The 115,343-nt window shown below is 39.7% G+C and carries 89 protein-coding genes, 1 tRNA gene, 1 other RNA gene, 4 pseudogenes, 1 riboswitch and 1 other annotated feature (2 of these 97 running past the window's edge); of the genes and pseudogenes, 84 read left to right on the plus strand and 11 right to left on the minus strand.

Annotated elements, in window-relative coordinates:
• Positions 1-197, minus strand: partial view of an IS4 family transposase gene (locus tag QFX10_RS06740; protein WP_280605492.1) — the beginning only. Its footprint begins 1,111 nt before the window's first position; 197 of the gene's 1,308 nt are visible here — the first part of the coding sequence; its start codon is at positions 195-197; its stop codon lies beyond the left edge, outside the window.
• A 769-nt stretch (positions 198-966) separates the two neighbouring features.
• Here QFX10_RS06740 and QFX10_RS06745 point away from each other — a divergent pair.
• From QFX10_RS06745 to QFX10_RS06785, 9 genes are all read left to right on the plus strand, one after another.
• A complete protein-coding gene (locus QFX10_RS06745) occupies positions 967-1,527 on the plus strand; it encodes a MucBP domain-containing protein (RefSeq protein WP_280605493.1) in 561 nt (186 codons plus the stop codon).
• 185 nt (positions 1,528-1,712) lie between these two features.
• The gene (locus QFX10_RS06750; RefSeq protein WP_280605494.1) at positions 1,713-3,101 is read left to right on the plus strand and encodes an FAD-dependent oxidoreductase; all 1,389 of its coding nucleotides are present in this window, start codon (positions 1,713-1,715) and stop codon (positions 3,099-3,101) included.
• Between the two features lie 529 nt (positions 3,102-3,630).
• Entirely contained in the window at positions 3,631-4,443 is an 813-nt protein-coding gene (locus QFX10_RS06755; protein WP_280605495.1) for a MucBP domain-containing protein, read from the plus strand.
• Positions 4,444-4,467: 24 nt separating this feature from the next.
• Positions 4,468-4,650 carry a hypothetical protein gene (locus QFX10_RS06760; RefSeq protein ID WP_280605496.1) on the plus strand — a complete coding sequence of 61 codons (183 nt, stop codon included), beginning with the start codon at positions 4,468-4,470 and terminating at the stop codon, positions 4,648-4,650.
• Positions 4,651-4,667: 17 nt separating this feature from the next.
• On the plus strand, positions 4,668-5,522 hold the full coding sequence (locus QFX10_RS06765; protein WP_280605497.1) for an enhanced serine sensitivity protein SseB C-terminal domain-containing protein: 855 nt from the start codon (positions 4,668-4,670) through the stop codon (positions 5,520-5,522).
• 12 nt (positions 5,523-5,534) lie between these two features.
• Positions 5,535-5,732: a hypothetical protein gene (locus QFX10_RS06770; RefSeq protein WP_280605498.1), complete on the plus strand. Its 198-nt coding sequence runs from the start codon at positions 5,535-5,537 to the stop codon at positions 5,730-5,732.
• Positions 5,733-20,810 (plus strand): mucin-binding protein, encoded by a 15,078-nt coding sequence (locus QFX10_RS06775; protein WP_280605499.1) that lies wholly within the window; start codon positions 5,733-5,735, stop codon positions 20,808-20,810.
• A 99-nt stretch (positions 20,811-20,909) separates the two neighbouring features.
• The gene (locus QFX10_RS06780; protein ID WP_280605500.1) at positions 20,910-30,641 is read left to right on the plus strand and encodes a KxYKxGKxW signal peptide domain-containing protein; all 9,732 of its coding nucleotides are present in this window, start codon (positions 20,910-20,912) and stop codon (positions 30,639-30,641) included.
• Positions 30,642-30,788: 147 nt separating this feature from the next.
• Complete coding sequence (locus tag QFX10_RS06785; RefSeq protein WP_280605501.1) at positions 30,789-31,037, plus strand: type B 50S ribosomal protein L31; 249 nt, start codon at positions 30,789-30,791, stop codon at positions 31,035-31,037.
• Positions 31,038-31,063: 26 nt separating this feature from the next.
• Here the strand turns inward: QFX10_RS06785 and QFX10_RS06790 are convergent, their stop codons facing one another.
• Together QFX10_RS06790 and QFX10_RS06795 are read right to left on the minus strand one after the other, a co-directional pair.
• Positions 31,064-31,558, minus strand: coding sequence for an ImmA/IrrE family metallo-endopeptidase (locus QFX10_RS06790; RefSeq protein ID WP_280605502.1), 495 nt, complete (start codon positions 31,556-31,558; stop codon positions 31,064-31,066).
• A gap of 195 nt (positions 31,559-31,753) precedes the next feature.
• The gene (locus QFX10_RS06795; protein ID WP_280605503.1) at positions 31,754-32,185 is read right to left on the minus strand and encodes a helix-turn-helix domain-containing protein; all 432 of its coding nucleotides are present in this window, start codon (positions 32,183-32,185) and stop codon (positions 31,754-31,756) included.
• A 356-nt stretch (positions 32,186-32,541) separates the two neighbouring features.
• Here QFX10_RS06795 and QFX10_RS06800 point away from each other — a divergent pair, with 356 nt between their 5' ends.
• The 6 genes and pseudogenes from QFX10_RS06800 (at position 32,542) to QFX10_RS06825 (ending at position 36,805) form a co-directional block, all read left to right on the plus strand.
• Positions 32,542-32,964 carry a hypothetical protein gene (locus QFX10_RS06800; RefSeq protein WP_280605504.1) on the plus strand — a complete coding sequence of 141 codons (423 nt, stop codon included), beginning with the start codon at positions 32,542-32,544 and terminating at the stop codon, positions 32,962-32,964.
• A 130-nt stretch (positions 32,965-33,094) separates the two neighbouring features.
• A pseudogene (locus QFX10_RS06805) lies at positions 33,095-33,206 on the plus strand (IS200/IS605 family transposase); the annotation flags it as partial.
• A 100-nt stretch (positions 33,207-33,306) separates the two neighbouring features.
• Positions 33,307-33,969, plus strand: coding sequence for a DUF2238 domain-containing protein (locus QFX10_RS06810; protein WP_280605505.1), 663 nt, complete (start codon positions 33,307-33,309; stop codon positions 33,967-33,969).
• Between the two features lie 266 nt (positions 33,970-34,235).
• Positions 34,236-34,424: a CsbD family protein gene (locus QFX10_RS06815; RefSeq protein WP_280605506.1), complete on the plus strand. Its 189-nt coding sequence runs from the start codon at positions 34,236-34,238 to the stop codon at positions 34,422-34,424.
• Positions 34,425-34,438: 14 nt separating this feature from the next.
• Positions 34,439-34,684, plus strand: a complete 246-nt coding sequence (locus tag QFX10_RS06820; RefSeq protein ID WP_280605507.1) for a GlsB/YeaQ/YmgE family stress response membrane protein — start codon at positions 34,439-34,441, stop codon at positions 34,682-34,684.
• A gap of 126 nt (positions 34,685-34,810) precedes the next feature.
• Positions 34,811-36,805: an ABC transporter ATP-binding protein/permease gene (locus tag QFX10_RS06825; RefSeq protein WP_437178585.1), complete on the plus strand. Its 1,995-nt coding sequence runs from the start codon at positions 34,811-34,813 to the stop codon at positions 36,803-36,805.
• A gap of 57 nt (positions 36,806-36,862) precedes the next feature.
• Here QFX10_RS06825 and QFX10_RS06830 read toward each other — a convergent pair whose 3' ends face one another.
• Entirely contained in the window at positions 36,863-37,753 is an 891-nt protein-coding gene (locus tag QFX10_RS06830; protein ID WP_280605509.1) for a LysR family transcriptional regulator, read from the minus strand.
• Between the two features lie 132 nt (positions 37,754-37,885).
• On the opposite strand from QFX10_RS06830, the gene QFX10_RS06835 reads away from it, so the two are divergent.
• The 39 genes from QFX10_RS06835 to QFX10_RS07025 all read left to right on the plus strand — a co-directional run bounded on the left by QFX10_RS06835 (position 37,886) and on the right by QFX10_RS07025 (position 81,498).
• Positions 37,886-39,505 carry a malolactic enzyme gene (locus tag QFX10_RS06835; RefSeq protein WP_280605510.1) on the plus strand — a complete coding sequence of 540 codons (1,620 nt, stop codon included), beginning with the start codon at positions 37,886-37,888 and terminating at the stop codon, positions 39,503-39,505.
• A gap of 35 nt (positions 39,506-39,540) precedes the next feature.
• On the plus strand, positions 39,541-40,506 hold the full coding sequence (locus tag QFX10_RS06840) for an AEC family transporter (protein WP_280605511.1): 966 nt from the start codon (positions 39,541-39,543) through the stop codon (positions 40,504-40,506).
• Between the two features lie 126 nt (positions 40,507-40,632).
• Positions 40,633-41,481, plus strand: coding sequence for an Rgg/GadR/MutR family transcriptional regulator (locus tag QFX10_RS06845; protein ID WP_280605512.1), 849 nt, complete (start codon positions 40,633-40,635; stop codon positions 41,479-41,481).
• A gap of 96 nt (positions 41,482-41,577) precedes the next feature.
• Positions 41,578-41,727: a hypothetical protein gene (locus QFX10_RS06850; protein WP_280605513.1), complete on the plus strand. Its 150-nt coding sequence runs from the start codon at positions 41,578-41,580 to the stop codon at positions 41,725-41,727.
• Between the two features lie 18 nt (positions 41,728-41,745).
• Positions 41,746-43,134: a radical SAM/SPASM ryptide class RiPP maturase gene (locus QFX10_RS06855; protein ID WP_280605514.1), complete on the plus strand. Its 1,389-nt coding sequence runs from the start codon at positions 41,746-41,748 to the stop codon at positions 43,132-43,134.
• Complete coding sequence (locus QFX10_RS06860; protein ID WP_280605515.1) at positions 43,131-44,309, plus strand: MFS transporter; 1,179 nt, start codon at positions 43,131-43,133, stop codon at positions 44,307-44,309. The genes QFX10_RS06855 and QFX10_RS06860 overlap by 4 nt, the downstream gene beginning before the upstream one ends.
• 117 nt (positions 44,310-44,426) lie before the next feature.
• Positions 44,427-45,011 (plus strand): ECF transporter S component, encoded by a 585-nt coding sequence (locus QFX10_RS06865; protein ID WP_280605516.1) that lies wholly within the window; start codon positions 44,427-44,429, stop codon positions 45,009-45,011.
• Positions 45,012-45,071: 60 nt separating this feature from the next.
• Complete coding sequence (locus QFX10_RS06870) at positions 45,072-45,635, plus strand: glycoside hydrolase family 73 protein (protein WP_369943347.1); 564 nt, start codon at positions 45,072-45,074, stop codon at positions 45,633-45,635.
• 65 nt (positions 45,636-45,700) lie between these two features.
• A riboswitch (purine riboswitch) is annotated at positions 45,701-45,800 on the plus strand.
• Positions 45,801-45,846: 46 nt separating this feature from the next.
• On the plus strand, positions 45,847-46,440 hold the full coding sequence (locus QFX10_RS06875) for a xanthine phosphoribosyltransferase (RefSeq protein WP_280605518.1): 594 nt from the start codon (positions 45,847-45,849) through the stop codon (positions 46,438-46,440).
• On the plus strand, positions 46,424-47,767 hold the full coding sequence (locus tag QFX10_RS06880) for a nucleobase:cation symporter-2 family protein (protein ID WP_437178586.1): 1,344 nt from the start codon (positions 46,424-46,426) through the stop codon (positions 47,765-47,767). The genes QFX10_RS06875 and QFX10_RS06880 overlap by 17 nt, the downstream gene beginning before the upstream one ends.
• An 83-nt stretch (positions 47,768-47,850) precedes the next feature.
• A complete protein-coding gene (locus QFX10_RS06885) occupies positions 47,851-48,999 on the plus strand; it encodes an ATP-grasp domain-containing protein (protein ID WP_280605519.1) in 1,149 nt (382 codons plus the stop codon).
• A gap of 517 nt (positions 49,000-49,516) precedes the next feature.
• Entirely contained in the window at positions 49,517-51,718 is a 2,202-nt protein-coding gene (gene pcrA, locus QFX10_RS06890) for a DNA helicase PcrA (protein ID WP_280607250.1), read from the plus strand.
• Positions 51,719-51,735: 17 nt separating this feature from the next.
• Complete coding sequence (gene ligA, locus QFX10_RS06895; protein ID WP_280605520.1) at positions 51,736-53,748, plus strand: NAD-dependent DNA ligase LigA; 2,013 nt, start codon at positions 51,736-51,738, stop codon at positions 53,746-53,748.
• A gap of 1 nt (position 53,749) precedes the next feature.
• Positions 53,750-54,904, plus strand: coding sequence for a CamS family sex pheromone protein (locus QFX10_RS06900; protein WP_280605521.1), 1,155 nt, complete (start codon positions 53,750-53,752; stop codon positions 54,902-54,904).
• A gap of 74 nt (positions 54,905-54,978) precedes the next feature.
• Complete coding sequence (gatC, locus tag QFX10_RS06905; RefSeq protein ID WP_280605522.1) at positions 54,979-55,281, plus strand: Asp-tRNA(Asn)/Glu-tRNA(Gln) amidotransferase subunit GatC; 303 nt, start codon at positions 54,979-54,981, stop codon at positions 55,279-55,281.
• Positions 55,282-55,284: 3 nt separating this feature from the next.
• Positions 55,285-56,748 (plus strand): Asp-tRNA(Asn)/Glu-tRNA(Gln) amidotransferase subunit GatA, encoded by a 1,464-nt coding sequence (gatA, locus tag QFX10_RS06910; protein ID WP_280605523.1) that lies wholly within the window; start codon positions 55,285-55,287, stop codon positions 56,746-56,748.
• Complete coding sequence (gene gatB, locus QFX10_RS06915; RefSeq protein ID WP_280605524.1) at positions 56,748-58,181, plus strand: Asp-tRNA(Asn)/Glu-tRNA(Gln) amidotransferase subunit GatB; 1,434 nt, start codon at positions 56,748-56,750, stop codon at positions 58,179-58,181. The genes gatA and gatB overlap by 1 nt, the downstream gene beginning before the upstream one ends.
• A gap of 23 nt (positions 58,182-58,204) precedes the next feature.
• Positions 58,205-59,230, plus strand: a complete 1,026-nt coding sequence (locus QFX10_RS06920; RefSeq protein ID WP_280605525.1) for a diacylglycerol kinase — start codon at positions 58,205-58,207, stop codon at positions 59,228-59,230.
• Positions 59,231-59,741: 511 nt separating this feature from the next.
• Positions 59,742-65,528, plus strand: coding sequence for a Rib/alpha-like domain-containing protein (locus QFX10_RS06925; protein WP_280605526.1), 5,787 nt, complete (start codon positions 59,742-59,744; stop codon positions 65,526-65,528).
• Positions 65,529-65,718: 190 nt separating this feature from the next.
• A complete protein-coding gene (locus tag QFX10_RS06930; protein ID WP_280605527.1) occupies positions 65,719-66,150 on the plus strand; it encodes a LytTR family DNA-binding domain-containing protein in 432 nt (143 codons plus the stop codon).
• Between the two features lies 1 nt (position 66,151).
• A complete protein-coding gene (locus QFX10_RS06935) occupies positions 66,152-66,595 on the plus strand; it encodes a DUF3021 domain-containing protein (protein ID WP_280605528.1) in 444 nt (147 codons plus the stop codon).
• 283 nt (positions 66,596-66,878) lie between these two features.
• Positions 66,879-68,264, plus strand: coding sequence for a 23S rRNA (uracil(1939)-C(5))-methyltransferase RlmD (rlmD, locus tag QFX10_RS06940; RefSeq protein WP_280605529.1), 1,386 nt, complete (start codon positions 66,879-66,881; stop codon positions 68,262-68,264).
• Positions 68,265-68,430: 166 nt separating this feature from the next.
• On the plus strand, positions 68,431-69,090 hold the full coding sequence (locus QFX10_RS06945) for a DNA alkylation repair protein (protein ID WP_280605530.1): 660 nt from the start codon (positions 68,431-68,433) through the stop codon (positions 69,088-69,090).
• Positions 69,091-69,177: 87 nt separating this feature from the next.
• A complete protein-coding gene (locus tag QFX10_RS06950; protein WP_280605531.1) occupies positions 69,178-69,618 on the plus strand; it encodes a MerR family transcriptional regulator in 441 nt (146 codons plus the stop codon).
• 105 nt (positions 69,619-69,723) lie between these two features.
• Positions 69,724-70,668 (plus strand): aldo/keto reductase, encoded by a 945-nt coding sequence (locus QFX10_RS06955; RefSeq protein ID WP_280605532.1) that lies wholly within the window; start codon positions 69,724-69,726, stop codon positions 70,666-70,668.
• Between the two features lie 20 nt (positions 70,669-70,688).
• Positions 70,689-71,681: an aldo/keto reductase gene (locus QFX10_RS06960; protein ID WP_280605533.1), complete on the plus strand. Its 993-nt coding sequence runs from the start codon at positions 70,689-70,691 to the stop codon at positions 71,679-71,681.
• 116 nt (positions 71,682-71,797) lie between these two features.
• Entirely contained in the window at positions 71,798-72,235 is a 438-nt protein-coding gene (locus QFX10_RS06965; RefSeq protein ID WP_280605534.1) for a MerR family transcriptional regulator, read from the plus strand.
• An 85-nt stretch (positions 72,236-72,320) separates the two neighbouring features.
• A complete protein-coding gene (locus QFX10_RS06970) occupies positions 72,321-72,767 on the plus strand; it encodes a flavodoxin family protein (protein WP_280605535.1) in 447 nt (148 codons plus the stop codon).
• Position 72,768: 1 nt separating this feature from the next.
• A complete protein-coding gene (locus QFX10_RS06975) occupies positions 72,769-73,764 on the plus strand; it encodes an alpha/beta hydrolase (protein ID WP_280605536.1) in 996 nt (331 codons plus the stop codon).
• A gap of 13 nt (positions 73,765-73,777) precedes the next feature.
• Positions 73,778-74,224, plus strand: coding sequence for a flavodoxin family protein (locus QFX10_RS06980; protein ID WP_280605537.1), 447 nt, complete (start codon positions 73,778-73,780; stop codon positions 74,222-74,224).
• On the plus strand, positions 74,182-74,379 hold the full coding sequence (locus QFX10_RS06985; protein WP_280605538.1) for a hypothetical protein: 198 nt from the start codon (positions 74,182-74,184) through the stop codon (positions 74,377-74,379). Before QFX10_RS06980 ends, QFX10_RS06985 begins: the two co-directional genes overlap by 43 nt.
• Positions 74,380-74,538: 159 nt before the next feature.
• Positions 74,539-74,794, plus strand: a binding site (T-box leader).
• 89 nt (positions 74,795-74,883) lie between these two features.
• On the plus strand, positions 74,884-76,230 hold the full coding sequence (gene brnQ / locus QFX10_RS06990) for a branched-chain amino acid transport system II carrier protein (RefSeq protein WP_280605539.1): 1,347 nt from the start codon (positions 74,884-74,886) through the stop codon (positions 76,228-76,230).
• A gap of 171 nt (positions 76,231-76,401) precedes the next feature.
• On the plus strand, positions 76,402-77,007 hold the full coding sequence (locus QFX10_RS06995; protein ID WP_280607251.1) for an NADPH-dependent FMN reductase: 606 nt from the start codon (positions 76,402-76,404) through the stop codon (positions 77,005-77,007).
• Between the two features lie 18 nt (positions 77,008-77,025).
• Positions 77,026-78,240, plus strand: a complete 1,215-nt coding sequence (locus QFX10_RS07000) for an NAD(P)H-dependent oxidoreductase (protein WP_280605540.1) — start codon at positions 77,026-77,028, stop codon at positions 78,238-78,240.
• A gap of 121 nt (positions 78,241-78,361) precedes the next feature.
• On the plus strand, positions 78,362-78,628 hold the full coding sequence (locus tag QFX10_RS07005) for a Na+-transporting malonate decarboxylase, carboxybiotin decarboxylase subunit, madB (RefSeq protein WP_280607252.1): 267 nt from the start codon (positions 78,362-78,364) through the stop codon (positions 78,626-78,628).
• A 132-nt stretch (positions 78,629-78,760) separates the two neighbouring features.
• A complete protein-coding gene (locus QFX10_RS07010) occupies positions 78,761-79,207 on the plus strand; it encodes a GNAT family N-acetyltransferase (RefSeq protein ID WP_280605541.1) in 447 nt (148 codons plus the stop codon).
• A gap of 62 nt (positions 79,208-79,269) precedes the next feature.
• The gene (gene asnA / locus QFX10_RS07015) at positions 79,270-80,277 is read left to right on the plus strand and encodes an aspartate--ammonia ligase (protein ID WP_280605542.1); all 1,008 of its coding nucleotides are present in this window, start codon (positions 79,270-79,272) and stop codon (positions 80,275-80,277) included.
• Between the two features lie 77 nt (positions 80,278-80,354).
• Complete coding sequence (locus QFX10_RS07020) at positions 80,355-81,179, plus strand: DNA/RNA non-specific endonuclease (protein ID WP_280605543.1); 825 nt, start codon at positions 80,355-80,357, stop codon at positions 81,177-81,179.
• Between the two features lie 7 nt (positions 81,180-81,186).
• Positions 81,187-81,498 carry a nucleoside triphosphate pyrophosphohydrolase family protein gene (locus QFX10_RS07025; RefSeq protein WP_280605544.1) on the plus strand — a complete coding sequence of 104 codons (312 nt, stop codon included), beginning with the start codon at positions 81,187-81,189 and terminating at the stop codon, positions 81,496-81,498.
• Between the two features lie 36 nt (positions 81,499-81,534).
• Here QFX10_RS07025 and QFX10_RS07030 read toward each other — a convergent pair whose 3' ends face one another.
• Both QFX10_RS07030 and QFX10_RS07035 read right to left on the minus strand, forming a co-directional pair.
• Complete coding sequence (locus QFX10_RS07030; protein WP_280605405.1) at positions 81,535-83,202, minus strand: IS1182 family transposase; 1,668 nt, start codon at positions 83,200-83,202, stop codon at positions 81,535-81,537.
• 178 nt (positions 83,203-83,380) lie between these two features.
• On the minus strand, positions 83,381-83,728 hold the full coding sequence (locus tag QFX10_RS07035; protein WP_280605545.1) for a DUF4828 domain-containing protein: 348 nt from the start codon (positions 83,726-83,728) through the stop codon (positions 83,381-83,383).
• 482 nt (positions 83,729-84,210) lie between these two features.
• Between QFX10_RS07035 and QFX10_RS07040 the strand changes: the two genes are divergently transcribed.
• The 5 genes from QFX10_RS07040 to QFX10_RS07060 all read left to right on the plus strand — a co-directional run bounded on the left by QFX10_RS07040 (position 84,211) and on the right by QFX10_RS07060 (position 88,781).
• Positions 84,211-85,230 carry a Gfo/Idh/MocA family protein gene (locus tag QFX10_RS07040; protein WP_280605546.1) on the plus strand — a complete coding sequence of 340 codons (1,020 nt, stop codon included), beginning with the start codon at positions 84,211-84,213 and terminating at the stop codon, positions 85,228-85,230.
• 24 nt (positions 85,231-85,254) lie between these two features.
• Entirely contained in the window at positions 85,255-86,511 is a 1,257-nt protein-coding gene (locus QFX10_RS07045; RefSeq protein WP_280605547.1) for a DEAD/DEAH box helicase, read from the plus strand.
• A 115-nt stretch (positions 86,512-86,626) separates the two neighbouring features.
• Positions 86,627-87,040, plus strand: coding sequence for a DUF3284 domain-containing protein (locus QFX10_RS07050; protein ID WP_280605548.1), 414 nt, complete (start codon positions 86,627-86,629; stop codon positions 87,038-87,040).
• Between the two features lie 72 nt (positions 87,041-87,112).
• Positions 87,113-87,186, plus strand: a tRNA-Arg gene (locus QFX10_RS07055).
• Positions 87,187-87,419: 233 nt separating this feature from the next.
• Complete coding sequence (locus tag QFX10_RS07060) at positions 87,420-88,781, plus strand: ISL3 family transposase (protein ID WP_280605549.1); 1,362 nt, start codon at positions 87,420-87,422, stop codon at positions 88,779-88,781.
• Positions 88,782-89,089: 308 nt separating this feature from the next.
• Here the strand turns inward: QFX10_RS07060 and QFX10_RS07065 are convergent, their stop codons facing one another.
• On the minus strand, positions 89,090-89,938 hold the full coding sequence (locus tag QFX10_RS07065) for a LysR family transcriptional regulator (RefSeq protein ID WP_280605550.1): 849 nt from the start codon (positions 89,936-89,938) through the stop codon (positions 89,090-89,092).
• 212 nt (positions 89,939-90,150) lie between these two features.
• Here QFX10_RS07065 and QFX10_RS07070 point away from each other — a divergent pair.
• The 16 genes and pseudogenes from QFX10_RS07070 (at position 90,151) to QFX10_RS07145 (ending at position 101,696) form a co-directional block, all read left to right on the plus strand.
• Positions 90,151-90,823, plus strand: a pseudogene (locus QFX10_RS07070) (IS607 family transposase).
• Entirely contained in the window at positions 90,762-91,916 is a 1,155-nt protein-coding gene (locus QFX10_RS07075) for an RNA-guided endonuclease InsQ/TnpB family protein (RefSeq protein WP_280605551.1), read from the plus strand. The pseudogene QFX10_RS07070 and the gene QFX10_RS07075 overlap by 62 nt, the downstream one beginning before the upstream one ends.
• A gap of 268 nt (positions 91,917-92,184) precedes the next feature.
• A complete protein-coding gene (locus tag QFX10_RS07080; RefSeq protein ID WP_280605552.1) occupies positions 92,185-93,225 on the plus strand; it encodes a zinc-dependent alcohol dehydrogenase family protein in 1,041 nt (346 codons plus the stop codon).
• 116 nt (positions 93,226-93,341) lie between these two features.
• Positions 93,342-93,950, plus strand: a complete 609-nt coding sequence (locus tag QFX10_RS07085; RefSeq protein WP_280605553.1) for a class I SAM-dependent methyltransferase — start codon at positions 93,342-93,344, stop codon at positions 93,948-93,950.
• Complete coding sequence (gene tadA, locus QFX10_RS07090; protein WP_280605554.1) at positions 93,943-94,401, plus strand: tRNA adenosine(34) deaminase TadA; 459 nt, start codon at positions 93,943-93,945, stop codon at positions 94,399-94,401. Before QFX10_RS07085 ends, tadA begins: the two co-directional genes overlap by 8 nt.
• Positions 94,402-94,459: 58 nt before the next feature.
• Positions 94,460-94,559: signal recognition particle sRNA small type (gene ffs, locus QFX10_RS07095), an RNA gene on the plus strand.
• Between the two features lie 63 nt (positions 94,560-94,622).
• The gene (dnaX, locus tag QFX10_RS07100) at positions 94,623-96,353 is read left to right on the plus strand and encodes a DNA polymerase III subunit gamma/tau (protein ID WP_280605555.1); all 1,731 of its coding nucleotides are present in this window, start codon (positions 94,623-94,625) and stop codon (positions 96,351-96,353) included.
• A gap of 19 nt (positions 96,354-96,372) precedes the next feature.
• The gene (locus QFX10_RS07105) at positions 96,373-96,687 is read left to right on the plus strand and encodes a YbaB/EbfC family nucleoid-associated protein (protein ID WP_280607253.1); all 315 of its coding nucleotides are present in this window, start codon (positions 96,373-96,375) and stop codon (positions 96,685-96,687) included.
• Positions 96,688-96,709: 22 nt separating this feature from the next.
• Positions 96,710-97,309 (plus strand): recombination mediator RecR, encoded by a 600-nt coding sequence (gene recR, locus QFX10_RS07110; protein ID WP_280605556.1) that lies wholly within the window; start codon positions 96,710-96,712, stop codon positions 97,307-97,309.
• A gap of 15 nt (positions 97,310-97,324) precedes the next feature.
• Positions 97,325-97,564 (plus strand): YaaL family protein, encoded by a 240-nt coding sequence (locus QFX10_RS07115; protein WP_280605557.1) that lies wholly within the window; start codon positions 97,325-97,327, stop codon positions 97,562-97,564.
• A gap of 97 nt (positions 97,565-97,661) precedes the next feature.
• Positions 97,662-98,312, plus strand: a complete 651-nt coding sequence (gene tmk, locus QFX10_RS07120) for a dTMP kinase (RefSeq protein ID WP_280605558.1) — start codon at positions 97,662-97,664, stop codon at positions 98,310-98,312.
• Positions 98,313-98,639, plus strand: coding sequence for a cyclic di-AMP receptor DarA (gene darA / locus QFX10_RS07125; protein WP_280605559.1), 327 nt, complete (start codon positions 98,313-98,315; stop codon positions 98,637-98,639).
• A 58-nt stretch (positions 98,640-98,697) separates the two neighbouring features.
• Positions 98,698-99,693: a DNA polymerase III subunit delta' gene (gene holB / locus QFX10_RS07130; protein ID WP_280605560.1), complete on the plus strand. Its 996-nt coding sequence runs from the start codon at positions 98,698-98,700 to the stop codon at positions 99,691-99,693.
• A gap of 15 nt (positions 99,694-99,708) precedes the next feature.
• Positions 99,709-100,059 carry a DNA replication initiation control protein YabA gene (locus QFX10_RS07135; protein ID WP_280605561.1) on the plus strand — a complete coding sequence of 117 codons (351 nt, stop codon included), beginning with the start codon at positions 99,709-99,711 and terminating at the stop codon, positions 100,057-100,059.
• Positions 100,059-100,952, plus strand: a complete 894-nt coding sequence (gene rsmI, locus QFX10_RS07140; protein ID WP_280605562.1) for a 16S rRNA (cytidine(1402)-2'-O)-methyltransferase — start codon at positions 100,059-100,061, stop codon at positions 100,950-100,952. The genes QFX10_RS07135 and rsmI overlap by 1 nt, the downstream gene beginning before the upstream one ends.
• Positions 100,953-101,696, plus strand: a complete 744-nt coding sequence (locus QFX10_RS07145) for an acyl-[acyl-carrier-protein] thioesterase (RefSeq protein ID WP_280605563.1) — start codon at positions 100,953-100,955, stop codon at positions 101,694-101,696.
• A 77-nt stretch (positions 101,697-101,773) separates the two neighbouring features.
• Here the strand turns inward: QFX10_RS07145 and QFX10_RS07150 are convergent, their stop codons facing one another.
• Positions 101,774-102,754, minus strand: coding sequence for an asparaginase (locus tag QFX10_RS07150; protein ID WP_280605564.1), 981 nt, complete (start codon positions 102,752-102,754; stop codon positions 101,774-101,776).
• A 202-nt stretch (positions 102,755-102,956) separates the two neighbouring features.
• Between QFX10_RS07150 and tsaB the strand changes: the two genes are divergently transcribed.
• The 4 genes from tsaB to QFX10_RS07170 all read left to right on the plus strand — a co-directional run bounded on the left by tsaB (position 102,957) and on the right by QFX10_RS07170 (position 106,694).
• Entirely contained in the window at positions 102,957-103,682 is a 726-nt protein-coding gene (tsaB, locus tag QFX10_RS07155) for a tRNA (adenosine(37)-N6)-threonylcarbamoyltransferase complex dimerization subunit type 1 TsaB (protein WP_280605565.1), read from the plus strand.
• Positions 103,657-104,277: a GNAT family N-acetyltransferase gene (locus QFX10_RS07160; protein WP_280605566.1), complete on the plus strand. Its 621-nt coding sequence runs from the start codon at positions 103,657-103,659 to the stop codon at positions 104,275-104,277. The genes tsaB and QFX10_RS07160 overlap by 26 nt, the downstream gene beginning before the upstream one ends.
• Positions 104,243-105,280: a tRNA (adenosine(37)-N6)-threonylcarbamoyltransferase complex transferase subunit TsaD gene (tsaD, locus tag QFX10_RS07165; RefSeq protein WP_280605567.1), complete on the plus strand. Its 1,038-nt coding sequence runs from the start codon at positions 104,243-104,245 to the stop codon at positions 105,278-105,280. Before QFX10_RS07160 ends, tsaD begins: the two co-directional genes overlap by 35 nt.
• Positions 105,281-105,455: 175 nt before the next feature.
• Positions 105,456-106,694, plus strand: a complete 1,239-nt coding sequence (locus QFX10_RS07170; RefSeq protein ID WP_280605426.1) for an ISL3 family transposase — start codon at positions 105,456-105,458, stop codon at positions 106,692-106,694.
• A 63-nt stretch (positions 106,695-106,757) separates the two neighbouring features.
• Here the strand turns inward: QFX10_RS07170 and QFX10_RS07175 are convergent.
• Both QFX10_RS07175 and QFX10_RS07180 read right to left on the minus strand, forming a co-directional pair.
• Positions 106,758-108,328, minus strand: a pseudogene (locus QFX10_RS07175) (IS3 family transposase).
• Positions 108,329-108,465: 137 nt separating this feature from the next.
• Positions 108,466-110,418 (minus strand): ABC-F family ATP-binding cassette domain-containing protein, encoded by a 1,953-nt coding sequence (locus QFX10_RS07180; RefSeq protein ID WP_280605568.1) that lies wholly within the window; start codon positions 110,416-110,418, stop codon positions 108,466-108,468.
• A gap of 223 nt (positions 110,419-110,641) precedes the next feature.
• On the opposite strand from QFX10_RS07180, the gene QFX10_RS07185 reads away from it, so the two are divergent.
• Entirely contained in the window at positions 110,642-111,274 is a 633-nt protein-coding gene (locus QFX10_RS07185; RefSeq protein ID WP_280605569.1) for a redox-sensing transcriptional repressor Rex, read from the plus strand.
• 57 nt (positions 111,275-111,331) lie between these two features.
• On the opposite strand, the gene QFX10_RS07190 is transcribed toward QFX10_RS07185, so the two are convergent.
• Entirely contained in the window at positions 111,332-111,961 is a 630-nt protein-coding gene (locus QFX10_RS07190; protein WP_280605570.1) for a CPBP family intramembrane glutamic endopeptidase, read from the minus strand.
• 198 nt (positions 111,962-112,159) lie between these two features.
• Here QFX10_RS07190 and groES point away from each other — a divergent pair, with 198 nt between their 5' ends.
• The 4 genes and pseudogenes from groES to QFX10_RS07210 form a co-directional block, all read left to right on the plus strand.
• A complete protein-coding gene (gene groES / locus QFX10_RS07195) occupies positions 112,160-112,444 on the plus strand; it encodes a co-chaperone GroES (protein WP_280605571.1) in 285 nt (94 codons plus the stop codon).
• 43 nt (positions 112,445-112,487) lie between these two features.
• On the plus strand, positions 112,488-114,104 hold the full coding sequence (gene groL, locus QFX10_RS07200; RefSeq protein ID WP_280605572.1) for a chaperonin GroEL: 1,617 nt from the start codon (positions 112,488-112,490) through the stop codon (positions 114,102-114,104).
• A gap of 164 nt (positions 114,105-114,268) precedes the next feature.
• Positions 114,269-114,403, plus strand: a complete 135-nt coding sequence (locus tag QFX10_RS07205) for a hypothetical protein (protein ID WP_280605573.1) — start codon at positions 114,269-114,271, stop codon at positions 114,401-114,403.
• Between the two features lie 100 nt (positions 114,404-114,503).
• Positions 114,504-115,343, plus strand: a pseudogene (locus QFX10_RS07210) (IS3 family transposase); it runs 698 nt beyond the window's last position.

Below are 115,343 nucleotides of genomic sequence, written 5' to 3' on the forward strand. Positions count from 1 at the left end.
ATACCTCCTGTTAGTTGTGATAATTCACTTAGAATAGTCCCGCCACCCATTGATAGAATATAAAGTAGCGTGTCTTTAAAAACAAGTTTTCTCTGACGTATAAAATCACGTTTGGGATCGACAACATATTTTTCTTTTTCTTGGTCGATCGAGTCAAGGGTAGTTAAAAATAACTTTTTCAGTTGTGCTATATTCATAATGCTCACCTCCGTACATTAATAATCTCTATTAACGTCATAGATGTCAAAAAAGAGAGCTTGTATCAAATTTCTAAATTGAAATTTGATACAAGCTCTCTTAACTTAATGACATTGCCTCTCTAGGGGGCCTTTTTTTATGTCTAGAAGAACTACTAAACATATACTCGAGGAAAAGATATGAAGTAGTCTTTATATCATCTTAGTGGACATATAGTAAGTACTTTATCTGGCCTAAATGTTGTATCTCTAAGGATACATTTGATAATTGGGTCAGAAAATACAAAGTTGGTGGTCAGATGGCTTAAAAGTGTTTAGAGTCTGGAAAATATCCAGCCGAATTAAAATTAGCTACGGTTCTAGAATATCGGACTCTAAATGTGTTTATTTTTGTGGATTGGATATTAGTGGGAAAATAGAATAATGCGACAAAAATTGTACTATTTATTAATGGTTAAGTTTTTTAAAAAAAGTTATTAAAAAAATATTCCAAAAATATTGATATATAACATTGTATAAAAGTTCACGAATGCTGGTTTGAGTTTAATCAATAGAATAAAACGTTTAGAATTGTGTTTTTTTAATGAATTTTTCAAAAAATAATAGTCTTTTTTCGATGGGATGAAAATGTTAAAATACAAAAATAAAAATATTCTAATGGAATCACAAAGTTAATGAACATGGACATACATAGCTATAAATTTTTGATTGTTATTAGTTAAGTGGATAGTTTGAAATTTTGGCAATTAGCGAAAAAGGGGTATTATAAATGGTATTAAAAAAAATAACAACTACCATAGTAGTAGAATTTATTACTCCATTAGGACAACAAATATTAGAACCGCAGACGTTGCTTAAACCGATCGGTGAACGCTATCAAGTGAAGATTCCCACAGTGATCGGTTATGTTCTAGTTGGACATCAAGGTGACCTTAGTGGAGTCGCAGATACAAAAAAAATAGTGCGATTGATCTACAAAGAATTAGGAGAGCTCGTCATAAGAAAAGGTTTGGCTGGAAACTACACATTAGTAGAACCTTTTCAAAATTCATCTGATGCGTTGAAAATAAAAAAAATCAAATTGCCTAAATTAGAGGAAAAGGAGGCTTATTACTTTGTTGAAGAAAAAGCTGGAAAACAGGTACTTGGTGCTCGTGTGGCTGACACCAACAATTTCATTCCTAGTGATCCAACTAAAAAAGTCTATTTATTTTGCTTGACCCCAGCACAATATAAAAAGTTGAACGGAGATTGGGGAGTACCTGAAATTCAATTGGGTGAGGAAGTAATTATTAAGCCTATATTTAATGAAGACAGCAGGAGCATTTGATTTTTTTTTAATGTGAATTTTGTTAGAATATATTATGTGTAATTTGTTAATATCGAGAATATCTATGTAGAAAGGTACAAAATGTGGAGTGGGCATTGTTTAACGAAGAGTTGTTATCAATGCAGGTACAATAAAAAGAGGGGGATTTTATAACTTCACATTTTATTATGATGGCAATGAAAAAGATGAAGATTGTTATTGTAGGAGCTAACCATGCAGGTTTAGCTGCTGTGCGACAGCTAGTTCAAAATGGAAATGGTGATTTTGAGATCACAGTTATTGATAGAGAAAATTCACTGGGATATATTAGTGGAGCAACACCTCTTCTAATAAGAGGTGCTGTTTCAACATATAAAGATTTTTTCTCAATTGATATTAAAGAATATCTTGATGGAATTGACCATTTTTATGCACATTCTACGGTAACTAGAGTGGATTTCGACCAAAGAAGAGTCTTCGTAGAAAGTGAGAATAAAGAGCGAAAACATTCATTTGTAGTCGATTACGATAAGTTAGTTTTGGCAACAGGTTCGTTTCAACAAAAGTTACAAATTAAAAATAGTGAGTTATCAGGGATATATACGATAAAGAATTTGCGAGAGGGGCTGTTAGTCAACCAAAAAATCGATAGTGACCGTATCAAAAATGTAGCGATCGTTGGTGGAGGCTCTATTGGAGTGGAGCTTTCAGAAGCAATTAGTAAACGGCGAAAGAAAGTTACTTTGTTTGAGATCGATAAACACTTACTTGGTAGGAATTTTAGCAAAGAATTTAGTAAAATTGCTGAAAGACAATTATTAGGGTATGGAGTAGAACTTGAGCTAGATAGTGAAATTATTGGATTTGAAGGACGTGCTGGTAAAGTAAGCAATGTGATCACCACGAATGGGAGTTTTCTTGCAGATATGGTGATAATAACAACAGGTTTTTTACCTAATACAAATTTAGGTGGTTTTCATCTGGATAAGTATACGAATGGAGCCTATATTGTGGATGATGAACAAAGAACTTCTGATCCAGATGTCTATGCAGTTGGAGATTGTGCGACTGTGAGTGATAGTGTGTTAAGCGATCTGACAGTTGATTTCTCAGTAGCAAATGCACTTCGGAGTGGCAAAATTGCTGCCAAAAGCATTATGGGTATAGCCAAAAGTATAGGTGAGATGGTCACAACTAGGGTGATTCGAATTTTTGGTCTAAATTTTTTTGCAACAGGGATCACGGAGAAAATAGCTGATGCATATCGTATAGGATACGGCTATGTGGATGATGAAGTGTATAATTTACTTCCTGCGATCAATAGTGGGGGAGAGAAAGTAAAACTTCGAATTATTTATCGCAACGATGATCATAGGATCATTGGAGCGCAAATTTGTTCAAAAGGTGATTTTTCAGGAATAATAACGTTTCTTTCTTTAGCTGTGCAAAAAAAGGTGACAATTGATGAACTTGAAGATTATCGTTTCTTTTTTTATCCGTACTTTAATACGCCAGACAATATTTTGTCAAATATAGCCCAAAAAGGGATCAAAGAACTTGGTGATGAGACTGCAGGAGATCGGAATAAGTACTAGGGTAGAGGGGAAAATAAAAAACGAATATAACTATTTTCGGTAGCTTGATACCTGTTCTAGGCAGGGGCAAGCTACTTTTTTTGGCACTTGAGATTTTTGAGAGTATTTGGCATGTACTACTCAGTGTGGTTTGTTTAAAAAATAAATGTACAAAACGATATAATTTGAACAAAATTAAAGGTGCTTAATTTTTTGGCGGAAAAATTATATATAATTAATAATTTATAGTTTCTAGTAAATGAAGAAAAGAATGAATAGCAAAATTTTCCGTATTATAGCGAAAAAGCCTTAGAATTGCTAAAGATATAATAACGTTATTTTTTTTGATAGTATCAATTTTTGAAATTGAATATTCAAAATTTATAGTAGATACGGTTTACACAATTTAAATATAGCTTTAATATAAACTATGATAAGATGTTGGAAAAATTAAGATATTCCAATGTCTTAGAACAAAGACCGTACCATCTTAAAAAAGATAGTGTGGTTCTTTATGGAAGTTTAAATATTTTTGGAGGTGAGAAGAATAATGTTGGACAATGAGACACAATCTTTAAATTATGTGGTAGTTAATTTCATCACACCTGATCGAAAAAAGATAACAGATTCTTTGAAAATTTTTAAAACTGTTGGGGAACCTTATCGAGTAAATACGCCAAGTCTAGATGGTTATATTCTTGACGGATATCGGGGAAATTTAGAAGGGGTAATGGGAGAAAAAGTCGAACAAGTAGAATTAGTCTATGAACGCCTCGGTAAACTGACGATTCAATCAGGGCTTGATGAAACAAATATTGGAACGAAGCAATTTAAGATATCCAGACATGCTAACCGAGTTCAAGTAATAGAGCTACCTAAAATTCAAGGAAGTGAAGATTACTATTACCTTGAAGAAAATGATGGAGAAAAGCGTATTGGTAAGAGGGTCGTTGATCCAGATAATTTTCTGCCAGATGATCCTACGCAAGATGTGCATTTACTCAAGCTGACTTTGGATCAGATAGATGAACTGACAAAGCTTTGGAGCAAGGATAAAAAGGCTGCTGTTTCAGAAAAGACTACTACCGAGATCGAAGAAGTTGAAAATCCAAAAGAAGATATTGCATATTCTGCGATAGTTGAGGAAAGTGAGATTCCAGAGGAAGTTGAACAAGTGCAAGTAATAGGAGGGGACACAGATATGAGTTTAACAGAACCAACAGTGCTATTACTAAATGCGTTTAAACAGGTTATGACAGCTCTTGTTGAGTATGAGAAACAAGGAAATTTGACACGTTCACAAAGAACTCGTTTGATCAAGCATGCTAAGTCATTACTAACAGCTGTTGAACGTTTGAATTGATAAGTATTTATGGAGGAAAAGGTTATGGAAGAGGCAAAATTAGAAGAATTATTGAATTTGACACCAGCAATTATCTTAGGCAAAAGCGTAGTTGATGGTGCTGAAAAGTTGGTCAATGCAGTTGAAAAAAATGATCAGGAACTAGTGACTCGAATAATCGCTAAAGAAAAGCAACTATTAGATGCTTTAGAGATCATTGAGCAGTAGTAGATGAGGTGAGATCAATGCAAGAAGCAGAGGTATATGAAAAAGAAGCTGATAAGGTCGTTACTAAAACGGAGGAAAGAACGCAAGTTATTCCGTTAAAGAAGGTGCGATTTGAAAAAGCGCTTAGTGAATTTATGGTCAAACCACTTGATTCGAGCTTAGAACTAAAATTCGTAAGTGCACTCTATACAATGCTATTTTATGTACCCGTCCAAGTTGGCGAACAAGTAATTTCTGCCAAAAATCGTAAACCTGGGCTTAAATTAGACATTGCAACTATGACATATTTAGCGGATGGAAGTGAATATGTACCTGTATTTAGTAGCCCAGAGCGGATGGAGAGTTTCTTGCGTGGTATGGGAAAAAATACAGAGTTACGTCCTATGGTTTTATCAGCTCAAGAGTTAATGTTTCAAGCGCGGAGAGTCAATGTGGCAGGAATTTTAGTCAATCCGGGAGAACATAATTTTCCTCTCACAAATGAATATTGGAGCTATGTGAAACAGATTCGTCCGATCGATCTAGGAGATGGACGAAGTTTTAAACTAAAAATCATGCCACGTGATCCTGCAGCAAGGATCGAAAACAAACTGAAGAACGTACTAAAAAGAATGCGTAGTGTAAAGCGAGCATGGCTCTTGGGGGTCAAACTGCCGGAACACGAAGATTACGAATATGTGGTGATCGTTGATTATACAGGAGATAAGAAAAAATTTGAAGAGAGTGTGGCACGTAAGTTGGCAATAGGTATTCGTAGTCAGTTACCTTATCGTTCAGATGTTTTGATCGGGACGACTAATGATTTAGTTGGACGTTCGGCCGATAAAAATTTCACGCCTTTTTATGAACGGCGTATTGGCTTATTTGGATGAGAGGTGACTGAAATGTATCGAATAGTAGTTGATGATCATTTGAAGAAAAAGGAGATTCGAAGAGGTAAAGGAGAGTTACCACTAGCAATCGAAGCAAGTAAACAAAAAGAGGAGTCAACATTTGCCAGTGCTATCGAAGTGGGTGAGTTCGAAGGCAAGATATCGCTAGGAACGCTCCCACTTTTTTTCGAACATAAGGGGGAGACATAGATGATCAGATATAACGCTAATTCCCGGTTATTTAAATATACGACCGATGAGAAAAAACGTTATAAACTTTATAAAAGAAAGAAAATGTGGGTCGTAGCTGGGATGTCGATTTTTAGTACTGCCTCACTGGTACAGCAAGTTTCTGCTGATGAAACGTCAGCGACAAATACACCCGTACAAAATGAGACAAAAGAAGCTGATAAGTTAGACAAGACTACAGATGTCAGTGAAGTAGAGGAAAGTGTTTCGTTAAGTCAAGAAGTTGATCTTTTAGACGATAAAAGAGAACAGGCTAGTGAAGTAAGTGGGCAAGTCGCTATTGATGAAACTCAAACGACATCAGGGCAGACGCAAGGCACTGAAGAAAGCGTAGATGTGAGTAAAGTAGGACAATCTCAAGAAGAGGCTACGAATCAAGAAATTACTGAAACAGAGACTGCAGTATCCGATGAGCAAAGTGTCCCAAAAGATCAAGGTGAGAGCGTTCAAGTTCAGGCAGATACTGTTGCAAAAAAAGTTAGTGAGCCTACTGAAGAGCCCAAAGCCAAAAAAGATGAGGTAGCAGAGCAAAGCTCAGAATCTCGATCTTCTGATAATAAGGTTCAAGCTACAGCAGAAGACATTGTAGCAGATAATGATGTGACTGAAATAAAAACAGACACTTCAGCCACATCTAGTGACCAAAAACAAGAAGCTGAACCCGCAAAAGTTCAGAGTCAAGTAAATGGTTTACAACAAACAGAAGAGAGTCTTGCCTTTTTAGAGCTTGAAAAAGATCTGGCTCCTTTGAAAAGAACCGCACGTTCGGTATCGACAAACAAGTTAGAAACTTCGCTATTAGCAACTACTGCAAGTGCAGAACCTCAAATAGCAAGTGCAACAGATGGTAGATCGATCGGACTAACTTCTTTAACACAAGGTGATGCTAAAGGAAGTTTATCTGCTCCTAAAGTATTGGACGACGGATCCAAAGAGTATACGTATGACGCCAAAAATAGTGCTGACAATCAAGGAAAACTAGGGATGGCAGTGACGTATACGGGTAAAAAGGGTGATAAATTTAGCATGGTCATCGCACCGAAGGGGTTTGACTATAGACCTGTTAATTTCTCCTACAAAGAGAATCCAGCCTATACAATGCAACCAACAGGAAATCCTAAAAAAGAATATACAAATGATGGTGTGTACACTATAACTTGGACGATCGATGATGTCCCTGATAATGTCAGTGTCACTAGAACTCAAACAATACCTGCCGTCTTTTTCTTTAATCAAGATCGAAGATACTCGTCTGTAAGTGATCCCTATCTACCATATGTTAATAATTCAGGGAAAACTATAGAGAAAACCTATCATGGTGGTGAAAGCTTTGACATCAGCTTTTTAATAAACGGTGAGGCTGCTCCAGCTGATACACGTAACGAAATTGTATATAAACTTGGAGAAATTATTCCAGATGTTAAAGTGACTCCAAAGCCAAATGCAGCCATGGATAGTGCAAATGCTAAAACTATTCGTACGATCAACGAAAATTATCTATATTTTGCTAGTGTTTTTTGGGGGAAGGATGGTTATGTAGGAAATGGGTCTCTCAAATTGAGTGTCCCAGTTCCAGAGCATTTCCTTTTAGATGAAGTAGCTACTAAAGAGTATATAAAAAAATCTACTGTCGAATATACTTCTAACTATGTCGAGGGACTCGCTTCAATAACGCAGCCTGGAGGAGAAGGTACTCCGATCATCATAGATTTCCCTAAAATAATGGCGCTTTATGAATATGCTCCAGTTTCTGCTGATGGTATACCGTTTATTGGTAGATATACTAGTGAACAAACAACAGGTGAAAGTGGCCAGATTTCAGGTTGGTATGATGTAGGTGATGGGGGAAAACATTATTTTGGCCAAACAAATATCGATACTGGAGAAGCTTTAGACGCTAACAGAGCAGTTAAGCAGTCTAAGAGTTTTAATGAAACAGTCTTGTCAAAGAATGACCCTAATGTTCATGAAAATTATAGCATTGATGTACTATATGCAAATGTCAGAGCAGATACTTTGATCGAAGAAGATCGTGCTGGTGGCTGGGTCCAGGGGTATACTAATATGACTCCAGTAGGTGGACCAATGTCAGCCAATGTACCGATTTTAGAAAAAGGTGCCCCTTACGCACCAGTGTTATATTCGGTAGGATTGCGGGGAACTGGACTTACGAGTTTTACGCCTACGTATCACTTTGATTTTCCAGCTGAGATCACGACTACTGGAATTGTAGTCCCGCTAAATAATGTGAGTGGCGACTATGCTGATTTTGGATCATATAATCCAGCCCAGACAGGTTATACAGTTGTGGTCACTGGTGAAGATGGAAGCAAGATCACCCAGCGGTTGCAAGCGGGTGAAAGTTATAATCCAACCACTGGAGTCATAGATCACTTTGGAGAATTTAGTAACGGGGCCAAATTAGCTGATGGTGTGAAAGTTTCAGCTTATGATGTTACACCAGATGTTCCTTACTATGCTAATGCAACTATGATCAGTGGTAATTTTAGCTCGGGTTTACACGATGTTAGGTCAGGTCATATTAATATACTAGGATATTTAAACGATTCAGCCCAATACGATAAAGAATATACTACAAATATATCTATTAGTTCTGAATCTAAAAAAGGTAATAGAAAGATCATCTTCAAAGCAACAAAAGATGAGGTGCGTAATCTGCCTATTACCGCAGAGTTACCAACTTCAGGTGGCTTTGGAAATGACCAAAGTGTTTATAATTTGGGCGATGTATTGACTCTAAGCTTAAACGCGGGAGGAACTTTGTCCAACACATCGATTTATAGACCGGGGACAAACTTAGATGCAGGTGGTATTTTAGAGGGAAAACCAAATAAAACAGCCACTGACTTGCCAGGTGGGAAATGGCAAGCGCCTACTCAAATAATATATAAAAAAGTTAAAGATCCGATCGTATACTTTACTGTTCCAGACCAAATGGAGATCACCAGAGTTTCTGGATCAAATAGTTTCTACACTGTTAAATCAGCTCAAGGTGATGTTCCAAAACCTAAAATATCTAGGAAGCATAATAGTGATGGACAAGAAGTTATTATCCTTGATTGGACTGGGACAGGTTTTGAACTCGGGCCTACTGATAGCGTGAGTGTTAACGTACAGGTCCGTAGTGATGCTTTAAACGGATTTGATACAAACAGAACAACTGAGACCTTATATGCTTACGAAGATAAAGCTAATAATAAAACTTTAGATCTATACACTGCCGCACAATTACAAGAAATGGGAGTGTCGACTGAAGGCTTACGTGCCTATATTCCTAATGTTACTAGTGATAGAAATACTAGCTGGATCCAAGTTGGGGGTGACTTCAGTAACTCTGATCTACCTGATTCATATAAGACAAAGCTTAAGTTTGATGATGGTGAGAGTGTCGATACCATGATGGTGCTTCCAGGGAACAATAATGGTTATTTACGGATCGTTGCACCAATTGAAATTAGGCCTGTGCCGATGATCAAAGGGACGGCTGATGTTGGTTTGGACTCTGACGGTTTGAACTATCCGAACCAAGACTATGTTGAACTTAACGGTAATAGAATTGGTCTTCAAGAACTCCAATTTGGTATGATCAACAATACTCCGGATCCATTAAAAGGTGTTATTTCAGTTATGAACTTACCTCAGGCTGGAATAGCTGATGGCAATAATCCTAATGCGACCCAAGACTTTACGTTAAATATCAGTGGATCAGGTTCGTTATCAGTTGATCCAACTAATAACTCTGCTAATGATGCGCATACAGTGTATTATTCAACTCAATTAGCTACACTAAATGCTGATGGTACGACGTTAACCTTTACTGATGGTTCAACGTGGTCGCGTGGTCAAGCCCTCCCAAGTCAATTAAAGACTGCAGACCAAGTAACTGATTGGTCAACGATCAAGTCGTTGGTATTGTATGTACCATCATTAAGTGAAAGTAACAAGATCGTTTATAAATTCGATGCATATTCACCAACAAGTGAGCATAATATGTCAAAGAAAGTTACTTTACTACAAGTCATGGGTTATGAAAATCAGCAATATTTAAATACGGGGTTCGTTACTGATGCTTATGCGACTTATGCAACTTTGAAGATCGTTGATCAAGATGGAAATCAGATCAACGGTTACAAAGATATTCAAGGAAAAGCTATTTTAGACCAAGATACTGGAGAATACACGATCGAAAATGGTGATCTTTTTGGTGAAGCGGGTAAAGCTTTAGTACTTGATCCTCCAGGAACTATTACTGGATATAAATTTATTCGAAGCAAGACTTTGCCAAATGAAACTTTGGAGGCAGACGGCTCTACTGTAATAACGCGAGTCTATCAAGTTGATAAAGCTCGATTACTTGAAGGAGCCCTCAGTGGGACTGAGTTGGCGACTGCGACTGGTGATCCGCAAGCAAATACTGGAAGTAACTTCCAAGAAGATCCTACAGGGGTCAGCGCTATCAGCTTTAGTGTAACGGATGCACAATTAGCTCGTAAAGGTTATCACTATACGATCACAGTAGTTGACCATAATGGTAAATTGTTGACTGATGTGGATGGGCGTAGTGAATATGATACTTTAGCAGAAGCTTTAGTAGCTCAAGGTACGTTTGATAGCGTAAGTGATGCCTCTGGTGCAACGCAAAACTTTATTGTTAACTATGTTGGTGATTTCCAAAAGGCTGTGATCATCAGTAAAAATGACCCAGCAAAAGAGCTTCCGACAACGGTAGCTGGAGCTGAAAATTTCACTCCGTTCTATAGCGATGGCGTAACTGGTGGGATCATGTTTTATGGCAAGGATGGAAGTCCTGTTCTTTCAGATGCAACTACATTGGCGAATGGTACGCTAGCGTTCAAACGTCAAAATTATAAATATACAGTCATTGCGCCAGACGGAAAAGAATATAGCAGTTTAGACGCGGCTTTAGCAGCTAAATTGACTTTTGATAACACTGAAAATACTGGTAATACTGATACAGATATTCAAGTGTATGAGATCAAATATGTTGAAGATCTCCAAACTTTGCGTGTAACTGTTATCGATGATCAAGGCACCAAAACTGATGCGGGATATACACCAGTTACATTAGTAGACAAGCAAGAGCTTGGAAATGGTTTATCAAATTCAGAAGTCAGTGCTTCGACTAAGAGTGATTATGAAAATATTATCGAACGTTATAAAGCTGCTGGGTATGTTGTAGTCAGCCAAGATCCAGTGCCTGATAACTATGATAATGATCCAACAGTCGATCAAACATTAGTGGTCCATTTACGGCATGATACAGAGGATAAGGCAGGATCTTCAGTAACATTAACAGAAAAGATCAATTATTTATATGCTAGTGGGATCCATAAAGGTGACGTTGCAGCGCCAATGTACACTTCGCAACCAATAACGTTTACTTCTGTTGATACGATCGATAAAGTAACTAAGGAAGTTATCAATACAGTTTGGAGCAGTCCACAAACATTTGTTGAAGTCCAAAGTCCGACTGTCTCAGGCTATACACCAGACAAAGCAAAGATCGAAAGTATCAATGTAACGCATGAAACGCCAGAAAGTGATCTGAGCTTTACCGTTTACTATGCTCCTGAGCAACAAGTGCTCAATTATCAAGTGATAGATGATACTGAAAACAAAGAGCTTGTTCCAGTAACGTTGCTTGGGACAGGTGAATCAGAATCAGATGTTCCGTTAAGTATCTATCAACGCTACCAAAAGATCGCAGATGAGTATGAGAAACAAGGATATATTGTTGTAAGTATGCCTGAATTACCCGACAAATATGATTCAGATTCATCTGTAGATCAATTGGTAGTGATCCACCTTAGCCATGGTCGTTTAGAAGAAAACGGCGAGACGAAGACGATCAAACAAACGATCAGATATGTTTATGGCAATGGACCAAAACAAGGTGAAGAAGCTGCCAGAACGTATGAAAAAGACTACGTCTTTACTTCAAGAAATACGTTAGATGCAGTAACGAAAGCAGTGCTTACTACTGTTTGGAGCGCTCCACAAACAACACTAGAAGTGACGAGCCCAACAGTTGTCGGCTATGTTGCTGATAAAGCAAGTGTTGGCAGTCAAAGCTTAACGCATGAATCGACTGACTTAAATGATGTCGTAACGTATACTGCTGGGATTCAAACAGTAAAAGTGCACTATGTGGACGTTTACGGAGTTGAAAGAGGTACAGGTTACACCCCAACGTCAGGGACTGAGTTGACAGCTCAACTGCAAACATTGACAGGTGAAGCAGACCAAAGTTACACAAATACGTTGTGGAACTATGCCCAAGCCGGTTATGAGCTCGCAGAAGCACAGCCAGAAGCAAGTACTGGGACTTTTGATACTGATCCAAGTGTCGATCAAAACTACTATGTCTATTTGACACATACGCTAAGAGATGTAGAAGGTACGCCAGTAAACGTCACAAGAGTAGTCAACTACGTTTACAGTAACGGACCAAAAGCAGGTCAAAGAGCAGCTGATAGCGTAACTGAGACAAAGACGTTTGTGCCGACCTATAAAGTAGATCAAGTGACAAAACAAAATGTTGGTGATCCGATCTGGAATCCAGCTACAGATACATTTGTGGCGGTAACAAGTCCAACGATCGCTGGTTATACAGCTGATAAAGCTGTGGTCGAAGCTCAAACAGTCACCTCAGCTAGTCAAAACAGTGAAGTGACAGTCTACTACAACGCAAATCAACAAGTATTGACGTATACAGTGATCGATGATGGTGATAATGGTAAAGTCTTAGAAAACGAAGTGAGATTAGCAGTTGGCGCAAGTTCAAGTGTGATCGGTGCAAGTGTTCTGCAAGATTACCAACGGATCATCAATGGTTATGTTGACAAGGGCTATGTGTTAGTGAGTCAAGATAGCTTACCAGCAACATTTGATGACAATGATGATGTTGATCAAAATGTAGTGATCCATTTAAACCATGGTCGTTTAGAAGAAAACGGCGAGACGAAGACGATCAAACAAACGATCAGTTATGTCTATGGTAATGGACCAAAACAAGGTGAAGAAGCAGCTAGAACGTATACAAAAGACTACGTCTTCACCTCAAGAAATACGTTAGATGCAGTAACGAAGGCAGTGCTTACCACTGTTTGGAGTGAGCCACAAACAACACTAGAAGTGACGAGCCCAACAATCGCAGGCTATGTCGCTGATAAGACAAGTGTTGGCAGTCAAAGCTTGACGCATGAATCGACAGACTTAAATGATGTCGTAACGTATACTGCTGGGACTCAAACAGTAAAAGTGCACTATGTGGACGTTTACGGAGTCGAAAAAGGTACAGGTTACACCCCAACGTCAGGGACTGAGTTGACAGCTCAACTGCAAACATTGACAGGTGAAGCAGACCAAAGTTACACCAATACGTTGTGGAACTATGCCCAAGCAGGTTATGAGCTCGTAGAAGCACAGCCAGAAGCAAGTGCTGGGACTTTTGATACTGATCCAAGTGTCGATCAAAACTACTATGTCTACTTGACGCATACGTTAAGAGACGTAGAAGGTACACCAGTAAACGTCACAAGAGTAGTCAACTACGTTTACAGTAACGGACCAAAAGCAGGTCAAAGAGCAGCTGATAGCGTGACTGAGACGAAGACGTTTGTGCCGACCTATAAAGTAGATCAAGTGACAAAACAAAATGTTGGTGATCCGATCTGGAATCCAGCCACAGATACGTTTGTGGCGGTAACAAGTCCAACGATCGCTGGTTATACAGCTGATAAAGCTGTGGTCGAAGCTCAAACAGTCACCTCAGCTAGTCAAAACAGTGAAGTGACAGTCTACTACAACGCAAATCAACAAGTATTGACGTATACAGTGATCGATGATGGTGATAATGGTAAAGTCTTAGAAAATAAAGTGAGATTAGCCGTTGGTGACAGCTCAAGTGTGATCGGCGCAAGTGTTCTCCAAGATTACCAACGGATCATCAATGGCTATGTTGATCAGGGCTATGTGTTAGTGAGTCAAGATAGCTTACCAGCAACATTTGATGACAATGATGATGTTGATCAAAATGTAGTGATCCATTTAAACCATGGTCGTTTAGAAGAAAACGGCGAGACGAAGACGATCAAACAAACGATCAGATATGTCTATGGCAATGGACCAAAACAAGGTGAAGAAGCAGCCAGAACGTATACAAAAGACTACGTCTTCACCTCAAGAAATACGTTAGATGCAGTAACGAAAGCAGTGCTGACTACTGTTTGGAGCGACCCACAAACAACACTAGAAGTAACGAGTCCGACAGTCGCAGGTTATGTTGCTGATAAGACAAGTGTTGGCAGTCAAAGCTTGACGCATGAATCGACTGACTTAAATGATGTCGTAACGTATACTGCTGGGACTCAAACAGTAAAAGTGCACTATGTGGACGTTTACGGAGTCGAAAAAGGTACAGGTTACACCCCGACCTCAGGGACTGAGTTAACAGCTCAACTACAAACATTGACAGGTGAAGCAGACCAAAGTTACACCAATACGTTGTGGAACTACGGACAAGCTGGTTATGAGCTTGCAGAAGCACAACCAGAAGCAAGTGCTGGGACTTTTGATGCTGATCCAAGCGTCGATCAAAACTACTATGTCTACTTGACGCATACGTTAAGAGATGTAGAAGGCACACCAGTGAATGTCACAAGAGTAGTCAACTACGTTTACAGTAACGGACCAAAAGCAGGTCAAAGAGCAGCTGATAGCGTAACTGAGACAAAGACGTTTGTGCCAACTTATAAAGTAGATCAAGTGACTAAACAAAACGTTGGTGATCCGGTCTGGAATCCAGCTACAGATACGTTTGTGGCGGTGACAAGTCCAACGATCGCTGGTTATACAGCTGATAAAGCTGTGGTCGAAGCCCAAACAGTCACCTCAGCTAGTCAAAACAGCGAAGTGACAGTCTACTACAACACGAATCAACAAGTATTGACGTATACAGTGATCGATGATGGTGAAAATGGTAGAGTCTTAGAAAACGAAGTGAGATTAGCAGTTGGAGACAGCTCAAGTGTGATCGGCGCAAGTGTTCTCCAAGATTATCAATGGATCATCAAAGGTTATGTTGATCAGGGCTATGTGTTAGTGAGTCAAGATAGTTTGCCAGCAACATTTGATGACAATGATGATGTTGATCAAAATGTAGTGATCCATTTAAACCATGGTCGTTTAGAAGAAAACGGCGAGACGAAGACGATCAAACAGACGATCAGATATGTCTATGGCAATGGACCAAAACAAGGTGAAGAAGCCGCCAGAACGTATACAAAAGACTACGTCTTCACCTCAAGAAATACGTTAGATGCAGTAACGAAAGCAGTGCTGACTACTGTTTGGAGCGAGCCACAAACAACATTAGAAGTGACGAGCACAACAATTGCAGGCTATGTCGCTGATAAGACAAGTGTCGGCAGTCAAAGCTTGACGCATGAATCGACTGACTTAAATGATGTCGTAACGTATACTGCTGGGATTCAAACAGTAAAAGTGCACTATGTGGACGTTTACGGAGTCGAAAAAGGTACAGGTTACACCCCAACCTCAGGGACTGAATTGACAGCGCAACTGCAAACATTGACAGGTGAAGCAGACCAAAGTTACACCAATACGTTGTGGAACTACGGACAAGCTGGTTATGAGCTCGTAGAAGCACAGCCAGAAGCAAGTGCTGGAACTTTTGATGCTGATCCAAGTGTCGATCAAAACTACTATGTCTACTTGACACATACGTTAAGAGACGTAGAAGGTACGCCAGTGAACGTCACAAGAGTAGTCAACTACGTTTACAGTAACGGACCAAAAGCAGGTCAAAGAGCAGTTGATAGCGTGACTGAGACGAAGACGTTTGTGCCAACTTATAAAGTAGATCAAGTGACTAAACAAAATGTTGGTGATCCGATCTGGAATCCAGCCACAGATACGTTTGTGGCGGTGACAAGTCCAACGATCGCTGGTTATACAGCTGATAAAGCTGTGGTCGAAGCTCAAACAGTCACCTCAGCTAGTCAAAACAGCGAAGTGACAGTCTACTACAGCGCAAATGAACAAGTATTGACGTATACGGTGATCGATGATGGTGATAATGGTAAGGTCTTAGAAAACGAAGTGAGATTAGCAGTGGGCGCAAGCTCAAGTGTGATCGGCGCAAGTGTTCTGCAAGATTACCAACGGATCATCAATGGTTATGTTGATCAGGGCTATGTTTTAGTGAGTCAAGATAGCTTACCAGCAACATTTGATGACAATGATGATGTTGATCAAAATGTAGTGATCCATTTAAACCATGGTCGTTTAGAAGAAAATGGCGAGACGAAGACGATCAAACAAACGATCAGATATGTCTATGGCAATGGACCAAAACAAGGTGAAGAAGCCGCCAGAACGTATACAAAAGACTACGTCTTCACCTCAAGAAATACGTTAGATGCAGTAACGAAAGCAGTGCTGACTACTGTTTGGAGCGAGCCACAAACAACATTAGAAGTGACGAGCCCAACAATTGCAGGCTATGTCGCTGATAAGACAAGTGTCGGCAGTCAAAGCTTGACGCATGAATCGACTGACTTAAATGATGTCGTAACGTATACTGCTGGGATTCAAACAGTAAAAGTGCACTATGTGGACGTTTACGGAGTCGAAAAAGGTACAGGTTACACCCCAACCTCAGGGACTGAGTTGACAGCTCAACTACAAACATTGACAGGTGAAGCAGACCAAAGTTACACCAATACGTTGTGGAACTACGAACAAGCTGGTTATGAGCTTGCAGAAGCACAGCCAGAAGCAAGCGCTGGGACTTTTGATGCTGATCCAAGTGTCGATCAAAACTACTATGTCTACTTGACACATACGTTAAGAGATGTAGAAGGTACGCCAGTAAACGTCACAAGAGTAGTCAACTACGTTTACAGTAACGGACCAAAAGCGGGACAAAGAGCAGCTGATAGCGTGACTGAGACGAAGACGTTTGTACCAACTTATAAAGTAGATCAAGTTACTAAACAAAATGTTGGTGATCCAGTCTGGAATCCAGCCACAGATACGTTTGTGGCGGTGACAAGCCCAACGATCGCTGGTTATACAGCTGATAAAGCTGTGGTCGAAGCTCAAACAGTCACCTCAGCTAGTCAAAACAGCGAAGTGACAGTTTACTACAGCGCAAATCAACAAGTATTGACTTATACAGTGATCGATGATGGTGATAATGGTAAGATCTTAGAAAACAAAGAGAGATTAGCAGTGGGCGCAAGTTCAAGTGTGATCGGCGCAAGTGTTCTCCAAGATTATCAATGGATCATCAATGGTTACGTTGACAAGGGCTATGTATTAGTGAGTCAAGATAGATTACCAGCAACATTTGATGACAATGATGATGTTGATCAAAATGTAGTGATCCATTTGAAACACGGAGAAAAACCAGTTGGACCAAATGATCCACACGAACCGGAAACTCCAGTGAACCCTAACGATCCAGATCCAAATGGACCAAAATGGCCTACAAAGGATCGATACAGTAAGGAATACACCGCTACGATCACATACGTTGATGAACAAGGCAACAAAGTTGCTGAAGATAATATGCAAACATCTACATGGACTCGGACATTGATCATTGACACAGTGACAGGTGAAGTCAAGAACCCTAACGAAGCGTGGACAGCTGACAAGTCACAATATGATGCAGTCAAATCTCCAGTTATTGAAGGGTACTACGCTGATAAAGCAGTCGTAAATGCTAAAGACACAGTGCAAGAAAACTTGAGTGAACAAGTCGTTTACCGTCCATTAGGCAAGATCGTTCCGGTAGATCCAGATGGTAATCCGATCCCAGATGTACCAAATCCACAGTATCCAAATGATCCGACTGATCCAAGTAAGACGACCCCAGATCAACCAGTACCAAATATTCCAGGAATGACGCCAGAAGTACCAACGATCACTCCAGAAGATCCAGGGGAAGATACAAAAGTCGTTTACAACTATGATGATCAAAAAGCAACGATCAATTATATCGATGAAACGACAGGACAACAGTTAGGTTCAGATAGTGTTACAGGTAGAAATAACGTCAAGATCGAATATACGACGGTGGGCAAGATCAATGAGCTGACAAATAAGGGGTACGTGTTAGTAAGTGATGGTTTCCCAACAGATGCGACCTTTGATAATGATAAGAATGTCGATCAGATCTTTGAGGTTATCTTGAAACACGGAGAAAAACCAGTTGGACCAAATGATCCACACGAACCGGAAACTCCAGTGAACCCTAACGATCCAGATCCAAACGGACCAAAATGGCCTACAAAGGATCAATACCGCAAAGACTACATCTCAACGATCACTTATGTTGATGAACAAGGTAATAAGGTTGCAGATGACAATGTGCAAACATCTACATGGACTCGGACATTGATCATTGACACAGTGACAGGAGAAGTCAAGAACCCTAACGAAGCTTGGACGGCTGACAAGTCACAATATGATGCAGTCAAATCTCCAGTCGTTGAAGGTTACTACGCTGATAAAGCAGTCGTAAACGCTAAAGACACAGTGCAAGAAAACTTGAGTGAACAAGTTGTTTACCGTCCATTAGGCAAGATCGTTCCGGTAGATCCAGATGGTAATCCGATTCCAGATGTACCAAATCCACAGTATCCAAATGATCCGACTGATCCAAGTAAGACGACCCCAGATCAACCAGTACCAAATATTCCAGGAATGACGCCAGAAGTACCGACGATCACTCCAGAAGATCCAGGGAAAGATACAAAAGTCGTTTACAACTATGATGACCAAAAAGCAACGATCGATTATATCGATGAAACGACAGGACAACAGTTAGGTTCAGATAGTGTTACAGGCAAAAATAACGCCAAGATCGAATATACGACGGTGGGCAAGATCAATGAGTTGACAAATAAAGGGTATGTGTTAGTAAGTGATGGTTTCCCAGCTGACGCAATGTTTGATAACGATAAAAATACAGATCAAGTCTTTGAAGTTATCTTAAAACATGGAGAAAAACCAGTTGGACCAAATGATCCACACGAACCAAACACACCGATCAACCCTAACGATCCAGATCCAAATGGACCAAAATGGCCAGCTAAAGATCAATACAGCAAAGACTATACATCAACGATCATTTATGTTGATGAACAAGGTAACAAAGTTGCTGAAGATAATGTGCAAACATCAACATGGACGCGGACGTTATTCATCGATACGGTAACAGGAGAAGTCAAGAACCCTAACGAAGCGTGGACAGCTGACAAGTCACAATATGATGCAGTCAAATCTCCAGTTGTTGAAGGGTACTATGTTGATAAAGCAGTCGTAAACGCTAAAGACACAGTGCAAGAAAACTTGAGTGAACAAGTCGTTTACCGGCCATTAGGCAAGATCGTTCCAGTAGATCCAGATGGGAATCCGATCCCAGATGTACCAAATCCACAGTATCCAAATGATCCGACTGATCCAAGTAAGACGACCCCAGATCAACCAGTACCAAATATTCCAGGAATGACGCCAGAAGTACCGACGATCACTCCAGAAGATCCAGGGAAAGATACAAAAGTCGTTTACAACTATGATGATCAAAAAGCAACGATCAATTATATCGATGAAACGACAGGACAACAGTTAGGTTCAGATAGTGTTACAGGTAGAAATAACGCCAAGATCGAATATACGACGGTGGCCAAGATCAATGAGTTGACAAGCAAAGGGTACGTGTTAGTAAGTGATGGTTTCCCAACAGATGCGACCTTTGATAATGATAAGAATGTCGATCAGATCTTTGAGGTTATCTTGAAACACGGTCGTTTAGAAGAAAATGGTGAAACAAAGACGATCAAACAAACTATTAATTATGTCTATGGCAATGGTCCTCTGAAGGGTGGGCAAGTCGCACAGACATATGAAAAAGATTACGTCTTTACTTCAAGAAATACGTTGGATGCAGTAACTAAAGAGGTTTTGGCTACAACATGGAGTCCAGCGCAAACGACAGAAGCGGTTGAAAGTCCAACAGTTGCAGGATATGTGGCAGATAAAGCGACAGTTGGTGCAACTCAGCTCGACCATAATAGCGCAAACTTAAAAGATACGATCAATTACTATGTTGGGGAGCAACTGGTGACGATCCACTATATTGACGTTAACGGTGCAAAGACCAAAAATACTGGATATACTCCAAGTGATGGGAAAGAGATCGTTGACTTTATCCAACACTTAAGTGGTGAAGCCGGGACAAAATACAGCAACAGACTTAAGGATTATAGTGCAAAAGGTTATGAGTTAGTCTACGCACAGTCTGAAGCTAGTGAAGGTATGTTTGATGAAGATACGAATAAACAGCAAGATTACTATGTTTATCTAGATCACGGGACAAAAACAACTACAGGGGTCCCAGTAACTATTACTGATACAGTCAACTATATTTACGGTAATGGTCCACATAAAGGCGAACCAGCTTTTCCACCTAGTGTGGTAGAGAAAGTCTTTACGCCGACATATGTGATCGATAAGGTAACTGGTGAGACGATCGAAACTGTATGGAATGGTGATGGGACGATAGATCCAAGTGTTGTTCCGACTTTAGATGGATATACACCAGATAAACTAGTAGTGGCTGGGAGAGTATTGACACCAGATATGAAAGATCAAAGTCAGACAGTATACTATTATGTTGCGAGTGAACTAGATATCCCAGAGACTCCATCAACACCGACAACTGTTGGTGAAGAGGAAGAAAGTAGCCAGAAAGTTCAGGTAAATCAAAGACAAGTACCATCAGAAGGTTCAAAACAAGTTTTGGATCAAAAACAGATCGTGAATCGGGAAGTTGTAGGCGAATTACCACAAACTGGTGATGAAGATGATAAAGAATCAATATTACTTGGTCTAGGATTACTAAGTGGCGCTGCCTTGTTAGGTGCCACAGAACTAGGTCAAAGAAAGCGAAAAAAAAGGAACTAGATCAATAAGTCAGATTTAATATATTTAAAGGATGACGGGTGGGTTAGAGGAATTTATTAGTGGTCTAGGAACATGTTATACAAAGGACGTGAGATATTAGTGAAAAGATATAAGTATGATCAATTACGTAAGGCTCAACCAGAAAAGCTTTATCATAAAATGTATAAGGCGGGGAAGAACTGGGTCGTTATGGGATTGACCGTAGTTGGCTTTGGAATATTATTTCCATCTTTAGCTAAAGCGGATACACAAGAAGACGTTCAAAAAACAGAAAATGTCCATGATGATCCAAATGAGGCAAACAATGAAAGTTCTTTGTCGATACAAGAAAACGATCAAATAAGGCAATTGGCACCTACTGAGGTGAAAGAAACAGATAAGCCAACTGTGACTTCAGATGATCCTACGAATGCTCAACAAGTGGATATTAACGATGCTGAAGCAGATAAGGGTATAGTTGAACAGCAAAGTAGTACCTCACAAGCAGAAGATCCAGTAGAGATAACTGTTGAACCAGTTGTTGTAAAAGCAACTATTAATAATGACCAAAATACGGAAGCAATTGAAAATATTTCTACGGAAGCAATTAAGAGAGCACAAGCTGAAAGCCCTGATTATTCAACACAAAATGCTACACAAGAGTCTGCAGGGGATACTCAAGAACAAGTAGAAACATCTGTAGCAGCTCCAGATCAAGCACAGCAGCCATCTGAAGTTGCGCCAGAGACAGTAGAAAAAACTACTCAAAATCAAGTTGCCTTTCGAGTTGCTAGTATGCGTGCCGCTACGCAATCTGTAGTTAACGATACTCCTGATGCAAAAATTGAACAAGAGATCCAAAAGTATATCAAATCAGGCGTGCTTACAAATGCAGATGTATCGACGACACCTATTTTGCCGAATCCAACACTCTTTGACGATGCAAGCTTGACAGCTCCACGACCAATTAAGTCACAAACTAGAACGCTATCATATTACGCTCTTTATTATCCTTTTGTTAAACGTTTACAAGATGCGTATAGTAAAAAAGATTACAAAGAAGTAATGAATAATCTAGCTATAATGAGAGTTTTTTCGGAGATTGGAAATCAGGAGCAAACTATTCCGATAAAAGAAAGCTTTAAGTATAAGGCAGATACAGCATTAGCGAGATTCTTCCAATCTTTAGCGGTAATTATCAATGTCGATCAGGATGGCCATATAATCACAGAAACTAGTGGAAGATTAGGGACTGTTAATTCTATTCTTACAGGAAGTGGTGAGGCGTATCGAGTCGATAGTGGGGCAAAATATGCTCTAGGAGGATTTACTAACGCCGCTCAAGGACCGGCTAAGGCTAAGCTTGAAATTCAGTTAGGAAAAAATGGGACTGATGACTTATTGGGGTACGATAGTAGTAATGTAGAAACGATTCAGAACAATCCAGCTAATAAGTTAGGCCAATATGATTATTTGACTACCGATTATTACCATGCAGATGCTGATCATAATTTAATCAAATATGATGATAATGATCCTAATAAGACGAAGTTTGCAGTTATCAATATGTCTAATCCAAAGAGCGCTAGCAATAATGATTACACGATAACATTGGTCGTCAATCGTTATGGAAAAGCTGGAGTTGAAAAAGCAACAGTGACAACGAAATACGTAGATGAACAAGGAAAAGCAGTTACACCAAGCACGCAAGTGCAAGTACAAGGGAACGTAGGCGATAAGGTGAGAGTACCAGCAGCGCCAACAGTAACTGGATATACGCTAAAAGCAGTGACGTTCAATGATGCTTCAACAAGTGTCGGAACAGAAGTAACGTTAGCAAAAGAAAATACCTTGAAGTATGAATACGTAAAAGCAGTTGAAAAAGCAACAGTGACAACGAAATACGTAGATGAACAAGAGAACGCAGTTACACCAAGCACACAAGTGCAAGTACAAGGGAATGTGGGCGACAAGGTGAGAGTACCAGCAGCGCCAACAGTAACTGGATATACGCTAAAAGCAGTGACGTTCAATGATGCTTCAACAAGTGTCGGAACAGAAGTAACGTTAGCAAAAGAAAATACCTTGAAGTATGAATACGTAAAAGCAGTTGAAAAAGCAACAGTGACAGCGAAATACGTAGATGAACAAGGGAACGCAGTTACACCAAGCACACAAGTGCAAGTACAAGGGAATGTGGGCGACAAGGTGAGAGTACCAGCAGCGCCAACAGTAACTGGATATACGCTAAAAGCAGTGACGTTCAATGATGCTTCAACAAGTGTCGGAACAGAAGTAACGTTAGCAAAAGAAAATACCTTGAAGTATGAATACGTAAAAGCAGTTGAAAAAGCAACAGTGACAGCGAAATACGTAGATGAACAAGGGAACGCAGTTACACCAAGCACACAAGTGCAAGTACAAGGGAATGTAGGCGACAAGGTGAGAGTACCAGCAGCGCCAACAGTAACTGGATATACGCTAAAAGCAGTGACGTTCAATGATGCTTCAACAAGTGTCGGAACAGAAGTAACGTTAGCAAAAGAAAATACCTTGAAGTATGAATACGTAAAAGCAGTTGAAAAAGCAACAGTGACAACGAAATACGTAGATGAACAAGGGAACGCAGTTACACCAAGCACGCAAGTGCAAGTACAAGGGAATGTAGGCGACAAGGTGAGAGTACCAGCAGCGCCAACAGTAACTGGATATACGCTAAAAGCAGTGACGTTCAACAATGCTTCAACAAGTGTCGGAACAGAAGTAACGTTAGCAAAAGAAAATACCTTGAAGTATGAATACGTAAAAGCAGTTGAAAAAGCAACAGTGACAGCGAAATACGTAGATGAACAAGGGAACGCAGTTACACCAAGCACACAAGTGCAAGTACAAGGGAACGTAGGCGATAAGGTGAGAGTACCAGCAGCGCCAACAGTAACTGGATATACGCTAAAAGCAGTGACGTTCAACGATGCTTCAACAAGTGTCGGAACGGAAGTAACGTTAGCAAAAGAAAATACCTTGAAGTATGAATACGTAAAAGCAGTTGAAAAAGCAACAGTGACAACGAAATACGTAGATGAACAAGGGAACGCAGTTACACCAAGCACACAAGTGCAAGTACAAGGGAATGTAGGCGACAAGGTGAGAGTACCAGCAGCGCCAACAGTAACTGGATATACGCTAAAAGCAGTGACGTTCAACGATGCTTCAACAAGTGTCGGAACAGAAGTAACGTTAGCAAAAGAAAATACCTTGAAGTATGAATACGTAAAAGCAGTTGAAAAAGCAACAGTGACAGCGAAATACGTAGATGAACAAGGTAATGCAGTTACACCAAGCACACAAGTGCAAGTACAAGGGAACGTAGGCGATAAGGTGAGAGTACCAGCAGCGCCAACAGTAACTGGATATACGCTAAAAGCAGTGACGTTCAACAATGCTTCAACAAGTGTCGGAACAGAAGTAACGTTAGCAAAAGAAAATACCTTGAAGTATGAATACGTAAAAGCAGTTGAAAAAGCAACAGTGACAGCGAAATACGTAGATGAACAAGGGAACGCAGTTACACCAAGCACGCAAGTGCAAGTACAAGGGAACGTAGGCGATAAGGTGAGAGTACCAGCAGCGCCAACAGTAACTGGATATACGCTAAAAGCAGTGACGTTCAATGATGCTTCAACAAGTGTCGGAACAGAAGTAACGTTAGTAAAAGAAAATACCTTGAAGTATGAATACGTAAAAGCAGTTGAAAAAGCAACGGTAACAACGAAATACGTAGATGAACAAGGGAACGCAGTTACACCAAGCACGCAAGTGCAAGTACAAGGGAATGTGGACGACAAAGTAACAGTGCCGACGGCCCCAGTAGTATCAGGTCATCATGTAGATAGCATCACTTTCAATGGGACAAAAGTCCAAGCAGGAAGTGAAGTAACACTGGAAGAAACGAACGAATTGACATATACGTATGTGAAAGACGAAGAACCAGTGGTACCAGAAGCTAAAACGACAGTGAACTATCAAGCAGATGGCAAAGCAGTGAGCCCACAAGAAAAAGTCGAGCTAAAAGGACAAGTCGGTGATAAGGTAACAGTACCAGAAGCCCCAACAGTTCAAGGACATCATGTAGATAGCATCACTTTCAATGGGACAAAAGTCCAAGCAGGAAGTGAAGTAACACTGGAAGAAACGAATGAATTGACATATACGTATGTGAAAGACGAAGAACCAGTGGTACCAGAAGCTAAAACGACAGTAAACTATCAAGCAGATGGCAAAGCAGTGAGCCCACAAGAAAAAGTCGAGCTAAAAGGACAAGTCGGTGATAAGGTAACAGTACCAGAAGCACCAATAGTTCAAGGACATCATGTAGATAGCATCACTTTCAATGGGACAAAAGTCCAAGCAGGAAGTGAAGTAACACTGGAAGAAACGAACGAATTGACATATACGTATGTGAAAGACGAAGAACCAGTGGTACCAGAAGCTAAAACGACAGTGAACTATCAAGCAGATGGCAAAGCAGTGAGCCCACAAGAAAAAGTCGAGCTAAAAGGACAAGTCGGTGATAAGGTAACAGTACCAGAAGCCCCAACAGTTCAAGGACATCATGTAGATAGCATCACTTTCAATGGGACAAAAGTCCAAGCAGGAAGTGAAGTAACACTGGAAGAAACGAATGAATTGACATATACGTATGTGAAAGACGAAGAACCAGTGGTACCAGAAGCTAAAACGACAGTAAACTATCAAGCAGATGGCAAAGCAGTGAGCCCACAAGAAAAAGTCGAGCTAAAAGGACAAGTCGGTGATAAGGTAACAGTACCAGAAGCACCAATAGTTCAAGGACATCATGTAGATAGCATCACTTTCAATGGGACAAAAGTCCAAGCAGGAAGTGAAGTAACACTGGAAGAAACGAACGAATTGACATATACGTATGTGAAAGACGAAGAACCAGTGGTACCAGAAGCTAAAACGACAGTGAACTATCAAGCAGATGGCAAAGCAGTGAGCCCACAAGAAAAAGTCGAGCTAAAAGGACAAGTTGGCGATAAAGTAACAGTGCCGACGGCCCCAGTAGTATCAGGACATCATGTAGATAGCATCACTTTCAATGGGACAAAAGTCCAAGCAGGAAGTGAAGTAACACTGGAAGAAACGAACGAATTGACATATACGTATGTGAAAGACGAAGAACCAGTGGTACCAGAAGCTAAAACGACAGTGAACTATCAAGCAGATGGCAAAGCAGTGAGCCCACAAGAAAAAGTCGAGCTAAAAGGACAAGTCGGTGATAAGGTAACAGTACCAGAAGCCCCAGTAGTATCAGGACATCATGTAGATAGCATCACTTTCAATGGGACAAAAGTCCAAGCAGGAAGTGAAGTAACACTGGAAGAAACGAACGAATTGACATATACGTATGTGAAAGACGAAGAACCAGTGGTACCAGAAGCTAAAACGACAGTGAACTATCAAGCAGATGGCAAAGCAGTGAGCCCACAAGAAAAAGTCGAGCTAAAAGGACAAGTTGGCGATAAAGTAACAGTGCCGACGGCCCCAGTAGTATCAGGTCATCATGTAGATAGCATCACTTTCAATGGGACAAAAGTCCAAGCAGGTAGTGAAGTAACACTGAAAGAAACAAATGAATTGACATATACGTATGTGAAAGATGAAGAACCAGTGGTACCAGAAGCTAAAACGACAGTGAACTATCAAGCAGATGGCAAAGCAGTGAGCCCACAAGAAAAAGTCGAGCTAAAAGGACAAGTTGGCGATAAAGTAACAGTGCCGACGGCCCCAGTAGTATCAGGACATCATGTAGATAGCATCACTTTCAATGGGACAAAAGTCCAAGCAGGTAGTGAAGTAACACTGAAAGAAACAAATGAATTGACATATACGTATGTGAAAGATGAAGAACCAGTGGTACCAGAAGCTAAAACGACAGTGAACTATCAAGCAGATGGCAAAGCAGTGAGCCCACAAGAAAAAGTCGAGCTAAAAGGACAAGTTGGCGATAAAGTAACAGTGCCGACGGCCCCAGTAGTATCAGGACATCATGTAGATAGCATTACTTTCAATGGGACAAAAGTCCAAGCAGGTAGTGAAGTAACACTGAAAGAAACAAATGAATTGACATATACGTATGTGAAAGATGAAGAACCAGTGGTACCAGAAGCTAAAACGACAGTGAACTATCAAGCAGATGGCAAAGCAGTGAGCCCACAAGAAAAAGTCGAGCTAAAAGGACAAGTTGGCGATAAAGTAACAGTGCCGACGGCCCCAGTAGTATCAGGACATCATGTAGATAGCATCACTTTCAATGGGACAAAAGTCCAAGCAGGAAGTGAAGTAACACTGAAAGAAACAAATGAATTGACATATACGTATGTGAAAGACGAAGAACCAGTGGTACCAGAAGCTAAAACGACAGTGAACTATCAAGCAGATGGCAAAGCAGTGAGCCCACAAGAAAAAGTCGAGCTAAGAGGACAAGTTGGCGATAAAGTAACAGTGCCGACGGCCCCAGTAGTATCAGGACATCATGTAGATAGCATCACTTTCAATGGGACAAAAGTCCAAGCAGGAAGTGAAGTAACACTGAAAGAAACAAATGAATTGACATATACGTATGTGAAAGATGAAGAACCAGTGGTACCAGAAGCTAAAACGACAGTGAACTATCAAGCAGATGGCAAAGCAGTGAGCCCACAAGAAAAAGTCGAGCTAAAAGGACAAGTTGGCGATAAAGTAACAGTGCCGACGGCCCCAGTAGTATCAGGACATCATGTAGATAGCATTACTTTCAATGGGACAAAAGTCCAAGCAGGTAGTGAAGTAACACTGAAAGAAACAAATGAATTGACATATACGTATGTGAAAGATGAAGAACCAGTGGTACCAGAAGCTAAAACGACAGTGAACTATCAAGCAGATGGCAAAGCAGTGAGCCCACAAGAAAAAGTCGAGCTAAAAGGACAAGTTGGCGATAAAGTAACAGTGCCGACGGCCCCAGTAGTATCAGGTCATCATGTAGATAGCATCACTTTCAATGGGACAAAAGTCCAAGCAGGAAGTGAAGTAACACTGGAAGAAACGAATGAATTGACATATACGTATGTGAAAGACGAAGAACCAGTGGTACCAGAAGCCAAAACGACAGTGAACTATCAAGCAGATGGCAAAGCAGTGAGCCCACAAGAAAAAGTCGAGCTAAAAGGACAAGTTGGCGATAAAGTAACAGTGCCGACGGCCCCAGTAGTATCAGGACATCATGTAGATAGCATCACTTTCAATGGGACAAAAGTCCAAGCAGGAAGTGAAGTAACACTGGAAGAAACGAACGAATTGACATATACGTATGTGAAAGACGAAGAACCAGTGGTACCAGAAGCCAAAACGACAGTGAACTATCAAGCAGATGGTAAAGCAGTGAGCCCACAAGAAAAAGTCGAGCTAAAAGGACAAGTTGGCGATAAAGTAACAGTGCCGACGGCCCCAGTAGTATCAGGACATCATGTAGATAGCATCACTTTCAATGGGACAAAAGTCCAAGCAGGAAGTGAAGTAACACTGGAAGAAACGAATGAATTGACATATACGTATGTGAAAGACGAAGAACCAGTGGTACCAGAAGCCAAAACGACAGTGAACTATCAAGCAGATGGCAAAGCAGTGAGCCCACAAGAAAAAGTCGAGCTAAAAGGACAAGTTGGCGATAAGGTAACAGTACCAGAAGCCCCAACAGTTCAAGGACATCATGTAGATAGCATCACTTTCAATGGGACAAAAGTCCAAGCAGGAAGTGAAGTAACACTGGAAGAAACGAACGAATTGACATATACGTATGTGAAAGACGAAGAACCAGTGGTACCAGAAGCCAAAACGACAGTGAACTATCAAGCAGATGGTAAAGCAGTGAGCCCACAAGAAAAAGTCGAGCTAAAAGGACAAGTTGGCGATAAAGTAACAGTGCCGACGGCCCCAGTAGTATCAGGACATCATGTAGATAGCATCACTTTCAATGGGACAAAAGTCCAAGCAGGAAGTGAAGTAACACTGGAAGAAACGAATGAATTGACATATACGTATGTGAAAGACGAAGAACCAGTGGTACCAGAAGCCAAAACGACAGTGAACTATCAAGCAGATGGCAAAGCAGTGAGCCCACAAGAAAAAGTCGAGCTAAAAGGACAAGTTGGCGATAAGGTAACAGTACCAGAAGCCCCAACAGTTCAAGGTCATCATGTAGATAGCATCACTTTCAATGGGACAAAAGTCCAAGCAGGAAGTGAAGTAACACTGGAAGAAACGAACGAATTGACATATACGTATGTGAAAGACGAAGAACCAGTGGTACCAGAAGCCAAAACGACAGTGAACTATCAAGCAGATGGTAAAGCAGTGAGCCCACAAGAAAAAGTCGAGCTAAAAGGACAAGTTGGCGATAAAGTAACAGTGCCGACGGCCCCAGTAGTATCAGGACATCATGTAGATAGCATCACTTTCAATGGGACAAAAGTCCAAGCAGGAAGTGAAGTAACACTGGAAGAAACGAATGAATTGACATATACGTATGTGAAAGACGAAGAACCAGTGGTACCAGAAGCCAAAACGACAGTGAACTATCAAGCAGATGGCAAAGCAGTGAGCCCACAAGAAAAAGTCGAGCTAAAAGGACAAGTTGGCGATAAGGTAACAGTACCAGAAGCCCCAACAGTTCAAGGTCATCATGTAGATAGCATCACTTTCAATGGGACAAAAGTCCAAGCAGGAAGTGAAGTAACACTGGAAGAAACGAACGAATTGACATATACGTATGTGAAAGACGAAGAACCAGTGGTACCAGAAGCCAAAACGACAGTGAACTATCAAGCAGATGGTAAAGCAGTGAGCCCACAAGAAAAAGTCGAGCTAAAAGGACAAGTTGGCGATAAAGTAACAGTGCCGACGGCCCCAGTAGTATCAGGACATCATGTAGATAGCATCACTTTCAATGGGACAAAAGTCCAAGCAGGAAGTGAAGTAACACTGGAAGAAACGAATGAATTGACATATACGTATGTGAAAGACGAAGAACCAGTGGTACCAGAAGCTAAAACGACAGTAAACTATCAAGCAGATGGCAAAGCAGTGAGCCCACAAGAAAAAGTCGAGCTAAAAGGACAAGTTGGCGATAAAGTAACAGTGCCGACGGCCCCAGCAGTATCAGGACATCATGTAGATAGTATCACTTTCAATGGGACGAAAGTCCAAGCAGGAAGTGAAGTAACACTGGGAGAAACGAACGAATTGACATATACGTATGTGAAAGACGAAGAACCAGTGGTACCAGAAGCTAAAACGACAGTGAACTATCAAGCAGATGGCAAAGCAGTGAGCCCACAAGAAAAAGTCGAGCTAAAAGGACAAGTCGGTGATAAGGTAACAGTACCAGAAGCCCCAGTAGTATCAGGACATCATGTAGATAGCATCACTTTCAATGGGACAAAAGTCCAAGCAGGAAGTGAAGTAACGCTGGAAGAAACGAACGAATTGACATATACGTATGTGAAAGATGAAGAACTTAAAAATCTAGCTAATGAGACCAATGGAACTGTGAATACTGTTTCGAAGACCACAGATGATACTATGAATAGTCATTCTCAAAAAGTGGTTGAGACTGATGTACAAAATTCACTAAGTAGCGAATTCTCTAAATCAAGTGCTGGACAAAGTGACTTACCGCAAACGGGAGATGAAGTGGAAGATATGAAAGCAGGTCTTCTAGGGACATTGCTTGTGGCTCTTGGCGGTTTTCTCGGAGGAAGCGTAGGAAAACGAAAGAATAAGAGTAAGTAATGTATTCTTCGGTGATCAAAAAAATATCCAGATATCACTAAAAGATAATTGCATTAGAGAAAAAATCATGATATCATGAAGGCTGTTGTATAACACGAAATAACTCTGACTCAGCAAATGGATCAGGGCAAAGGAGCGAAATTAGTAATGAAACAAGGAATTCATCCAGAATACCACGAAGTTGTTTTCATGGACTCAGCTACAGGATACAAGTTCTTGTCTGGTTCAACAAAAACTTCTGAAGAAACTGTTGAATTTGAAGGTAAAACATACCCATTGATCCGTGTGGAAATTTCATGTGACTCACATCCATTCTACACAGGAAAACAAAAATTCACACAAGCCGATGGTCGTGTGGATCGTTTCAACAAGAAGTACGGTTTTACAAACAACTAAAACAATACAAAGTGAACTGTGGACGATCACAGTTCACTTTTTTTGTGCAAAATTTTAAGAAATGTGGGTTCATAACGTAATGTTTCCATAAGATCAGCCCATAAATAGTCTAAGTGTTTTGGGATCGCAAGTTGTTTCTTTAGAGAGTTAGGTTCGTTCAAAGGCTGTTCGGTCGTCAAATAATAATGGCAAAGTGTTAATAAAACTGCAAAACGATCGGCTTCTTTCTCCATCTTCGAGACATAGGTGAGTTGTTTTTTATAATGAATAAGTAGTGGTTTGATACCTTGATGAAGTAAGATATGTCCAAGCTCATGGGCGGTAATGAAACGTTGATTTGCTGATGAAAGATCTTGATCGACATAGATCAAAGAAACATCATAGAAAGTTGTTTTGAAACCTAAAATATCGCCTAGCTCAAGATATAAGATCTCAATATCAAGTGCTTGGCATAATTCAAAAATATCTAAAGTAGCACTTTTTTGTTCAAGGTCAACTAAAAGTTCGAGTAATCGTTCCATGTTCATCCCTTAGCCAAGATGCACAAATAAAAGTTAGCTGTCCTTTCAATCAAAGTTGAAGTATACGGCATCTTTTCACTTTTAATATACTTTTCCAGAACTTATATTCGATTAAACTATAGCATAGCTAATGAATTTGACCAATAAAAAAAGCTATCAAAAGAAATATCTTCTTCTGATAGCTATCAATGATGATCAATTTTCATGTTCTTGGTGAGCTTTCTTATAGCTTAATTGAAGCCCGATCTCTAAGGCGTTGGCTAGCAGTTTTCGATGTTCTTGACTCATCGGAGCACCATAAAAATTAAGATCAGGTTCATTTTCAGTCAGATCGATCAATTCTTGGACTTTTTTTGCAATGTCTAATTGATCACGTTCTTGTTTCTGCTGATAAAGTAATTCGCCCTCCGCAGTAGGTGGAACTTGATGATCTAAAATAAAATCAGTTGAAACATCGAAGATCTTAGCTAGTTTGACGATCTCATCAGCTCGTAAAGTTCTATTTCCATGTTCAATGCGCCCCATGACATTTTTATTTAATCCCATTTTACGTGCGAGCTGAGCTTGTGATAAGCCGTGGCTTTCACGGAGTTCAATGATCTTAGTTGAGATGCTGTTCATATCCATGTTGCGCCTCCAATGTTAGCTAATTTAGCTAAATAAATTTTTTGTACACAAATTAGATACGTTATATTGACATCCCTGTTTTAGAGTGATATATTCAAAGTGCAAACGGAACGGGGACATTATCTTTGTGTATCTGTTTTGTTTGTAAAGTTAGTTAAAAAGTTTAAGACTATTAGTTGAGGACTCTTTAATCAACGAAGTTTTTGACAGTATTGAAACAAAAACTTCAAGAAAAGCGGCAACTTCTCTTGGAGCGAGCTTTGATCAATAATTCTGACACCAATCATAGCATAATTTTTATATCCTGTCATTTTCAGTGGTGCTGACCTTTTCCCCCGATGAAGAGTCAGCGCTAGGTGCAACCAACTATTAAAGATCGTAGTGTCATTTTGATCCAAATGATAGCTATCGTAGTTGGGAGCAATCGCGGCAATGTTAGCACGGATCAGTTTTTCAACTTGAAAGAGGCGTTACCTTTTGTAGCGTCTCTTTCTCATATGTTCACAGTAGAAAGGATGTTGAGCATGTGTCCAGGGCTCTTTTTTAAAAGTAAGATGTTATCGCGCCAAGAGTTAGAGTCAGTGGTCAAAGTATCAGCCAAACGCTTAGAGATCAAAATTGCGATCGTTCCTGTTGAGGTAACTGATCCACGTAGCTGTGTTTTAGTGCTTTTTTTGGATGAAGCCGCTCGCCTAAAGACACCGCTATTGCAGTTAGAGCTTGCAGATATAGCAGTGATGAGTTTTCCGTTTGAGATAACAAATTACGGTCTAGTGTGATTTTATCCTAAAATGGCGAGAAGACCGCCACTTCTATAAGTGGTGAATGAATCGTCCCATTCTGAAGCACTAAAAAAGCTTCTTTTTCTTGATGATTTTAATTCAGATAATATAATCAAGGAGTATAAATATGGAATTAGATAAAAATCAACATTCAGTATACTCTATTAACTGTAGTTAAATATCGAAGAAAAGTAATGTCTGATGAAATTTTAGGCTATTTAAGAGCTACTTTTGAACGAACCTGAGTTCCATAGGTTAAGTTGGGGTAGTTCAAACTTGCGCTCCTTCTAAATTTAGACTAATAATATAGAATAGTATATTTTTGAAAGGAAAACAGTAATGAAAAAATTTTCAAGTGAGCGTTTTTTAGAGATATTTTTGTGGTTTGTCAGTCTTTCGATGGGATTATCGTTGCTTTTGACGTTAAAAGATATGATCTTTGAAGCTAAAAATGAAGCCTTTTTGGCGCTAGAGATCGTTTTAGGGATCATGATCGTGCTCCTGCCAAAATTGATCGCTAAAAGTTTTAAACTTTATCTGCCACCAGTTTTGTATATCTTTTTTGCTTTATTCATCTATGGTTCAGTCTATTTAGGTACGATCTATCATTTTTACAGTGTAGTTTTATATTGGGACAAAGGACTCCACCTATTAAGTGGGGCGCTTTTAGGCGGTTTTTCCTTATCGGTCGCAGGGGCTTTGCTAGATAAAACTGTGATCAGACGTCTTTCGCCACTCTTTCTTAGTTTATATAGTGTAGCTTTTGCTGTTTTTTGTGGAGTTTTATGGGAATTTTATGAATTTACATGTGATAGTTTTGGAATGAATCTACAAAGATATATGCAAAATGGGCATTTACTTTTAGGTCGAGCAGCCTTGATGGATACGATGGGAGATCTGATCGCTGATTTTATCGGGGCGGTACTTTTTGCCTGCTTTATCTATCGTCAAGTCAAAAAAAATGATAGTTGGCTAACTACCTTCTTTTTTCATAAATTATAATGTATACAAAGTCATGGGTGCATGGCTTTTTTTAATACTAAAATAGAAGAATTACATGATAGCACACGCTCTTACTTAAATTATTTAAATAAAAAATAATATTTTTTTATATTTTATTAAAAACTGGTGTTACAAGACGCTCTAAGTGCAATTGAACGCTAAAGCTGTTAGGGTGAAAGTAGAGAAGAAAAGAAGTGAGCATTGTGGAAGAAAGTTTATGATCAAATAGTAGATGGAGAGTCCAAGGAAAGTCCAGAGGTGGCAAAATGAGTAAGGATAAAGTTAAAGGTATGACTGAACAAGTGACAGGTAAGGCAAAAGAAGTCGAAGGTAAGCTCACAGACGATAAAGTCAGAGAGAGTCAAGGTAAGGCAGAGAATTTTTTAGGCAAAGCACGTCAAAAAGTAGATGAACTTAAAGAAGATCTCGAAGAAAAATTTGACAGAAAAGATTAAGGATGTGAGCAACGATGTTACATTGGCTCTGGGTTTTGCTTGTAGGAGCAGTGATCGGTGCGTTAGCTGGTGCTGTAACAAAGCAAGGCGACCGCATGGGATGTCTGTATAATATTTTGGCTGGGCTGATCGGATCTGCGATCGGTGAGGCGCTGTTAGGTTCTTGGGGACCACAAGTAGCAGGAATGGCACTGGTTCCTTCGCTTGTAGGGGCGATCATATTAGTGGCAGTTGTTTCGTGGATCAGTTCTCAAAGATAAAAAGTTTAAGTGTTCGGTTTGTCCGAACACTTTTTTAAATTAACGCAAAACCAATTTAAAGTGGGAGCTTTTAAAGCTAAAAAGCCATTAAAATAAAAAGAGAAGACTAGAAAGGAAGGCATGCCAATGGCAGAGATCTTACAATTAAAAAATGTTGTTAAATTTTATCAATTAGCTGATGGAGAGCGTTTTGAAGCTTTAAGATCGATCAGTGCCTCCTTTGAGGCAGGCGAATTAGTTTCGATCGTTGGAGAATCCGGGAGTGGAAAATCGACTTTGATGAATTTGATCGGGGGCCTAGACTCAGATTTCTCGGGTGAGATCTTATATCGAGGCGAAAATATCCGTGATTATTCCCCAAAACAATTAGCTGATTATCATAAAAAAAGTATCGGCTTTATTTTTCAAAATTTTAATCTGATCCCACATTTAAATTTGATCGATAACGTTGCTTTAGCAATGACGCTCTCAAATGTTGATAAAGCAACACGTGATCAAAAAGCTAAAGAATTATTAACAAAAGTCGGGTTAAAAGATCATGTCTATAAAAAACCAGATCAGATCTCAGGCGGACAAAAACAACGTGTCGCGATCGCGCGTGCTTTGATCAATGATCCAGATGTGATCATTGCTGATGAACCAACAGGGGCACTTGATGCGCAAACAACTGATACCGTACTTGACCTGATCAAAGATATCGCACAAAGTGGTAAGTTAGTCTTGATGGTCACGCATTCCGATCGAGTTGCTGCCCATTGTACGCGGATCTTGCGGATCGATGATGGGCGATTGATCTCAGATGAACAACTTGGAACTTTGAATGTCGAAAAAGAAGTAAAAAAAGAGACGGCAAAACCAAAAAATATGAGTCTTCTCAATGCAGTCAGGTTAGCTTTTCTTAATATGAAGGCTAAATTAGGGCGTAATGCTTTAGTAGCTTTTGGAACGAGTATCGGGATCATGGCTGTTGTTTTGATGTTGGCACTAGGACGGGGAGTAACAACGTATATCAAAGATACGATGAATAGTTATGCTAATCCCAATGTGACTGAAGTTCATCGGCAAAGCATGGTTCCCGATCAAAAACAACAAAAAGATCTTTCCAGTGGCGATCCAGCTGAGCTCAGTAAGATCCAGCAAAACAATATGGCAGCTTTGACTGGCAAAGGCACTGATAATGATTTTACAGCTAAAGATCTAAAAAAATTAAGTGCGATCAAAGGTGTTGATAAAGTTGAAAAAGGTTATTCGACTTTATCGCTTGGGACAAATAGTGTGACGTATAAAAAGCAAAATGCAACGATCATGACTTTACAAACGATGTCGTCAAACATTACGAAGTCAAGTATCGTTGATGGGAAAGCACCTAAGAAAGGTGAGATCTTGCTTGATAAAGGGACTGCCGATCTATTAGGCGAAGATCTTGTTGGTAAAAAAGTCAATGTAACTTTGACTTTAGGTGATAAGAAAGTTGAAGAGACATTTACTGTTAGTGGTACGTATGAACAACAAGGCTCTAATTTTAGTACTGCGATCATGTCTTACAGTGAATTGAACCGACTTTTTACCGCTAATGGTCTACAATTAAAACCTAATGTAGTTTACCTCTACACGAAAAATAAAGATAATACCGAAAAAATCAAAGATAAAGTTAAAGAACTTGGTTTTAGTGGTTCGATGCAAGAAACGATGACAGCGATGTTTACCCAAATGTTAGATGTTGTCAGTTATGTTTTAGCTGCGATCGCGGCTGTCTCACTTGTTGTTTCGGCGATCATGATCTTAGTTGTTTTGAATATCTCGGTCGTTGAACGGACAAAAGAGATCGGGGTCTTGAAAGCTTTAGGTGCCCGCCGCCGTGATATTCGCCGGATCTTTGTTTCAGAAGCTTTCTTGATCGGTCTGAGTTCGGGACTTTTAGGAGTTGCAGTGACATTTGGGCTTCAGCTTTTAGTAAATCGCTTTACGATCGCGACATTTGAAGTACCGGTCGTCTCATTAACACTTAGTTATGCCTTGATCGGGATCGGTTTGAGTATCGTGATCAGTATGATCGCAGGTTTCTTACCGGCTGATCGGGCTTCAAAACTTGATCCAGTAGAAGCTTTACGTAAAGAATAAAAGACTAAAATGACCGGCTAAGTTAGTTGAACAAAGCGCTAACTTAGCCGGTCATTTTTACTTATTTTGATAAACTGATTCACGCAAGATCTGTAAGAGTTTTTCTTTTGTTGGAGTCAAAACTTGGTTGGAACGCATCACGATCGAAAGTAAAAATTTAGGGCGGTCTTCATCTAAGAGATCTAGGACAGCAAGGTCATCGTTAGGCGAAAGGGCGATCTCTGAAAGACAAGCGATCCCTGTATTACTTTGGACCATCGATTTCAAAACATGGACATAGTTTGTTTGGTAGATGATATCAGGCGTGAAGTGATTATGGCGTGCTAAAAGACGCAAAGCTTTGTCGTGGATAAACCCCTCATTATGAACGATAAATTGTTCATTTTTGAGTTCAGCAAAATGGACTGCTTTTTTTTGAGCGAGGGGATGTTTTTTGCTAACGATGATCTTGAATTCTGTCGAAGCAAATGTTTCAGCATTCAAAGCACGTTGTGTTAGTGGTTCGAGTGAGCCTAAAAGGCAAAAATCGATCGAACCATCTAATAGTAATTTCAAAAGAGCATCTGAACCAGCTTCAGTTGTATGAAATTGGGCGATCAGACCACTTGAGATCAAGTGAGTGACGATCGTTGGAAAAAAATAGTTACCGATGATCGGCGGGAGACCAAACAGTAGTTTTTCCTCTTTTGTGCGGAGAACTTCTTTTTTAGCTAGTGTTAATTCGTTTAGGATCAGTGACACATGCTGATCAAGTTGTTGGCCGGCTAAAGTGACATGTAGCTTTTTATGCGAACGATCTCTTTCAAAAAGTGGTGTTTGAAATTCTTCTTCTAAGCGTTTGATCGCTAAAGTGATCGTTGGTTGGCTGACGTTAAAGTAAGTTGCAACTTTTGAAAAATTTTTTTCGAGTACTAATTGGTGAAAATATTCTAAATCTTTGATATTCATGATAAGATCCTTGATTTGATGGGATTTTAAAAGCTCATATTAATAATATTAATAGTTTAACATAAAGTTGACTATAAAAAATAGCAAGATTTAAAATGGTTCACGATCTTAAGTTATGTGGAGGAAATAAAAATGGATAAAGCAATGAGTATTTTAAATGATCCTTTTATCAATAAAGGAACAGCATTTACAAAAGAAGAAAGAAAAGAACTTGGTCTAGTTGGGACCTTGCCAGCTAAAGTCCAAACTTTAGAAGAACAAGCAACTCAAGCATATGCTCAATTCAAGAGCAAGACTTCACAACTAGAACAACGTCAATTCTTGATGAATATTTTCAATACGAACCGGACTTTATTCTACTACTTGATGGGTGAACATATCGTTGAATTTATGCCGATCGTTTATGATCCAGTGATCGCTGAATCGATCGAGCAATACAGTGAGATCTTTACCCGTCCCCAAGAAGCAGCATTTATTTCAGTCGATGAACAAGATGACATCGAAGAAACTTTGAAGAATGTCGCGGGTGATCGTGATATCCGTTTACTTGTCGTAACTGATGCTGAAGGTATCTTAGGTATGGGGGATTGGGGCGTAAACGGTGTAGATATTGCCGTTGGTAAATTGATGGTCTACACCGCAGCTGCTGGGATCGATCCAAAACAAGTCTTACCTGTTTCACTTGACGCCGGAACAAACAATGAAAAATTATTGAACGACCCACTTTATCTTGGAAATAAGCATAAACGTGTTTATGGTGAAAAATACCATGCTATGGTCGATAAATTTGTAGCGGCAGCCGAAAAGCTCTTCCCAGAAAGTTTACTTCACTTTGAAGATTTTGGTCGATCTAACGCAGCGGTGATCTTAGAAAAATATCAAGATAAGATCTTAACGTTCAACGATGATATTCAAGGAACCGGGATCATCTCGTTAGCTGGTGTTTTAGGTGCGATGAACATTTCAAAAGAAAAGATCACCGATCAGATCTTCTTGACATTTGGGGCTGGAACAGCTGGTATTGGGATCGCCAATATGCTATTTGATGAATTAGTTCGTGAAGGTTTAAGTGAGAAAGAAGCGCGCAAGCATTTTTATCTTGTTGACAAACAAGGGCTTTTATTTGAAGATACGCCTGACCTCACTCCGGGGCAAAAAGCTTTCGTGCGGAAACGTTCAGAATTTGCTAATGCAGATGAATTGACAAACTTAGAAGCTGTTGTCAAAGCGGTGCACCCAACAGTTATGATCGGAACTTCGACGCAACCTGGGACATTTACAGAAAGTATCGTTAAGGAAATGGCAGCTCATACGAAACGTCCAGTCATTTTCCCACTTTCAAACCCAACTCGTTTAGCTGAAGCCACAGCTAAAGATCTTTTGGAATGGACAGATGGTCGTGCATTAGTTGCAACAGGTATCCCAGCAGGCGATATCGAATATAACGGAGTGACATATAACATCGGTCAAGCTAACAACGCTTTAGTTTATCCAGGGGTCGGCTTTGGTGCGATCGCTGCTAAAGCAACTGTTTTGAATGAACAAATGTTAGCAGCAGCTGCACATGCTTTAGGTGGGATCGTTGACCCAGATCTTCCAGGGGCAGCTGTTTTACCACCAGTGGCAAAATTACAAGAATTTTCTGAAACAGTTGCCAAAGTCGTAGCTCAATCTGCGATCGACCAAGGTTTGGCAAAAGTTGATGATGCAGCTAAAGCAGTTGCCGATCTAAAATGGGAACCACGCTACTAAGAGCGTAGTTTAGAAAGAGAAGTGAGAATTTAGAGATGACAGTCTTTTTGACTTCAGTTCAGAGTGTATTAGTGATCGTTTTGATCATGGCGCTAGGTTACATCTTACGCAAAACAGGCTGGTTTGCTGATTCGTTTGGCGGTAATATCGCCTCTTTGATCACGAAGATCGCCTTACCTGCATCGATCTTTATGGGGGTCATGAATAACTTGACGCGTTCGAGTCTACTCAGTTTAGGAAAAGGGATCATTTTTCCAGCGCTTGCTGTTGTGATCGGTTATTTGATCGCATATTTGACAGTTAAAGTTTTAAAGATCAAAAAAGGACGCCGCGGGATCTTTATCAACGCAGTCGTTAACGCCAACACGATCTTTATCGGAATGCCTTTAAATAATGCTTTATTTGGCGAAAAAGCGATGAGTTATTTCTTGATCTACTATATCATCAATACCGTTTCGACTTGGGCGTTTGGGGTCTACTTGATCTCAAATGATGACCCAACAGTCACTAACGAGAAAAAAGAACACAAGATCAACTGGAAAAAACTCTTACCGATGCCACTTGTCGGCTTTATCGTTGCGCTCATCTGGTTACTATTAGATCTACCTGTGCCAACATTTATGGGTCAAACACTTTCATATGTCGGCGCTTTAGTAACACCACTTTCCTTGATCTATATCGGGATCGTTTTGTGTGATGCAGGTCTAGGTAACTTCAAATTTGAACGGGACTCGATCTTAGCACTTGTTGGGCGTTTCATCTTGTCACCTTTAGTTTTGATCTTATTGTTAAAAGCGGGGGCAAGCTTTGGGATCGATCTACCAACTTTGATGCGCCAAACGTTAGTCGTACAGTCAGCAACACCAATGTTAGCTGTGTTGCCGATCTTAGCTAAAGAAGCACATGGTGACGTTAAGTACGCAACTGATGTAGTCGTAATGAGTACCGTCTTATTCGTCGTCGTAGTACCGATCTTGATGGCGATCTTACAATTCATCTAATTTATTGCAAAGTAGTAATGCCAAATGGTGTTACTACTTTTTTTAGCTAAAAAACTGGGACTTTTATTTTGGCATGAGCTGTGCTATCGTTTGAAAAAATTCCCATATATGCAAAGGAGGTAAAAAATGCGGTTAAGTGGTGAAGTTTTTCAAAAATTTCGTAGAGCTCGAGGCTTAAAGCTAAAAGACCTCACAACTACTGGACTGTCAACGTCACAATTATCACGTTTTGAACATGGAAAAACAGATTTGACAGTTACAAAATTTATGTTGGCTTTGGATATACTAAAGATTCCATTAGATGAATTTACCTATACTATGCACGACTTTCAACAAGATGAATTAAGTGAATTATTAGTTCAAGTTGAACGGTTTAGTCTATCTAAAAATATTGCTGGATTAAAACGACTTCTAATTGCAACTTTAGAAGAAGATGAACATACGAAATTTGGTCAATTAAAGGTTATTTTACTTAAGATCAAAATGCAAGAGATGACTGGGGAAACATGCTATGAAAAAAAAGATATAGACTATCTAACTGAGTATTTATTTAGTGTCGAAGAGTGGGGGCGTTATGAGTTATTATTTTTTGTAAATACTATTGAAGTTTTAAATCATCAATCTCTAATGGTTTTAACTCGTGAAATGGTTCGGCGTTCAGATTTATATAAAGAATTACCCGAAAATCGAAAATTATTGTCAAAAATGCTTCTAAAAGGGTATTTGACTTGCATAAAACAAAATAAATTAAGTGATGCCGTATATTTTGAAAAACAACTTAAAAACTTAGAATTTACGGAGACCGAGATTTATGAACGTTTGTTTTTTCACTATTGCAAAAATTTGGCTTGTTATCGAGCAACAAAAAGCTATAAAGCTTTACTTGAGTTACGTAAATGTATCGCAATGTTGCGTTTAGTTGCGAGCGATCACTTAGCCGATACATATGAACAAGACTTAGAACAGATTCTTTAAAGTGGAATTTGCAAATAAGGGAAATTTTTTTTAATTGAATAACTACGTGTAAACTAATTAATGTAAGCTTACAAAATTTATCTAGGAGGTGAAATTATGACGATCGAGTTTACAGAAGAAGAATTAAATCTTATGAAAAAAATCGATGCAAAAATGGCTTTCTATAGATCAGTTGCAGAGGCGAGCAACTCCACTTTAGTTTCTATTGCAAATGATAATAGGAAAACCATACGTCGTCGCTATTGATTTACGAGGTATTCAAGGATGAACTATGAACTTGAAGAGGGTGTTTTAAAACCTATTTTGTCTGTAGGTAAGTTAAAGAAGTTTTCATTGGCATCGATATATAAGAAAAGTATTGATCAAAATTACACACTTGTTATTAATACTTTTAGGAATAAAATATTGGTTGTTGATAATCAATGCATTATGGACGATAAAGTGGAGATAGATGAATCTCTAGAAAATTGGTTTAAAACGCCAGCTAATGACTTGGAATATTTTACCGTAGATACTTTGTATGACAGTGAACAATTGTTAGAAGCAAAAAAGAGGATACAGATCTCTATTGCAGTTACTTATTCTTGTAATTTACACTGCAGTTATTGTTTTCAACAAAAGTATGATGGCTTAATAAAGAAGACAATAACGTTGGCTGATTTAAATATTATCTTAGATAAAATTTCTGAGTTGCAAGCTAAGGATCCAAAGTTAGATATTTCGATCGGGTTGTTTGGTGGAGAACCTTTATTACCGAAAAATGAAGCAATAATTGATAGAATTTTTGAATATTGTGTAGAACATAAGGTCAAGGTAGGTATTACAACAAATGGAATATTTTTACCATACTTCGCTAAAAAATTGATCATATATCGAGGCATAATATCAGCTATAGCAGTTACGATAAATACTTTACCAGAGACTTATAGAGAAACTGTGAAAATAACTAAAGTTGCTAATAATCCAGAAAAATTACTTGCAGTAACAAAGCTACTTTTAGATTATGGAGTAGTTATGGATGTCGGAACTAATTTTGATAAAACTAATTTGTCAAAATTAAGTGATATTTTTAACTATTTCGTGGATCAAGGATACTTTGAAAGAGAGAATTTTTATTGGAATGTTGGCAGAGTTGATGATCGCTTTTTTGATACTGGCTATGATGATTATATTGTATCAGAAACAGATATCTTGCTCGAATTGATGAAAATTAAAGATGGTATTCCAAATAATTTGCATGCTGGCTTTATTCAAACATGTAAAAATATTACAGATAAGTTGGATCTGTCTTTTAATGAAGAACAAATTAAGGGGATATATAACTATTGCTGGAATGTCTCGCCATATGAAAAAGTTTACTATGTGGACAACGAATTGAATTTATTCAGATGCACTGTAACAGTAGGGCGTCCGCAGTATATTTTGGGAAATTTAGATAATTTTGACCTATTGACCTATGAGCATGAAACAAAAACATTTTTAGACTATAAAGTATGTCAAACTTGTTACTTAGGCGGCTTTTGCTCTGGAGGGTGTAAGTTATCTGCTGACGTTGATTTTGATAAACAATGTAGATGGGAAAAGAAAGAGTTTGAAAGATTTGTAAATTTAATTTTATTACCTGAAATTAAAAAAAGGTTAAAATGCTTATGACAAAAGCTTTTAAACGCCTAGCTCTTTCGCAGATCATGGCTGATCTAGCCGATACAGCTTTAACGGTCTTGATCATTGCTAATATTTATCAGCTTTCAGATTCATTGCTTGCTAGTTCAGTCATCCCGATCTTGATGGGCAGTTCTTCTTTTTTGACGACATTTTTGGCACCGCTGATCAGTAAAAAAATACCTTTAAATCAAATAATGGTCGCTACTCAGGCTGGAAAAACTTTGATCTTAGCTCTTTTAACACTTAGTCTGGCTTTTTATCCTAAATTGCCGGTTATTTTGATCTATCTTTTAGTTTTGGTGATCTCATTACTTGATGGGGTCGAACGCCCAGTGACCGTTACTTTGATGGCGCATTATACAACTGATCTGACTAAAGCTAATTCAGTTTTAACGGTTTGTGATGAGACGGTAGCATTGCTTGGTTGGGGCTTTGGAGGTGTCTTATACACGAGTTTAGGTATCCACTGGGGGTTATTAGTGACGCTGAGCATATTTATACTGGCCACAAGCGTGACGTGTCTATTACCGCGCGTTGCATTTACAAGTTTTGAAACTGAAAATAACTGGCAACTACTGTTCAAAGGTTGGCAGCTCTTACTCAAACAGCCACGATTAAAACTTTTAGTTACGTTGAACTTGATCGAGACGTTTGCTAATACGATCTGGGTCTCATCGATCATCTTAGTTTTTGTGACTAAGGTCTTACATGAAGATCAAGCTTACTGGGGTTATGCAAATATGACGTATTCGTTTGGGATCATCTTAGGCGGACTCATCGTTTACCGTAGAGCTGACGCTTTAGTCACTAGGAAAGTTTTTGCGATCATCTCAGCATTACTTTTAACGGTTTTGTTCAACATCGTGATCTTAAAAATACCAGTTCCAAGTGTCTTTTTAGCCTGCTCAGTTTTGATCGGGATCGTTTCTCAGCTAAAAGAGGTCCCAGAAGCCGTTTTGTATCAGGAAAGTGTTGCTAAAGAACTACTGGTCGATCTTAGTTCTGTGTTTGAAGTGATCTCGACTTTGAGTTTTGCGGGTCTACTGTTTTTGATGAGTTGGGTGACAGAAAGTTTTGGGATCGGTGTTTCTTTTGGTTTAGCGAGCTTGAGTCTTTTGGCCGAAGCTTCACTAGCCTTTAAATACCGAAAATATCTAACGTAAGATGTTTTGGTGGATCTGCTTTAAACATTAGCGCAGTCAGCAAAACATTTTTTTTGAGTTTGAGCGCTATCGATAATATAATAAGACAAAGATCTTTTACTGAGGATGTTATTTAAGTTGAAAAAAAAGAAAAAAACATTACGGATCGCTTTGTTAGCATTATTTACAGCGATCATTATCTTACAAAACTTTATCCCTTTTTTAGGTTATATCCCATTAGGAGTGCTCAATTTGACGATCATTCACGTGACTGTCATTATCGCTGCCCTTTTGCTTGGACCAAAAGATGGGGCGATCGTTGGGGGAATCTGGGGGACGATCACCTTTATCCGAGCCTTTGTTTGGCCAACAAGTCCGATCGCCCCGATCGTGTTTGTCAACCCTTTGATCTCGATCTTACCACGGATCTTGATCGGAGTCGTTGCCGGATATGCCTTTATTTGGGCTAAAAAAAGCTTTCACTCAAAGATCTTTGCAGCTAGTCTAGCGAGTGTTTTAGGTTCTTTGACAAATACGTTTTTAGTTTTAGGCCAGATCTATCTTTTTTATCGGGGGCAATCACAAGTGATGTATGGTTTAGATACAGCAGCGTTGATGCCATACCTTTTAGGTCTAGTCTTGACGAACGGGATACCTGAAGCACTGATCGCGGCTATTGTTTCTCCGGCGGTGGCTTTGCCATTAGCCAAACGGATCAAGTAAAGATGATTTTAAGAAAGGCGGGAGTATGTGACACGAAAAAGAAAACAACAAGTAGCTCGAATGCTTTTCGTTAGTTTTATCGTGTTAGTTTTAGTAGCTTTTGGAAATGGGGTCTATGAATATTGGAACGATCTGCAAAATGAACAAGTTGTTTCTGCCCAAAGTGATCAGACAAAAGAGCAATTTATCGCATCACTTGTGCCAGTCGCCAAAGAAGAACAACAACGTTATGGCGTTTTAGCGAGTATTACTTTAGCTCAAGCAGCTTTAGAGTCTGACTGGGGCAAAAGTGAACTCTCTGCTAAATATAACAACCTATTTGGTATCAAAAGTACAAATGGTTCTTTGATGACGACTAAAGAATATGTTGATGGTCAGTGGATCACGATCAAAGATACGTTTGCAGTTTATTCAAGTTGGGATGAGTCTGTTCGGGCGCATACACAGCTATTTGTCAACGGAACAGATTGGAATAAAGCCCATTATCAAGCTGTTTTGACGGCAACTGATTATACTCAGGCTGCGCAAGCGCTCCAAGATCAAGGTTATGCCACAGACCCGAACTATGCGCAGAAATTGATCGCTTTGATCAAAGAATATAACTTAAATCAGTATGATGTTTAGCTAAAAATAAAAAAATCACCGTAAAATACGAATGATAGGGTTGAATGGGATATTTAGGTATGCTATTCTAACTTACAGGAAGTACTTATATAATAGCCATGATCTGGTTGGCAAGTTTCTACCCAAGACCGTAAATCTTGGACTATGAGTACGTGAGGTAAAGACCAGAGGAGGACTCTGGTCTTTTTTCGTTATTTTAGGAGGTTTTTTTGTGGAATTATTAGAAGAACGGATCAGACAAGATGGTCTAGTTTTACCAGGCAATGTTTTGAAAGTGAATCAATTTTTGAATCATCAGATCGATCCGCAGTTGATGTATGCGATCGGTCAAGAATTTGCGCGTTTATTTGCACCTGAAAAGATCACTAAGATCTTGACAGTCGAAGCTTCTGGCATTGCACCAGCGATCATGGCTGGGCTTGTGTTGAATGTTCCGGTCGTTTTTGCACGTAAGAAAAAGCCAAGTACATTGAATGATGATGTGTATACCGCTGAAGTTTACTCATATACAAAACAAGTGACGAATACGATCAGTGTCGATCAAAAATTTTTGTCGGCAACTGACCACGTTTTAGTGATCGATGATTTTTTAGCTAATGGTCAGGCGGTAAATGGACTCCTTGAGATCTGTCGGCAAGCACAAGTCCAGATCGTAGGTGTTGGGATCGTCGTGGAAAAATCTTTCCAAGAAGGAGCAAAATTGATCAAAGATCAAGGCGTTCGCTTAGAATCACTAGCTAGGATCGCTTCTTTTGAAGGCGATAAAGTACACTTTGTGGGGGAAACTGATGAAAAAAACAACTAATGGACAAGCCGCGCTTTTAGGCCTGCAGCATTTATTAGCAATGTATTCAGGTGCAGTTGCTGTGCCACTTTTGATCGGAACAGCTTTAGGTTTCAATAGTGCCCAAATGACGTACCTTGTTTCGATCGATATCTTTATGTGTGGTCTAGCTACACTTTTACAATTGATGCGTAATCGTTATTTTGGGATCGGACTTCCGGTCGTCTTAGGGTGTGCGATCCAAGCCGTTGAACCGTTAAAGATGATCGGGCAACACTTTACGATCCAAACGATGTATGGTGCGATCATCGTAGCTGGGATCTTTGTATGTTTGGTCGCAGGTCAGTTTTCAAAAGTCAAACGCCTCTTTCCCCCTGTTGTGACAGGGACTTTGATCACAGTGATCGGACTGACTTTGATCCCGATCGCGGTGCAAAATATCGGAGGTGGCACGAGCACGGCTAAAGACTTTGGTTCATTGACGAATATCACCCTGGGTTTTTTGACGGTCATCTTGATCTTAGCGATCCAAGTCTTTGCTAAAGGTTTTTTAAGTTCGATCGCCGTTTTGTTAGGTTTGATCGTGGGAAGTTTAGTGGCTGCACTTTTAGGGGTCGTTTCGCTTGAACCGTTAAAAGAAGCGGCGTGGTTCCATGTTCCCCAACCTTTTTACTTTGGTGTGCCCCATTTTGAATGGTCTTCTTCAGTAACGATGATCATTATTGCTTTAGTTTCAATGGTTGAATCGACAGGTGTTTATTTTGCTTTAGGCGATATTTTAAATAAAAAGATCACTGAAAAAGATCTAAAACTAGGCTATCGCGCCGAAGGGCTGGCAGTTGTTTTAGGGGGGATCTTTAATACTTTTCCATATACGACGTTTTCACAAAATGTTGGTCTATTAGAACTTTCAGGGATCAAGACTCGGAAACCGATCTATTGGTCAGCTATTTTATTGATGTTACTAGGTCTTTTACCTAAAGCTGGTGCCTTGGCAACGATGATCCCAACTCCAGTATTAGGTGGAGCGATGTTAGTGATGTTTGCGATGATCAGTGTGCAAGGGATCAGGATCTTAGCCAATGTTGATTTTGCCGATCAAAGAAATATTTTGATCGTTGCTGTCTCGCTAGGGTTAGGCCTTGGCGTTTCGATCTATCCCACGATCTTCCAAGCGTTACCTAAAACACTACAATTATTTTTAGGAAATGGGATCGTTGTTGCTAGTTTGGCTTCTGTTTTATTGAATCTATGTTTCAAAGGCAAAGCGGGTCTTTTAGTCGATGAGGTTTCTTTGCGGGCTAAAGAAGCACAAGAAGTTGGACAAAAAATGGGCCAAAGTAAGTAAAACTTAAGATCCGCCTAGGTTAGATATAAATTAAAAATGTGGTAAAATTGAAGAAACGCTAAAACAAAGAGGATATGAAGTCAATGAAAAATGATATTTTATTCCCTGGGGATACGCTCGGGATCATCGGCGGAAATCCAAATGGGATCATGTTAGCTCGAGCAGCTAAAAAACTTGGTTTTCAAGTGATCGTTTACTGTGCCGATGAAAGCAATCCTGTTTTGAATGAAGCCGACGTAAAGATCGTTGGAAAGTTACGTGAGCGCACGAAGCTACAGGATTTTGCGCAACGATGTGATGTCGTGACTTATACTTCGGAAAGTATCGATGTTGAAGCTGTCAAATTTTTGAGCCAGTTCACAAAAGTTCCTCAAGGAAGTGATACACTTGAGATCACACAAGATCGTTTACTAGAACGAGCTTTCTTTGAACAGCTAAATATCAATGTTGCACCATATGCTACGATCGTTAGTTTAGACGATATCTACCAAGCGGTGACTTCGATCGGTTATCCATGTGTGTTAAAACCGATCCAAAAGGGATTTGGTAAACACCGTAAGCAGCTCATCCAAAAACAAACAGATATCGCCAAATGTGCCGATATTATCGATTTAGGGACTTATATTTTAGAATCATGGATCCCTTATGAAAAAGAGATCTCAGTCACATTAGCGCGCGATGTTGAAGGGAATTTGACTTACTTCCCATTTGCACAAGATACTTATCGTGATCATCATTTACATGCGACTCTTGTTCCGGCTGAGGTCGATGGTGATGTTTTAAACGAGATCAAGCGTTTGACGGGCTTGATCGTTGAGGGCTTAGACTACGTTGGGATCTTACAAGCTGAGTTCTTTTTGACTAAGGCTGGAGCGCTTTATATCAAACGGATCGTGCCGGCTTTGCATCCTTCGGGATATGTCTTTGATAAGGCAACTGATGTATCGATGTTTGAACAGCATTTACGTGCGCTAGCCCAGATGCCTTTGAGTCAGCCGAAATTTGTCACACCAGTAGAGATGGTCATGGTCGAGACTAAAGATCTTGCATCTTTACGCACACAATGGGTCTTGAAGAAAAACTGGCACTATAATTATTTCCGTTATCCCAAATCACTTCATCCAGTCGAAGTCGAAGGTTATATTTTAGTGACAGGGGATGACCGAAAAGATATTGCCCAACAAGTTGAGGCGACTGGGATCTGGGATGAGATCGAAACAACTGAAAAATAGTCTAATCAAAAGACGTTGGTAAAGATTTACCGACGTCTTTTGTGTCTATTAAAAAATGTTCTTACTAAGTGTTTAAGAACAGAACCCAGGGCTTATCAATGCTGAAAACATGAGCAGAAAACTTTCTTGTAGATAGTGGGCTATAAAGCTTCTATCTATGATAGAATGTTTATTATCGTAAATTCTAGAAATATAGCGCAAATATGTGCTAGGAACTAATAAGATAAGTAACTTATTTTTGAGAGGGTAACGCTAACTGGAGTGGTGTAATTGCTGCTAAAAACATATTAGAATATATTCAAATATGATCATGTTGGCTTACATTTTATATAGCAGAGGATCACATATTAGAAGTTAAAGTACTGCTTGATGGTCAATAAAATTAAAAGCTAAGAGGTGCTAAATTCTATCTTAAAGTAGTCGACAGAAATCACAGCGTGATATTTGCTATAATAGATGATGACCAAAATTTTAGAGAGGATTTGAAGATTTGACAGCAAGAAATTTATTAGCCGGTATGAATGAAAAACAAGCCGAAGCTGTAGCCTGTACAGAAGGTCCGTTACTGATCATGGCAGGAGCAGGTAGTGGTAAGACTCGTGTCTTGACACATCGGGTAGCCTACTTGATCGAAGAAAAAAATGTAAATCCTTGGAATATTTTAGCCATTACTTTTACCAATAAAGCTGCACGTGAGATGCGGGAACGGATCAATAATTTGATCCAAGAAGGGGCTGAGGACATTTGGGTCTCGACTTTTCATGCCTTATGCGTCAGGATCTTACGTCGAGATGCTGAAAAGATCGGCTACGATCGGAACTTTACGATCGCTAGTACAAGTGAACAGCGCACGCTGATGAAGCATATTTTAGTTGATAATTTAAATGTCGATGTAAAAAAATATGATCCACGCTCTGTTTTGAGTGCGATCTCAAATGCTAAAAATGAATTGAAAACACCAGCTGAACTCAAAAAAGAAGCAACAGATCCATTTGCTCTGATAGTCAGTGATGCATATGCCTTATATCAAGAACAATTACAAAATAATCAAGCTTTTGATTTTGATGATCTGATCATGCAAACGATCCGCCTATTTGAAGAATCACCGGAAACACTTGCTTTTTACCAACATAAGTTTCACTATATCCACGTCGATGAATATCAAGATACAAATGAAGCTCAGTACCAACTTGTTAGTTTGCTAGCCAAAGAATATCGCAATCTTTGTGTTGTCGGGGATGCTGATCAAAGTATCTATGGTTGGCGGGGCGCTAACATGGAAAATATCCTGAACTTTGAAGAAGACTATCCCGATGCTACGGTGATCAAATTAGAGCAAAATTACCGCTCAACTAAGACGATCCTCCAAGCAGCTAACGAAGTGATCGAAAATAACGTCAACCGAAAAGTTAAGACATTGTGGACTGAAAATAATGCTGGTGAAAAGATCCATTATTACCGGGCAAGCAATGCAAATGATGAAGCTTATTATGTTGTCAAACAGATCCAAGCTAAAATGCGCAAAAATGCGGAAAAATATGGTGATTTTGCTGTGCTTTATCGGACGAATGCCCAGTCACGTGTGATCGAAGAAACTTTTGTCAAAGCTAATATCCCTTATAAATTAGTCGGAGCGCATCGTTTCTATGATCGCAAAGAGATCTTAGATATTTTGGCCTACTTGCGTCTAGCAGCCAATCCGAATGATTCAATGAGTTTTATGCGTGTTGCTAATGAACCAAAGCGTGGGATCGGAGCGACAAGTTTGACGAAATTGCAAAATTTTGCTGAGATGAACGGCCTGTCGCTGATCGAAGCAGCTGAAAATGTTGTAATGACTGAGGTGAGTGGTAAAGCTGCTAAGCAACTTGAAAATTTTGCAAGCTTGATCCGGCGCTTCAATGAATTTGAAAAGAGTAAAAATATCACAGAATTGACTGAGATCATTTTAGATGAATCAGGTTACAAAGAAAGCTTACGCATAAAAAATACTTTAGAAGACCAAAGTCGTTTAGAAAACTTAGAGGAGTTTCTTTCAGTTACAAAACAATTTGATGAAAATTGGCAGCCAGAGGAAGAAGAGAGCGATCCATTCGTTGACTTCTTAGCTGACTTAGCTTTAGTTTCAGACCAAGATAGTGTTGAGGAAGAAGCAGACGAGGTAACTTTGATGACTTTGCATGCGGCTAAAGGGCTTGAATTTCCGACGGTTTTCTTGATGGGATTAGAAGAAGGGATCTTCCCGCTCAGTCGCGCTACTTTTGATGAAAATGAATTGGAAGAAGAAAGACGTTTAGCCTATGTGGGGATCACTCGGGCTGAAGAAGAGCTTTATTTGACGAATGCTTTATCCCGAATGCTTTATGGGCGTCGACAAAGCAATCCAGCTTCACGTTTTGTCGATGAGATCTCAGACGAATTATTGATCCATGAAGGAGAAACGCTTGAAAGTTATGTTGGTCAAAATAAGAGTACGCTAAACGTCCCATTTGAAAAGAAGCATTATCGTAAACCAGCTGGAACAGTTGAAAAAGCAACTGGAACAGGGGCAGATAAAAAACAATGGAATATCGGTGATAAAGTCGAGCATAAGGCTTGGGGGATCGGAACGGTCGTCAAAGTCAGTGGCAGTGGCGAAGAAAGTGAACTCGATATCGCTTTTGCTGGTCAAGGGATCAAACGTCTTTTAGCAGCTTTTGCACCGATCACAAAGATCTAAGATAGAAGAGGATAAAGATGGAAGCTAAGGAACAACAAGAGATCGTTACTCTCAGAGAGAGACTGACCAAGTGGAGCAAAGAATATTACGAATTAGATCGTCCAACAGTTGAAGATCATGTCTACGATCAAGCTTATCGACGTTTAGTTGAACTTGAGGCTAAATATCCTGAAAGCATAACGGCAGATTCGCCGACTCGACGTGTTGGAGGACAAGTTGCAAATGGTTTTGAAAAAGTTACCCATTCGATCCCGATGCTTTCATTAGGTGATGTTTTTTCGAAGGCCGAGTTAGCTGAATTCGTCAAAAAATTGACTGAAAGCATAGGTGAAACAGTTGCTTTTGATTGCGAATTGAAGATCGATGGTTTAGCGATCTCTTTAGTTTATGAAAAAGGTGTTTTAGTCAAAGGTTCAACACGTGGAAATGGTTTGATCGGTGAAGATATCACAGCTAATTTGAAAACCATCAAGGCGATCCCACAACGTTTGTCCGAGCCAATCGATGTTGAAGTTCGCGGTGAATGCTATATGCCTAAAAAGGCTTTCGTCAATTTGAACCAAAGCCGTGAAGCAGAAGGACGCTCTGTTTTTGCTAATCCGCGGAACGCAGCAGCTGGCTCATTGCGTCAATTAGATACAGCTGAGACTAAAAAACGCCAATTAAGTGTTTTTATGTATTATTTGATGGAACCAGAAAAATTTGGGATCACAACTCAAAGTCAAGCGCTGGCTCAATTAAAAACTTGGGGGTTTCCAGTCAACGAAGAGGCGAAAGTGACTGCGGATCTGACTGAGATCGAACGCTACTTAGATGAATATCAAACTAAAAGGGCCGATTTACCTTATGAGATCGATGGGATCGTTTTGAAAGCAGATCCTTTCTCAGTTCAAGCTGAGTTAGGGAATACAGTCAAAGTTCCACGCTGGGCGATCGCCTATAAATTTCCCCCAGATGAACAAGAAACGATCGTGCGTCAGATCGAATGGACGGTCGGACGCACAGGGGTCGTGACGCCGACTGCTGTGATGGATCCAGTGGTTTTAGCGGGAACAACGGTATCGCGGGCTTCATTGCATAATCCTGATTACTTGCAACAAAAAGACATTCGGATCGGGGATACTGTCAAATTGCATAAAGCTGGCGATATCATTCCCGAGATCTCAGAAGTCGTCTTAGCTAAACGCCCTAAAGATGCTGAAGTTTATCAGATCCCGACGGTCTGTCCAGAATGTGGTGCTAAATTAGTTCATTTAGACGATGAAGCGGCCTTGCGTTGTATCGATCCTCAGTGCCCAGCTTTAGTAAAAGAAAGTTTGACGCATTTTGCTTCGCGAAATGCGATGAATATTGAAGGCTTAGGTCCAAAGATCATCGAACAACTTTTTGATAAAGGCTTGATCAAAGATGCTTCTGGTCTTTACTTCTTGACCTTTGAAGAGCTCTTGACACTTGAAAAATTCAAGGAGCGTGCTGCCAATAATTTATTACAAGCGATCGAACAAAGTAAGCAAAACTCTTTAGAACGTTTATTATTTGGTTTAGGGATCCGCCATGTCGGGGCGAAAGCGGCTTTGATCTTAGCTGAGAATTTCCAAGAGATCGAACAACTGAGACAGGCAAAATTTGAAGATATTATTAAATTAGACTCGATCGGTGAAAAAATTGCTGATTCGGTTGTAACATATTTTAAAAACGAACAAGTTACAGAACTCTTAGCTGAGTTCAAGCGTGCTGGGGTAAATTTGAGCTTTTTAGGTCAAACTAGAGCTGAAAAAGCACAACTTGTTCAAGATGATCCGCTAAACGGTCTAACTGTCGTTTTGACAGGTAAGCTTACCAATATTACACGCTCAGAAGCTAAAACGCTCTTAGAAGCACATGGAGCTAAAGTTACCGGAAGTGTTTCTAAGAAGACCGATCTTGTGATCGCCGGCGCTGATGCAGGTAGTAAGCTGGTCAAAGCGCAAGACCTTGGGATCAAAGTTATCGATGAAGCAGAATTTCTAAGGCAAACGGAGGAAAAATGAAGTGAAAAAAAAGTATTTAGCATTGGCTAGTATTTGTGCAGGGACTTTATTTTTAGCTGCCTGTGGTAATTTAGGAAGTAGTGGGACAACAGATTCTGTTAGTCAAGCGACACAGCAGTCGACCAAAGGATATCAAACGACAGGACAAACAGATGATTCTGACTATCAAGGTGTGATCGAAAATGGGCGTTATTTGACAAGTAAAGCTCGTGGTGTTGGGATCACTCAAAATTCAGAAAATATGTTGAATTTAAAAAGTTTTGAAAATGGCTTGACGACGCTCTCTAAAGAGCAATTTCCGACTAAAGACTATATTTTCCGCGAAGGTCAACTTTTAAGTAAAGCTACCGTTACAGATTGGCTTGGACGTAAATCAAAAGATGATCCGACTGGTCTGAATCCTGAAGATAATGGGGAAAAAGATGCCGATAAGCGTAATCCGATCTATGTACAACAGATCGAAGAACAAGATTATATGCAAGAAAAAGATGGTAAATTAACTTTAGCAGGGATCACGATCGGGATCGGAATGAACCGTAAAGATTACTACCAAAAAGAAGAATACGGTGCAATGTATACGACTGATATCTCAAAAGAAAAGATGGTCGAAGAAGGGAAAAAAGCAGCTGCTGAAGTTTTAAAACGCGTGCGAAAACTAGATGGAGCGTCTGATGTTCCGATCATGATCTGTATGTATGAACAAGCCCCAAATGATAGTTTAGTGGGTGGTTCATTTTATGCATATAGTGTAACTGACAGTGGTGATACACTTGGTAAGTGGAAGGATACTGATCTGCGCTCTTCAGTCTTGCCGGCGACTGCTACAAGTAGTGCGATCAATGACAACGATGAGAGTTCTTTTGAAGCCTTCAAAAACAAGACTCAGAGCTTCTTCCCTAATTTAGCGGGAGTAACTGCTCGGGCTAAATATAAAGATAAGACCTTACAAGAGTTGCATGTTAATATCACAACGCAATTTTACAGCGAGACGGAGATCAGAAGCTTCACGCAATTTGTTGCGAAAATGGCAAAAACTTATCTTCCAGGTGGGATCCCGATCGATATTACGATCAAAGGGTCAGATGGAACAGTTCAAGCCTTTTTAGCACGGGAAACTGGAAATAGTAGCTTTTATACTCACGTTTTTGCTGAATAAATAGTGAATGTGTCTCAAATCATAGATAAACTATGCTAAAATATTAAAGAGATATTTAAGAAAGAAGGATTACGATGGCGATCAGTGCAAATGAAGTCAAACACGTTGCAAGTCTGGCAAAACTTGAATTTAGCACCGCAGAATTAGAGAAATTTACAGGGCAAATGGATCAGATCATCAATATGGTCCAACAATTAAGCGAAGTTGATACGACAGATGTGCCAGTGACAACGACTGTGACAGATGCTTTTAATGTAATGCGAGAAGATCTGGCGGTCAAAGGAACAGACCGTGAATTATTAATGAAAAATGTTCCTGAAAGTAAAGATGGCTTTATCAAAGTTCCAGCTATCATTGATGAAAGTGAGGAAGCTTAGTTGATGGATTATTTTACAAACGATCTGACGAGCTTGCATGAAAGCTTAGTAAAAAAAGAACTCAGTGTTACAGAACTAACAAAGAAAACTTTTGAAACGATCGCACAACGTGATCAAAAGATCGGAGCTTTTTTGACCTTAAACGAAGAAAAAGCTATAGAACAAGCTCAAGCTTTGGATGCTAATGGTTTTGATCAAAATAATGTGTTAGCAGGGATCCCGATCGCGATCAAAGACAATATCGTTACAAAAGATCTGCGAACGACAGCGGCAAGTAAGATCCTCGGTAATTTCGATCCGATCTATGACGCAACAGTCATGGAGAAATTAGCTGCTGCACAAATGATCAATGTTGGTAAACTCAACATGGATGAATTTGCGATGGGGGGATCGACTGAAACTTCAGCTTTTAAAATAACAAAGAATGCTTGGGATCAAACTAAAGTTCCAGGTGGTTCTTCGGGTGGTTCGGCGGCAGCTGTTGCTTCAGGACAAGTTTTAGCTGCCTTAGGTTCTGATACTGGTGGTTCGATCCGCCAACCAGCAGCTTATAACGGGATCGTTGGGGTCAAACCAACTTACGGTCGTGTGTCTCGTTACGGTCTGATCGCATTTGCTTCAAGTTTAGATCAGATCGGACCTTTGACTCGAACAGTCAAAGATAATGCTTACGTTTTGAATGCGATCAGTGGACATGACAGTCGTGACTTTACAAGTTCAACGCGGGAAGTTCCTGATTTTACCAAAGGACTTGATGGCGATATCAAAGGAATGAAGATCGCAGTTCCACGTGAATATATGGGTGAAGGGGTCGCTTCAGAAGTTAAAGAAGCGATCAAAGAAGCGCTCAAGACGTTTGAAAAATTAGGTGCAACTGTTGAAGAAGTATCTTTACCGTATAGTAAATATGGGGTACCAGTTTACTACATCATCGCGTCTTCAGAAGCTTCGTCTAACTTACAACGCTTTGATGGGATCCGCTATGGCTTCCGTGCTCAAGACGTTAAAAACTTAGAAGATGTTTATGTACGTTCACGTTCTGAAGGCTTTGGTGATGAAGTAAAACGGCGGATCATGTTAGGGACGTTCTCGCTTTCAGCTGGGACTTATGATGCATTCTTTAAGAAAGCGGCTCAAGTTCGGACATTGATCTGCCAAGATTTTGCTAATGTCTTTAAAGACTATGATCTGATCTTAGGACCAACAGCTCCAACAACCGCTTACGGTCTAGGGGATGAGATCGATGATCCGATCACAATGTACATGAATGACATCTTGACGATCCCAGTCAACTTAGCTGGACTTCCAGGAATGTCATTACCAGCTGGTTTTGCTAACGGTCTTCCGATCGGGATGCAATTGATCGCCCCACAATTTAGAGAAGATACGCTGTATAAGGCAGGCTATGCTTTTGAGCAAGCAACTGACTTCCATAAACAAGTACCAATGATCGGAGGCAAAAACTAATGAATTTTGAAACAACGATCGGACTTGAAGTCCACATTGAGATGAAAACAGCTTCAAAAGCTTATTCGCCAGCTCCAGTCGTTTATGGAGCTGAACCAAATACGAATACAAACGTGATCGATTGGGGCTATCCTGGTGTTTTGCCTCAGCTCAATAAAGGTGCCTTAGAATATGGAATGCGTGCAGCCTTAGCTCTCAATTGTGAGATCGCACGTGATATCCATTTTGATCGTAAAAATTACTTTTATCCTGATAATCCAAAAGCTTACCAGATCACGCAAAATCAAACACCGATCGGACATGACGGTTGGCTTGAGATCGAATTAGAAGACGGAACAAAGAAAAAGATCGGGATCGAAGAAATGCACGTCGAAGAAGATGCAGGGAAAAACACGCATGCAGGCGATGGTTATTCTTATGTCGATCTTAACCGGCAAGGGACACCTTTGATCGAGATCGTTTCTAAACCAGATATCGCTTCGCCTGAAGAAGCCTACGCTTATTTGACACGACTCCGTCAGATCATCCAATTTACAGGTGTTTCTGATGTGAAAATGGAAGAAGGTTCGATGCGTGCTGACGTCAATATCTCAGTTCGCCCGATCGGTTCCGAAAAGTTTGGAACTAAGACTGAAATGAAGAACTTAAACTCATTTGAACACGTCAGAAAAGGTCTTGAATACGAAGCCAAACGCCAAGCTCAAGTGATCTTAGCAGGTGGTAAGATCGAACAAGAAACACGTCGTTTTGATGAAACAACAGGTGAGACGATCTTGATGCGTGTCAAAGAAGGTAAGAGTGACTACCGTTATTTCCCAGAACCAGATCTACCACCAATGCATATCTCCGATGAATGGGTCAATGAAGTCAAAGCTTCGATCCCTGAAATGCCTGAGAAACGGCGTCAACGTTATGTCAATGAATGGGGCATCACAGAATATGATGCTAATGTCTTGACGCAAACTAAAGAGATGGCTGATTTTTATGAAGCAACAGTTGCGGCTGGCGCTGATGCTAAATTGGCGGCTAACTGGTTAATGGGTGAAGTGAGTGCCTATTTGAACGCAAATAAAGTTGAATTAAGTGGAACTGCTCTAACACCAGAACATTTAGCAACTATGATCAAATTGATCGTTGACGAAACGATCTCCTCAAAGATCGCAAAGAAAGTCTTTAAAGAGATCATTCAAAACGATACTGAACCAAAAGCTTGGGTCGAAGCTAAAGGTATGGTGCAATTATCTGATCCTGCTGTTTTACAACCGATCATTGATGAAGTTTTAGATAATAATGAACAATCGATCGAAGATTTTAAGAATGGGAAAGATCGTGCTGTTGGTTTCTTAGTCGGAAATATTATGAAACAGACTCATGGTAAAGCTAATCCTAAAGTCGTCAATAAGCTTTTGATGGCAAGCTTAAAGCAAAGATAAAGAAATAAAGAGAGGAAATCGTTATGCAAAAGCGTTGTCGTATTATTTATAATCCGACATCTGGACGTGAAGCCCTTAAGCATGACCTCGTTGAGATCTTAAATATTTTGGAGCGCGCAGGTTACGAGACGAGTGCTTTTGCGACAACTCCAGAGCCAAACTCAGCTAAAAATGAAGCGATGCGTGCAGCCAAAGCTGGTTTTAGTTTGATAATTGCTGCTGGTGGCGACGGAACGATCAATGAAGTCGTCAATGGGATCGCTCCCCTCAAACACCGTCCCAAACTTGGGATCATTCCAGCTGGTACGACTAATGATTATGCTCGGGCATTGAAGATCCCACGAGAAAGTCCGATCGAGGCCGCTAAAGTTATCGCTCAAGGTGAAACGGTCAAAATGGACATCGGACAAGCAAACGATAAATATTTTGTCAATATTGCTGCTGGTGGTCTTTTGAGTGAATTGACTTATTCAGTCCCATCTGAATTTAAGACGCTCTTTGGATATTTAGCTTATTTAGTCAAAGGTGCTGAATTATTACCACGAGTCAAACCGATCAAAATGCATTTAGAATATGACGATGGTGTATTTGACGACAAAGCTTCGATGTTTTTCTTAGCGCTGACTAACTCGGTCGGGGGCTTTGAACAGATCGTGCCTGATGCAAGTTTAGACGATGGAAAATTTACTTTGATCGTTGTCAAAACGGGTAATTTGATCGAGATCATGCGCTTGATCACGATGGTCTTGAATGGAGGCAAACATATCAATGATCCGCGGATCTTATATGTCAAAACAGCAAAAGTTGTGGCTAAATCAGTTGATTCTAAAATGATGATCAACATTGATGGCGAATATGGTGGTGATGCCCCAATGAAATTCAAGAATTTAAAGCGTCATATCGAGATCTTTGCTAATACTAAAGATATTCCTGACAGAGCGATCACTGAAACAAAAGAAGCGATCGACGATGCTAAGAAAAATTTTGTTGACGGTGTCCAAGAATTAGATAGTGATCAATTGCTTGAACTAGATAAAGATGATAAATGATCTGTTAAAGAGCAGCTTTTGAATTTTGTCAAATAGACAACTAAATAATCAAGGTCTAGGTAGCCTGATCCCGGTATTTGTTCTGGGATCAGGCTATTTGTTTGGGTAGAATTATTGACGATCAGTATTTGGAGCTACTGGTATTTAGTAAGGTGTAACTAAAAGGAGGTCCAATGTTTGAAACTTTCATTGCTGAATCTTGCTTACTTTGAGAAAAGAGATCAGTTGCAATAATATCAAAAAAATTTGTGAAAATTAAATAAGGTAATAATTATTGTTATTTTACATAAATAAAGATAAAAATATTTATTTAATTGCTTTATTTTTTACATTTCAATATCGATAGTAGTTCTAAATAATTTTTTAATTATTCAAAACTTAAAAAATAATTATCGTATATTAATTTTTAAGTTAAATAATTTGAATTTTTTAATATAAAAAGTTAAACTTTGGTTGTAATAACTTGATATTAAGAATTGTTTTTATCTAGTATGAATGGAGGTAATTTTCAATGCTTTCAAAAAATAATCGTAAGCTACAAGCTCAAAAGTTAGAACCAAGAAGTCAACACTTTACGATCAAAAAATTCACTATCGGAGTTGCTTCGGTCTTGATCGGATCTACATTTGTTTTAACGGTCGGAAATGATCGTGTTTCTGCAAATGAGAACACAGGCGAACCTTTGACTGAAAAAGTCACACCAAGTGATACTGAAGTTGATGAGAATGTGATTCCATTTAGTAGTGAAGATACAGGAGAAGATGAACAAACGCGATCAGAAGCTGAAACGAATCCTACGCTTGAAGCTACGACGATCGCTGAAGAAACAACGCCAACTGCTCAGGAAGAAGATGTTACAGAACAAGAGGCGCCAACAACTGAGCTTACAGATGAAACGCAAGCGCTCCCAAACGATAGTGCAATGGACGCTCCAGCCACAGAAACTGTAACTCCAACTCTTGAAGAAACTCCAACTTCTGAAGCTTCGACCACAACACAAGCCAAAGATCTAGAGATCGAACCTGTTGAAGCGCCTGCACCAACTTCAACTGAAGATAAGGCGTTGACAGAACAAGCAAATACCCAAGAGAGAGGTATAACGACATTTGCAGCTAGTGACTCTTCACAATGGCCGTCGAATTCGACCGATGCGATCGGAAATGAAAGTGGTATCAGTGTTCCACAAACAGAATATAACTATACTTTCTCAACGATCTCGATGAATCCAGACAAGCTTACTGGAACTGCGATCTTAGACGGTAATGTGATCCCATTTACTGTTGCCCACTACATGCAAGGGGCGAATTCACAAGAACGTTATAAGATCCGGATCCAATTAGATCAGCGTATGGCAGATATGGTCGAAAGTATCACGTTGAACCCAGCTGATAATTATAACGCTAATGCAGGTCGGACTTTCACCCGTGTGATCAATTCTGACGGAACTTTATCAAATATTTGGGAGATCCCATTTATCTATGCGCAAGGCGGTATTTTTGGTGGTGCGGCGATCTCAGCTAGTTATATCGCACCGTTAGGCAAGATCACCTTGAAAGATAGTGTTAAAAATACCTTGACTGCTTTAGGTGATGTAGCTAATAATCCACTGATCTACAATATTTATGTGTATGATGCGCAAACAAAACGGTCTTTGGAAGGAGACGATTCCCAAGGCTTCTTTATCACAGAAGGTAATCCATTAAATGACATTACGATCTCTGATGATGATCGTGTGATCGGTGGAGATTACTTCTTAGGTTCGACGACACAAGTTGGTTATGATAATTTAGGCGATCCAAATGGCAATGGTGGGATCATTGTTGATTATGCTGCTCAAAAGAAAGGTCCTGTTTGGTCCTATACGAACGGGCAAGGTTGGACTCTGAATTTCCAAATCGATAAAGAACTTACACAATATTTAGAAAAGAATGCCGATGGGACTTACAATGTTGAATTAGATATGCGTGATTTCAACGGACTTGACGGTTTCTTTTATAAAGATTCAGCTGGAAATATGACGCAAGTTTATAATCCAAAAAATAAAGTCGATCCTGCTAAATTTACTGTAACGTTAAATGACAATGGGGTCGGTCAGATCGTACCAAAAAATGGTTTGACAAATATCGTTGCGACCAACCCATTATTACCTGAACCGATCGGGACACGTTTAGTTTTCCGTTTGAATAGACCGATCGAAGAGGTTTTTGCTGATATGAAAGCTAATGGACGCGCAGACAAAGATCTTCTCTTCTCAGTCTACTTTGCTAATAGCACAAATGAAGCGATCAGAAATAGTATCGGAACAAGTTTGATCAGCTTTAGTGATTCTGACGGGGATAACATCCCAGATGCAAAAGAAGATGCTGATAAGACCAATCCATACGTTTCGATCCCAGATGTTTCCAATGTTTATGAGACAGAAACAGTCGTTAAAGGTATCGTGGCGATCAACCGCAATGAAACAGCTGATCAGATCATTACTGTTCTAGATAAAAATGGAAATGTCCTTGGAACGACGACGATCACCCCGACCTTCAGTGAAGGTGATGGGGATGTAAAGAACTTTGCGTATAGTGTGGATATCCCAAGTCAAGCAGCTGGGACGGAATTGACGGTCTCAGTTAAGAGTAAATTTGACAATGGTGGCGATAAAAATGCAGTTGACAATAGCCAACCACAAACGACGACTGTGACCGTTGGTGTAGCTCCAACAGCACAGGCACTCGAGACAGCGACTAAACCAGACTTAAGTGATACTGCAACTAAAGAAGAGATCATTGCTTTACTACCGACTGCAAAAGATGGGGTCGCTAATAGCAGTGAATTTCCAACTGGTGCAACCTATACATGGGAAGAAGTGCCGGCAGTTGCCGATCTAAAAACACCTGGAACGACAACTGGTAAAGTCAAAGTTTCGTTCCCAGATGAATTTGATCCAAGTTATATCCACGAGTTACTCGTTGAAGTGCCGATCACTGTAAAAGATACTGAAAGCGCTAAATATGAACCAGTCGCTACTCCGATCGTTAAACCTTTTGGCGAAGCGACAACTGAAGAAAATATTATCGGTGCAATTACATTTGCTCCAGAGTATCCAGCTGGACCAAATCAACCAAGTATCACAGTTGATGATATTTCTAGTCTCCCAGATGGCAATACGCCAGGGGTCTACAATGTGCCGGTAACAGTCATCTATCCAGATGGCTCAACAGACAAGACAACGGTAGAAGTCACTGTCTTAGATAAGATCATTGATCGGACTAACGATCCAAGTGCTCCTATTCCTGAAGGTTATGTACGTGTGACCTTTAATGCTGGAACTGATGGGAAATTTGCTGATGGTGCAAGTACGATCTTTGATGTGAAAAAAGGAACGGATCTGGCAGAACTTACCTTGCCAACAGTTGTTCCAAATGAAGGGTTCGTACAAAAAGATGGTGCTGAAGCTTGGTCGCCAGCCCTACCAGCAACTTTTGAGACGACAGCAGAATATACCGCACAATATAAGGCAGCTGCTACAGATGCTGAGACCTACACACCAGAAGGCCAAGATATCCAAACAGACATCGGTAGCACACCAGATCCAGCCGAAGGTATCAAGAATAAAGGTGACTTGCCAGAAGGAACGAAGTACGAATGGAAAGAACCAGTCGATACAACAACACCAGGTGAAAAAGACGGAACGATCGTAGTGACTTACCCAGATGGCTCAAGTGAAGAAGTGCCAGTGAAAGTGAAGGTAGGCACCGACGCTGATCTTTACACACCAGAAGGTCAAGATATCCAAACAGATATTGGTAGCACACCAGATCCAGCTGAAGGCATCAAGAATAAAGGTGACTTACCAGAAGGAACGAAGTACGAATGGAAAGAACCAGTTGATACAACAACACCAGGTGAAAAAGACGGTACGATCGTAGTGACCTATCCAGATGGTTCAAGTGAAGAAGTGCCAGTGAAAGTGAAGGTAGGCACCGACGCTGATCTTTACACACCAGAAGGTCAAGATATCCAAACAGACATCGGTAGCACACCAGATCCAGCCGAAGGTATCAAGAATAAAGGTGACTTACCAGAAGGAACGAAGTACGAATGGAAAGAACCAGTTGATACAACAACACCAGGTGAAAAAGATGGTACGATCGTAGTGACCTATCCAGATGGTTCAAGTGAAGAAGTGCCAGTGAAAGTGAAAGTAGGAACAGACGCTGATCTTTACACACCAGAAGGTCAAGATATCCAAACAGACATCGGTAGCACACCAGATTCAGCGGAAGGTATCAAGAATAAAGGTGACTTACCAGAAGGAACGAAGTACGAATGGAAAGAACCAGTCGATACAACAACACCAGGTGAAAAAGACGGCACGATCGTAGTGACCTACCCAGATGGCTCAAGTGAAGAAGTACCAGTGAAAGTGAAAGTAGGAACAGACGCTGATCTTTACACGCCAGAAGGCCAAGATATCCAAACAGACATCGGTAGTACACCAGATCCAGCGGAAGGTATCAAGAATAAAGGTGACTTGCCAGAAGGAACGAAGTACGAATGGAAAGAACCAGTCGATACAACAACACCAGGTGAAAAAGACGGCACGATCGTAGTGACTTATCCAGATGGCTCAAGTGAAGAAGTACCAGTGAAAGTGAAAGTAGGCACCGACGCTGATCTTTACACACCAGAAGGCCAAGATGTGAAGACTGGAGTAGGAGAAACACCAGATCCAGCGGAAGGCATCAAGAATAAAGGTGACTTGCCAGAAGGAACGAAGTACGAATGGAAAGAACCAGTCGATACAACAACACCAGGTGAAAAAGACGGAACGATCGTAGTGACCTACCCAGATGGCTCAAGTGAAGAAGTACCAGTGAAAGTGAAAGTAGGAACAGACGCTGATCTTTACACACCAGAAGGTCAAGATGTGAAGACTGGAGTAGGAGAAACACCAGATCCAGCGGAAGGCATCAAGAATAAAGGTGACTTGCCAGAAGGAACGAAGTACGAATGGAAAGAACCAGTTGATACAACAACACCAGGTGAAAAAGACGGTACGATCGTAGTGACTTACCCAGATGGTTCAAGTGAAGAAGTACCAGTGAAAGTGAAAGTAGGAACAGACGCTGATCTTTACACACCAGAAGGTCAAGATGTGAAGACTGGAGTAGGAGAAACACCAGATCCAGCGGAAGGCATCAAGAATAAAGGTGACTTGCCAGAAGGAACGAAGTACGAATGGAAAGAACCAGTCGATACAACAACACCAGGTGAAAAAGACGGTACGATCGTAGTGACTTACCCAGATGGTTCAAGTGAAGAAGTCCCAGTGAAAGTGAAAGTAGGAACAGACGCTGATCTTTACACACCAGAAGGTCAAGATGTGAAGACTGGAGTAGGAGAAACACCAGATCCAGCGGAAGGCATCAAGAATAAAGGTGACTTGCCAGAAGGAACGAAGTACGAATGGAAAGAACCAGTCGATACAACAACACCAGGTGAAAAGACAGGCACGATCGTAGTGACTTACCCAGATGGTTCAAGTGAAGAAGTACCAGTGAAAGTGAAAGTAGGAACAGACGCTGATCTTTACACACCAGAAGGTCAAGATGTGAAGACTGGAGTAGGAGAAACACCAGATCCAGCGGAAGGCATCAAGAATAAAGGTGACTTGCCAGAAGGAACGAAGTACGAATGGAAAGAACCGATCGATACAACAACACCAGGTGAAAAGACAGGCACGATCGTAGTGACTTACCCAGATGGTTCAAGTGAAGAAGTATCAGTAAAAGTGAAAGTAGGAACAGATGCTGATGTCTATATGCCAGAAGGGCAACCGATCACTGTCAAACCAGGTGAGACACCAGATCCAGCCGCAGGTATCAAGAATAAAGAAGAACTTCCAGAAGGTACGCGTTTTGAATGGGCAACAATGCCAGATACTTCTAAAGTAGGTATGGTCACGGGTGTGATCAAAGTGATCTATCCAGATGGATCATTTGACCTTGTTGAGACAGAGATCAAAGTCATCGCACCTGAAATGATGAATGAACAACAAGGATCGCAAGATAACCCAACACAAACTATGGGAATGCCAGAAACTAAAGCGCAAGCGCAAACACAAACAGCGATCACCCCAACAAACATGCCAACACAAAATAAGATGACTAATGCTGAAGAACAATTACCACAAACTGGTGATGTAAGCTCGCAAAAAACTTCAACTTTAGGTACAGTCTTACTTGCCTTGGCAGGATTACTTGGTCTAGGAGCTGCAAGTGATCGTAAGAAGAAAAAAGACTAATGTTTGACTAAACATAGGTCACTGATCAAAGCCGGGTGTCTAAAACTTTTAAGTTTTGGACACTCGGTTTTTTTTAGTGCCGTTTAAAGGGTTTTAAAGACCAGTTAGTGTTTTTTAGTGACCGTTCATTTAAATAAATTAAATACCAATGGAAGATTTGCTAAGATATAAATGAGGAGGGGGTGATAAAATGAAAAGTAAATTTGAGATAGATCCGACATTATCTGAAGAATGGGTCGAATTTCATGTTCGAGAAATGACACCTAAACTTCAACAAGTCATCCAGATTCTTAGTACGGATAAACAACTTTGGGGTTACGACGAAAAAGTTATCAAACTGATCGATCTCACTAAAGTATATTCATTTGAGAGTATCAACGGCAAAGTATATGCTAAAACAGATAAAAGAAATTATTATGTGCGCAAAAAAATATATGAATTATTAGATATCTTACCACCTGATTTTGTTAAAATCAGTCGAGCAGAGTTAGTTAACTTAAAATATTTAGATCATTTGGAATTAACGTCGGGCGGTACGATCGTTTTGAAGTTAAAAAACGGCATGACGACATTTGTATCCAGACGCTGTGTTAAAAATTTAAGAGAAAGGTTAGGGATCTAAGATGAAGAAAATCATTCATGAATTAATAGCAGCACTCACGATCGGTATCACAATCGGAGTCATTTTATCGGTAGTATTTTCTGGGATCTTTGGGCAAGGTGTTTACGCGCCTTCAACGCCAAGGTTTATGGCACAATTCAAAACATCACTTGGAGCAATGATCGCTTCGATAGTTTTATGGGCTTTGATGGGGATCGTCTTTTACTTTACAGCTAAGATCTTTAAACAAGAAAAATGGGGGCTTCTGAAAATGTCGCTCACGCATTATTTAGTAACATTATTTTTCTTCTTTCCATTAGCTTATTTGGCAGGGTGGTTCCCGCATGATCTAAAAGCAAGCACAGGTTTTTTAGTCACCTATACTTGTGTATATTTAGCGATCTATCTGATCAATTTCATTTCAGCTTGGATAGAGGTCAAGCGGATCAACCAGAAGGTCAAATAAATTTTTATATAATAAAAACGTTAATATGGAATGATCCGCCAAAATGATTTGAAATATTATTTAGAAAATTTTAATATTAACTTATAATAATAAGTGATTTAGAAAAGAACGTTTTCTAGAGGACAAGTGTGTTTAGGGGATAAAAGATTTGTCTTCATTTTGCGGAGAAAAAGGTAATATAGAAGCGCTTAAAAGCAATCATCAGAATATCGTTGATGGTTGCTTTTTCGTGTGCTAAAAAATGTTATAGTAGAGTAATGAGAAAAAATAGGTGAGGAATTATATGAAAACAAAGATACCAGTAGCTAAAAATCAAAAGTTAGAAGCAACGATCGTTGATCTGACGTATCAAGGAATGGGAGTCGCTAAAGTTCAAGGGTATCCCTTATTTTGTGATGACGCTTTACCAGGTGAAGTCGTTGCGCTCCATGTTTTGAAAGCTGGGAAAAATTTTGGTTATGCTAAAGTTTTGAAACGGTTAGTCACAAGTAAAGACCGCGTTGAAGGTAGCGGGAAAGAATACCTTCAAACAGGGATCGCGCCCCTTGAACATTTGGCGTACCCTGAACAATTAAAGTTCAAACAAAAACTTATAAAAGATCTGCTAGTCAAAGCGCATTTGACCGATTTAAAAGTCGACGAGACGTTAGGCATGGCTGAACCGTATGGCTATCGCAATAAAGCTCAAGTCCCTGTACGGATGATCGATGGCCAACTCAAAGCGGGCTTTTTTAGACGGGGAAGTCATAACTTTGTACCTTTAGAGAATTTTTTGATCCAAGATGAGCGGATCGATGAAGTTATTCAACAAGTGCTAGCGATCTTACAAAAATACCGGCTCACAGCTTATGACGAAACGACACATCAAGGGCTTTTACGACATCTGATGGTGCGCAGAGGGCACTATTCTGGTGAAGTGATGGTCGTTTTAGTGACTAACCAAAAGAAGATCCCACATTTAGAAGCGCTCGTTTCCGAGATCATGGCGACATGTCCAGATGTAGTCAGCTTGCAACAAAATATCAATTCTAAGCAGACCAACGTGATCTTAGGCGAGCAAATGGTCTTATTAGCTGGCAAAGAATTTATCACTGATCAGTTGAACGGTTTGAACTTTGAGATCTCGGCCAGATCATTTTACCAAGTCAATCCAAGTCAGACCGAAAAACTTTATCAAGCAGCGATCGCCCGCGCTGGGCTAACTGGTAAGGAAACAGTGATCGATGCCTATTGTGGGATCGGTACGATCTCGCTTTCACTGGCCCGCCATGCTAAAAAAGTCTATGGGGTCGAGATCGTTGAAGCAGCGATCGCAGATGCTAAGAAAAATGCAGCTTTAAATGGTTTAGATAATCTAGTCTTTGAAGTTGGGGCAGCTGAAGAACAGATGGCTACTTGGCAAGAAGCTGGGATCAAGCCAGATGTGATCATGGTCGACCCGCCACGCAAAGGCCTGGCACCAAGTTTGATCGAAAGTGCAGTGAAAATGGCACCTCAAAAGATCGTCTATATCAGCTGTAACCCAGCGACCTTAGTGCGTGATCTCAAGTACTTTATGGAACTAGGCTATGCAGTCAAACAGCCGATCTTACCAGTCGATCAATTCCCCCAAACAGCACATGTTGAGAGCGTGACGGTATTGGAAAAAGCCAATTGTCCTTCGGCTTGATGTGCTTAAGTAAAAGAGTTTCATATTTAGTGTACGTTTTATTGTCTTGATTAAAAAAATGTTGAAATACTGAAATCGGGTGTCTTTTTGACCACTAGTTTCCACGATCTGAGTTTGGGAAAATTAAAAGATGAGTAGCGCAGTGATATTAAAGAGGTCAGAAATCATGGATAAATATAGAAGAATTGAAGAGAGATTTAAAAAAAATAGAAATGAACTAAAAGCTGCTTCAATGTCGAAATATATGAAAAACAAATTTCCTTTTTATGGTATTTCGGCTCCTGAAAGGAGAAAGCTTTATAATGAGTTTTTGAAAAATGAGCAGAGAAGCGGGAGCGTAGATTGGGATTTTTTATTTCAATGTTATGAGAATGAGCATAGAGAGTTTCAGTATCTTGTGTATGATTATCTGCTTAAAATGAAAGAATTTATAGTTTATGAAGATATTCCCAAAATAAGAAAGTTAATAATAACTAAATCTTGGTGGGATACTATCGATTTTCTGGCGCAGGTCATTGGCAATATAGCAATTAGGGATGAAAGAACGCATAAATTGATGTTGGAGTGGTCAGGTGAAGAAAATATCTGGATAAAACGAACAGCAATAGAGTATCAATTAAGGCTAAAAGAAAAAACTGATCCGAGCAATCTAAAGTTCATTATTCTAAATTGTTTGAATACAGATGAATTTTTCATAAATAAGGCGATCGGATGGGCGTTAAGAGAGTATTCAAAGACAAATAGAGAGTGGGTGATCAATTTTATGCAAGAACAGCAAGATAAAATGAATGTGTTAAGTGTTAAAGAAGCAAGCAAATATCTTTAATTGAATGACATTGCGCACTTACTAAACTTGCTGATCTTTTTCAAAGCGGTATACTAATTTTAGATAAAATTAGTTAGGTTGAGAACGATGGTAAAAGAAACATATACGATCACTGAAGTCAGTCAAAAATATCAGATCAATGTCAATACATTGCGTTACTATGAGCGGATCGGTCTACTCCCTAAAGTTCCGCGAACTGCAGGTGGTAAGCGCTACTTCACACCGACGCTATTAAAGTGGTTAGAGATGGTCATTTGTCTAAGACACTCGGGCGTTGCGATCGAGCCTTTGATCAAATACCGCCAATTATTAGAACAAGGTGATCAGACGTTAGCTGCTAGAGAAAACTTGTTGAAAGAGCAACTAGAGTTACTCTACAAAAAACAACAAAATTTAGCCCGTTCGATCACACGTTTAGAACATAAGATCAACTTATATGAAACAGGCGATATCAAAAAAGACCGTTCATACTTTGAAGAATATGGCGTCTTAGCCGATGAAGGTACTAGTTGGAAAGATTTTGATTAAAAAAGATAGTCAGTTTTAGCGACTGACTATCTTTTTTAGTTGACTTGTAGTTAACTACAAGTAATATACTGGGCGTGTAAAATTCAAAATATTAGGGGGAAAATGATGGATAAAAAAGCACAAATCGCACTAGGTACGTGGTCGTGGGGCAGTGGTCTTTTTGGTGGCGATGCTGTTTTTGGAAATAAATTAGATACGTCCGAATTAAGCGAAGTCGTTGAGACTGCTTTAGCAAACGGGCTAGATCTTTTTGACACAGCTTATGCATATGGAAAGGGTGATTCAGAACGGATCTTAGGTGAATTACTCAAAGAGTATGAGCGCTCTCAATTTATGATCTCAGATAAATTCACACCTGGATTGCAAGATGATACAAAAGCCCAACCGTTACTCGAGATGTTGGCTGGAAGTTTAAAACGTTTAGGAACTGACTATATCGACCTTTATTGGATTCATAATGCAGCTGATGTTGAGCGTTTTACACCTTTATTGATCGCAGCGGTCAAGAGCGGAAAAGTTAAACGTATAGGGGTTTCGAACCATAGTTTAGCACAAGTCAAACGCGTCCAAGAGATTTTAAAGCCCGCGGGGATCAAGCTCTCTGCGGTGCAAAATCACTTTAGTTTGCTCTATCGTAATTCGATCGATGACGGTTTATTAGCTTATTGTCAGGCAAATGGGATCGAGTTCTTTTCCTATATGATCTTAGAACAAGGTGCTTTGTCAGGCAAATACGATAAAGATCATCTTTTGCCAGCTGATTCAAACCGTGGAAAAACATATAATCCACTTTTGCCGAAGTTAAATGAACTTTTGACTGAGTTAAGAAATTTAGCTAGAACATATGAGATGAGCGTGGCACAGATCGTAACTGCTTGGGCGATCAGTAAAGGAACTACACCGATCATCGGCGTTACAGCTACTAAACAAGTTGAAGAGGCGGCAAAGGCTAGTACGCTAAAATTGACGCCAGCTGAGATCAAAATTTTAGAAGAACTAGCGAAAAAAGCTGACGTTGATACGAGTGGTGGCTGGGAAGGTCAAGCTTAAAAGACGAAGGGAAGATAGCAATGGAATATACAACGTTGGGAAAAACTGCGATCGAAGTTTCAAAACTTTGTGTTGGTTGTATGAGTTTTGGCAAAGCAAAAACGATGCATGATTGGACTTTAGATGAAAGTGAGAGTAAAAAAGTTATCAAACATGCACTTGATCTGGGGATCAACTTTTTTGATACCGCTAATGTTTATTCGGCTGGTACAAGTGAAGAGTATTTAGGAAAAGCGCTCAAGGAAAATATCGCGCGTGATAAAGTCGTGATCGCTTCAAAAGTTTATTTCAATCCAGGACGCCTCTCAAAAGAAGCGATCCACCGTGAGATCGATGGAACATTAAAGCGTTTAGGGACTGATTATTTAGATCTATATTTGATCCACCGCTTTGATCATCAAACTCCGATTGTAGAGACGATGGAAGCTTTAAATGAACTTGTCAAAGCCGGGAAAGTCAGAGCTTTAGGTGCTTCTGCGATGTATGGTTATCAATTCTATAACATGCAGTTGGTAGCTCGTGACAATAATTGGGCACGTTTTGAGACGATGGAAAACCACTATAACTTGCTTTATCGCGAAGATGAACGTGAATTGATCCCACTTTGTCGACAAATGGATGTTTCTTTGATGCCATACAGTCCTTTAGCAGCTGGACATTTAGCGCGACCAACTTGGGGATCGACGTCTTTACGCGGTCAAACCGATAAAGTCGCTCAAGGAAAATATGATAAAACTGAAGAACAAGATCTAAAGATCGTCGCCCGTGTTCATGAACTAGCACAAAAGTATGAAGTTTCGATGGCGCAGATCGCACTTGCCTGGCAATGGGCCAAAGGCGTTACGGCACCGATCATTGGGGGGACTAAGGCAAGAAACTATACTGATGCAGTCAAAGCTTTAGATGTTCATCTGACTGGAAATGATCTTGCCTACTTGGAAGAGCCTTATATACCACATCCGATCGTTGGGGCACTTGATCAAGATCAAACAGTTACGCAGATCATGAAATAAATTATATGAAACTAGCTATTGGTCATGGATAGCTAGTTTTTTTATCGTATCACTTCACTAGCTAAAAAAATTGAGTAAAATACTGTTAGAGACTCAATAGTAAAGTGGGAATAGCAATGTATAATATCAAAGAAGTCAGTGAATTAATGGGGATCAGTCCGCACACGTTGCGTTATTACGAAAAGATCGGTCTTTTAGAATTTGTGAAGCGGAATGAACAAGGGGTACGTGAGTTTAGTGAGTCAGATCTTTTAACATTAAATACGATCTACCGCCTAAAACAAACGGGAATGCCGTTAAAAGAAATCAAGCATTACTTAGCGTTGATCAAAGAAGGATTTGCTTCGGTCGACGAGCGTGCACAGATCATGTTAGCGCAAAAGAAAAAAGTCAAAGCGCAGATCAAAGTCTTAGAACAAGCTTTAGAGACGATCGAAAGTAAATTATATTTTTATAAAGAAGCTAAAAGGCAAGGGTCATTGGCTGTTTGTACAGATGAACGGGAGCAGATGCTTGAACGACTTTTAAAAATAAAGCACACAGAACAACAATAAATTTCGATGCTAAAAATTACATTTTCCTCTTGCGTTAGAGCATACTCTAACGGTTATAGTTAAGCTGTTGAAAGGAAATGGTAAGATGAGTTGGCTTAAAAAGAATGATTTGTTAGATGGCAAGATCGTTTTTGTCAATGCAAGTGAACATGCGCAGGGAAACACGCATCGAATCGGACAACGATTGCTTAGCGGAAAAGATTTTTCTCAACTTGATCTAGTCAACTATAAGATCTATCAGATCGGGCAAAATTATGCCGATGATCAATTCAATGAAGTTTTAGCAAAACTTAAAGAAGCAGATACGATCATTTTAGGGACACCAGTTTACTGGCACGCAATGAGTGGCTACTTGAAAGTTTTATTAGAACGACTTTCACAACAAGCTGATCCAACAGCCTTGGCTGGGAAAAAAGTGGCGGTATTTGTCCAAGGGGCTGCTCCAAGTGATACGATCAAGCCGACTAAAGCCATCGTCAAACGATTTGCAAAAGTTGCACAGATGCAATATATCGAAATGGGAGATTTTTAAGATGGAAAATAAATTTGGTTTAGTTTATGAAGGTGCTTTAACAGAAAACAAATTGGGTGAAGTCAATCTGCATCCTGTAAAATATCATGCTAATGGAGTAACGATTGCTGCTAACGTTTATACGCCAGCAGATTATGGCCAAGATCTTGAAAAGTTATATCCAGCTGTAACTGTGGCGCATCCTAATGGCGGGGTCAAAGAACAAGTGGCGGGGCTCTTTGCGCAAAAATTAGCAGAAAATGGGTTTATTGCGATCGCCGCTGATGCTGCTTATCAAGGGGCAAGTAGTGGGATGCCACGCAATACCGATGATCCAGCATATCGGATCGAAGATATCTCAGCCATGGTCGACTTTTTAGAGCGTTTTCCAGGTGTTGATCCGACCCGGATCGGGTCTTTAGGGATCTGTGGCGGTGGTGGTTACACGATCGCCGCTTCCAAGACAGATAAACGGATCAAAGCTGTCGCAACGATCAGCATGTTCAATAGTGGTCGTGTACGTCGCAATGGTTTCCAAGATAGTCAGCTCGAGACGATCGGCGAACGGTTACGTCAAGCTTCAGAAGCTCGGACGAAAGAAAAAAGTGGCGAAAAGGTCGAATACATTGGCGAATTATTGACTGAACCAGTAAAATTGACGGAAGAACAATTAGAACAGATCCCAGCAGGGTTGTATCGTGATGGCACGGTATATTATGGGATGACACATTTTCATCCAAACTCAACTAGTCGGTATACGACAAGTAGTTTGCTCAAATTGATGGCTTTTGATGCTGAAGATCGTGTTGAATTGATCGACCAACCGTTATTAATGATCGCAAGTGTTGACGCTGATACGTACTATATGACTAAAGCTGTTTTTGATAAAGCAACTGGAACGGCTGATAAAGAGCTCTATGAACTTCACGGAGCAACGCACATCGAAACTTATTGGAAACATCCATATGTTGATGAAGAAGGTGAAAAATTAGTTACTTTCTTTGGCGAAAAATTATAAAAGGTGCGGGGAAATGAAAAAGGTCAAATTTTTTCCACTGATCGTTGCTTTACTTCTAGGGCTTGTACTTGGAAATATCACTCCTGATTTTACTTTGCAAACGACGTCAGTTACGGCTGCTAAAAATTATACGGCACCTAAGCACACTAAGAAAAACGAAAAACGTGTTTTTATCAATGCGAGCATGAATGCCGATGGAACGACGTCAAAAATGGCTAAAAAGCTTTTTGGGGATCGCTCGTACACGCAGATCGATCTTTCAGAGTATGATATTCCACAATTAGGTCAAGGAGAAGGCGATTTTCCTAAAATTTGGGGACAGCTAAAAGACGCCGATGTGATCGTGATCGGGACACCAGTTTACTGGTCAAATATGTCGGGATATTTAAAAACTTTCGTAGATCATATGCAGATCATATGCAGATCAATAATGATCTCAAAGGTGCTGATCTTTATCTGATCGTCCAAGGTTCAGATCAAGATCAAAGTAAAGCGATCAATTCGACTTATGGTACCTTTGACCGGATCGCACGGCGTTTTAAATTAAATTTTGTCGGGATCGCACAGAATGATAAACAAGTGACGCGCTTGCATAGCAAAATGATCGGCAAATAATTTGGTTAAAAAAGACTACTGTGTGGTAGTCTTTTTTAGTCTGTTCGCTCAATAAACTGAGATGAGCACTTTGAATAACATCTCAATTTTAAAATTAAAATTTGTGTTGACTTTTTTAATATTGTTCGCTAAGATAATAGATAAATATTTGAATGTGATCTAAACACGTTGATAAGAGGAGTAACTTATTTAGATGAACTTTTAAGCGAGTCCTAATTGGTGCAAGGGGATAGGTTCAGAAATAAGTGAAAGTAGTCTTTGAGTGGTCAATGCGACGCCGATTAGCGAAGTTTTGGAAGGGAGCGCCCTTTATCGCGCCAACGTCTTACCTAGATCTTAGGTAGTACGGGGTAAGGTAGATATAGTGATATATCTATAAATCAAAGGTGGTAACACGCTAATTGGCGTCCTTTCGGCTAGGCTGGAAGGACGTTTTTTTATTACAGGAAAATATCGAATCTTAGCTAAGATCTCTAAAATTAAAATTTTGAGGAGATTTTTATAATGAAAAATAGAAAATTACACACAAAAGATTATTTGATCATTGCTTCTTTGATCTTTGGGATGTTTTTTGGGGCTGGCAATTTGATCTTTCCTGTTCATCTAGGACAGTTAGCGGGACAGAATTGGCTGTTGGCCGCTGTAGGTTTTTTGATCTCAGGCGTTTGTATCCCGTTACTTGCGATCTTAGCGCTAAGTGTGACTAGAAGTACAGGGATCTATGATCTTGCCCGTCCAGTCGGTCATTGGTATGCACTTTTCTTTTTGATCTTGATCCATGCAACGTTAGGTCCATTATTTGCTACACCAAGAACGGCAACCGTTCCGTTTGCGATGGGGATCGCGCCTTATATTTCGACGCAAAACAGTTCATTTTGGCTAGCACTTTACTCGGGGATCTTCTTTTTAGTCGTTTATGCGTTCTCAGTACGCCAAAGTAATATTTTGAGTGCGATCGGTAAATTACTAAATCCTCTATTTTTAGGACTTTTATTGATCATTTTCTTTTTGGCAGCCCTTGATCCTTTAGGTAGTTCATTTGCTAATAAAGCAACAAATGCTTACGTAAGTAACGCGTTTACCAATGGTTTTTTAGAAGGCTACAATACGATGGATGCTTTAGCTGCTTTAGCTTTTGGGATCACGATCATTACTGCGATCCAATTAATGGGCGTAAAAGAGCAAAAGAAGATCTCATTAGCAACTGCTAGAGCGGGGGCGCTAGGAATGTTTGGGATCGCGCTCGTTTATCTGGCTTTGATCTTTTTAGGTGCAACTTCGCTAAATCAATTTAAATTAGCGGAAAATGGAGGAACGACTTTAGCTCAGATCGCACATCACTATTTGGGAACATTAGGGGACGCTTTATTAGCAACGATGGCGACCGTTGGTTGTTTGACGACTGCAATGGGATTAGTTATCGCTTTTGCGCAAGATTTTCATAGTCGTTTTCCTAAGATCTCGTATAAGACATTTTTAGCTGCAAATTGTGCCCTCTCTTTTATTTTTGCAAATTTAGGGCTTGATCAGATCATTGCGTGGTCGTTACCTGTTTTGATGTTTTTATATCCGCTAGCAATTTCCTTGATCTGCTTGAGTTTACTAGCACCTCTTTTTCACGCTGATGTTTTAGTCTATCGTCTGACGACATTTTTGACTTTGATCCCTGCGTTGTTTGATATGCTAAAAACTTTACCACCGCTTTTGCACAAAACACCTTTTGTGCAGACGTTGATCGCTTTTGCAGATAAATATCTGCCACTTTTTGAATTAGGCTTTGCGTGGCTTCCGTTTAGCTTATTTGGCTTAGGAATTGGAATATTACTGCACTACAGACGAAAATTACATTAAAATTAAATGATAAAGCTCGGAGGCCGAGCTTTATTTTTTAGTGCGCATATATTGAAATGTAGAACTGTTATATATAATTATTTTGTTTAAAATTTCTCAACAAGATAGGCAAAATTGGTTATAATAAAAGCAAAGAGATGAAGAGATGTGAAGAAAGTGAGGAATTATGTCGTGAAACTTATTGGGATCGTGGGGACGAATTCAAAAAAGTCGACCAACCGTAACTTGCTAGTCTATATGCAAAAACATTTTGCTGATAAAGCTGAGATCGAATTGGTCGAGATCAAAGATCTACCACTCTTTAATAAACCTACTGATAAAAAGCTACCTGGATCGGTTTTAGAGATCGCCCAAAAAATCGAGGCAGCTGATGGCGTGATCATTGCTACTCCAGAATACGATCATGCAGTCCCTGCTGCGTTAATGAATGCGCTAGCCTGGTTATCATATGGGATCACTCCACTTTTAAATAAACCAGTGATGATCACTGGCGCATCGTATGGACAACTTGGTTCTTCACGCGCACAAGCTCAGTTACGTCAGATCTTAGATGCGCCTGAATTAAAAGCCAATGTTATGCCAGGGTCAGAATTTCTCTTACCCCATTCTTTACAAGCTTTTGATGCTGACAATAACTTGCTTGATCTGGGGACTGTTCAAAAATTAGATGCCCTATTTGAAGATTTCTGTCTTTTTGTCAAGATCGCAGAAAAACTTTCAAATGCTCAAGATCTATTGCATAAAGAAGCCCAAGATTTTGATTGGGAAAAGCTTTGATGGAAGGGAAGATGAAAAATGAAATTTGTTGGGATCGTTGGTTCTAATTCTGAAGTATCATATAATCGAAAATTATTAGAATTTGTCAGAAAACACTTTAAAGATACGTTTGAGCTTGAGATCTTAGAGATCGATGAAGTACCATTATTTAATCAAGATAAAAATTGGGAAGATAGTTTTCAGTTACGTCTTTTAAATAATAAGATCACGCGCGCTGACGGTGTGATCATTGCGACACCTGAGCATAATCATACGACAACGACTGCGCTAAAGAGTGTCCTCGAATGGCTCTCATATAAAGTTCATCCTTTTGAAAATAAACCAGTGATGATCATGGGTGCTTCCTATTATGATCAAGGGACATCAAGAGCTCAACTACACTTGCGAAATATTTTGGATGCGCCAGGGGTAAATGCGTATGTTTTGCCTGGAAATGAATTTTTACTTGGTAAAGCTAAAGAGGCTTTTGATGATCAAGGAAATATCAAGAGTAAAGAAACGGTAGCTTTTTTAGGAACATGTTTGAATAATTTCATCAAATATGTCGATGTTGTCAAAGGCTTGAAGAAACCAAGACCGATCGAAGAAGAAGATCTTGATTGTAATCATCCGATCAAAACGACAGTTACAGAAGTCGATCCAGATGATCCAGAATGGGTCGAAAAAGTAGCTGCTTTGAAAAATGCAGTTTCAGGTGATACGTATGTTAAATTAGATCATGGGATCTTGACAGTTGATCAGATCAATATGTTCTTACGCTCGATGCCGTTTGAACTGACATATGCCGATGATAACAACCAATTCTTGTATTACAATAATGCACATCAAGATCCAGATGCAATGTTGGCTAAGCGGGTCCCAAGTCAATCAGGAAGTCGCTTGTCGACAGTCCATAATTCTTTACCACCAAAACGCATGAAAAATGTTGAGTGGGTCGTTGGAACATTGCGTAACGGTAACCAAGAATATGTTCGGACTCTTGTACCAGGTTCGCCTGAAAATATCATCAACACCCACCATTATCAAGCGATGTATTACCCAGATGGCTCGTACGCGGGGATCAATGAATTGGTCTTTAACTTTAAACCATGGCTAGATTGGTATTTAAAAGAAACAGGTCAACGCTTAGTTGGTGGTAAAGCTTCAATGACGCCAGATGTAGCAACTAGCGCATCGCAAGCGACCCCAACTGAAGCGACATTAGACGCCAATACAGGCGCTTCTGAACATTAAGCAGCTGATAAAAAACTATGGCATTTGAAGTGCCATGGTTTTTTTGTTGTGTACAATGCGGAATGGTTGAGTTTTGAAAGGGGCTTCTGTTATATTTAAGAGGTGAAAGGTGGTGAAAAAAATGGAGATGCTCTTTATCGTTTTACACGTATTCTTTGGTTTAGGGGCGTTTGCTGGTTCGTTATTACTTGCTATCAGTTTTAAAGATAAATTTCATGAATTATCTAAATTACAGCGTACCGCTCTTTTAGTGACGATCGGTAGTTTATTTGCAACATTAGTCGTCACGATGGCTGCACGAGGAAATGTGATCTTTGCACTTTTCTTTAGTTTTTTAGCAGTTGGTGCTTGTGGTTATTTAGCCTTTACAAAACCAAAAAAAGCTTAAATTAATTACGTTAAAAGTCCTTTGAAAGTAGGGCACAGATCGTAGCTTACTTTGAGCGAACTTTTAGCAGCTCTCTAATTTTAGAGAGCTTTTTTACTTGTTAAAATAAAATTAAAAAAGAGATGGTAGATCATGATCAGAAAGATGCACGAAACAGAGCTAGAGAGTATTTTAGATATTTGGTTGACAAGTAATTTAGAAGCCCATCCGTTTGTTGCTAAAGAGTATTGGTATGAGAATTTGGCACAAGTCAAAAGCGATCTTCCTAAGGCAACGATATATGTAGCAACTGATGTAAAAGATCAGCCCCTAGGGTTTATCGGCATAATGGATAACTATATCGCTGGGATCTTTGTAAAAAGTACTGCACGTAGCCAAGGTGTTGGGCACAAGTTGATCGCACAGGCTAAGGAAAATAGTACGATGTTAACGCTCAATGTTTACCAAAAAAATGAACGTGCGGTAGCTTTTTATCAACGCGAAGACTTTAAGATCATAAAAACCGAGTTTGATAAAACTGTCAAAGAAAAAGAATATTTGATGCGTTGGACGTCCAATGAAGCTGTCGACTTTAAATAAGCATTGCAATTTCTAAATTTTAATGTAAAATTAAGATAATTAATTAAGAAAGGATGACATTTATGGATCTTATTATTCCAAAAGATTATGATCCAAAGCTTGATGTCAAGCAAACGCAAGAAGCGATCCGCTATATTCGTGAGACGTTTCAAGATGAATTTGGCAAAGAGCTTGGATTGACTCGTGTTTCAGCGCCAATGTATTTAGAAAAGAGCTCGGGGTTAAATGATAATTTGAATGGCTATGAGACACCTGTGTCTTTTACGATGGAAAGTCTCCCTGGAGATACCATTGAAGTTGTCCATTCTTTAGCTAAATGGAAACGGATGGCGCTCAAGCAATATGATTTTGACCTCCATGAAGGTCTTTATACAAATATGAACGCGATCAGAAAAGATGAAGAATTAGATAATTATCATTCTAGTTATGTTGATCAATGGGACTGGGAAAAAGTTATTGCTAAAGATGAGCGTAACATGAAGACTTTAGAAGATACTGTGCGCCGGATCTTTAAAGTGATCAAACATATGGAAAATGAAGTTTGGTATAAATATCCTCAAGCAGTTAACAAATTACCCGACGATATCTTTTTTATTACGACCCAAGAGTTAGAGGATCGTTACCCAGAGCTGACACCAGAAGAGCGTGAAGATGCGATCTGTAAAGAATACGGTGCTGTTTTTTTGATGCAGATCGGAGATAAGTTAAAGAGCGGTCAAAAACATGATGGACGGGCGCCGGATTATGATGATTGGAAATTGAACGGTGATATTTTATTCTGGTATGAACCACTAGATTGCCGTCTGGAACTTTCCAGCATGGGGATCCGCGTAGATGAAGATTCGATGGCTTCACAGCTAGCTAAAGCAGATGCGCTTGATCGTAAAGAGTTACCATACCATAAGATGATCCTAAGTAAGGAGTTGCCCTACACGATCGGTGGTGGGATCGGACAATCACGTTTGTGTATGCTCTTATTAGGTAAGGCCCATGTTGGTGAAGTGCAAGCAAGTATTTGGCCAAAAGAGATGGTCGAAAAGTGTCGCCAACATAACATCAATATTTTATAATAGTTTTGAACGACTGATAGAGCGATCTGTCGGCCGTTTTTTAGTCGAATAAGAAAGGATAAAATAGACTTAGAAAAATGAAGTTAAAAAAGATATTGTTGAGCTTAGCGGCACTCTTTGTGCTTGGAGGCACGTTAGCGCCAACGACAGTCCAAAGTGAGACGCTTGCTAGTCGCAGAACGCATTACTATCGTTCGAGCAGTAGTCAAGGGACGCTCAAAGAGAGCACGCCTTCAGAACAGCTGGCTCGTTCAGTTTTAACACCCACAGTCGTCAAACAACTTGGGGGCGAGCAAAATATCAAATGGAACCAACACGGAGCTTTTATCATCAATAATGATAAAACAAAACTGAAGGCTAAAGTATCCAGTGCACCGTATGCGACTAATACAGTCGATCAATTGCAACGACCGACAGTTGCTAACGCGCTTTTAAATAAAACGACACGCCAATATAAGAGTCGAGAACAGACCAACAATGGTTCGACTAGTTGGCGTCCTCAAGGTTTCAAGCAAGTTACCGGCCTGTCTGGAACGTATAATCACGCCTATGATCGGGGACACTTGCTAGGTTACGCTCTTGTTGGGAATATTAGAGGTTTTGATGCTAGCGAGAGCAACCCTAAAAATATCGCGACTCAAACTGCCTGGGCCAATGAAGCCAATGCACGTTATTCAACAGGGCAAAACTATTATGAAAGTTTAGTTCGTAAAGCTTTAGATAAAAATAAAACAGTGCGTTACCGCGTTACAAATATTTATGATGGAAATGCTTTAGTTCCAGCAGGCGCTCACATAGAAGCGAAAGCTAGTGATGGTAGTTTAGAATACAATGTCTTTATCCCAAATGTACAAAAAGGCTTAAAGATCAACTATATGACTGGACAAGTAACAAAGGGGTGATCCCATAATGGAATTAAGTGAAGTAGAAAAACGTGCAAAAGCGATCCGCAAACTTTACCGCGCTTTAGAAGAAAAACATCACGGCTCTGCTTGGAGCGTAGAAGAAGACGCGCTGGCATTTATGACTGATGCAGCCCTTGTCGGACGGCTGACGATGGATCATGAAGGACGTTGGCCTAAAACAAGTGATGATGAATTAGCTTATAAGATCGGAGAATCAGTTTGGTGGCTCGCAACGCTGGCTGAACGAACTGGGCTTAACCTAGAAGAGTGTGTGCAGCACTTTCTAGAAGATAAAGAAAATTCACTACGAAAATAACTAAAGAAGGGGCTGGGAAAAAACTACTAGCCTGAACTAAAAATACCTGATCAAATCTCGTTTTTGAGAAATTTGATCAGGTATTTTTCTTTTATGCTTGTTTTCGGATCGTTTTTTCAAAAATCCTCCCCCTATTTCTTTGAATAGGTGCCATAATTTTGATATATTGATCGTCAAAAGTATCAGTCCGATCTCATTTCGAACTGCTTTCTCTCCTCTAACATGTACTCGGCGTACGCCAAAATTACCCTTCATATCTCCGAAAATGGTTTCAACATCTGTACGTCTTCTCGCGTAGATCTTTGAACCCTTTTCACTTGAAAGGTCTTCTGCGGCACTATTTTTAAAAAATTCCCAGTTATAATTTATGGCTTTAGTTCGCTGATAGCCCTTAGGTGTCTTAGCTAAGTTTTCAAGTTCTTTAGTGGCCTGGAAAACATCAGCTACGTAAACTTTAAAGTTTCTTTTGAATCCATATTTGTCCACACTTGAACTGTATCTTTGAAACTTAAATACTACACCGTCAGGATCTGTATAATAATCATCTTCTGCATGATATGTCCAATTTTTGATATTGCGTGGATCTTTTTTGTATTTGCGACTCTGTTCTTTTTGATACATTGGATAGGGCATCAAGGGAATTTTTTCAAACATATCAGTAACAGCCTGATAGTTAGCTTCATTCCCATATCCAGCGTCCGCCACTATATATTTGAATAGTTCTAAGTTAGTAAAAGATTTTAAAAATGGCACTAATGTCCGTGTGTCCGTTGGGTTAGGAAATATATCATAATGTAGGACAAAGCGACCGCTAGTCGCGATCTGTAAATTGTAAGCAGGCTTTAGTTGCCCATTTTTCATATGATCTTCCTTTAAACGCATAAAAGTAGCGTCATTATCTGTTTTTGAGAAGCTATTTCGTCCCTGAAAGATCTTCCTATTACGTTCGTATCTTTCTTTTCTTGGCAGAAGATCAGTTTGGAGTTTGCGTTTGATGCTTTTTAGTCTTCGACGAGCTCGCTTATTTTTTGAACCACCTTTTATGACTTTAGGTTCAGTAGCGATATCTTCTTCAATCGCATCTAATTTAAGATCGGTCCCCTTAATAAGCTCCTTTATCGCATCACTGGACCCCAGCATATCTTTTGAAATAGCGATATCAACTTGGTGTTGGATCAGCTCGTCATAGGTCTTAGCTACTCTTTCATCAAGCGACTTTTCAAACTTATCAGAAGCATTTTTCCAGGTAAAACTATAGCGATTAGCATCAGCTTCTAATTTAGTACCATCAATAAATAAAGCTTCATCGGCATCTAACATACCATTTTTAGATAGAAGCAAGGTAAACAGCACAAAGGCTTTTTCGATGATTTCTTTAGCATGATCACTTGACCGGAAGTTATTGATAGTCTTATAACTAACAGAAGTATTTCCGCTTAACCACATCATTGGAAGATAGTATTGATTCAATTTAGCGATCTTTCTACCAGAAAAGACGGATTCATGGTAAGCAAATAAAGTCATTTTTAAAAGCATAGCTGGATGAAAAGCTGGACGACCGGTATGTGAAGTGTCCTCTAAAAGAATATCTTGGGGGATCGAATCAACAAAATGACTGATCAAAACAGCAATATGATCAGCAGGTAATTTCATTGAATAAGTGATATCCAATTCTAATTCAGATGTGTTATAATTTTTATACATGGTAGGTCTCTCCTTTATTATTTTTGGACAACTTAATATTAGCAAGAGATCGATCATATGAAAAGGCTCACGTTGAAAAAATTCGACGTGAGCCTCTTTCTTTATTAGAACTGAGTTTTTTCCCAGCCCCTTCTTTAGTTAGGTTTGCTTTTATCAAATAGACACAAAAAACATGTCTTTAGGTGTGTTCGAGTTCATAGACTCGGTTGTCAGCTTCATCATAAACGCTGATCGGTTGACCATCGACCGCATCGATCCTAAGTTGGTAGCCATAACCATCTAAAAAAACTAGTTCTTTTTCAGTTAATATCTGAACTTGACCGGCTAACTCACGATGGTCGATCAGGATGTGCAAATCAGGTGTGATCTCTAAAGAGTGTTTCCGTTTACTGAGTTCATCTGTAAACCGCCAAGTTCCAATATATATTGACGGTAATGCAACTTGTATAGCCTTTTGTTTTTTTAGCTTGATCACATGACTGAATAGCGTCTGGCTTAAATTATTAAGCCAACCATTTTGCTTCATCCTTTAACCCTTGACTATCTCACTTCCGATAGATGTAAAAAGTGCGGTAGTTTTTCCTTTCTTGTTTATTTTGATCAATGTTTTAAATTAAGAAGATCGCTGATTTGGTATACTTATATCTAGTTAAAATATCCTTTACAACGTCGATATAGCTCAAATATTAAAAATAACAGCAATGTGACTGACTATTTCTTAGCGTTACTTTGCCTTCTTGATATTATTGATATCGTTTTCGTTCAAAAATCGCTCATTGGTCTACCTTAAATTTAGTTTTCTCATTGAGTATAATATACCACGATTTATAGTTGAACAGTAGTTAAAAAGCGCAGTTCTATCAAAATGAAATATAATGGTCATTTTGTCACCTAGCTGTAACTATTTTGCTGGGTCAGCCTTGCTTGTTTGCAAAAGCTTTTGTTAGTTTTTGAGCGTAAAGGTCTGTTATAATTTAGAAAAGAACTGTGAAAGGGGTTTAATGAGCTATGTTAAAATTAGGTGTTATCGGAACAAATTGGATCACAGACCAATTTATTTTAGCAGCCGAAGCAACTGGAGAATTTCATTTGACCAGTATTTATTCGCGGAAAATATCAACAGCGCAAGCCTTTGGAAGTAAGTATCTGACTCCGATCGAATATTTTGATGATCTAGACCGCTTTTTTAATGAAGGGAAATTTGATGTTGTTTATATTGCTTCGCCAAATAGTCTCCATTATGAGCAATCTGTCCAAGCGATCAAAGCCGGAAAACACGTCATCGTTGAAAAACCTGCTTGCTCTAACCCGACAGAGATGAAGCATTTAGTCAAGCTCTTGCGTCAAAATTCAGAGATCTTTTACTTTGAAGCTGCAAGGCATATCCATAGTAAGAATTTTGCTTTGATCAAACAAAAGCTCAAAGATCTTAAAGTCAAACAAGGTGCAAATTTGACCTATAAAAAGTATTCTTCCCGCTATGCTGAATTTTTAGCTGGTGCAGAGCCTAACATCTTTTCTTTAGATTTTTCAGGAGGAGCTTTACAAGATCTAGGTGTGTATCTAGTCTACGATGCCTTGAGTTGGTTTGGTTTTCCAGGTGAAGTCAACTATTATCCAGTCAAATTGCGAAATGGGATCGACGGTTCGGGAACTGCTATTTTGAGTTATGAAGATTTTGAAGATTTTGAAGTCGTTTTAAATATCGGTAAAACCGCCAATTCTTACTTGCCAGGTGAGATCTATGGTGAAAAGGAGACCCTTTTATTAGACAATGCCGCTGAACTTAAAAAAGTGGAATTGGTCGATGGCGCTGGAAATGTTACAATATTATCAGTCGAACCTGAGGAACAAAATCCGATGATCGCTGAAGCTAAGGCTTTTGCTAAACTTTTACGTGATCCTGGTTCACTAGAAAATAAGCAGATACAACAAGACTGGCTAGCACTTGCCGTTGAAGTTAATCAAGTACTATACGAATTACGAAAGAGTGCTCAGATCGTCTTTAAAGCCGATCGTGAGTTTTAAAACTAGTCAGCAAGAAAGGTAACCATGAATCCAAAGTTTGAAAAATATTTTGCAGAGCAAGGTTTTAAAGCACCAACACCGATCCAAGCGCAAACTTATCGAGCGTTAGCATCTGGCAAAAGTGTTTTAGGACTAGCTCCAACTGGTTCTGGAAAAACATTGGCCTATACGCTGCCACTATTAGAACAGCTCTTGCCTGGAGATGGGACGCAGTTGTTGATCATTGCACCTTCACAAGAATTAGCAGCGCAGATCACAGAGGCGATCCGAGCTTTTGCGAAGTTACTAGAACTTAACGTTTTGACTATTATCGGTGGAGCAAACGTTAAACGTCAGATCGAAAAGCTAAAGAAACGTCCTGAAGTTATTGTAGGGACACCAGGACGTTTGTTGAATTTGAGTCAAGACAAAAAACTCAAGCTACACCAACTCGAAGCAGTCGTGATCGATGAAGCCGATGAACTTTTGAGCCAAGAGCAAACTTTAGCCGATTGTCGAAAATTAGTTGAAAAAGCACCTCAGACTGCCTCAGTCTCATTTTTCTCGGCGACTAAAGCTCCGATCTTAGATGAACTTCATCGGTGGTTTGGGGTCACGCCAGAAGTGATCGATGTACGCCAGATCGATCAAACTCAAGGACACGTTATTCACTATTTACTTGAAGTCCCACAAAGAAAGCGGATCGATACTTTGCGACGTTTAGCACAGTTACCAGACTTTTCGGCTCTTGTCTTTTTTAAGCAGAGTGCAGCGTTAAATGATGCTTATGAAAAATTACGTCACGCTAACGTTGCAGTGGCACGTTTGAACAGTGAACAACGTCAAGTTGAGCGACAAAAAGCTCTACGTCAGCTGCGCAAAGGCGAAGTCAAATTACTATTGACGACAGATGTTAGTGCGCGTGGCTTAGATATTCCTGCTTTACCAGCGGTAGTCAACTATGATCTGCCTAAAGATACGAATACGTATATCCATCGTGTTGGGAGAACTGGACGAATGGGGGAAGAGGGGAGCGTGATCGATCTTGGAAATGAACATGATCTGCGTTTCTTTAAGCAACTCATCAAAGATGAAGATTATGATGTGAGAAATGGCTATTTGTATCAACAACGATTGATCTCAGATGAAAAAAAACTCGCTGAGTTAAAACAAGTTGCTAAAGAGCACGCAAAGAAAAAACACGTTAACAAGCAATTACAAGTTGTTAAGGAACAACCTAAAAAGAAACATAAGAAAAAGCGGAAACGTGATCAAAAAAATAAAGGTAAACGTAAGAAATGATCTTTTTTTAAAGTATCCAATGAATAAGTGCTATACTAATGATAAGTGTTAGTACGGATAATTTAAGCTCAAAGAAAGAATATTTCTTGGATAAGAGCTGTGGAAGGTGATTTTTATGGAGATATCAATGGAATTAAATATCTCAGCCGAGTACTTGTTTCAACGCCTGAGTGATACATTGATCTATGATGTTAAACAAGAAACTGGACGCGAGCTGACTTTTGAGGAATTAAAGGATCTAAGTTATGCCACGAGTCTTGATCGACAAACGAAGGCCAAGTTGAAAGTCACTAAATTCATCCCTAATAAAAGCTACCATGTCCGACTTGAAACACCTGAGTTTATCAAACACGAAGCTTATGAACTAACGGCTTTAGCTAAAGATAAGGTCAAGGTCGATTATTTTGAAAAACAGCAGGCAAAACAGAAATTGCATTCGTTGCGCCAAAAGTTGACTGCTCCTTTTAGACATTCTTTGCGGCGCCATAATTTTATGAAGCTTTTAAAGGAACTTGAGATCGGCTATTAAAAGAGATTGACTTTATAAAAAATTCTTCCTATAATGAAGTAGTTGTTTTGCGACTGCTTCATTATTTATATTGCGTTTGTAGCTCAGCAGGATAGAGCAACCGCCTCCTAAGCGGTAGGTCATCGGTTCAATTCCGATCAAGCGCATTTTTTATATTATTAAACAAGCAACCGCCACGCTCGATATTTTTCGGGCGTGGCGGTTTTTTTATAAAAAAATGGCTCTATACTTTTTGCTGTGTAATGATAATCTGTTCATTACACAGCTTTTTTGATATGGTATGTAAATAAAAATTTTTACACAAAAAAAGAGCCATAATGGCACCTTTTTCTCTTGTGTATACAACCACGAAAACATCATTAGAAAGTATGGTGACATTATGACTTCTTTAAATTATACTACATATTCTGTTGATTCGATAGTTAAATCTTGTCTTGATATCAGTGATCCTCATCTTCACTTCTCTAATGTACCTTATGATGAAATGATCAATGGTATCTCTTATAAAGTTTTTCAAGCTACTATCAGCTTCTTGCCTCACGAATTAACGAACTTTCGTTGTAATAATTGTGGCTTTAACGCTTTTTACCGTAATGGTTACACTCCTAAACGACTCATCCGAATCCCAGCTGTCAATTCCACTCATCAAACTACTATCCAAGCTCGTTCAGCTCGCATTCGCTGTCGCAATTGTAATTCAACTATTTCTGCCAAAACTACTCTCTTACCCCAAAATTGTCAGATCTCTTATTCACTTAGAGCTAAGATCGCCACTAAACTAAGACATGACATTTCCGCTAAAACGATCGCTTATGAAGAAGGTGTTTCTACTTCGACCGTTAACCGTATGTTATCTCATACTCGTTCTGAATTTCGGAATAACTTCAATTTCTTACCGCTACATCTTTGCTTTGATGAATTTAGAGGTACTCACAATAGCTATCACTTTATCTGCCTTGATTCGGATAACCATGTTATCCAAACTATCTTACCTAATAGGTTTAAAGATACTATCATCAAGTATTTTATGAAATTCCCAGAATCCGTCAGACAGTTAGTGCGCACCATTAGTTGTGATTTAAACTCTTACTACGTTGATATTGCTAAAACTCTATTCCCTAATGCTAAGATCATCATTGATCGTTTTCATATCGTTCAAATGCTTAACCGAGCACTTAACTCTATGCGAACTGATTTGATGAATAACTTTGAACGTAGCTCTAAAAACTACAAACTATTTAAGCGTAATTGGAAATTATTCTTAAAACGCTATGACGACCTAGATTGTACTCATCAATTTTATGAACGCTCACTAAAAATTTGGACTACTTCAGAGCGCTTGGTAAATTCGGGACTTGAAGTTGGTGATCAAGCCTTTAATGAAGCTTACTGGGACTATCAACGTTTATTAGAGATCATTATCGCTCCAACTAAAAACAAAATAGACATCTTTAAACAACGTATTAACGAAGTTCATCAAAAGTACCTTATTAAGCGTACCTTAGCTACTAAATCTGAAAAAGTTCTTTTATCGTTCTTTGACAATTTAGACGCGATCATATCTGCTTTAGATCCAATGTATTCACGTTACACAAACGGTCCTTTGGAAGGGATCAATCGGAAGATCAAACAGATACAACGTACTGCCTATGGATATAGAAACTTTGATCATTTAAAAGCACGCATTTACCTTCAAACCTATCTTGGAAAAGATACAAGAAGTTCCATGAAGATAGCCTAGACCATCTCCATGGAACTTCTAAAAAAATTTAACTTTACACAGTGGTTGACAAAGAGCCAAAAAAATCACCCTCCAACAAAAGAGTTGGAAGGTAAGACAGTTCGAGTAACTAGCTTTAAGCTTGATCTTAGCTATCTTAGTCGATTTAGTATCGAGCATCATCTATGATCGGTTGACAGACCGGTGCTAGATGGAAAATACCACACCCGAAAGCATCGGGTGTAGCGCTTTTTTAATGTCCCCCAAGTTTAAAACTTTATAGGTCTTGCATATTCCAGATGGGGCAATAAAAGATAAAATGCGACTTTTTACGATACACTGGGCCATTCACGGATGATCTCTTTGATATAAGGGGTCATCTGCTTTTTTTGGGTTTTCAAATAAGCACTGTAAAAATCAAGCGTGGCACTCTCGTCTTTGATAGGGATCAAAACGCGGTCATCGTTAAATGCACGGACGCCCGAGTCAACGGTAAAATTAGTTGAAAAATAAGGGAAGGCCGAATTTTCGATGATCTCTTGAAAAGCTGTCTCATTTGCTTGGTAAAGAAATTTAGCTTCTGGGATCTCAGTTTGAATGATCTTGCTCCAGATCCCGATCTTATCTAAGACGACAAAACTTAGACCTGCTAATTCTCTAAAAGATACACTTTTTTTTGAAGCCAGCGAATGAAATTTATTGATATTGACAAAAAGACGTTCACTGCCTAAATAAAGTGACTCGATCGCGTCGGTAAAGATCTCTTGGCTCGTTAAGACGATCCCGGCGCGGTGCTCTAAAAGGGTCGTTTCAACTTGATCTTCTGGAAGTTGTTCAGCTTGAAGATCGATCTTATCTAAAATATAAAATGGCCCGGGCGCAGTTGTACAGATCACAGGTGTTTCTTGCTGCTTTGCGTAAGCTTGGATGCTCGTCACAAAGCGATGGTTGCTTTCTAAGAGCTGTTTAGCCTCAGAAACTGCCAATTCTCCTGTTTTTGTCAAACGGAGTCGATTTTTATCACGTTCAAATAATTTGACACCTAGATCACTTTCGAGTTTGCTAAGGCCACGCGTGATACTTGGTTGAGTCACATTGAGTGCAGCTGCTGTTTTTGAAAGTGTCTTACACTCAGCAAAAGTTACAAGTTCTTCAAGTAAATAATTATCGATCAGCATCGCTTAGGAGCCATCCTTTCTTATAGTTATTTTAGCTTTATACGTTAAACGTATAATTATTTACGCTATTAGTATTATACACTAAGCAGGAACCACATTATAATACAAGTATAGTCAAATGAGAAAAAGCGAGGGAGGAGATAACTGTTAATTAAAATATAATCAAATGTGTTATAATATCTACAATAAAGATAAAATGTGAGGTAGATATTATGGCGATATTAAAACCAAAAGAAATGGCTGAAAGATTGGGCGTTACTGTTCTGACCCCTACAACGCTGGGATAATAATGGGATTTTAAAAGCTTATCGTACTCCCACTAATCGAAGATATTACACAGAAGAACAATACTTAAAATACATCGGTCGATCAACCAATAATGATCGTAAGAATGTTGCTTATGCTAGAGTCTCAACATATGGGCAGAAAGATGATTTAAAAAATCAAATTGCTTTTATTAGACAATATGCTAATGGAAAAGGCATTATTCTTGATGAAACAATTACTGATATTGGTAGCAGGCTTGATTATAACCATAAAAAATGGAATCAATTACTAAAAGAAGTAATGGATGATCAAGTCGATGCGATCTTTATTACCTATAAAGATATATTTATCCGTTTTGGTTATGACTGGTTTGAAAGATTATGTAAGATGCACAATACGGAAATTGTAGTGTTAAATAACATTGAAACTAGTCCTACTCAAGAAGTGATCGGCGATATGATAAGCATTGTGCATGTATTTTCTTGTCGCTTATATGGTTTACGTAAATACAAAAGTAAATTAAAAAATGACAAGTCTTTGAACGGTGGTGAAAATAATGATTCGAACTCCAAAAGTACGGCTTTATCCAAATCAAACCATGAGAAAAGTTTTCGATGACTTATGCGATTATCGTAGATACTGTTGGAATCAAGGTCTAGCTTTATGGAATGATATGTATGATAGCTCGTTGATTTTAGACAACAAGTTGATCAGACCTAGTGAACGTAAAGTTCGTGATGAATTAGTAGCTGATAAAGCGGATTGGCAGTATCAATTATCAGCTCGTTGTTTACAATTAGCGATCTCTGATCTAGGTAAGGCTTGGAAAAATTTCTTTGATAAGGCACAACCAGATTGGGGCAAGCCCAAATTTAAGTCTAAGAAAGCTCCTAGACAAGGTTTTAAAACGGATCGGGCTAAGATCATCAATGGGAAATTACGCTTAGACAAACCTCGAGGGATCAAAGCCTGGTATGATATTAGATTCAAAGGCGCTAAGAACTTAGAAGGTGAATTAAAAGTTGTTTCAATTTACCGTGAAAATGGTAAATATTGGGCGAGTTTGCCTTTTGAGATCGAGATAAAAAAGAAGATCAAGACGGGTAAGAACTCAGCCGTTGACGTCAATGTCGGACATCTAAACTACACAGACGGTAAGCTCAATACTTTGCCAAGTAATTTGAAACGACTTTATAAACGCATTAAGTATTATCAAAGAAAATTAGCTAAAAAACGTGTTGTGAATGGCACAAAAGCTACTCAAACGAGTAATTACGTTAAGACGAGAGCCAAGTTACAACGTGATTATCGTAAAGTGGCTAGTATCCAACATGACATTATCCAAAAAGTTACCACTGAGTTAGTGACTAATTACGATCAGGTCGTAATAGAAGATCTAGATGTCAAGAAAATGCAGATGACACATGTTGCCTCTAAAGGGCTTCACCGTTCATTGTTTGGCTACTTTAGACAAGCACTAACTTATAAGTGCAACTGGTATGGTAAAAAAGTAGTCTTAGCTGATAAATACTATCCGAGCACGCAACGTTGTTCTAAGTGTGGCTTCGTTAAGACAGGTGCAGATAAAGTCGGTCTCAATGGTAATGAAAAGCACAGAACTAAGCATAACGAGTATATTTGTTATGAATGTGGTGCGATCATGGATCGAGATGAAAATGCAGTAGCTAATCTTTTAGCTTTATTAAATTAAAAAGATAACGGGGTGGGCTACACCCTTAGACTATCAGAGCTAGTCAATGTCATTACCCTCTAGTTAGGATATGGGAATACTAGCATTGACGGTAGTAAATAAAATTAGGAAAGGAAAAGCTATATTTCTTTCTCAAATGTAATCATTCGACACGTTTGATTATATTTGTTCATATTTTATATAGCAGCAAAGACAGTTTAGGGATCGCGGATCCAACGACGCAAGGTCAAGACCGTCCAGTCTATTAAAACTAGAGAGGAAGTTTTTTATGAAGACAGCTATTTTTGTTGAACCACAGAAAATGGAAGTGGCAGAGGTGCCACGTCCAGAACTAAAAAAAGATACGGATGCGATCATCAAAGTTGTCCGTGCTTGTGTTTGTGGTTCTGATCTTTGGTGGTATCGAGGGCTGACAAAACGTGAATCAGGTTCAGCAGTCGGACATGAAGCGATCGGGATCGTCGAAGAAGTCGGTTCAGCCGTTAAAAATGTCAAACCAGGTGATTTTGTGATCGCCCCCTTCACACACGGCTGTGGCCATTGTGCCGCTTGTTTAGCTGGCTTTGATGGTAACTGCTTAAACCAAGAAAGTGGTGGTAATGGTGGTTACCAAGGTGAATATTTACGTTTTACAAATGCAAATTGGGCGCTAGTCAAAGTCCCAGGAAAACCAGCTGATTATACTGATGAACAGCTAAATTCGCTATTGACCCTAGCTGATGTGATGGCAACTGGTTATCATGCTGCGACGACAGCTGAGGTCAAGCCAGGTGATACAGTCGTTGTGATGGGCGATGGTGCAGTTGGGCTTTGTGGGGTGATCGCAGCTAAATTATATGGTGCTAAACGTATCATTGCGATGAGTCGCCATGCAGATCGCCAAAAGTTGGCTCAAGAATTTGGGGCAACAGACATCATAGCTGAACGTGGGGATGAAGCGGTGGCTAAAGTGTTAGAACTGACAGATGGAGCAGGAGCTGATGCTGTTTTAGAGTGTGTTGGTACTGAACAATCAGTCGATACAGCTGTAAAAGTTGGGCGCCCAGGTGCGATCGTCGGACGTGTTGGTGTTCCTCAAAAAGAAGAGATGAATACCAATGCGCTTTTCTGGAAAAATATCGGTCTACGTGGTGGGATCGCTTCGGTCACGACTTATGACCGTGCCCGTTTGTTAGATGCTGTTTTAAGTGGTGAGATCACTCCAGGCAAAGTCTTTACTAAACGTTTTACATTAGATGAGATCCAGGCCGCTTACGAAGCAATGGATAAACGTGAAGCGATCAAATCATTATTGATCGTTGCAAAATGATCACAAAACTTGTTGGAGAGTCGAGTAGCTCTTTGACAAGTTTTTTTGTTTTTAGTCTAAGATAGAAAAGGATATGCTATACTAAAAAGTAAGAGTAAATAAAAGCAGGTGAAGTGATGACGAACTATTATTATTCGAGTGATCCAGACGTTACTCACGCTGAGAAAGTTTGGGATTTTGAATTATTAGGACAAACTTTTTCTTTTGTGACCGATAATGGTGTTTTTTCTAAAAATACTGTTGATTATGGTTCACGTGTGCTCTTGCATGCCTTAGAAAAGACCGCGTTTTCCGGGAAGATCTTAGATGTCGGCTGTGGCTATGGCCCGATCGGGTTAGCATTAGCTAAAAAAAATCCTGAAGCTGTAGTTACTATGGTCGATGTGAACACACTTGCACTTGAATTAGCACAAAAAAATGCCATGCGTAATCAGATCAAAAACGTTGAGATCTTTAGTTCTGATGTTTATGACGAAGTGGCTGAGACTGACTATGATGCGATCGTGACTAATCCTCCGATCCGCGCAGGAAAAGATGTTGTGCATGCGATCTTAGCAGGGGCTTATGCCCACTTAAGAAAAGGGGGGACCTTGACGGCAGTTTTACAAAAAAAACAAGGTGCGCCTTCAGCTAAGAAAAAGATGACGGAGATCTTTGGTAATTGTGAAGTTATTTTAAAAGATAAAGGTTACTTTATTTTACAGAGTAAAAAAGTTAATGATTAAAGAAAAAGAAAAGTTCATGCAAGAAGCGCTCCTTGAAGCTAAAAAAGCAGCTGCTTTGGGTGAGATCCCGATCGGTTGTGTGATCGTGTGGCGAGGCCAGATCATTGGACGGGGGCATAATTTACGCGAACAGACTAAGCAAACACATGATCATGCTGAGATGATCGCGGTCGCGCAGGCAAATCGATTTTTGAACAGTTGGCGGTTAGAGGAGACCGAACTTTATGTTACCCTTGAGCCTTGTCCGATGTGTAGTGGTGCGATCATCAATGCACGGATCCCCAAAGTTTATTACGGTGCTCCTGATGAGAAAGCTGGAACAGCTGGGACGTTGATGAATCTTTTGACTGATCCGCGCTTCAATCATCGTGTCAAAGTTCAAAAAGGTCTCTTACGTCGAGAGTGTGCCTTGCTGTTGAGCGATTTTTTTGCTAAATTACGAAAAAAATAAAATAAATAGATTTAAAGACTGGAAATTTATTCTGATTTCATGTATTATAGTATGTGCCGTAAGGCCTTGGGGCAATGTTGTCTTTACGAAGCGTGTCAGGTCCGGAAGGAAGCAGCACTAAGTTTAGTTCAGCTTGTGCCCCAAGTTGATATGAAATTGGACTCTCGGTCGTATGATCGAGATTTTTTTTTAACTTTAAAAGAGAAAGGAAGCAATGGTTGATGAGCTATCAAGCTTTATACCGTGTTTGGCGCCCCCAAGTTTTTGCCGATCTGGTTGGGCAAGAGCTGATCACAAAAACTTTAAAAAATGCGTTGATGACAAACCAGACGACCCATGCCTATCTTTTTACGGGACCACGGGGAACGGGTAAAACTTCGGCTGCCAAGATCTTTGCCAAGGCGATAAATTGTCGCAACCAAAAAAATGGTGAACCTTGTAATGAATGTGAGACGTGTTTAGCGATCACAGCAGGGCGACTAAACGACGTGATAGAGATCGATGCGGCTTCAAATAATGGGGTCGAAGAGATCCGAGATATTCGGGACAAAGCCAAATATGCCCCGACACAAGCTGACTATAAAGTCTATATCATCGACGAAGTTCATATGCTCTCGACCGGCGCTTTTAACGCCCTCTTAAAAACTTTAGAAGAACCACCTGCTAATGTGGTCTTTATTTTAGCTACGACTGAACCGCACAAGATCCCAACAACGATCATTTCGCGGACGCAGCGGTTTGATTTTCGGCGGATCACGCCCCAAGCGATCTTGCAACGGATGCGCTATATTTTAGACCAAAAAGAGTTATCTTATGATGATAAAGCCCTAAAGATCATCGCTAAGGCAGCTGAAGGTGGAATGCGGGATGCTTTGAGTATTTTAGACCAAGTCTTGTCCTTTGGTGATAATACCGTTACACTAGAAAATGCCTTGATGGTCACGGGGAGTGTGACGCGTGCTAATTTGACAAAATATCTCCAGCAAGTCGTTGAAAAAGATACGAGTGGTGCTTTAGCAACTGTGCATGCGATCTTAGAGGACGGAAAAGATGCTACACGTTTAGTTGAAGACCTGATCAACTACTGTCGCGATCTTTTATTGTACCAACAAGCTCCCCAGATCGTTGAAGAAAGTGAACTAGGTCTTTTAGATGAAACTTTTAAAACTTTTGCGTCTGAAGTCGAAGCAGAACGACTGTATCAGATGATCGATGTCTTAAATCAACAACAAGAAAATATGCGCTTTACCGTGCATCAATCGATCTATTTAGAAGTTTTGACTGTCAAGTTATCACGTTTGAATGTTATGCCACAAGCAAGCACTGTTTCAATGATCAATGACCCAGCAACAGATGCGAAAGTAACTCAACTGCAACAACAGTTACAGGCCTTAGAGCAAAGCTTAGCTGAGCTCAAGGCAAACAATAGCACGACCAAAGAACGACCTACTGCTAAAAAAGTGCAGCCAGCTCGAAAAAATAGTGTTTCTAGTGAACTTAAATTAAACTATAATAAGATCCATGATGTTTTAGCCAAAGCTTCGAAGGAAGATCTCCGTCAACTTGGACAAGTTTGGGGCGATCTGATGAATATGCTAAATGTTACTCAAAGAGCGATCATGCGGGTCGCTAAGCCGGTGGCTGCTAGTGCAGAAGGGGTCGTGATCGGGTTTGAATATGACATTTTATGCCAAAGAGCTTTAGAAAATATCGAATTACAAGATGTTTTGGGTAACGGACTAAGTCGCTTACTAGGACATGCGCCTGAACTTGTCTTTATTCCAGCTAGTCGTTGGGGCGAGATCAGAAGTCAATATTTGAGCAAACACGATCCGCGGAAACAAGAAGCGCCAAAAGAAGAAGTAAAACCGTTAAAAGAGGCAGAACCAGCCTTAGTTGCAAAAGCTAAAGAATTATTTGGACCTGAATTGGTCAAAGTCAAAAATGATTAAGATTTGAAAGGATAGATAAATTATGATGCGTGGAATGAACATGCAAGGTATGATGAAACAAATGCAAAAATTGCAAAAACAAATGCAAAAGGATCAAGATGAATTACATCAAACAGTATTTGAAGGTCGAGCTTCTGATGATGCAGTCGTTGTAAAGTTTACTGGTGATCATAAAATGACTGATATCGTGATCAAAGAAGAAGCGGTCGATCCAGATGATGTTGAGATGTTACAAGACCTTGTGATCATGGCAGTCAACGATGCGATGGCTAAGATCGATGAACAAACACAAAAGACGATGGGCAAATATTCCCGTAACATGCCAGGATTCTAAAAGTTAAGAGAAGGGGTCAAATATGCAATATCCAGAACCGATAGCCAAGTTGATCGATAGTTATTTAAAACTACCTGGGATCGGAGAAAAGACTGCGACCCGTTTGGCTTTTTTTACGATCGATATGGATGAAAATGATGTTGCAACTTTTGCGTCATCTTTAGTTTCAGCCAAAAAAGATCTGCACTACTGTAGTATTTGTGGCAACATCACTGAAAACGACCCATGTGTGATCTGTGCTGATAAAACACGTGATCAAAGTCAGATCATTGTCGTTGAACAAGTCAAGGATGTGATGGCTTTAGAAAAAATGCGTGAATACCATGGCTTATACCATGTTTTACATGGAGTTCTCTCGCCGATCGAAGGCAAAGGTCCAGAAGATATCAATATCACAAGCTTAGTCAAACGACTTCAACAAAATGAGACAGTCAAAGAAGTTATTTTGGCTACGAATGCCACTCCTGAAGGGGAAGCGACTGCAATGTATATTTCGCGCTTGCTCAAACCAGCTGGGATCAAAACAACGCGTTTAGCACATGGACTCTCAGTCGGGAGCGATATTGAATATGCTGATGAAATGACACTTTTTAAAGCTGTTGAAGGCCGGCAAGAGATCTAAGCGAGGGTAAACGAGATGTTTAAAAGAAATAGACAAAAATTACGTCACACTTTTGATGAACTTTTATTAAAGGATATCGATAATGCGAAGATAGCTTGGGATCAAGCACGGCAGACACAAGAAGCAGTCTATGATGTTGATGATGAGCTGTTGGCGGAGACGTGTTTAGCTCGAGCTAAATATGAATTTTTGTATCGTGAAGCCAAGCGTCGCCAAGTCAAAGGTCGCATGCAGGCTTCAGTATTCGATCATTGAAAAAAGGTCTGTCGACGCAGTCTAACTGGTGAGACAGACCTTTTTTCTTTCCTAAAGAGATCGGCTAAAATTTGAGAATAAAATGAGGTTTTTTAAAGTGAGTGGATTTTTTGTAACATTTGAGGGAACTGATGGTGCTGGGAAAACAAGTGTTTTACAAGCGCTTGAAACAAAGTTAAAAAAGGCTAAAGTAGATTATCTTCGAACACGTGAGCCAGGTGGAGATCCGATCGCTGAAAAGATCCGGAAAGTGATCTTAGATCAAGAAGCAGTCGTCATGGATCCGCGTACTGAAGCGCTACTTTATGCTGCTGCTCGGAGGCAACATTTAGTAAGAACGATCTTACCTGCATTAGCTCAAGATAAGTTGGTCTTGTGTGACCGTTTTGTCGATAGCTCGTTAGCTTATCAAGGAGCTGGCCGACATCTAGGTGTCAAAGAAGTGGCAATGATCAACGAGTTTGCAACTGATGGTTTGCGCCCAGACTTGACGCTCTATTTAGATATCGCCCCTAAGTTAGGACTTGAGCGGATCAAACAAAATCGTCAAGATGAAGTCAACCGCTTGGATCAAGAAGACCAGACTTTTTACGAAGAGGTTTATCAAGCTTATCAAGAGTTGGCTAAGCATGAACCTGAGCGGATCGTTAAGATCGATGCAACGAAGAGTTTGCCAGAGGTGATCGCACAAGTCGAACAAGTTTTAGCCCAGCGTATCCCTGCATTTTTAGGAAAAGAGGTTTTCTAAATGAAGATGATCATTGCGATCGTACAAGATAAAGATAGCAACGCTTTGAGCAACGCCTTTATCGAAGCTGATGTCAGAGCTACTAAACTGGCAACAACAGGTGGTTTTCTACGTTCAGGAAATACGACTTTTATGATCGGGATCGCAGATGAGCGGGTCGCTGAAGTTTTAGAGTTGATCAAAAAAACTTCTTCGAAGCGCGATGAGTACATAGCACCACCAGTCAATGTTGAAGGTGCATTAGAGACAACAGGTACTCCCCTAGAAGTCGAAGTTGGTGGGGCTACGATCTTTGTTTTACCTGTCGAACAGTTTTTAAAATTTTAGATCGTACCCGAAAAAATATTTTGGAAAGGAAAGCTATTTTTAGCTAGCAAATATTTTAATGGAACAGTTGATCACAGAGATCCAACCACGATTGACCCAACACTTTGCGAAGTTAGTCGAAAATAAAAAAATAGCGCATGCTTATCTTTTAGCAGGACCGCGTGGAGCTGGGAAAAATAAGCTAGCTCATTGGATCGCACAAGCGATATTTTGTAAACAAAAACAAAACGGATATCCGTGTTTACAGTGTAATGATTGTCAGCGGATCGCACAAAATAATCAACCTGATGTAGTCACGATCGTACCTGAAGGCAATTCGATCAAAGTCGATCAGATCAGATATTTGAAATCTGAATTTGTCAAAAGTGGGGTCGAAAGTAACCGTAAACTTTTTATCATTCAAAATGCAGAAAAAATGACAGTCAGTGCAGCTAACAGTTTGTTGAAATTTCTAGAAGAGCCAAGTGGGGATGTGACTGCTTTTTTACTGACAGAAAATGCTAATCAACTTTTACCAACGATCGTTTCGCGGTGTCAGTTGGTCGAACTGACTTCACTTACAACAAAACAATTGCGCGAAAAACTTCAAGCAAATGGAGTCACAGCACAAAAAGCACATCTCTTGGCCCATTTGACCAATAGTCCGAAAGAAGCTTTAGAACTCGACGCAGATGCTGAATTTGATCAACTTTTAAAAAATGTTTGGGAGTGGTTCAATCAAATTTTACGCAACGATTGGCGGGCTTTTGTAGGTGTTCAGACGAAACTTTTACCGTATGTGAATGATAAAGAAGCAGAGCAGCGTTTGTTGCAAGCGATCATATTGTTGACGCGTGATCTTTTATTGCTAAAATATGGTAAAAAAGATGATGTTGCCTTTATAATGTATAGTAGAGAACTTAGCGAACAGAATATGAAGATCTCAGAGTCAGGGGCGATCAGAGCAGTTGAGGCGGTTTTAGCGACCAAACATCAATTGACGGTGAATGTCTCTTTTCAAAGTGTGCTCGAAGCGTTGACTTTGAATTTATTTAGTTGCTACCAAGGACGATGATGTGAAGGTGATTTGATGGATAAACGTGAATTATATGATAATTTTGAAAATATCGAAGAGATGTCACGCCAGATGCAAGTCAGGCTTACAGACGTCAAAGCAGAGATGACAAGGATCATCGAAAAGAACGCTGAACTCGAGATCGAAAATCAACATTTACGTGAACTTTTGCGTGAATTAGAACAAAAAAAGCATAAAGAAGAAGCAGGGATCGAAGCGGGTCTTTCTAAGTCACGAAAAAATTTAGAAAAACTCTACGAAGAAGGTTTCCATGTCTGCAATGTCGATAATATGTACGGATCTCGCCGGATCAATGATGAACCGTGTGTTTTTTGTCAAGATGTGATCTATGGAGAAAGAAATTAATGACGATCGAAAGAAAGAGTAGTTTTAGAGAAAGATCTGCACTGGGAACGTTATATTTAGTACCAACGCCGATCGGAAATTTGAGTGATATGACTTTTCGGGCGCTTGAAGTTTTACAAGCTGTAGACTTGATCTGTGCTGAAGATACAAGAAATACGAAGCGGCTATTGAATCATTTTGAGATCACGACGCCCCAGATCAGTTTTCATGAACACAATACAAAAGAGCGGATCCCAGTTTTATTAGAGAAATTAAGAGCAGGAGAGAATTTAGCGCAAGTTAGTGATGCTGGAATGCCTTCGATCAGTGATCCTGGACATGAGCTAGTCTCAGCTTGCATCGCTTCAGGGGTCACAGTTGTGCCTTTGCCGGGAGCTAATGCGGCTCTAACGGCTTTGATCGCTTCTGGACTTGTACCACAACCATTTATGTTTTATGGTTTTTTAGCGCGAAAAAAGAGTACGCGGACAGAAGAATTATTAAAGTTAAATGAACAAGAAGTGACCTTGATCTTTTACGAAGCGCCTCATCGTTTGCTAAAAACACTAGAAGCTATGGCAGAAGTTTTTGGAAGTGAACGTAAAATAACGTTAGGGCGTGAGTTGACTAAAAAATACGAAGAATTTTTGCGCGGAACGTTAGCAGAAGCTATCGAATGGGCCAAAGCAGGAGAGATCAAAGGGGAGTTTGTATTAGTCGTCCAAGGAAACCCAGCTCCTAAAAAGGAGTGTGATCCAGAAGTGGGATTGCCTTTGAAAGAGCAAGTCGAAAACTTGATCACACAAGAAGGGTTACGGCCAAATGCTGCGATCAAAGAGATCGCTAAGAAAAATGGGCTCAAAAAACAACTTGTCTACAATGAATATCATCAGATCGAGCATGGAAGTGAGTAAATGACAGATAATAAGTATCAAGAAAAACATCGCATTGTCTACTATGAAACAGATGTAACTGGTCGAGTTGGTCTAGGACAGTTAGTTGATCTGCTCATGCTAGCTTCGTATGACCATAGTAAAGCAGAAAATATCTCAGAAGAGTGGGTAAATGAGCAAGGTTATGGTTGGGTCATCACCCAGCATCTCTTAGAGATCAAACGCTTACCTAAAAAAGATGAAGTGATCACTTTGGAAACGCAAGCGACGAGCTATAATCGGTATTTTTGTTACCGTGACTTTTTTGTGTATGACAAACAAGGTGAACTTTTAGCTAAGATGCATACGGCTTTTGTCTTGATGGATCTAACAACGCGCAAGATCGCACGGATCGAAGCACGTTTTGTTGCGCCTTATGGTGTTGTAGAATCACGCAAGTTAGAACGGTTAGCTGCACCAGAAAAACTAATTAAAGTCGATGCTAAGAAAAATTATCGTGTTCGCTATTGGGATATCGATACGAACCAGCATGTCAATAATGTGCATTATTTTGAGTGGATGCTCGATGCTTTGCCAAAAGAATTTTTAATGACGCATGAACCATGTGCCGTTAATATCAAGTATGAACACGAATTGCATTACGGTGATGAAAGTACGAGCCTTGTCCAAGTAGACGAAAAAAATAAAGTAACGTTACATGAGATCAAAAATGGCGCGACACTTAGTTGTAGTGCTCAGATCAAATGGCGTACTTACGAAGCCTAGAGGTGGTCGCTAGATCGCCTCTTTTTTATTAAAAAAGCAAGTACCGGCTTAAGTACTTGCTTTATCGTAAAAATATTTTAAGAGATAGCTTCAGAGACAAAAGTTGCGAGTTCTTTGCCAGAAAGTCCAGCGCTTAGACCAACTAAAAGTTTGATCCGCGCTTTTTGTCCGTTCAAACCGTGACAGAAAGTGACCCCCATTTGCTTTAACTGGACGCCCCCACCTGGATATGCATAAACTTCTTGCGCGATCCCGTTAAAACTACGGGAAACGAGCACAACCGGGATATTCAATGCGAGTAATTTTTCAAGGGCAGATAAGACTCGGGGAGGCAGATTACCTGCACCTAGAGCTTCGATCACAACGCCGTTTGTTTTGGAAGTCGCCGCCATCTCTAAAAGCTCAGGATCCATGCCGGCATAAGCTTTGAAAAGGTAGACGTGATCAACGACTTGATCGATCGGTAAACTGACGTGGTGGAGCAATTTTTCAAAGAAGCGCACTTCGTCGCGTAAGATCAATCCGATCGGTCCAAAAGTAGGCGTTCTAAACGTAGCTACGTTAGTCGTATGGGTCTTTGTCACGTAACGAGCCGTGTGGATCTCATCGTTCATTACAACTAAAACGCCCATGCCACGTGCTTCTGGGCTAGCTGCTGTCAAGATCGCCGTTTTGAAATTATACAGTCCATCTGAGCCGATCTCATTGGCAGAGCGCATCGCGCCTGTGAGCACGATAGGGATCTTCAAGGGAACAGTCAGATCGAGAAAATATGCAGTTTCTTCTAACGTATCCGTCCCATGTGTGATCACGACGCCATCGATCTGGTCTTTTTCATAAGCTTCCATGATCCTTTTTTTTAGTTGGAGCATCTCAGCAGGTCCCATATGTGGTGACGGGATATTGAAGATATTTTCGATCAAAAGTTCATATTCTGATCCAAAAGGATTTTTGAACTGATTAAGTGGATTTTCCGCACCAGGAGCAACGGCTCCATTTTCGTCTTCTGACATTGCGATCGTTCCACCTGTGTGTAAGACGAGGATTTTTTTGACCATAGTTATTGCTTCCTTTACTACATAAAAATATTGCAGATCTCTAAAGTCTCAAAAAAGAGATAGACGCTATAATTATAGCTAGGAAAAGCACAAGGGTCAATTTCTCTTCTTTAAGAAAGATAGTTTAGCATTAGAGCTTTTTTCTGAAGCAATTTGTGTTAAGATAGTTCAAGTAAGAATTAGTGCAAAAGGAAGTATAGACATGAAAATACTAGCGCTAGATACTTCAGACCGCCCGTTGAGTGTGGCAGTTTTAGAAGATGAGCAGCTTCTAGCAGAAACGACTCTTGTTTTAGCTAAAAAACATAGTCAAACTTTGACCCCTGTTATCGCCGAATCATTACAAAAAGCCGGTCTTAGACCAAAAGATCTTGAACGGATCGTTGTTTCTGATGGACCTGGATCATATACAGGGCTTCGGATCGGGGTGACAGCAGCTAAAGTTTTAGCTGCAACTTTAGAGATCGACCTTGTTGGTGTCTCGAGTTTAGAATTGTTAGCGGCTAATTGTTTAGCGCAAACAGATAAAGTATTAGTTCCGATCTTTGATGCGCGCCGGGAAAATGTTTTTGCTGGCGCTTATCGCGTTAAAAATGGAAAATTAGAAAATATCTTACCCGATCAGCATCTATCATTAGTTCAACTGGCAGAATTTTTAAAAGGACGCGATGCGTTATTGATCGGTGAAGGTGCTAAAAACTATCAAGCGCAGTTCAAAGAACTTTTGGCAGGCGAAAAATACGCGTATACAGCCCCAAATGACGATCTTCCAAGTGGTTATCTTCTCGGTCTTTTAGGACAACAAAAACAGCCAAGTCAAGTGGATACTTTTGTGCCACGTTATCTACGTTTGACCCAAGCTGAAGTACAGTGGATGGAAAAACATCCTGGGAAGGACGCTCATGGAACTTACGTTGAAAAAATTTAAAGAGCATTTAAAGACGCTCTTGCAAAAGCCTACTCCTAAACCAAATCTTGATTTTGGATGTCAAAATGTCACGATCGCAGGAAAGAACTATTTGATGTGTCGCGCAGTCGTTCCCGATATCCAAGAGATCTTACGCATCAAACGAGCAGTTTATCATGGCGAAGTGCCACATAATTTTTCTGAATTAGAAGAGCAGATCAAAGATAAGCAACATGGACTCTATATCGTGGTGCGTTATGAAGATCAGATGGTCGCTTTTGCAGGCTGTGATATGGCCTATGCTAAGAATGAAGCGCATATCACTAAGATCGCGGTATTACCTAAATACCAACAACAAGGTCTTGGTTCGATGATGCTTCAAACTTTGATCAAAGAAGCTAAAGCTTACGGATGTAAAAAGATCAGTGTCGATGTCAAAAAGAGCAATCTTAAGATCCAAAAGCTCTACCAAGAAAAGGGATTTCGCCCAGTACCGCGGACTAAAGCTTGTCCGTTAGCAGACGGAGTGAAATTAGAATATAATATCTTACCGATAAAATTAACAAAGAGAGTGGGACGAAATGGAAAGAAAAAGAAATTTGATCCTAGCCTTTGAATCGAGTTGTGATGAGACAAGCGTTGCTGTCATCGAGGATGGACATAAGATCTTGTCAAATATCGTGGCGACCCAGATCAAAAGTCACGAGCGTTTTGGTGGAGTCGTGCCAGAAGTGGCTAGCCGCCACCATATCGAACAGATCACATTTTGTATCAAAGATGCCTTAAAAGAAGCAGAGGTGACTTATGCTGATCTAACAGCTGTCGCAGTGACTTATGGTCCAGGCTTAGTTGGATCTTTGTTAGTCGGAGTTACCGCAGCTAAGATGGTCGCTTTTGCCCATGGGCTACCGTTGATCCCTGTCAACCACATGGCGGGTCATATCTATGCAGCGCGTTTTGCCGGTGAATTACGCTTTCCGGCTTTAGCGCTTCTCGTGTCAGGGGGACATACTGAATTAGTTTATTTAGCAGGGCCTAATGATTTTGCGATCATCGGCGAGACTCGCGACGATGCTGCTGGTGAAGCGTATGATAAAGTCGGGCGAGTCTTAGGTTTGACTTATCCAGCCGGAAAAGAGATCGATGCCTTAGCCCATGAAGGGCAAGATACGTTTGGTTTTCCCCGTGCTATGGAAAACGACGACAATTATGATTTTAGCTTTAGTGGCTTAAAAAGTGCTTTTATCAATACAGTCCACCATGCAGACCAAGTCGGCGAAGTTTTAGATAAAAAAGATCTCGCCGCTAGTTTTCAGCAAAGTGTCGTTGATGTTTTAGCTGAAAAAACGGTGAAAGCTTTGAAAAATTACCCTGTCAAACAGCTGATCTTAGCTGGTGGGGTCGCAGCCAACCAAGGACTAAGAGCACGGCTCGACCAAGAACTAAAAAACTTTGCAAAAGTCGAACTTTTAAAAGCACCGCTCAAATATTGTGGTGATAATGCTGCTATGATCGGAGCGGCAGGTTATGCCGCTTATCAAGCTGGCGTTGTGGCTGATCTCGCTCTAAATGCTGATCCCAGCCTAGAATTTGACTGGCTAGAAGAACAAGAAAACTAAAAAATAAGCACTCTATTGAGGCGATCACCCTCATAGAGTGCTTATTTTTAAGGGTATACACTTTCTGGTATGGATGAAAAATTCCATACCAGTTTTTTTGCGCAAAAAAAGGACATTTAATGCCCTCTCGTTATACAATGAATTCACCACAAACCACGTAAAGGAGAGAATTTAAATGTCCCATAACGATTGTATACTAAAACTTCTAAATATTAAAGACCCTAATCTCAAAGTTATTGATGTTATCGATAATTTAAATAATGGCACAGAGAAATTAGTTTTGATCAAAGCTGTACTATCTTATCCTATCAGCCGTTGTCGAAATTGTGGCTTTGCCACTGTTAATAAAAATGGTTTCGCTAAAGCTCACGTACGTTTACCAAGTTTAAACGGTATACGTTATGAAATGATCCTTCATAAACAACGCTATCAATGTAAAAATTGTCGCACAACTTTCGGTGCGACCTCTGAATTGACTAAGCCTAATCAAACTCTTTCTCGTAAACTAAAAAATCAGATCATGTTATTAGCTAGGGAAGGTTTGAACGGTGAACTTATCGCTCGCATCTGTCATTGCTCTGCTAGTAGTGTTCGAAGAACTATTGTCGAACGGATCAAACCTCAATATCGAGTACCTGTTTTGCCCAAGAATCTTTGTTTTGATGAATTTCGTTCGATTAAAAATACAACTTCTTTTATCTGTTGTGATGCACAAACTCATAAGTTAGTTGTTAAACTCCCAGATAGACTATCTTCTACCATTATCAATTATTTTGAAAATCGTTACTCAAAGTTTGAACGTGATCAAGTGGAATCAGTCGTCATTGATTTAAACGCTCAATACCAGCGCTTCATTCGCCGACTTTTCCCGAATGCCAAGATTATTATTGATCGGTTTCATATAGTTCAGCTAGCCGGACGTGCTTTAGACAGTTGTCGAATCGCTCTCACTAGATCACTCAATAAGCATAGTCGAGAATACAAGATTCTCAAATCACAGTGGCGTTTATTCCATAAGAAATCTGATGAGATCGACCCTAAAAATGTTGTCTATCTTAGGGGAATCAATGAATATATGACTCAACAGAATGCGATCGACTTGATCATCAATAAATTTTCTGAATTCAAAATAGTTTATCAGACTTACCAAGATATTACCTTAGCTTTGAAGAATAAAGACATTACTACTTTGAATGAGGTTCTCGATAGTTATGAGCGCACCAATACAGAGATGGATACGACTATTCGTACTTTCCGTAAAAATCGCAGCTATCTAATAAATAGCGTAACTTCAAAATATTCCAATGGTCCTTTGGAGGGTATCAATCGAAAGATCAAACTCTTAAAACGAAGTTGTTACGGTTTTGCTAATCAACAATTTTTCTTTTTACGAATTGATTGTATATTTGCGTAAAAAAAACACTCCCCACAATTCTGATCTGAGACCCGTCAAGTGAACAACTAAATAATTAAAATTCTAGGCAGCCTGATTCCGGTATTCTTCTGGAGTCAGGCTGTTTAGTTTTATTTGGTAACGTTGGGTATTGTAGAACTTGATATAGTTTTCGATCATTTCTACAAGTTCTCCATATGTTTCACATTTTAGCCAATAATAACATTCTGTCTTGAAATGACTCCAAAAACTTTCCATTGGTGCGTTATCGATACATTTCCCCACTCGAGACATACTTCTTGTAACACCATGCCTTGAGGTCAACCGAAGATATTCCTTTGAAGTATATTGAAATCCACGATCACTGTGAAGAAGTAGATTAGCTTCATTTAAATGCGTGAATGCTTTTTCTAAAGTCTTCATGACAAGCCGATTATCATTTCTTTTACTAATTTCAAAACTTATGATAGATCCATCGTATAGATCTTTGATCGCACTTAAATAAGCTTTTTGTCCTAAGCCATATTCTAAATAAGTGACATCAGTCACCCACTTTTGATTAGGTCTAGTAGCGGAAAAATCACGACCTAAAGTATTTTCTTCGTAGTTTAAATGTTCTGAACGAGTACAACCTCGGCGTTTGCGACGAATTACTGAATATAAACCAAGGACTCTCATTAAGCGACGAATACGTTTGAAGTTATATTGTTTTTGATACTTTCGATTGATAAGAAGAGTCATTCTTCTAGAACCGTAAATTCCATTTAAAGCATGAAATTCTTTTTTTATGATCTCACTTAACCATTCATTTTCCAAAGTACATTGTGATTTTGGAGCAGTTAAATAACGATAATACCCTGAGCGCGATACATTTAAGATCGCACAAAGGATCCAGAGTTCAATTTGTGGAAACTCTTTAAGAACTTCCTGAATAGCTTTAAAACGCAGATTTTTAGGTATAAAGCTTATCTCCTCCTTTCGAGTTCGTCCAATTTTTTTAAAACGATATTTTCTGCTTCTAGATATTTATTACGTTCTTTCAAACGTAGGATCTCAAGCTTGAGACGCTCAGTTTCAGAAAGAGTCTTATAATCACGATCTTTAACTGTTTTACCACGATTATCGTATAATGCCTTTTCGCCATCTACTTCAAACTTTTTGACCCAATTATAGACTTGGGAATAAGAAACATTATATTTATCGATCGCTTTGTGATAATTCTTATTATTAGCAAGTGTATACTGAACTATTTCGAGCCGTTCCTTAAAAGTAGTTTTACGTCCATGTTTCATTCTATTACGACCTCCAATGGTAGCTTTAAAGCCTTTTCCATTAGTATACAAGTTGATCCATTTACGTAAAACCGAAACACTCGAAATATTGTATTTATCACAAATTTTCTTTGGTGAACGTCCATTTTCTAAATATTCTAGAACCGCAGTTGTTTTTAATTCAACTGAATATTCTTTCCAGGTTCTAGACTCTTTTAAGCCATCTAAACCGCCAGCTTTGTATTTTCTGATCCAATTATCAAATGTATTTTTAGAAATGGTATATTTCCGGCAGATAAAGTACTTACTATATTGTCCACTAAGATACTCGGAGACTGCCTGGTATCTTTCTTCAAGTGTATGTTTAGTAGTTCTTCTAGACATAAAAAATCCCCCTAGAGTGATCACAGAATCTTTATTATTTCCGTGTCCACTCTAGGGGAATCATATCATTCTATTGTAGGAAGTGTTTGTAGGAAGTGTTTGTAGGAATATCCATATCAGTTGACGAATACCCATTTTTAATCAGTTAAAAATTCTTCTAAAGCCAAGCTACTTTCTTCCCAAGCTATTTCAGCTTCTTCCAAAGCAGTTGTTGTTTCTTCGAGCTCTTTTTGTAAAGTAGCCATTTTTTCGAGATCGTTGAAGTTTTCTGGCAAGGCCATTTGAGTTTCGAGATTTTCTTTTTTAGCGTCAAGATCAGTGACTTGTTGTTCTAAAGTAGCAACATTACGCCGTAAACGTCGCTCTTCTTTTTGACGTTCTTTACTTTGCGCATAGCTTGTTTTTCCACTTGAAACGTTTTTTGTTTCTGTCTGCGGTGCTGTTTGTTTTTCTTTAGCTAAGGCAAGTTCAGCTTGCTCTTCTTTTTTAGCGACATAATAATCGTAATCACCTAGGTAAACAGTGCTTCCTGTTTTAGCGATCTCGATCACGCTCGTAGCAACTTTATTGATAAAGTAACGGTCGTGTGAAACGAGTAATACTGTACCATCGAAATCTTTGATAGCTTGTTCGAGCACTTCTTTACTATCGATATCAAGGTGGTTCGTTGGTTCGTCTAAAACTAAGAAGTTATCGTGTTGCATTGAAAGCTTAGTCAACAAGAGACGGGCTTTTTCGCCTCCTGAAAGACTATGGATCGTCTTTTTGACGTCATCACCACTGAATAAAAAGCTCCCTAAAAGTGAGCGGATATCTTTTTCTGGTGTAGTTGGATGCTCATCCCAGATCTCAGCTAAAACAGTTTTTTTATCGTGTAAGTTATGTTGCTCTTGATCGTAGTAGCCTGGGTGCACGTTAGTTCCAAATGTGGCTGAGCCTTTGAGGAAAGGCTGCTTGTGTAAAATACTCTTTAGTAATGTGGATTTTCCGACCCCATTAGGTCCAACTAAAGCGATAACTTGACGTTTTCTGATCTCAAAATCGATCGGTTCAGCAATGATCTGGTCATCGTAACCGATCGCAGCGTCGTTGACTTTCAAGACGACGTTGCCGCTTTCTTCGGCAGCTTTGAAACGAAAATGCATACTTTTTTCGTCACCTTCAGGCCGTTCGAGTCGGTCGATTTTTTCGAGTTGCTTGCGCTTACTTTGAGCGCGTTTAGTCGTTGAAGCACGTACGAGATTTTTATTGACGAAATCTTCGAGTTTGTGGATCTCGACTTGTTGCTTTTCATAATTTTTCCACGCAAGTTCTTTTCGCTTTTCTTTTTCTACGATGTAGTCAGAATAATTGCCTTTGTAATAGTGGGCTTTACCGCGACTGATCTCATAAACTTCATTGACGATCTTATCTAAAAAGTAGCGGTCGTGCGAGACGATCAAAAGAGCGCCTGTATATGTCTGGATATAGCCTTCAAGCCAAGTCAAAGTTTCGATATCTAAATGGTTCGTCGGTTCGTCCAAGATCAAAAGATCGCGTTTTTCTAAGAGCAATTTGGCTAAGGCCAGGCGTGTCTTTTGACCACCAGATAAAGATGCGATCGGGCGTTCAAAATCTTCGGGTAAGAAGTTGAAACCGTGTAAGACTGAGCGGATCTCAGCTTCATAGCCATAGCCGTTTTGTTCTTTAAAATCATGCAAGAGTTGGTCGTATTGCTTCAAAAGTTGTTGGTAAGCTGGCGTTTCATGATTTTCAGCTTGACTTGCGATCTGATCTTCGAGTTGATGGAGGCGTTTTTCCATTTGGCGAAGTTCGCTAAAGACGCTCAACATTTCAGCATAGATCGTCTTAGTAGATTCTAAGCCGGTATTTTGGGCTAAATAACCGACCGTCAATCCTTTTTTGCGAACGATCTGGCCTTCGTCAGGCGCTTCTTCGTCGATGATCATTTTTAATAAAGTTGATTTCCCAGCTCCATTTTTCCCGACAAGAGCGATCCGGGAATGATCTTGGATATCTAGATCGATATTTTCAAATAGTGTGTCGGCCCCAAAATGACGTCCGACTTTTTGGACTTGTAATAAGATCATATTTTCACCTAATTTCTTTAAAATAAATATATTTCACAAAGTATTGACAGCAATTTGCTTAAATAACAGTCTCTAAGCATTAGATTGTGAATAGATTAACATTTTTTAGTATTATTATTGTATGGGGTATGCTAAAATTTATCTATTGGTTTTACAAAATAAAATTAGTCGGTCAAAGTGTGATCGGTTGACCCAAACTAGTTTCTGAAAGGAGCTCATAGATATGGCGACGTCAAATATTCCTGAAGCAACAGCTAAGCGTCTGCCGATCTATTATCGGTATTTGAACATGCTAGCGACTGCTGGAACTGACCATATCTCTTCGACTGAACTAGCCGAAGTAGTCAAGATCGATCCGGCTACGATCCGGCGTGATCTTTCATATTTTGGTGCCCTCGGAAAAAGAGGGTACGGGTACAATGTTCTCGATCTGTTAGAATTTTTCAAAAAGACTCTTAGTCAAGATAAATTAACAAATGTTGCTTTGATCGGAGTCGGTCATTTAGGGCAAGCTCTGTTAAATTATAATTTTCATCAAAGTAATAATACGCGGATCAGTGTGGCATTTGATATCGATCAAGCCTTAACTGGGAAGATCCAAAGTGGAGTCCCAGTCTATCCGCTAGAAGATATGAAAGAACAACTTCGGCTACAACAGATCAAGATCGCGATCTTGACTGTTCCGATCGAAGCTGCGCAAGCGGTAACTGATGATCTAGTTGAAGCTGGGATCGAAGGAATCTTGAACTTCACCCCTTTGCGGATCAGTGTCCCTAAACGCGTTCGCGTTCAAAATGTTGATCTGACAAACGAACTGCAGACACTGATCTACTTTTTACAACATTTCAACGAATAGAACTTAACTCTTTCATTATATAAAAAGGAGCTGGAAATTGGTATACCAGCTCCTTTTTTAAGCCAATAATAAGATCGTCAGATTCATCAAACAATGCATGATGATCGGATCGCGTAAACGGTCAGTTTTAGTATAAACATAACACAACACGAGCCCGATCAAAAGATAAGTCAAATAGTGTCCATCTTGGTGTGCCAAGCTAAAGAGTAGACTAGAGATAAAGGCCGCTAAAAGTGGATCACTAAATAAAGCTAGATCTTTAAATAAGACTTTACGAAAGACGAATTCTTCCATTACAGGTAAGAAGATGACGATCGTTAGTAGGTAATAAGGGTACTTGTGATAAACGGCTAGTAAGTAACTCGTATTTGCTGAAAAACGTGGGCTAGCAAAAAAGAGCTGTTCGAATAAAGGCCCACCCCATTGACAAAAGAAGAGCAATAAAAGCCCTAAAAGAAGGTAGAGCCCTTCTTTTGGCAAAGTGGTCTTTAGCTGATCTGAGCGGTCTGACGCATGCAAACGGGTATACCAGATCATCAAACAAGCACCGCTCCCGTTGATCAAAGTGACTAGTGGATAATAAAGATCATTGTTTTTGAGTAATTGCCAAAGTAAAGGGCTGAGCATCATCGTCAAACAATAGATCACTAAGATCACAAGGGCATTTTTGGGTAAAGTTTTTTTCATTAAGAACATCCTCACCTTACGTAAGCTACTCATTAATTATAGCAGATTATCGCAAGAAAAAATGCACGTATTTTAGCACTCTGAGAAGTCGAGTGATAAAATGCTTGCATTTTAAAAGTAAAGTGAGTATAGTAATAGTTGTAGTTAGTTAGCACTCGAAAGTCTTGAGTGCTAAAAAAGAATTTGGAGGGATATAACGTGCTTAAACCATTAGGAGATCGCGTCATTTTAGAGGTCGAAAAAGAAGAAGAAAAAACAGTCGGTGGGATCGTTTTAGCAGGTAATGCTAAAGAAAAACCACAAACTGCAAAGGTAGTTGCTGTTGGTACGGGACGTATCCTTGATAACGGCGAAAAGGTAGCGATGACCGTTAAAGCTGGCGATGTTGTCGTTTTTGATAAATATGCTGGCTCAGAAGTTGAATATGACGGAGTTAAATACTTGGTCATGCATGAAAAAGATCTTTTAGCTATCGTGGAATAAAAAATAATCAATTTGAATTTAAATCACATGAGGTGAATCATAAATGGCAAAGGAAATCAAATTTTCAGAAGATGCACGCGCAAAGATGCTTGCTGGGGTCGATAAATTAGCTGATACAGTAAAATCAACGATCGGACCTAAAGGACGTAACGTTGTTTTGGAACAAACATACGGAACACCAACGATCACAAATGACGGTGTGACTATCGCTAAGGCGATCGAATTAGAAGATCACTTTGAAAATATGGGGGCTAAATTAGTCGCTGAAGTTGCTTCTAAGACAAATGATATTGCTGGTGACGGTACGACAACAGCTACCGTTTTGACCCAATCCATCGTTAACGAAGGGATGAAAAACGTTACTGCTGGTGCGAACCCAGTTGGTATCCGTCGTGGGATCGAATTAGCTACTAAAGCAGCGGTCGATGGTCTGCACAAGATGTCACACAAAGTTGAGTCTAAGAGTGATATCGCACAGATCGCTTCGATCTCTTCAGCTAACGAAGAAGTTGGTCAATTGATCGCCGATGCAATGGAAAAAGTTGGTAACGACGGTGTGATCACGATCGAAGAATCAAAAGGGATCGATACTTCATTAGACGTTGTTGAAGGGATGCAATTTGACCGTGGCTACTTATCACAATACATGGTCACAGACAACGACAAGATGGAAGCTGATCTAGAAAACCCATACTTGTTGATCACAGATAAGAAGATCTCCAATATTCAAGAGATCTTACCATTATTGCAATCGATCGTTGAACAAGGTCGTCCATTGTTGATCATTGCTGATGATGTTGACGGTGAAGCCCTACCAACGCTTGTTTTGAACAAGATCCGTGGGACATTCAACGTTGTTGCTGTTAAAGCACCAGGCTTTGGTGATCGTCGGAAAGAAATGTTGCAAGATATCGCAACTTTGACAGGCGCAACTGTGATCACAGATGATCTTGGCCTTCAATTAAAAGACACAACGCTTGACCAATTAGGGACAGCTGGTCGTGTCACAGTTACAAAAGAAAACACAACGATCGTTGAAGGTGCTGGCGATAAAGCACAGATCGCAGAACGTGTTGAACAATTGAAGAAGCAGATCGCGGAAACAACTTCTGATTTTGATAAAGAAAAACTTCAAGAACGCTTGGCTAAATTAGCTGGTGGGGTAGCCGTTATCAAAGTTGGGGCTGCTACTGAAACAGAATTAAAAGAGCGTAAGTACCGGATCGAAGATGCTTTAAATGCGACACGTGCTGCCGTAGAAGAAGGCTTTGTTCCTGGTGGTGGGACAGCCTTGATCGATGTGATCGATGCTGTAGCTGCTTTGAGTGAAGAAGGCGATGTTCAAACAGGTATCAACATCGTAAAACGTGCTTTGGAAGAACCAGTGCGTCAGATCGCAACTAACGCTGGTAAAGAAGGTTCTGTCATCGTTGAAAAACTTAAAGAACAAAAAGCTGGTATCGGTTATAACGCTGCCACAGATGAATGGGTCGATATGATCGAAGCTGGGATCGTTGATCCAACGAAAGTAACGCGTTCAGCTTTACAAAATGCCGCTTCTGTTTCAGCCTTGTTATTGACAACTGAAGCAGTTGTTGCTGACAAGCCAGAAGAAAACAACGATGCTGCACCACAAATGCCACAAGGTCCAATGATGTAATCAATTAAATGATTTTTAAAAAGTTCTACTCGAGGTCACTTGAGTAGAACTTTTTTATTAAATAGTGTTTGCGCTACCAAATCCTGAAATAAAAGGCTTTTTAAAGAGTGATCGTTTTTAAGTGGGGTAAAGGCGAGTAGAATAAAACTAGAGGGGTGGTAGAAATGAAAAAGACAAAAAAACAGGTCATTGCTTATGTGTTAGTGATTCTTCTAGGTGTTGGGATCTTAGCAACGAGTTGGGTCCATCGGGATGAGCTTTTGCATGGTTATGAAAATGGGTTTGAACAACTTAAGTGATAGTAACGTTTTTGAAAAAGAAGTCACTTCAATGATATGATTCCCCTAGAGTGGACACGGAAATAATAAAGATTCTGTGATCACTCTAGGGGGATTTTTTATGTCTAGAAGAACTACTAAACATACACTTGAAGAAAGATACCAGGCAGTCTCCGAGTATCTCAGTGGACAATATAGTAAGCACTTTATCTGCCGGAAATATACCATTACTAAAAATACATTTGATAATTGGATCAGAAAATACAAAGTTGGCGGTTTAGATGGTTTAAAAGAGTCTAGACCTGGAAAAATATTCAGTTGAATTAAAAACAGCTGCGGTTCTAGAATATTTAGAAAATGGACGTTCACCAAAGAAAATTTGTGATAAATACAATATCTCGAGTATTTCGGTTTTACGTAAATGGATCAACTTGTATACTAATGGAAAAGGCTTTAAAGCTACCATTGAAGGTCATAATAAAATGAAACATGGACGTAAAACTACTTTTAAGGAACGGCTCGAAATAGTTCAGTATACACTTGCTAATAATAAGAATTATCACAAAGCGATCGATAAATATAATGTTTCTTATTCCCAAGTTTATACTTGGGTCAAAAAGTTTGAAGTAGATGGCGAAAAGCCGTTATATGATAATCGTGGTAAAACTGTTAAAGATCGTGATTATAAGACTCTTTCTGAAACTGAGCGCCTCAAGCTTGAGATTCTACGTTTGAAAGAACGTAATAAATATCTAGAGGCAGAAAATATCGTAATATCGTTTTAAAAAAATTGGACGAGCTCGAAAGGAGGAGATAAGCTCTATACCTAAAAATCTGCGTTTTAAAGCTATTCAGGAAATTCTTAAAGAGTTTCCACAAATTGAACTATGGCTTCTTTGTGTGATCTTAAATGTATCGCGTTCAGGGTATTATCGTTATTTAACTGCTCCAAAATCACAAC

It is taken from the genome of Ligilactobacillus faecis, from assembly GCF_029889745.1.
Classification (GTDB): domain Bacteria; phylum Bacillota; class Bacilli; order Lactobacillales; family Lactobacillaceae; genus Ligilactobacillus; species Ligilactobacillus faecis.

Bases quoted from the DNA above. Each gene is read 5' to 3' on its own strand.
- QFX10_RS06790 (WP_280605502.1), bottom strand. From the start codon at position 31,558: ATGGAACGATTACTCGAACTTTTAGTTGACCTTGAACAAAAAAGTGCT.
- QFX10_RS06930 (WP_280605527.1), top strand. From the start codon at position 65,719: ATGAAAAGTAAATTTGAGATAGATCCGACATTATCTGAAGAATGGGTC.
- QFX10_RS06955 (WP_280605532.1), top strand. From the start codon at position 69,724: ATGGATAAAAAAGCACAAATCGCACTAGGTACGTGGTCGTGGGGCAGT.
- QFX10_RS07050 (WP_280605548.1), top strand. From the start codon at position 86,627: ATGGAGATATCAATGGAATTAAATATCTCAGCCGAGTACTTGTTTCAA.
- QFX10_RS06830 (WP_280605509.1), bottom strand. From the start codon at position 37,753: ATGAATATCAAAGATTTAGAATATTTTCACCAATTAGTACTCGAAAAA.
- QFX10_RS06985 (WP_280605538.1), top strand. From the start codon at position 74,182: ATGCAGATCAATAATGATCTCAAAGGTGCTGATCTTTATCTGATCGTC.
- QFX10_RS07185 (WP_280605569.1), top strand. From the start codon at position 110,642: ATGGCGACGTCAAATATTCCTGAAGCAACAGCTAAGCGTCTGCCGATC.
- rlmD (WP_280605529.1), top strand. From the start codon at position 66,879: ATGAAAACAAAGATACCAGTAGCTAAAAATCAAAAGTTAGAAGCAACG.
- QFX10_RS07025 (WP_280605544.1), top strand. From the start codon at position 81,187: ATGGAATTAAGTGAAGTAGAAAAACGTGCAAAAGCGATCCGCAAACTT.
- QFX10_RS07160 (WP_280605566.1), top strand. From the start codon at position 103,657: ATGGAACTTACGTTGAAAAAATTTAAAGAGCATTTAAAGACGCTCTTG.
- tadA (WP_280605554.1), top strand. From the start codon at position 93,943: ATGATTAAAGAAAAAGAAAAGTTCATGCAAGAAGCGCTCCTTGAAGCT.
- QFX10_RS07065 (WP_280605550.1), bottom strand. From the start codon at position 89,938: ATGCTGATCGATAATTATTTACTTGAAGAACTTGTAACTTTTGCTGAG.
- ligA (WP_280605520.1), top strand. From the start codon at position 51,736: ATGGAAGCTAAGGAACAACAAGAGATCGTTACTCTCAGAGAGAGACTG.
- QFX10_RS06925 (WP_280605526.1), top strand. From the start codon at position 59,742: ATGCTTTCAAAAAATAATCGTAAGCTACAAGCTCAAAAGTTAGAACCA.
- QFX10_RS07135 (WP_280605561.1), top strand. From the start codon at position 99,709: ATGGATAAACGTGAATTATATGATAATTTTGAAAATATCGAAGAGATG.
- QFX10_RS07010 (WP_280605541.1), top strand. From the start codon at position 78,761: ATGATCAGAAAGATGCACGAAACAGAGCTAGAGAGTATTTTAGATATT.
- QFX10_RS07145 (WP_280605563.1), top strand. From the start codon at position 100,953: ATGACAGATAATAAGTATCAAGAAAAACATCGCATTGTCTACTATGAA.
- QFX10_RS06860 (WP_280605515.1), top strand. From the start codon at position 43,131: ATGACAAAAGCTTTTAAACGCCTAGCTCTTTCGCAGATCATGGCTGAT.
- QFX10_RS06850 (WP_280605513.1), top strand. From the start codon at position 41,578: ATGACGATCGAGTTTACAGAAGAAGAATTAAATCTTATGAAAAAAATC.
- QFX10_RS06855 (WP_280605514.1), top strand. From the start codon at position 41,746: ATGAACTATGAACTTGAAGAGGGTGTTTTAAAACCTATTTTGTCTGTA.
- QFX10_RS06965 (WP_280605534.1), top strand. From the start codon at position 71,798: ATGTATAATATCAAAGAAGTCAGTGAATTAATGGGGATCAGTCCGCAC.
- brnQ (WP_280605539.1), top strand. From the start codon at position 74,884: ATGAAAAATAGAAAATTACACACAAAAGATTATTTGATCATTGCTTCT.
- QFX10_RS06950 (WP_280605531.1), top strand. From the start codon at position 69,178: ATGGTAAAAGAAACATATACGATCACTGAAGTCAGTCAAAAATATCAG.
- QFX10_RS06920 (WP_280605525.1), top strand. From the start codon at position 58,205: ATGCAAAAGCGTTGTCGTATTATTTATAATCCGACATCTGGACGTGAA.
- QFX10_RS07205 (WP_280605573.1), top strand. From the start codon at position 114,269: ATGAAAAAGACAAAAAAACAGGTCATTGCTTATGTGTTAGTGATTCTT.
- pcrA (WP_280607250.1), top strand. From the start codon at position 49,517: ATGAATGAAAAACAAGCCGAAGCTGTAGCCTGTACAGAAGGTCCGTTA.
- QFX10_RS06880 (WP_437178586.1), top strand. From the start codon at position 46,424: ATGAAAAAAACAACTAATGGACAAGCCGCGCTTTTAGGCCTGCAGCAT.
- QFX10_RS06810 (WP_280605505.1), top strand. From the start codon at position 33,307: ATGAAAAAATTTTCAAGTGAGCGTTTTTTAGAGATATTTTTGTGGTTT.
- tsaB (WP_280605565.1), top strand. From the start codon at position 102,957: ATGAAAATACTAGCGCTAGATACTTCAGACCGCCCGTTGAGTGTGGCA.
- QFX10_RS06835 (WP_280605510.1), top strand. From the start codon at position 37,886: ATGGATAAAGCAATGAGTATTTTAAATGATCCTTTTATCAATAAAGGA.
- QFX10_RS06820 (WP_280605507.1), top strand. From the start codon at position 34,439: ATGTTACATTGGCTCTGGGTTTTGCTTGTAGGAGCAGTGATCGGTGCG.
- darA (WP_280605559.1), top strand. From the start codon at position 98,313: ATGAAGATGATCATTGCGATCGTACAAGATAAAGATAGCAACGCTTTG.
- QFX10_RS07035 (WP_280605545.1), bottom strand. From the start codon at position 83,728: ATGAAGCAAAATGGTTGGCTTAATAATTTAAGCCAGACGCTATTCAGT.
- gatC (WP_280605522.1), top strand. From the start codon at position 54,979: ATGGCGATCAGTGCAAATGAAGTCAAACACGTTGCAAGTCTGGCAAAA.
- QFX10_RS07170 (WP_280605426.1), top strand. From the start codon at position 105,456: ATGTCCCATAACGATTGTATACTAAAACTTCTAAATATTAAAGACCCT.
- QFX10_RS06885 (WP_280605519.1), top strand. From the start codon at position 47,851: ATGAAAAATGATATTTTATTCCCTGGGGATACGCTCGGGATCATCGGC.
- gatA (WP_280605523.1), top strand. From the start codon at position 55,285: ATGGATTATTTTACAAACGATCTGACGAGCTTGCATGAAAGCTTAGTA.
- QFX10_RS07040 (WP_280605546.1), top strand. From the start codon at position 84,211: ATGTTAAAATTAGGTGTTATCGGAACAAATTGGATCACAGACCAATTT.
- QFX10_RS07030 (WP_280605405.1), bottom strand. From the start codon at position 83,202: ATGTATAAAAATTATAACACATCTGAATTAGAATTGGATATCACTTAT.
- QFX10_RS07045 (WP_280605547.1), top strand. From the start codon at position 85,255: ATGAATCCAAAGTTTGAAAAATATTTTGCAGAGCAAGGTTTTAAAGCA.
- QFX10_RS07075 (WP_280605551.1), top strand. From the start codon at position 90,762: ATGATTCGAACTCCAAAAGTACGGCTTTATCCAAATCAAACCATGAGA.
- QFX10_RS07080 (WP_280605552.1), top strand. From the start codon at position 92,185: ATGAAGACAGCTATTTTTGTTGAACCACAGAAAATGGAAGTGGCAGAG.
- QFX10_RS07005 (WP_280607252.1), top strand. From the start codon at position 78,362: ATGGAGATGCTCTTTATCGTTTTACACGTATTCTTTGGTTTAGGGGCG.
- recR (WP_280605556.1), top strand. From the start codon at position 96,710: ATGCAATATCCAGAACCGATAGCCAAGTTGATCGATAGTTATTTAAAA.
- QFX10_RS06760 (WP_280605496.1), top strand. From the start codon at position 4,468: ATGGAAGAGGCAAAATTAGAAGAATTATTGAATTTGACACCAGCAATT.
- QFX10_RS06770 (WP_280605498.1), top strand. From the start codon at position 5,535: ATGTATCGAATAGTAGTTGATGATCATTTGAAGAAAAAGGAGATTCGA.
- QFX10_RS07085 (WP_280605553.1), top strand. From the start codon at position 93,342: ATGACGAACTATTATTATTCGAGTGATCCAGACGTTACTCACGCTGAG.
- QFX10_RS07180 (WP_280605568.1), bottom strand. From the start codon at position 110,418: ATGATCTTATTACAAGTCCAAAAAGTCGGACGTCATTTTGGGGCCGAC.
- QFX10_RS06745 (WP_280605493.1), top strand. From the start codon at position 967: ATGGTATTAAAAAAAATAACAACTACCATAGTAGTAGAATTTATTACT.
- QFX10_RS06785 (WP_280605501.1), top strand. From the start codon at position 30,789: ATGAAACAAGGAATTCATCCAGAATACCACGAAGTTGTTTTCATGGAC.
- QFX10_RS06960 (WP_280605533.1), top strand. From the start codon at position 70,689: ATGGAATATACAACGTTGGGAAAAACTGCGATCGAAGTTTCAAAACTT.
- QFX10_RS06870 (WP_369943347.1), top strand. From the start codon at position 45,072: ATGCTTTTCGTTAGTTTTATCGTGTTAGTTTTAGTAGCTTTTGGAAAT.
- QFX10_RS06945 (WP_280605530.1), top strand. From the start codon at position 68,431: ATGGATAAATATAGAAGAATTGAAGAGAGATTTAAAAAAAATAGAAAT.
- QFX10_RS06825 (WP_437178585.1), top strand. From the start codon at position 34,811: ATGGCAGAGATCTTACAATTAAAAAATGTTGTTAAATTTTATCAATTA.
- groL (WP_280605572.1), top strand. From the start codon at position 112,488: ATGGCAAAGGAAATCAAATTTTCAGAAGATGCACGCGCAAAGATGCTT.
- QFX10_RS06765 (WP_280605497.1), top strand. From the start codon at position 4,668: ATGCAAGAAGCAGAGGTATATGAAAAAGAAGCTGATAAGGTCGTTACT.
- QFX10_RS06975 (WP_280605536.1), top strand. From the start codon at position 72,769: ATGGAAAATAAATTTGGTTTAGTTTATGAAGGTGCTTTAACAGAAAAC.
- QFX10_RS06980 (WP_280605537.1), top strand. From the start codon at position 73,778: ATGAAAAAGGTCAAATTTTTTCCACTGATCGTTGCTTTACTTCTAGGG.
- QFX10_RS06970 (WP_280605535.1), top strand. From the start codon at position 72,321: ATGAGTTGGCTTAAAAAGAATGATTTGTTAGATGGCAAGATCGTTTTT.
- asnA (WP_280605542.1), top strand. From the start codon at position 79,270: ATGGATCTTATTATTCCAAAAGATTATGATCCAAAGCTTGATGTCAAG.
- QFX10_RS06755 (WP_280605495.1), top strand. From the start codon at position 3,631: ATGTTGGACAATGAGACACAATCTTTAAATTATGTGGTAGTTAATTTC.
- QFX10_RS06840 (WP_280605511.1), top strand. From the start codon at position 39,541: ATGACAGTCTTTTTGACTTCAGTTCAGAGTGTATTAGTGATCGTTTTG.
- QFX10_RS06935 (WP_280605528.1), top strand. From the start codon at position 66,152: ATGAAGAAAATCATTCATGAATTAATAGCAGCACTCACGATCGGTATC.
- QFX10_RS06775 (WP_280605499.1), top strand. From the start codon at position 5,733: ATGATCAGATATAACGCTAATTCCCGGTTATTTAAATATACGACCGAT.
- QFX10_RS07000 (WP_280605540.1), top strand. From the start codon at position 77,026: ATGAAATTTGTTGGGATCGTTGGTTCTAATTCTGAAGTATCATATAAT.
- dnaX (WP_280605555.1), top strand. From the start codon at position 94,623: ATGAGCTATCAAGCTTTATACCGTGTTTGGCGCCCCCAAGTTTTTGCC.
- QFX10_RS07060 (WP_280605549.1), top strand. From the start codon at position 87,420: ATGACTTCTTTAAATTATACTACATATTCTGTTGATTCGATAGTTAAA.
- rsmI (WP_280605562.1), top strand. From the start codon at position 100,059: ATGACGATCGAAAGAAAGAGTAGTTTTAGAGAAAGATCTGCACTGGGA.
- QFX10_RS07190 (WP_280605570.1), bottom strand. From the start codon at position 111,961: ATGAAAAAAACTTTACCCAAAAATGCCCTTGTGATCTTAGTGATCTAT.
- QFX10_RS07150 (WP_280605564.1), bottom strand. From the start codon at position 102,754: ATGGTCAAAAAAATCCTCGTCTTACACACAGGTGGAACGATCGCAATG.
- QFX10_RS07020 (WP_280605543.1), top strand. From the start codon at position 80,355: ATGAAGTTAAAAAAGATATTGTTGAGCTTAGCGGCACTCTTTGTGCTT.
- tsaD (WP_280605567.1), top strand. From the start codon at position 104,243: ATGGAAAGAAAAAGAAATTTGATCCTAGCCTTTGAATCGAGTTGTGAT.
- QFX10_RS06815 (WP_280605506.1), top strand. From the start codon at position 34,236: ATGAGTAAGGATAAAGTTAAAGGTATGACTGAACAAGTGACAGGTAAG.
- QFX10_RS07115 (WP_280605557.1), top strand. From the start codon at position 97,325: ATGTTTAAAAGAAATAGACAAAAATTACGTCACACTTTTGATGAACTT.
- QFX10_RS06795 (WP_280605503.1), bottom strand. From the start codon at position 32,185: ATGGATATGAACAGCATCTCAACTAAGATCATTGAACTCCGTGAAAGC.
- QFX10_RS06750 (WP_280605494.1), top strand. From the start codon at position 1,713: ATGAAGATTGTTATTGTAGGAGCTAACCATGCAGGTTTAGCTGCTGTG.
- gatB (WP_280605524.1), top strand. From the start codon at position 56,748: ATGAATTTTGAAACAACGATCGGACTTGAAGTCCACATTGAGATGAAA.
- QFX10_RS06845 (WP_280605512.1), top strand. From the start codon at position 40,633: ATGCGGTTAAGTGGTGAAGTTTTTCAAAAATTTCGTAGAGCTCGAGGC.
- holB (WP_280605560.1), top strand. From the start codon at position 98,698: ATGGAACAGTTGATCACAGAGATCCAACCACGATTGACCCAACACTTT.